This is a genomic window from Pontibacter brevis, assembly GCF_054779655.1.
The window spans coordinates 115343-230685 of sequence record NZ_BAAGXV010000090.1 but is presented as its reverse complement, the minus strand read 5'-3'; the positions used below and the strand labels follow the sequence as shown (position 1 = coordinate 230685).

Below are 115343 nucleotides of genomic sequence, written 5' to 3'. Positions count from 1 at the left end.
CACCTGTACTTTATTAGCAAAAAAGTCTCTTGTTTTATGCCTTGATACTTGTGTCCTTTTACTTAAGGGAGCATACACCCCGACCTCTTCCTGGTTGCGAACCTAAACAGCAGGTACTACCTTTGGTTTATATTTCCTATCAAAAGAAACTATGACAAAAACTATCATCTTCGACCTCGGCGCTGTGCTGATTGACTGGAACCCACATTACCTGTACCGGAAGATTTTTAATGAGGAAGCAGAGATGCTTCACTTCCTGGAGAATATCTGCACTCCGGATTGGAATGAGGAACAGGACGCTGGACGTTCTTTAGAGGAGGCCACACAATTGCTGGTAGAAAGGCATCCGGAGCATGAGGAGAATATCCGCGCTTTTTATGGCCGCTGGGACGAAATGCTGGGCGGTGCTATAGAAGGAACCGTAGAAATTTTCCGGGAGCTGAAGGAAAGCGGAAAATATAACCTTTACGCCCTCACCAACTGGTCTGCAGAAACCTTCCCGATTGCCCAGGAGCGCTATGACTTTTTAGGATGGTTTGATGGTATTGTGGTTTCAGGCACGGAGAAAGACCGGAAGCCCTTTGACAGCTTTTACCATACGCTGCTGAACCGCTTTGATGTGCATCCTTCAGAGGCTGTCTTTATCGACGATAACCTTCGGAACATAAAAGCAGCGGAGAGACTGGGGATCGACTCTATTCATTTTACCTCTCCTGAGGCTTTGAGAGAAGAGTTACAGAAGAGAAATATACTGTAGTTGTAATGACTCATAGTGTTTGCAAACCTTGCCTGTGCCTATGGTCTTTGCTTTGTAGCCAAGGCCAGTCGCTCGCAGGAGCTGCGCACGCTGCGAGGTCTTTTTACCATAAAATAAAAACGGCTGCTCTTAATGTAGAGCAGCCGTTTTTATTTATTTGACAGGAAGATGAGACTACAGTCCTTTCTCCCGCTCCAGTAAGCTTTCGTGCTCCGGTTCGTGGCTCTCTCCGAAGAAACGCTTCTGGTTAAACAGAATCAGCAGTACGCCGATAAATATGGCGGAATCAGCCACATTGAAGATGGGCCACAGCGACATAGGGTTGCCACCTAATATGGGTACCCAATGCGGGACAATACCTTCCCATATATCAATGTAAAACATGTCGATTACCTGCCCGTGAAACCATGGTGTTTTAGAACCATAGGGAGCATTATCAAACCAGACACCATAGAACGTACTGTCGATGAGGTTACCGATGGCACCGCCCAGGATAAGCGCAATGCACCAGATGAGGCCTTTTGGTGCCCGGTGCTTTACCAGGTAGTAGAGATAGTAACCAATACCGAACATGGCTACCAGGCGGAAGAGCGTTAAGATAAGTTTGCCGTATTCAGAGCCCAACTCTACTCCAAAGGCCATTCCAGGGTTGAGAGTATAGTGCAGCTTCAGCCAATCGCCTATCAGGTGAATCTCGCCGGGCAAACCCATCTCCATGTTGTAATGTACAATCAGCTTTACAGCCTGATCGACCAGGATAACGGCGAGTGCGGCAAGATAATATTTCAGGTATTTCATATGCATGTGTTAAGCAGACAGGCTTTGAATCTTGGTTGAAGAACCGCTGCAAATGTACTCCTTAAATTAAAAGCACCGGAAAGAAAGTTTCCCTCCGGTGCTCTTCTTTAATTTAGAAAACAGTATTTTCTACTGTTTGTATGTTGATGTTCACTTTATAGTCGTCAATATCCAAAAGTGTACCATCTTCTATCCTGTCTACAATATCCAGCTTCAGGGCCTGCGTTTCAGCACAGATATAGTCGCTGTAGTTGGCTACGGCGGCGTTTACCTCCGGCTCTGCACGCTGCATCGTGATCTGAATTTTATCCTGCACCTCCAGGTTACTGTCCTTGCGCAGGTTCTGGATACGGTTTACCAAATCACGGGCTATTCCTTCCTGCTTCAGTTCCTCTGTCAGGGTAATATCCAGGGCTACGGTTAGCTTGCCTTCGTTGACCACCAGCCAGCCCGGAATATCCTCTGAAGTGATTTCCACATCGTCCGGCGTCAGCACAGCGGTTTCGTCATCGTTCAGCCTAACCTCAAAGCCACCTTCACGCTCTAAAGTAGCGATATCAGCCTGGTCCATTTGCTGTACGGCAGCGGCTACCAATTTCATCTTCGGCCCGAATACCTGACCCAGCTTCTTGAAGTTAGGCTTTATCTTCTTCACCAGGATACCCGATGTATCATCGATATACTCGATGGCTTTCACGTTCACCTCGCTCATGATCAGATCTTCAACGGCTTGGATCTGCTGTTTCGTACGCTCGTTCAGCACCGGAATCAGGATGCGCTGCAGCGGCTGGCGCACTTTTATCATTTCCTTCTTGCGCAGCGAGTGCACCAGAGATGAAACAGTCTGGGCCAGTTGCATACGCTCCTCCAGGTCCTTGTCAATCGCTCCTTCAGCTACCACAGGGAAATCAGCCAAGTGCACCGACTCTACCTTGTTCTTGCCGCTCACGCTGTTCAGGTCGCGGAACAACTGCTCGGCGTAAAATGGCGCGATTGGGGAGATTAGCTTGGCGACAGTTTCCAGACAGGTATATAACGTCTGGTAAGCCGCCATCTTGTCTTCGTTGTACTCGCCTTTCCAGAAACGCTTGCGGTTCAGGCGCACGTACCAGTTACTCAGGTCATCTATCACAAAATCTTGGATGGCACGGGCCGCTTTGGTTGGGTCGTAATCGGCCAGGTAGCCGTCTACTTCCTGCACCAGCGTGTTCAACTTGGAGATAATCCAGCGGTCGCTTTCGGTTCTTCTCTCCAGCGGCACATCGCCCTCGGCATAAGTAAAGTTGTCGAGGTTAGCATACAGTGCGAAGAAGGAGTAGGTGTTTTGCAAGGTACCGAAGAAACGACGCTGTGTTTCCACCACACCTTCCGGATTGAACTTCAGGTTATCCCAAGGTGGCGCATTCGCAATCATGTACCAGCGCACAGCATCCGGGCCATAAGTGCCAATCATCTCAAACGGGTCGATGGCATTGCCAAGGCGCTTGCTCATCTTGTTGCCGTTCTTGTCCAGCACCAATCCGTTCGCGATTACGTTTTTATAGGCCACGCTATCCTCCAGCATCACGGCCAGCGCGTGCAGCGTAAAGAACCAGCCGCGTGTCTGGTCCACACCTTCCGCGATATAGTCTGCCGGGAAGCTCTGCTCAAACGTTTCCTTGTTCTCGATTGGGTAGTGCCACTGTGCATAAGGCATCGCGCCAGAGTCAAACCATACGTCGATAAGGTCTGTCTCTCTGTACATTGGCTTACCAGACTTACTCACCAAAACGATGTTATCCACGTAAGGGCGGTGCAGGTCGTTCATCTCTACAGAGGCATCCATAAAACCTTTTTCCACCGCTCTGTCTATCTCCTCGCTTAGCTGCGCGATAGAACCGATGCAGATTTCTTCCTCACCATCTTCTGTTCTCCAGATAGGCAGTGGCGTTCCCCAGTAACGTGAGCGTGACAGGTTCCAGTCCACAAGGTTCTCCAGCCAGTTGCCGAAGCGACCTGTACCGGTAGACTCAGGTTTCCAGTTGATGGTCTTGTTCAGCTCAATCAGCCTGTCTTTAACGGCTGTGGTTTTGATGAACCAGCTATCCAGCGGATAGTACAATACGGGCTTGTCTGTACGCCAGCAGTGCGGGTAGGTGTGCTCGTACTTCTCTACCTTAAAGGCCTTGTTCTCTTCTTTAAGTTTGATAGCAATCTTAACATCCGTCGGCTTGTAGTCTGCGCCGGTTTCGTCTTCACCGGTATAGTTCTTCACGTACATGCCGGCAAAGTCGGTTACTTCTTTCACGAAGCGGCCCTGCTTATCTACCAGCGGCGTTGGCTTCCCGTTTTCATCGGTTACCAGCAGCGCCGGGATATCATTCTGCATCGCCACTTTAAAGTCATCCGCACCAAAGGTTGGCGAGATATGCACGATACCAGTACCGTCCTCTGTCGTTACGAAGTCACCGACCACTACCCGGAAGGCAGGTTTGTCAGGCTGCACGTACGGCATCAGCTGGTGGTATTCCACACCTGCCAAATCGCTGCCTTTGTACTCTTCTATTACTTTGAAAGGTATCAGCTTGTCGCCCGGCTTGTAATCCTCCAGCGCCAGGTCAGCGGCTTTCGGGTTGAAGTAGCGGCCGATAAGGTCTTTCCCCAACACCACAGAGATTGGCTCGAAGGTATACGGGTTGAAGGACTTCACCTTTACATACTTGATGCCTTTACCTACGGCTAGTGCTGTGTTGGCAGGAAGTGTCCAAGGTGTCGTCGTCCAGGCAAGGAAGTATACTTTCTCGTCCTCGTTCTCAAACAGGAACATGTTACGGGTGATTTGCTTCACCTCGAACTGCGCCACAATCGTCGTGTCCTTCACCATTTGGTAGCAACCCGGCTGGTTCAGCTCATGTGAACTCAGACCAGTACCCGCTCCCGGAGAATAGGGTTGGATGGTATAACCTTTATAAAGATAGCCTTTGTCGTAGAGGCGCTTCAGCAGGGCCCAGCAAGACTCGATGTACTCGTTCTCGAAGGTGATGTACGGGTTGTTCAGGTCTACCCAATAGCCCATCTTCTCAGTCAGGTCGTCCCACTGGTTTTTAAAACGCATCACTGTTTCACGGCAGCGCTGGTTGTATTCCTCTACCGAAATCGTTTTACCGATATCTTCTTTGGTGATGCCCAGCTCTTTCTCTACCTGCAACTCAATTGGCAGGCCGTGCGTGTCCCAGCCTCCTTTGCGGTTTACCTGGAACCCCTTCAGGGTCTTGTAGCGGCAAAAGATATCTTTTACGGCACGGGCCATCACGTGGTGAATGCCTGGCTTACCATTGGCAGAAGGAGGTCCTTCATAAAACACGAAGTTCTCGTTGCCTTCGCGGGTCGCCACTGACTTCTCAAAGATGTTGTTCTGCTTCCAGAACGCCAGTACGTCCTCGCCTACTTTGGCGTAGTTCAGTTGTTTATACTCGTTGTACTTTACCATTTTCTGGTTCTTCTTCAGGAATTACTTCTTCAATTCTCAACTTAAGCTGGTTCAGGTCAAGCTCTTCGTCCTCGTGCTCCAGGTAAAACTCATCGTAGTGCTCTATCCAGGCATCCGGGTCGCGCTCGTACCTGCCGCTGTCGAAGCTCATCAGCAAAGTTGGCAATATAATTAGGTTTGTAAATAATGCAATCAATAAACTCACCGACATCAGCAGCCCCAATGCCTTGGTGCCTCCAAATTCTGAGAAGGCAAATATAACAAAGCCAAAGAACAGTATGATGGAGGTATAGATCATACTGGTGCCTGCCTCTGTCAGACTGGTAGTGATGGCGCGGCTCACGTTGTAGCCATTGGCGAACAACTCACTCCTGTACTTAGCCAGAAAGTGAATGGAGTCGTCGATAGCGATGCCCAGGGCGATGCTGAAAATGAGGGCTGTGCTGGGCTTCAGCGGAATGTTGAAAAACCCCATCAGGCCACCCGCAATCAGCAGCGGAATCATATTCGGAATCAGCGAGATAACCACCACCCGCACCGACTTAAACAACAAAGCAATGGTTATAGTTACCAACACAAATGCTAAAATCAGGCTCGAGCGCAGGTTGTTGATCAGGTACTCGTTTCCTTTGATGAAAAGCAGGGTCGTACCGGTCAGGCTGACGGTGGTCTGGCTGCCGGAGTCATCGCGGGTAAAGGTGAGGGTATTGCCCTCCTCCGTTACCGTGACGCCCTCTCCTCCATAGATATTTCGTAGTTCCGGCTTAATCTTGTTGATGAGCAGGGTGTCCAGTTCGCGAGAGCCTGCATCCGCTACTTTCAACGAGATACGCGCCTGCTGTCCGGTGCTGTCCACGAAAGAACGCAACAGGCGCTGGTTATCGCCGCTCTTTTGCTTGGATAGATAGCTGAAAACAAAATTGCGCTCTGTGTTATCCGGCAGGCGGTAAGAGTTGGGGTCACCTCCGTAGAAAGCTTGCGTAGCTGTTTTCACCAATCCCACCACTGAAATAGGCGCTGACAGGATAGGCTGGGTCCGCAGGAAGTTCTCCAGCTCGTTCAGCTTGTTCAGGTTTGGCAGGCGCATCACCCCCTGCTTCACACCGGTGTCTACAATTACCTCCAGCGGCATCACACCATTGAAATGGCGCTCAAAAAAGGCAAGGTCAGCATTCACGCTGCTTTCCGCCGGCAGATCGTCCACCATATATGATACCGTCTTCACCTTATAGATGCCCCAGCACGAGAGTAGCAGGAAAACAGTCGTGAAAAAGTAAACGAGGTGGCGCTTGCGGTGCACAATGTAGTCGAAGAACTCGAGCAGTTTGTTCAGCGGCTTTGCATCGAGGTGGCGCAGTTGCCGCGGGCTTGGCGGCGGCAGGTACGAGAACACCGCCGGAATCAGCACGATGCTGATGATGAACGTGACGAAGATGTTGATGCCCGCCACTACCCCGAACTCATACAGGATGGCCACGTGCGTAAACATAAACACGATAAAGCCAATGGCGGTGGTAGTGTTCGTCACCAGGTTCACCACCCCAATTTTGCTAATGACGCGGGAAAGCGCCAGTATCTTGTTGCCATGCTGGCGGTAATCGTAGTGGTAGCGCGTAAGCAGATAAGTAGAATTGGGAATCCCTATCACCACCAGGATAGCCGGTATCAACCCTGTCAGCAAGGATATCTTGTAGCCCAGGAGCGAGATAGTACCCATCACCCAAACTACCACGACACTGATGACGAGCAGCGGGAAGATAACGGCATACAAGGACCGGAAGAAGATGAACAGCGTGACACCCGTTACCAGCAAAGCCAGCATAAGGAACAACTTCATCTCGGCAGCTACTTTGGTGGTCATAACAGCCCGCACAAATGGTAGCCCGGCATAATGCAGCTTGATACCTGTTTTTTTAGTGAATGCCTGTGTGCGCGCTGTAATGTTGTCCATTACTTCTACGCGGCGGGCAGAGTTGAGGTAAGCGGGGTCTACGGTAACAGCCAGCAGCGTAGCTCCCGTTTTGTCGTTGATGATCTGGCCTTCGTAAAATTGCTGCTCCCTGACTACCTGCAGCAGGCTGTCCAGTTGCGGCTGTGAGGCTGGCAGCGGGCTGAAGATGCTTTTTGTGGTAAAGCTGCGGCTGGCGGTATCTTTTACCACCTGCACCAGGTTTGGCAGGGAGATAACGGCTTTTACCCCCTCTACCTGCTTCAGCTCTTCTGTCAAGGTATGTAGTTCCTGGAAATGGGGCAGCTTATAGATGTTGTTATCCTGCACGCCCACCACCAGTATATTGCCATCTTCGCCGAAGGTTTCCTTAAAGCGCTGGAAGTACACCATGTCAGGATCTTCCGGCGATACTACATTGGCAAAATCATATGACATTTCCACGTCTTTAGCGTGATAAGCCATAAACGCAGTAAGTCCGGCTAAGAGAAGGATGAGTCTCAGCCTGTTTTTGATGATAAAAATGGCAATCCTATTCCACATGGTCCGCTACAATTCGGCAAAGGTAGGCATTTTTGCTTATTTCTGTGGCTCACAATGATGTAACGTGAGGATTGGGCTGTTTTGGAGTTGCAAGAGCCGATGCAGGTCGTTAGTACATGTATTATGTAACACGATGTCTTGGTCAGTGGTTTAAATCAAACTGATGCTTTGATAGAAAAAAATAGCCCCAGTTGGGCTGAGGCTATGCTTTATAGCGATTTGAACATATACTAACTCTTCTTTTTTGAAGAGGATGACTTGGATGAATCGTTTTTTGGTACACAATTCGGCACCTCCTTTCCGTCTTTCTCTTTCATCCCCACCGGCTCATAGCCATCCCAGCAGGGGTTGTTCTCTTTCAAACTTTTGTTGTCTTTATCTGATTTTGAGTTGCTCATAGTTTTCATTGTTGGTTCTTTAATCAATACGTTTAGAAGTTCTGGCTGGCTGGTGCTATTGGGTAAACAGGTCGTATGCTTTAGGGAAATTGTATCCCTTTCTTCTATTAAATTGTGTATAACTTTCAGTTGTACACATTACACAACACTGTGTATCAGATTACTTCACATTTATCCACACTTTTTGTTGTATACTTTGTCCGTTACATTTCCACATCTTTACTCCTGCCGATGAAGCTTGAGACATCGACAAATCCACTCTTGCTGTGTCTTTCAACTGGTCAGTTTTCAACAGGTATACTGCTGTAGTAAATGCTTAGCTTAATCTTCTATTTATGGTCTTCCAGAAGGATAGCAAAGGGATTTATAGCAAGATTACTTACAGATGAGGAAGTCCAGTCTTATAATAGATGCTTTGTAGGTGCTTTTCTTTGATAGAAGGAGAACGATCACTTTTTCTCCTACGGAAATTAAAACCGAGTCATACAATGCGAATTATTATTTAACATAATTATTACACTGAAAGACACTTATGCTACTCCTGCAACGATCATAGCTGAATACAATACATAATGTGGAACAAGGCTAAGGCTATAGCGATGTATCTTATGTGGAAGAAATTGCTGGTGAAAACACCAGCAATGGCGGGTACACTAGCATGCTATTGCTGTCATTTAGATGTTAATACATCTCTATTTTTCAGCTAAAAGCACAAGCTATAAAAGGTGTTATGTTCTATAAAAGGATATTTTTCAGTCTGCTTTGCCGATGCTTTTCCACAGGCTGAAAAAGGGAGAGGCAGTGTGGTTTTACCACACTGCCTCTCCCTGCAATTGTATACAATCTATAACAGAGTATATATACTTAAGCTAGCTTCTCTAAAATACTCTTAAAGTTAACAGCTTTATCGATGTAGTTTCTCAACTCACTGATTGGCATACGCACCTGCTCTCGGCTATCACGGTCACGAACGGTCACGGTGTCGTCTTCCAGCGTCTGGTGGTCGATGGCGATACAGAATGGTGTACCAATTAAATCCTGGCGGGTGTAGCGCTTACCGATGCTGTCGCGCTCTTCGTATATCATGTTGAAATCATACTTCAGCGCATCAAATACCTCGGATGCTTTTTCCGGCAAACCGTCTTTCTTAGTGAGCGGTAGGATAGCAGCCTTTACAGGGGCCAGTGCCGGGTGCAGTTTCAGGAAGGTACGCGATTTGGTGCTGTCGCCCTCGGTAATTTCCTCTTCCTGGTAAGCATTGCACAGCGTCATCAGGAACAGGCGGTCTGCGCCGGCAGATGTTTCGATAACGTAAGGCACATAATTGCCATATGGCTTGCCTTCCTCATTCAGGTCGTTGTCGAAGTACTGCATTTTCTTACGGCTCAATTCCTGGTGCTGCGTCAGGTCAAAGTCGGTGCGGGAGTGGATACCCTCTATCTCTTTGAAGCCAAACGGGAACTTGAACTCAATGTCTACTGCTGCGTTGGCATAGTGCGCCAGTTTGTCGTGGTCGTGGTAGCGCAGGTTCTCAGCAGGTATGCCGATGGCCTCGTGCCACTTTTTACGTGTCTCTTTCCATTGCTCGTACCATTCCATCTCTGTGCCAGGACGTACAAAGAACTGCATCTCCATCTGCTCGAACTCACGCATACGGAAGATGAACTGGCGCGCCACAATCTCGTTACGGAAGGCTTTACCGATCTGTGCGATACCGAAAGGCACCTTCATACGGCCGGTTTTCTGCACGTTCAGGAAGTTAACAAATATACCCTGCGCTGTTTCAGGACGCAGGTAAATGGTGCTGGATTCTTCCGCTACAGAACCTACCTGTGTCGAGAACATCAGGTTGAACTGGCGTACCTCTGTCCAGTTGGCTGTACCGGATACCGGGCACTTAATATCTTCACGTATAATCAGCTCACGCACCCCGTCCAGGTCTTCTGCCTCCAGCAGCCTTCCCATTTCAGCTGTCAGCGCTTTGCCTCTCTCCGGGTCGCCGGCGTTTTCGTATTCTGCTGCTTTCTCTTCTATCAGCACATCAGCACGGTAGCGCTTCTTCGAGTCTTTGTTGTCGATCATCGGATCGTTGAAGCTGTCGACGTGGCCGGAGGCTTTCCAGGTAAGCGGGTGCATGAAAATGGCGGCATCCAGACCCACTACGTTCTGGTTCAGCTGCGTCATGCATTTCCACCACAGGTTCTTGATGTTATTCTTCAGCTCCACGCCCATCTGGCCGTAGTCATACACGGCTTGCAGGCCATCGTAAATCTCGCTTGACGGGAATATGAATCCATACTCCTTCGCGTGTGAGATAATATCTTTTAACTGTGCGTTTTCTACAGGGTTTTTCTCTTGTGTTGCCATGGCGCAAAGATAGCCTTTTCGCTTTTGATTATGCCACAGATGGTTTACACTTTTTCATGATCATGCTTTATATGTGCCGATTCTGCTTCTGTACATGCTATTATTTTGGGCCTCAGTAGCTTTAGCACCTGTTTATTAGCTTGTGTTAACAATTTCTTAACATAGGCCTTCGTACCCTCTCTTCATTTTGAAGTAACTTTGCACCGTTTTTATTATTCTCACCTAGCTATTTAAAAATGGTTAAAACAAAAAAAGGGAAAAAGCATGTCGCTCCTATTAAGCCTTATAAGTTCAGAAGGCGCTATAGCCAGATCGACATCTACATCCGGAAGGAGAAGAATTTCCTTTACTTCATTGCTTTTTCGTTTATCCTGGCCGGTTTAGTTTACCCTTACGCCTCTATTGCCATGTGGGTGGGCTTTGCCTTCGCCGGCTACTCTGCCATCGCCAACGATAGTATCCAGACCATCGGAACATTTATCGTTTCAAACGAAGATAAAAAATGGTACTGGCAGTGGCTGTTCATGGGGACTATCTTTTTAGGCACCGTTTTCTACAGCTGGTATGTATTTGATGGTGATGTGACTTACCAACGCCTGTCTTCCAAAGGCTTTGACCAGACCATCGACAACTTTGTATACCTGCAGTTGGCTGCCCCTATCATCCTGCTATTGCTGACTCGCTTCCGGATACCGGTTTCTACCACTTTCATGCTTCTGAGCGTATTTACAGTGAGCTCCGGCGCTATCATCAGTATGGTAAGCAAAAGCTTGATGGGTTATGTAGCAGCCTTTGTCGCTGCTTTTATTATCTACATAGCGTTAACCAGTATCATCAAGAAGATGGTAAAGGGCGAGGCACACGCCTCCTGGACTGTTGCACAGTGGGTCATCAGTGGTTTCCTGTGGCATACATGGCTTGCGCAGGATTTGGCCAACGTAGCAGTTTACCTGCCCCGCCAGTTAGGCATTTGGGAGTTTGTGGCCTTTGCCGGTTTTATTTTCGCAGGCCTTGGCTTTATGTTCTTCAGGCGTGGTGAGCGAATCCAGAATATCATCAACGAAAAATCGGATGTGCGTGATGTGCGCAGCGCTACCATTATTGACTTAGTGTACGCTGTCATTCTTTACTACTTTAAGGAGATTAACAACATCCCGATGAGTACAACCTGGGTGTTTGTAGGCTTGTTAGCCGGTCGTGAGTTAGGGATGCGTCTCCGCAACCAGGAGAACTCTAAGCTAGGCAGAACCTTTGGCCTGATTGGTAAAGATATCCTTTCAGTTACCATAGGACTTATAATTTCAGTTATCCTGGCCATCGCTATTAACCCTGTTATTCAGCAGGAGCTTATGGATTTCTTCTTCAAGTAAGAACCAGACATATATAAAGTTTATGCAAAAGAAAAGGCCTGGTTAGAATCAGGCCTTTTCTTTTGCCCTGTTGCGGTGTTGCTTTTTTGTGGATTAGCTGCCCACTACAAGGTGGTTATAACAGGAAGATCAAGGCTTATGCGCTAAGGAGGGCAGGTATTATAATAATTTCTCCACAGGCAGGTTTTACCTGTTTTCCACTTGTTCTACCTGTTAATTTTAACTTACTGCTATTTCTTTGCCCAATAAAAAAGCCCCGGCAGGAGATGCCGGGGCTTTTCTGTATTATATTCTTTGCCTTATTTCTCTGGCCAGATTACTTCCAGATTGTCATTGATGAACACTCCAAAATTGATGGCGATCAGTTGGTCTTCGTCGAAGTACAGGTCAATCATCTCCTTTTCGAAAGAAATACGTGTCTCGCCTGTTTCAGCTTCTTCCTCTTCAGGACCAGTAATATCGTTATCAGCAAAAAGGCGTAGCACCTGCTCTTTACTCATCTCGAAAACGCGCTCACCCCAAATCTGCACCTCTCGGTTTGCCGTTTCAATACAGCTCAGGCGGTAGTCGTCTTCTTTGTCGAAGTATAGTGAATAGCCTTCTTCCCAGTAGTTCCAGGCCTGATGCTCAAACTCATCCTCTTCATCAGACTCTTCTACTTCTTCCGGTTCGCCAATCAGCTCTTCTACTTCTTCCATTGTCAGGCCAAACTTGATCTTGCCAAGCCCCTTGCCTAACCTGATGTCTTTGTTGATCATGTTCAATTTAAGGTTTATATGTGCAAAGATACACGAATTACTTTTTCAAAGGTTCACCTTTTGTTTAAGAATTTTCCTGTGGTGGCGTTTCATACATCGCTCTAAAGCGCTGGCTCATTTGCTGATACTCTTTATTCTGCTTCGCCTGCTCCCATTTCTCTTTGAAAATAGCTGCTGACGCTGCCTTCACCGGATCCGGCTCCAGAGGTAGTTGTTCCCTGCCATGTGCTCCGCTCTGCCCTTTCTTATCGTCCGGAACAGACCCTTCATACTTTTTGCCGGATTTGTGGTTGGCATAGCGCCTGCTCCGGGTATACCCCATCTGCAGAAATTTTCGAGCCATGTCGGCTCCTACAAAATCATCTTGCTGCAGATATGCTTTGAACATCGTGTATATCTTTTCAGAGGACTCACGTGCTATTTCTGGTGTTTTAAAACGCCAGTGCGGCAGTATCTCGGATTTGTAGGGCTCTACGAGCAGTACCCCCTGCTCCCCTTTCCCGATTCGGTACAACTCCGGTCGCTGCCTGAAGTTGATACTGTCAAAATCAAGGTCGTAATCAAATGTCTTCCTCTTCTGTGGCATTACCGGCATATGCAGTTGGTTTCACAGGCACGCTCTGGTATACCGGGTTCTGTTCCGGGTAGATAACAATAAAGCTGTTGTCTTTGTAGTTCCTGGACAGGATGCGTGGCACGTAATCCATGGCGCTGTTATAAGACACTGTGCGCTTTCTGGCAGAAATAACCACTACCATATCGTCTTTCCGCAGCTCTGTTTTCATCGTAGATATTTCATTCAGGCTACTGTATGGCATATAGTCTGCTTCCACGGCTGGCTTGGTATCGGCGATAACGCTTTTAAGCTTGTTTAGCGTCCGCTTACGGCCACGGAACAGGATGGGAGCACCCAGCTGTGTTGAAAGCAGTTTCACGCTCCTGATCCAGCGCATAAAGCCTCGTTCCAGTTCTGCGTTGGTGGGCACTATCACGACAATTCGTCCTGTTGTGTTCAGCGGCTGTATGATTTTGCATACCAAAATCATCTCATCTGTATTCGTCAGCAGGCTGTCCAACACGGTTCCAAAGATCCGGTCCCGGGTGGTGATTTTAGCATTCCAACCTAATACCACTTCTGTGATCATTAATTCTTTGATGGCCCGCAATATACCACTTGCTACGTTCACATCTATTTTGGAGACCAGCTGCACGTCGTTGTCTGTGGCGGAGGCATGTGTGATTGCCTCCTGCAACATCTTGTTCTTTTTGAATATCTCTTCCTCCGCATGTTCGTTATCTATTACCACTGCCAAGGGGTAAATTGGCTGGCTGTGATCGGGGTTCTTTAGCATTACAGCCAGGTCTATCAGCCTCTCAATTGTTTTGGGGTTTCCGATTGGTACCAGTATCCTGTCTGGCTTCACGCTGATGTCTGGTTTTCTTCTACTTTCCAATATTGCCAAGTTTCTTCCCACTTTTTCAGTTGAGAAGGAGCTAACAATACTGGATACCAGTATAAGTACCACGGCTCCGTTCAACGCGCTTTCTCCTAACAAGCCTATGTCAAAACCTGCCAGCACCACAGCCAACGTTGCTGCCGCATGTGCACTACTCAATCCGAAGATAAGGTTACGCTGCAGTACGCTGAACTTGAAGATTTTTTGAGTGATGAAGGCTGCCGCATATTTTGTCAGTGGTGCCAGTACTACAATGGTCCCTGCTATCAGCATTGCGTTGGTGTCCGTAAACAGTACTGTCAGGTCTACCAGCATACCTGTGCTAATCAGGAAGAAAGGGATAAAAATATTATTACCCACAAACTCTATTCTGTTCATTAGTGCCGAGGTATGTGGTATCAGTGGGTTCAGGGCCAGACCAGCAAGGAAGGCTCCGATGATGGCTTCCATACCAGCCACCTCTGATAAGAACGCAGCAGCAAACACTACTGTCAACACAAATATATACTGGGCTCCCTTCTCACTTTCCAGCTGCTTGAACATCCACTTCGATATTTTTGGAAACAGCCACAGCACCACCGCCACGAAAATAGCCATCTCTAGTATCATGAATACCCAGAACCATACTCCTGTGTCTCCCTGGGTTGAGTTGATGATTACGGCCAATACAAATAGTACTGCTGTGTCTGTTATGAGCGTTCCTCCTATTGTTAAGGTCACCGCTTCATTCTTGCTCAGCCCGAGCCTGCTCACAATGGGATATGCAAGCAGCGTATGTGGTGCAAACATGCTTGCCAGCAGGATAGCTGGCTTGATGTTGTAGCCGTGTAAATAGAAGAAGGTTGCCGTTCCTACTAAGATGGGTATCAGGAAAGTCAGAGAACCAAATACAAGGCTTCGCACCTTATATCTTTTAAAATCTATCATGTCTATCTCCAGACCTGCCTGGAACATGATGTAAAGCAGCCCCACTGTTCCGAACAAAACGATACTTGCGTCCCGCGCTAAAATATTCAGCCCGTTCGGTCCCAGCACTACCCCTGCTACAATCAGCCCCACTATACCCGGTATCCGAAACTTATTCAGTACAATCGGTACCACCAGTATGATCAGAAGCACCAGCGTGAATATTAGTACTGGTTCTTCGAAGGGTAGTGTCAACTCAATATTTAACAGCATGCTTTTCTTCTTTTGTTTGTCTGTTGTCGGCTCTAAATATATCGATTTTTCTCCTGTATAGTTTTGATGTAACTCTACCTACCTCCTTACACAGGCCTACCTTTTCACCTTTCCACATCTTTTAACACCTAATAACTCTTTTAAAATGTTTTTTCTTAAAAATCTTTCTTTCATTATCAGGTGTGTTTATAAGTGGACAACTTTACTCATTTCTGTTTACTGGCTATAACTTGTTTACAGCCCTTCACTTTTTCACCAGATGTTCCACGTGTCTGTGGATTTTATATTTTTATGTTTCAGGCCTTTAAGCCTCTTATCCACTTTTTCCTCTTTTTTGTGTATTTCTTTTTACACAATAAACAAATACGTGGAAAGCGCCCGATTACACAGTAACTTGTGCACCCTAATCCACTTTTTGCCCTTTACACACGTGTGTTTTTACCCCTTCACATAGGGGTGTGTAAATTGTCCATTGGTTTACCCACGCTTATCCACACCTAATACCATCCCTTCTGTGGATTACTCTTTTTTGTTTCTCTTACCGTTTTTTCCTGCTTTGGAGTTGGCTTGTATCGACACTTCAGAGCTGGGTGTATGAGTGTGAACTTTTTATACCGGTGTAGTTTCTTCAGGCTGTTACACCTTCACTCCTGCTTTTACATCCTGTGTAGTTGCTTTATCTGCTACACTGCTCTGATCAGGCAGGTCTTGTCACATTTCCCTGTATCTGTTCTTTTGTGCAGTCCTCTTTTGCAGGAAATGGATCCGGTTGATAGGGTGAGGAGCATGAAAATTTTTGCGGCTGTTATGATGTACCAGAGAAAGAGTAGGTACTGTACAAAGGCTATTTTTGTCAGCTGGCGCTTAACAATAAATTGGGGTTGAAGAAGGCAGAAGAATACAGGAAGTAATAAATGGTGATGTTAAGACTCCGGCAGATTTCGCAGAGCTATGGAAGCAAGACTAGCTATAGTAGAAGGGCAGAACCAGGAACCAACCTAACCTTAGCATTAACAGGAGGCAGGGGAGATTCAACTGTCGTTCAAGTGCTGACGCCGGAGTGATATTTTAGCTAAAGGAGTGATGCCAGACCCCATGCTGAAAGGGATGATGAAGTGATGCCTGGTTAAATCTGTAAATGGAGAGGTGCTACCGAAACAACAGCAAGAAGGGTGGGTGCTGGATGTTCTTAAGAAGCATTCAGTTTCATTTATGATAGACCTGCTCACCTTCGTTTGGCTTTTAAAAAATCCAGGCTTGCAGGATACAGGATTCAGCAGTTGTTTGATTTTGAATGTTAGTTCTTGAGGTTGCGAATTCAGGTAGGGAGGCGACTCTCTGTGCATGAACCAGGTGATACTTCTCGAGCGGCACTTTAATTTTCTTATGGATTGGCTTACTCCGGTTACTCAACCGGAACTTGTGAAACAAGTTGCATCATGCTGAAAGCTCAAAGAGCTCATGTGTTATCATCTTTAGATAAGCTTGGAGAGATAAGGTACACCTGGTCATCTTCCGGAGTACTGAACTGTTTTGTAGTATTTGTTTCGTACCCGCTTTTCTGAAAGCGCACCTGTTGATTTTGCAGTTGGTGTAGCTTAGAATTTGCGTAGCTGATTTGTTTTGAAGCACCCGTTCTCAAGCCTGAAGCAGCGTTAGTTTTGCCTCTTTAGGTACATACAAACTACGTGTTGGCTGCAGTCGTTATAGCCGCTGTTCTGGTGCTGTTCCTGTGGATATCTAATCTGGTCTTGTGAAACCAGTTTAGCTTAGGCAAATGAATGACTGAATTTGTTCGTGTTTTCGCTCGCTGTTTTCAACAGCTTTTCTTGTACCTGTATTAACAAAAAAGGAGGCACTATGGCCTCCCTCTTTTGTTGATCCTTTTGCTAGAACACTAGAAAACCTGGGTTTTTACTTTCATCTCTTTCCCAGTTAGCCCTGATGTCTAAGACCTCAGGCAGTACATAAACTTTTTCGGGTGGTCTTTCAAAATTTGGATCTCCCTTTTCCCACACCCCATTATTATTCTCATCTACTAATACCCGCAAGCGGTAGGTACCGGGTTCAATATTCCGGAACCGGAAGTTCTTGTTATTTCTTACTTCCTCTACCACCTTATACTCATTGTTGAGCAGCTGTATGATAAAAGAAGTATGGTCAGTAGTGGCTGTTCCACTTAATGTTCCTGTACCACGGGCTTCTGCGACTGTGATGTTTAAGGGCTGAAACTTTAATGGCTCACCTGTTATCGGAACAATAGCAGTACTATCCATTACCACGGACAACTGCTTTATGCGGTTGTTAATTTCCGGTAAAGTAAAACTAAGCTCTGTGTTTGTCCTGTCTAGGCTTATCTGATCAGGCGTTAGCTGGTGCAGCACAGTTGTATCTGATATCAAGCTGATAGGAGTGTCACCGGTAATGCGTACAGGTGTTTCCACTTCCACAGTCACCTGCTGGCCAACTCCGATATTATTTTTTGGTTTGCCGTTGATAACTTTGAGCTGCGCTCCTTTTATACGCTGTGCCCTTCTACCTTCAAAGGCTATCTGAACAGTGTCTGTGGTGATATTGCCTGCAGAATCAACAGCAGTAAACAGAGTTTGTCCACCCTCAAAGGCTGGAGTTTTAAACACCTCTACTGCTTTTCCATCGGCTCCGATCCTTTGCACCAGGCTGTCTGTAGTACCCGCTACTGGTCTTGCCGAGAACCTTTGGATTCCCTCGTTGTAGTTCCCTATAAATCGATCCGTATATTTTTCCCGCTGGAGTAAGATAGGCTTCTTTGTGTCGAGGCGAACGGTCTGCAGGTTTACGGAATCTGTGCCTGGTACTATCCGGATGGGAGTAGGCAAATAACCAATTCTTTCTTCTTCTGTATCGTAGTAGCTGTTGTTGTTTTTGTCAATCAGTGCATAAACCCTGTAGTTGCCTTCCTTAACATTCTCGATTTCAAAGTTTCCGGCATCATCTGTTGTTGTCAAATAATACGGCCTGTTCTTTCGGATACTCAGGGTATCTTCTGCCTGGTACAAGGCGACTACTGCACCCTTCTCCGGTGTCTGTCTCATCAGGTGGATAACTTTGCCGCTTATGCTGCTCGAGTCTATGAATGAACCGGTGCTGAAGGCCAATTTCAGGTTCTGAGCCTTGTTTTGTTCTGTTATATCCACAATGCCTTCCCTGAAGTTAAAGGTGAAGGTGGTACTATCCTGCAACTGTTTTTCGAACTCCAGGGTCAGTATATTCCGGTTGCTTTTTACTTGGTACTTGTTGTTGATGTTGGGGGTAATCAACAGTTCTTTGTTTAGGTTTTTCTGCTGCACCTCTTCATCGAAAACCAACTCAATCGTTTTGGTGCGCACATTCAGTTGTTGGTCTTTTGGGTTACTCTGAACCAATGTCGGTGGTGTCAGGTCCTTTGGGCCTCCGTCGGGTGTGCTCATCGTAGCGCAGGAAGCCAGGCCCGCTACAATGCCAGTTACTGCAATTGCTGTCTTTAGATTCATCAGTATGTTTTGTCTCAAATCAAAATAGGCAAACTCTCGCTTGCCTATTTTGATATCACACGCTTACTTCCGCGATTTATTTTCTTTTCGCTACAAAAATTAAGCTTGAATAATCGTTCCCGTTCTTTTCTGCGTAGCTGTTCGACTTAAAGCCGTTCAGCATGCTGCTTATCATTTTGGTTTTGCCGTCTTTGTGTTTCTCGCTGAGCATGCTCACATAGTAGGCGTCAAACTTCATCGGCAACACTTCTTCCAGCACCATCTTATGCTTTTTCAGGAAGCGCTTCATAGTAGGTTGTGTGAAGTGGTACAGGTGGCGTGGTACATCATAAGCTGCCCAATCCGCCTTGTATTCTTTTGCATCATGTGAGTCAGCATTTGGCACGGCTATAATTAGCGTACCGTTTTCCTGCAGCATTTCCAGCAGCTGGCTTATGGTTTCATTCAAAGCATGGATGTGCTCCAGCACGTGCCATAATGTAATAACCTCAAACTTCTCTCCTTCTATATCCTTCAGGCTCTTTGCAACCAGTTCACCAGTCTCTGTGGATGCAGCTTCTCTTGCTTTATCATTCGGCTCCACTCCTCTCACTTCCCATCCATCTTTTTTGCAGGCGCTAAGAAATACGCCTGTTCCGCAACCATAATCCAGGATGGTGCCTTTAGCAGGGGAATGCCTGTTGATAAGCTCTACTTTCTGCTTGGTAGTAATAGAGCGTACTACATGATACGCTCTGTTGATAATTCCATTTTTTGTATTGCTGTGCGAGATGTATTCCTCTGATTCATAGTACTGACTTATGCTCTGCAAATCTGGTCTTGGGTTTGTGAATTTGAAGGAACAGTTCTCACATTCCACAATTACGAAACTCTCTTTTGATACAGCGTTATCGGTTACTACTAAAAAATTCTTAAACTCTTCTTTGCCGCATATCGGGCATTGTTCCAATCTTTCGTAGCTCATTTATTTACCCAGGTATACCATTAGTACTGAAATGTCAGCCGGCGTAACGCCGCTGATTCTGGAGGCCTGCCCGATTGTTTCCGGGTTTACCTTCAGCAGTTTTTCTTTTGCCTCAGCAGATAAGGCAGGTATGTTACGGTAATCTATTCTCTCTTTGATGATGTAGTTTTCGAGCTCGCTCATTTTGGCGGCCATGCTATATTCTTTCTCGATATAGCTTTCGTACTTCACCTGTATGCCTGCCTGCTCTACGCTGTCTTCTCTGAACTTGCTCAGATATTCTGCTACCGATGGTACGGCTGCAGCGATGTGCTCAATCTCGATGTTCGGGCGCTTGATAAGCTGACCTGCTCTTTGCTTTTCTGTGATGGGAGCTGAGCCTAAACCTTCCAGCACCATGTTGATTTCTCCTGGCTCGATCGGCTTATTATTTAAATAGGCGATGATTTCACCTGTTTCTTCGATCTTCTTTTCCACAGCCTTTTTGCGGGATTCATCTGCTAAACCCAACTCATATCCGAGCTTTGTCAAACGAATATCTGCGTTATCCTGGCGCAGCAGAATGCGGTGCTCGGCACGGGAAGTAAACATACGATAAGGCTCGTTTGTGCCTTTGTTTACCAGGTCATCAATCAGCACGCCGATATAAGCCTCAGAACGCTTCAGCACAAACGGTGCTTTCTCATTGATTTTGTTATGGGCATTTATACCCGCCATCAGTCCCTGGCAAGCGGCTTCTTCGTAACCTGTTGTTCCGTTTATCTGGCCAGCAAAGTAGAGGTTCTCCACCAGCTTCGTTTCCAGCGTCAGGTTTAGCTGTGTAGGCGGGAAGAAGTCATACTCGATGGCATAGCCAGGACGGAACATTTTCGCGTTTTCAAATCCTTCGATTTTACGCAAGGCTTTCAGCTGCACATCTTCCGGCAAAGAACTGGAGAATCCGTTAACATATACTTCCACTGTATTCCATCCTTCCGGTTCCACGAAAATCTGGTGGCGGTCGCGATCTGCAAAGCGGTTGATTTTATCTTCAATGGACGGGCAGTAGCGTGGTCCTAATCCCTGAATACGTCCCTGGAACATCGGCGATTTTTCGAAGCCGGTCTTCAGAATCTCGTGTACCTCCGGGTTTGTATAAGTAATGTAGCAGCTGCGCTGTTGTGCTAGTGGCTCTGTTTCGGTATAAGAAAACTTCGAGGGCTTCTCGTCTCCGAACTGTTCTTCCATCCGGCTATAGTCTAGCGAGCGTCCGTCTACACGTGGAGGTGTACCCGTCTTCATGCGGCCTGCTTCAAAGCCAAGCTCTACGAGTTGCTCAGTAATGCCTTTCGCTGATTTCTCAGCAGCACGCCCCCCTCCTAGTTGCTTCTCTCCGATGTGGATAATACCATTCAAAAACGTACCATTCGTTAATACAACAGCCTTTCCGCGTATAGTTATCCCCAGGCTTGTGCGTACGCCGGCTGCTTTCCCGTTCTCTACTTCTATGCCTGTTATCATCTCCTGCCAGAAGTCAATGTTCTCTGTTTGCTCCAGAGACAGACGCCATGCTTCTGCAAACCGCATGCGGTCGCTTTGCGCACGCGGGCTCCACATGGCCGGACCTTTTGATTTGTTCAGCATGCGGAACTGGATCATGGTCTGGTCGGTAATGATACCGCTCATTCCACCCAGTGCATCCACCTCGCGAACAATCTGACCTTTGGCCACACCACCCATGGCGGGGTTACAAGACATTTGTGCAATAGTGTTCATGTTCATAGTTGCTAACAGCACCTTTGAACCCATCTTGGCTGCAGCTGCAGCGGCCTCACAGCCTGCGTGCCCAGCTCCAACAACTATGATATCGTATTCTGGAAACATGTATTCTGATTTTTAGGGATGTTTCACGTGAAACATCTGCAGGAGGTTGGTAATTCCTTTTTGCGATTAAAATTTACGCAAAGATAAGGAAGAATCTTCTTGTTTGCGCATAAGTGCCTCTTCCTCTTCTGTCTTATCTCCGAAGCCAATCAGGTGGAGAACGCCATGAATGATGACACGGTGGAGTTCATCTTCAAAAGAGGTGCCCATGTCAGCGGAGTTATCGCGCACTCGGTCTACGCTTATAAAAATATCACCTTCAATGATGCCCTCTTCGTCGGCATTATTGAAGGTGATGATGTCTGTGAGGGTATCGTGGTCGAGGTACTCCACGTTCATCTGGTGGAGGTACTCATCTGAGCAGAAAACGTAGGTAAGGTTACTTAGCTCTTGTTCGTGGTGCTCTATAACTGTTGCGATCCATTCTGAAACCTGCTCCGGGTTGTTTAGCTCAAATTCAATGTCCTCGCTAAAAAACTCAATTGGATGTTCCATTCTCTGATGGTATGATATTAAATATCAGCTGTACCTTTTTGCCGTTGTCAGCAAAGTTAACTTCATCGCAGAGGTTGCGCATTAAGAAGATGCCGCGGCCTCCAGGGCTTTCCAGGTTCTCGGGTGCAGTGGGGTCTGGCAGGTTCTCGTAGTCGAAACCTGGGCCTTCATCCTCTACTTCAAAAAACAGTTTGTTCTCTTCTACCTGTAAGGTGAGGTACACATTTTTGTCTTTGTCGAACTTGTTCCCGTGGCGTATAGCGTTATTAACAGATTCCGTAACAGCAACCATGATGTTGCCATAAATGTCATCTTCAAACTCAAATTCATCTCTTGAGTTATCAATAAAGCTTTCAATTACTCTGATGTTTTCGATTAGGGAAGGAATCTGAATTTTAACCTGATTCATATTAATCGTTAAGTGTAAAATAGGTGCGTTTTATTTACTAATGGTTTGAAAATACTCGTTAACCTTCTGCTTATAATAAGGTGAAAGTGCAGGTGGTATTGTTTTGAGCAATTCGGTTTGTTTTTCTTTTGCTTTAAAGTACTTCTCAAATGACGGCGGCACCTTCCGGGCAATCTCTTCTGCCGTTTTTGCCTCGCGTTTGTTGTCCAATTCCCGCTCCTTTGCAGACTTCTCTGCCTCTAGCAGCCGGGTCAGGATTTCGCGCTGCCGCATGATGGTTTGTTCAGTCAAACGTTTATTAACGAGATCAGTCTCTGTTTGTTCCATCATCTTACTTATATTTCCCAAATCGCCGTTTTGGCCCTTTTCACCAGGTTTTTGACCCTGCTTTTCCAATTCTTTCAGCGCATTCCGGAGAGCCTCCTGCTCAGCAGCCAATTTAGCTAATTCTTCAGAAAGTGCCTTACCGGATTTGCCTCCTTTTTTCAGATCCTCAATTTTTTTGTTCAATTGTTGCTGCATTTCGCCAAAATCACCCGGCTTAGGCTTGTTACCCTTTTGCTTGCCTGCCATATTGCCCATCTGCTGCATGGCCTGCTGCATTTGCTTCATGGCATCGTTCAGCATCAGCGCCAGGTTGTTCATGCTGGTCATGGCTAGCTGCTGTTGTACGTTAGCCTTGCCTACATTGCGGTCGCGGAGTTCGCTCATGCTGTTGTCCATGCTCTCGTTCATGGCCGTTACCTCACGTGTTACAAACGACTCAATCTGGAATACTTTCTTAGCTAAGGCGTAAAGGCTGTCCTCTATTACCTGGGCATTGTCGCGGAGGCTGAGCTGCTGCTGCGAAAGGGTAATAAAGCGCGGGTCCGATTGGTTCACACCACGGAACTGCTTCATCAGGTCCTCCTGGTCGAATGACAGTTTGATAAGGTTCTCCAGGATGTCGCGGAGGTTGTCCAGGTTCTGCTCCATTCCTTCCATGCTCATGCTGTTGCTCATCTGCTCCATCTGCTTGGCCATCTGCTCCATCTTCTCCCCTGCCTTCTTCTGCGACTCAGATGCTTTTTTGTTCTGCTGCTTCTGTAACTGCTCCTGGCCCTGCTGCATGTCCTGCTCAATGCTTTCCTGATCCTGCTTCTGCTGCTCCTCGTTCATCTGGTTCGGGTGCTCCATTTTGTCGTTGAGTTCTTTCAGGTCTTTCATCTGCTCTTTCACATCCTCAAACTCCTCCTGGAGCGCCTTCTGGTCTTCCTGCAGCTTCTGGTTGTCTTCCTGCTTCTGCTCGGTTTTATCGGCCAGCTGCTGCTGCTCTTTCGCCATTTCCTGCAGTTTGTCTTTCACGTTATCAAGCTTCTGCTCAAACTGCAACTGCTTGAACAGTTCCAGCGCCCGCTCCAGCTCGCGCTCCAGGTTACGCTCCTTGTTATCCATCTTGCTAAGGAGTTTCTGCAGTTCAGTGTCGTTTGGCTTTTGCTGCTGTAGGAGCTTCTCCAGTTCTTCGTACAGCTTCTTTGTTTCCGGGTCCAGCAGGTCATTCATAAGCTTCTGCAGTTCCTGCGCTTTCTCTGCCAATTGCTTGTCCGGCTCGTTCAGCATGCTCTGCTTTTTGTTAAGCTGCTCGAACAACTCTTTCATGGAGGCAATGTCCTGCTCCAGCTGCTTCTTTTTCTCCATCAGATCCTCCAGCTGCTTTTTGTCCTGCCAGTTGAGGTTGCGTTTGGTCTTCATCTTCTCTTCAGACTTGGCAAGCTCTTTCTGCAGCTGCGTGGCCTTGTTCAGTGTCTGGCTGAGCTGGCTGGCTACCGACTGTGAGTTGTTGTCGAGTTCCTTCTGGAGCTCGCGCTTATCCGGCACTTTCAGTTCGAAGGTGCGGGTGCGGGCACTCTTTGGGCCATGGATGCCATCATTGTCCCATACCTGTACAAAGTACTCCAGCCTGTCGCCGGGCTGCATGTCAAGGGCAGCAGTGTTCCACTGGTAATAATAGGTTTGGCTGAGCTGCTGTGTGCTGAGTGGCAGTGCCTGGCTCTTATACTTTGCCTGTGGGTTTTTGTCGTTGTTAACGCGGTAGAACAAGGCAAGGCGCGTCAGACCGTAATCATCCGACACATCGCCGCCCAAAATAGTATAGGTATACAGCGCCGTATCCTGGTACTGCTCTATGCTGATTTGCGGGTTACGGTCCGGAATGGTTGTAATCTGGTAATTGATCTGCTCTTTGTTACTGCTGTGCTTGTTCCGGAGTTTGATGCTGTAGTTCTGGCTTTCGTTAAACTGCTTGCTGGTGCTGAAGCTGCTGCCATCTTTCTCAGCATTCAGGTTTTGTGCCGCGTCTTCGAAGGCAAGGTTGATGCTTTCAGTTTCGGTGGCCGAGAAGTTCCAGGTAATGATGCTGCCTTCCGGCACGTTGGCATTTCCGGTATTCTGCACTTCCTCCGGCTTCCGCTTCAGGTAGTCCGGGTATTGAACCAGCATTTTGAAGTCCCGCAGGTTGGGCCTGGAGAGCAGTTGTAAGGTATAGTCATTTGACAAGAAGCCGGAGCCTTCCAACTGAAACTCCACCGGCTTCTGCAGCTGCTTAAAAGTGTAGGTATAGGTGCCGTTAGCTTTAGCGTTCAGCTTCTGGCGGCGGCCATTGTAGTTAATGAAAACCTCGCTTGGTACAGCTTTTCCCTGAACATCCACCTTCAGTTCAAAATCCTCTCCCCTGAAGGTCTGCAGCTGTTCGTTCTGCACCACAAAGCGGAAAGGCGCCAGAGGCTCGTAATGTCTTTTATAATTGATGATGCGCTCCGTGCCCTGCACAAAAATAGTGGGGTACACCATGGCGATGAGTAAAGCAACAAGTGCAGGCAAAGCAACATACTTCAGCAGTGGCCTGTTCTCACGGTAAGTAACGGCATCTTTGAAGCGGAAAGAACCTAACTGGCCGGTACGCTGTGCTATACTGGCGGCTATCAGTTCGTTGGTGCGGTCCAGGTTCTGGAGCTGGATAGCGTTCAACAGCTTGTCTTTTATCTCCGGGTAATGCGCCCCTACCTGCTGTGCGGCCTGCTCGTCGGAGAGCACCCTTTTCAGTTTGGCCAGAGCCGACATGGGCAGTGCGATCCATCGTACAAACACATAGATAACCAGGGCTACAAAAGAGAACAGCAGGAAGCCCCTTACTGCCTGCGGGAAATAGAACATGTACTCCAGCAGGCTATATACTATGTAAATAGACAGCAGGAGCCCAACAGCGAAAATGCTACCCCGCAATAGCATGTTGAGGTAGAACTTCTGCTTGAACTCCTGCAGCTGATGCAGCAACTGGTCGAGTGCATCTCTTTCTTTCATGTCGTTACTCCTTATGTTTTTATCACATGGCGGCTATAGTTGTAAGTTAACCAAATACTGCTAAAGTATTGCTGTTAAGTACGGAATGTGCTGAAATATGCCACTAAAGTATTAACTCTGATTGCCTCTGCTTTAGTATAAACGCTTAGTGCAGTTCCAACAAAACCGGACAATGATCTGAATGCTTCGCCTCTGTGAGAATAGCGGCACGTTTCAGCCTATCACGCAGATTTTCAGTAGCCATGTTATAGTCAATACGCCAACCAAGATTTTTGTTGCGTGCGCCGGCACGATAACTCCACCAGGTGTAATTATGTGGCTCCGGGTTAAAGTGGCGGAATGAGTCGATAAAGCCGCTGTCGATAAACTGGCCTATCCAGCTGCGCTCCTCCGGCAGAAAACCAGAACTGTTTGCATTCGACTTCGGGTTATGAATATCAATGGCCTGGTGGCAGATGTTATAGTCGCCGCTGATGATCAAACCAGGCAACTGGTGTTTCAGTTCGTTTATGTACTTCCTGAAATCATCGAGCCACTTAAACTTGAAGTCCTGCCGCTCGTCTCCGCTGGAGCCGGAGGGCATATACACGCTCATCACCGACACATCGTCGTAGTCAGCGCGCAGTACGCGTCCCTCCACATCATAGCATTCTATGCCGCAGCCTACCTCCACGTGCTTCGGTTTTTCTTTAGATAGTATAGCCACACCGCTGTAACCTTTCTTTACAGCCGGGTGCAGGTATACGTGGTAGCCCATCTGCTCAAAGAACTCCTTATCGAATTTTGACTCATCTGCCTTGATTTCCTGCAGGCACAGCACATCCGGGTTGGCAGCCTTCAGCCAGTCGCCGAAGCCTTTGGTAAGCGCGGCACGAATGCCGTTCACATTGTAGGTAATGATTTTCATACTTTTTGCGAATCACGTAGCACTTATCTCGTACCACGAGGGTCCTTCCCTGTATCTTTTGTTAAGAACAGCAGTGACGATATTAGTACAAATTGCAGCAGTTTATATTTCATGCCGGGTTCTATGGAAAACAATATCCTGATACGAGACACGTGCTACGTTTTTAGAATTCTTCTTCAGATTGGTTAAAATACTCTATTACGTGCCACTTGAGCATATTTTCCTGCTCTCTCAGGTTGGCAAACGGAATTGTTTTGACAGCTTTATAATGCGGCCAGCCTTCTTCGTCGGTGCCGGTGTATTCATAGTAGCCGGACAGGCTGAAGACCTTGCAGGTGGCAATGTGCATCAGGTCCTGCTTTTCTTCTTTCGTAAACTCCCGGATGCCGATTCCCAGTTCCTGTATGCCTATCAGGAACAGGATAGCGTTCATATCCGGTTTTTTGCCGAACTGCTTCATCAATGAAGCCCGAAGCTGTGTCCAGTTATGTTCTAAATTATCGGAATCAAATCTCATTTGAATAGTTGCTTGTTAGTTGCTGATTGTTGGTCTTTCAGATTGTCTACTGTTTATTGAACAATCAACAGCAAACAATCAGCAATCATTTTACTCAGCGCTTCCCCGCTCTTTTAGCTCTTCCCAGTACTCCACAGCTCTTCTGAAGTGTGGAATCACGATGGAGCCGCCTACGAGGTTAGCAATGGAGAACACCTCCATTATCTGCTCGTCGGTTACGCCCTCTTCGTAGCATTTGCCTACGTGGTACTTAATGCAGTCGTCGCAGCGCAATACCATGGAAGCCACCAGGCCCAGCATTTCCTTTGTTTTTACGTCCAAGGCACCTTCCATATAAGTATTCGTGTCAAGGTTGAAAAAACGCTTGATTACTTTATTGTCGTAAGACATAATGCGCTCGTTCATGCGCGTGCGGTAGTCATTGAATTCTTCTACTAAGCTCATTATTATGTATGCTAGTGCTTGTTAAGCTTTTAAAAAGGATATATTTATTTACACAAAGTTAACTATAATACCTTAAACCCTAGTTCCCTGCCAATGTTCGACGACCTGCTTTCGTTGTTGTTCCCGAAGAGTTGTTACGCCTGCGACGGAGCCATGGCGCGCGGGGAGCAATACATCTGTACCAGGTGCAGCGTGAAGTTGCCTTATACAGACTCGCATGTACATGGGGCAACTGAGCAGAACCCGCTGCAGCGCAGGTTCTGGGGTAAGGTACCGGTGCGCTTTGCTTTTGCCTATCTGCACTTTATGCCGAAGGGAAGAGTGCAAAGGCTTTTGCATAAGTTAAAGTACAAGGGCGCACAGGAATTAGGCGAACACCTGGGGCAGCGCTATGGCTCCCTCCTCTCCGACTATCAATATCAGGAGCAGTTTGATGTGGTGGTTCCGGTGCCGCTGCATAAATACAAATTGCGCCGCCGTGGCTACAACCAGTCTGAGAGTTTCTCAAAGGGTTTGGCACAGGTCCTGGAACTTCCTCATCATGGCAAGGCCTTGCGCAGGACCGTCGACACCTCTACCCAAACCCGCAAGAACAGGCTGGACCGCTGGCAAAATGTGGAACAGGTATTTCAGGTGCAGCAGCCAACGCTGGTGCAGGGGAAGCGTGTGTTGCTGGTAGATGATGTTATGACGACAGGCGCCACGCTGGAAGCTTGTGCCGTAGCGCTGCTGGCTGCAGGTGCTACAGAGGTAAGTGTGGTGACTATTGCTGCGGCTTAAGCTCTCAGGAAGTTCAGCTGTGCCTTCATTGCTTTTTACCTTCTTTTATCATAGGTATCAAAGCAAACACATGGAACATCTCCTCATACCCTTCAGGAAGAGTTTTTTTCCTGGTTTCATTCTTTCTGGTTTTTCAATCAGGGGGTAACTCAGGTGCAGCTTGTACTGGGTCTAAGAACTTGTCTGCTCGCGGTGTATGTCCGACAGGCTGGGCTCTGCGTACTCTATCTCCTCCTGCTGTTCCAGTTCATCCAGCTTCTCTTTTACTACAGCATAGTTTACATTAGCGAGCACCTCCAGTACAAAGAAATCCTCGTTCACCTCCACTGATAAACACCCTAAAGTGGCAAATTGCTTGCGCAGGTGCAGTAAGGGTGTTTCTTCATTTTGCCGTATCACCTGGACAGTAGAATTACCTGATGGTGTAACTGTTTCCTGGTATAGCAGGCCCTCCTCCATTTTATTATAGTTTGCCCGCACAATGTCTTCTGTGGCGATAAGCGGTACGTAGTACGGAATGCTGTCTATTTTATACAGTCCCTGGTCAGCAGCCACCTCCAGTGCCCACAGCGACTCCACCATTTCTCTTCCGAAGAGATCGCTGTGAAACCTGAAGATGATTTTATGCGCTTTCTCCTGATTACTCATATAGTATGTTTATGTCAGTTCCTGTAAAAGCAAAAAGCCCGGAACTGCTTCCGGGCTTTTTGCTATATTAATATTTTACTTTCTTACCTGTTTGAGCCAGCGTTGATCATGGCGCAACGGAAGCCAATCGTAGCTGTGGAAGAGTCCTGAGCCATGAAGCGGCGTGTACCAGGAGACAGCCAGTAAGCTACGTCTTTCCAGGAGCCACCTTTGTAAACACGAACCTCATTGTTTACGAGCGAGTGGAAACCTTCACTTGAGTCATAGTTCTCCGCCTCATCCAGGTATCCGTCTCTGCGGAACGGGTTCAGATCCTCAACATCCTGGTAAGACAGCGGACGGTAAAGGTCCTGTACCCACTCGTTTACGTTTCCAGCCATGTTATACAGGCCGAAGTCATTTGGAGGGTAGCTGTAGATGTAGTCCGTGATCATGGCACCGTCGTTCAAAGAACCGGCAATACCGGCATAGTCACCGCGGCCACGCTTGAAGTTCGCCATGAACTTACCCATTTCCTTGCCATATGGGTTACGCACCTGGTGCCCGTCCCAAGGGTACAGACGACGGTTGTTTTGGTTTTCGTCTTCTGAATACTGGGTTCCAATCATGGCCTGTGCTGCATATTCCCACTCAGCCTCTGTTGGGAGACGGTAATTCGGCAATACAAGGCCAGACTCGATAGAGGGTGTTGAGCCTTCTGCTGGCTCATCGTTGCCACGACGGCCAAACAGGCCTCTGCGGCCACCACCGCCCATTTCCTGCTTTGCAAAGTTTTCGTTTACCTTAGCTGTACGCCAGATGCAGAAATCGTTTGCCTGTAACCAGCTTACACCCACCACCGGGAAAAAGCGGAAACCTGGATAACGCAGGTAATATGTTACGTAAGGGTCGTTGAAAGACAACTGACGAGACCAAACGGTTGTGTCTGGCAGGGCAGCCTGGTACACCTCCGGCAAAGAGTCTCTTTTCAGGTAGTGCAGGTACTCCAGCCAGTGGATGTTTGCCACTTCGGTTTCATCCATATAGAAAGAAGCCACCGTTACAGTACGCTCTACGTTGTCACGTGTCATGGCGATATCCTCCTCCATGGAGCCTAGTACCGTACGGCCACCTTCGATAAACACGAGGCCTGGCCCTTGTGGGAACTCAGCATACTCAGGAACGTCGAAAGCTTCTTCATCCTCGCCATACTCGATACCAGTCGCGCTACTATAGGCACCTGGATTCGTGCTGGTTGGTTGACCTCCTTTAGAGCAGGATCCGAGGAGAAAGCCTCCAACAACTGCTACTGATAAATACTTAATTAACTTCATAAGTTAGTACCCAATTAAGATAAGGTTCTTGTAACGTAGTTTAATGTGCAATTATAACTAAAATCAGAATGCTGGACAAACAATGTTTCTGTTTAATTTACGCCTTGAATGGCCCTGAAACAAATTACTTAAATCTACAGGTTCGAAAACGAGTGATATTTCATTTGCACCGCCGGCTTCTTTACTAAAACCCTGTATGCCAACATCGTGGCTGTAGCCGATTCTGAAATTCTTCAGCTGCAGGCCTGCAATGATGGACACCGTTTGGTCTTGGTTAGTTCCGCCTGCCACTGGAATTCCCCTGTATATGAGTCCTAACGTCAGAGGTGTGTAAATAGTATATATACCTATGTCCAAGCGTGTTAAATTTTGCTGATGTACTACGGTGGCCGTTGGCGAGAAGCTTAGTTCGAACAGCTGGCCCTGTTCCACGTATGATTTGGCATAAAATTTATATCCCGTTATGGCAGTAAATTGGACAGGTAATTCCAGTTCCTGATTAAATCCATAGCCAGGCCTGTTGAGGTGCGCCACCGTAAGGCCGGCCCAAAACTGGTCGGAATATACCAGGCCACCCACTGTAAAGTCCGTATAATAGCTTGGCTCAAATCTGCTGGCCTCTGCCGAGGTAACAGCTACCTGCCCCTCATCCGTCAGCTGGTCACCGAACACCAGGTTGTCAAAATTTACCCGCAGCGAAGCTACACTGGCCTGCAGGCCCGCCGATATGGCCCATTTCGCTGTGATGTTGGTATGGTAGGCATAGCCGCCTGTCAGCTGCCATTTCTGTAGCCCCCCTACCCCGGCCCGATCCTGTTGCACCAGCAGGCTCACGGCGCTTTTGGTTTCTGAAATCCGGTAATCGGCAGATAGCTGGTTGGTAATGAAGGAACCGTTCAGGGCAGGCCACTGGTTGCGGTGCGCAAGCCCAATGCTCCAGTCGCTGTTAATACCCGCAAAGGCAGGATTCAGGTAAAGGCGGTTGGCATACTGCTGCGTTAACTGCACATCCTGCGCGCAGGCAACAAGGGCCCACAGGCAGCATACATACAACAGGAATATTTTTTTTAAACTCATGCCTATACAGAACAATCTGACCGTTACGCTATTTATAAAGGGAAAGCTAATTTCAGAAGCTCTCTATAATTAGCACGGTTTTAGCTATCAAATTAGCTATCAAAGTAAATGGATTAGCTTCTATATTTGAACAACGACTGAAAAAACACTACACATATGAAAAAAGTAGCCATAGGCTTTTTTATCTTTTTGGCCCTGCTTCTTGTCACAGCGGCTATAGTGCCTGTTTTGTTTAAAGATAAAATCAAGCAGGCCCTTGACAAAGAGATAGCCAAAAATATTGATGCACGGGTGCTTTACGAGACAGACGACGTAAGCCTGTCGCTTTTCCGCGATTTCCCTAACCTGTCGCTGGGCGTAGACAACCTGTCTGTCATTGGCAAGGACTCCTTCGCCACCGACACACTGGCTCGTATCCCCTCCTTCCGGATGGGCCTGAATCTGATGAGTGTTATTTCAGGAGATGAGCTGAAGGTGAACTCCGTTACCTTAGACGAACCCGTTATACGGCTTATTGTGCTGAAGAGCGGAAAAGCGAACTGGGATATTATGCTGGAAGACAGCACTGCCGAAGAAACACCTTCTGATACAGCAGCCAGCGACTTCAGAATGGCCATCAAAGGCTGGAAAGTAAACAACGGCACGCTCTATTACGATGATCTGAGTATTCCGTTTGGCATGGCGGCCTATAACGTGAACCACACCGGTAGCGGAGACTTTGAGCAGGACGTGTTTGATATGGAATCGCATACCACGGCCGACCGCTTTGTGATGACCTATGACGGGGCGAACTATATCCAGAACGCCAGGCTGAATGCCGACGTCACGATGGCGATGGACCTGAACCAGTCGCTTTACACGTTCAAGGACAACAATATCCGCATCAATGAGTTTCCGTTTAAGTTTGACGGTACCATCCTGATGCCGGAAGAGAACATCGACATGGATCTGACTTTCACGGCCACGGAAACAGATTTCCGCAACGTGCTGTCAGTGGTGCCAGGTATGTACAGCGAGCAGTTTGAGGACATCAGCACATCAGGTAAGTTAAGTTTCGATGGTTACCTGAAGGGCCGTATGAACGATACCCTTATGCCGGGCTATGGCGTGGACCTGAAGGTGATAGACGGTATGTTTAAGTACCCGGACCTGCCGGAGGCTGCCCGCAACATCAACGTAGACATGAGCGTGGACAGCCGCGATGGTGAACTTGCCAACACAAATGTAGAAGTGCGCCAGTTCCACCTCGATTTAGGTAAAAACCCGGTGGATGCCAGAATGGTGATAGCAGGCCTGGACAGTGTGATGCAGATAGATGGTAACGTTAAGGCGAATGTTGACCTGGCGGAAATGACTAAAGTGTTTCCCGTGGAAGGTATGACGCTGCGCGGTCTGCTGAAGGTAGATGCCGATGCCAAAGGTACCTACTCTGAAACCAGCATGCCGGTGATAGATGCTGATATGAACCTGACCAACGGTTACGTGAAGTCCTCAGAGTTTCCGGCACCGATCCAGAACCTGAACATGGTAACCAACATCCGGAATACCACCGGCAATACCGACGATACGCGCATAAACATCGAGCGCTTTAACATGAACCTGGATGGCGAGCCATTGGAGGGCAATATGCTTGTGCAAGGCATTGATCAACCTGCTTTTGATGGCCGCATCAAAGGTATACTGGACCTTACGAAGCTCACAAAAATCTTCCCGCTGGAGGACATGACGCTTTCCGGCCGCATACAGGCTGATGTAGCTGCCAAAGGCAAAATGAGTGACATAGAGGCCGAGAAGTACAACAACATCACGGCTAACGGCACCATGGCTATCAACAACCTCAGTTTTGTGAGTACTGATTTGCCGCAGGGCATTAAGATTAATCAGGCGAATGCCACGTTCAACAACGAGCGCATTAACCTGCAGAACATGAGTGGTAGCCTGGGCAAGAGCGATATACAGGCCAACGGTAGCATATCGAACTATATCGGCTATGCATTGGCAGACAACCAGTCGCTGCGCGGTACATTTAACATTACCTCCAACCAGTTTGATGTGAACGAGTGGATGGTAGACGAGAACACAGGCCAGCCAGTAGACGAGGCAGCCTCAGAGGGAGTGGTAGAAGTGCCGGCCAACCTGGATGTAGCCTTGAATATTGATGCAAAGCAGGTGCTGTACAATAACCTGAAACTGAACAATGTTACCGGGCAGGTACAGGTAAAGGATAAGATAGCCAGGCTGAACAAAGTAACTTTCAATACGCTGGGTGCTACGTTTGCCACCAACGGTAGCTACAACACGCAGGACCTGCAGCAGCCACTGTTTGATATGAACCTGGACATCCAGAACCTGAGTTTCAAAGAAGCCTTCAACTCCTTTAATACTATACAGGCACTGGCTCCGATTGCAGGGGTGCTGGAAGGCAAGTTCTCCACAAACTTTGCTTTTGCAGGAGTACTTGGGCAGGACATGACACCGGTCATCAATACATTGGATGGCTCAGGAGTTATTCGTGTGCTAAGGGCCGCTGTGGGGAATGTGGCGATAGTAGATAAAATCAGTAATCTGACGAATTTACAGGACTTAAAGAGTTTTGTAATTGAGAACAAGATAATAGATGCCCAGATTGTGGATGGCAAACTTGTAGTAAAGCCATTTGAGCTGAATGTAGGGAATGTGGACATGAAAGTAGGTGGCTCTAACGATGCAAACGGAAACATTGATTATGTAACAACGCTTAATGTGCCGACCGGTAAAGTAGGACGTGAACTGAATACGCGCCTTGCCAGCATGCTGGGGAATGAGAGCCTGGCTGCTTCAGAGCGCATTACCCTGAACCTGAACATTGGTGGTACCGTGTCTGACCCGAAAGTTGCCCTGGCGGGTGGCTCTGTAAAAGAACAGGCCGCTAACGTGGTGCAAAATGCGGTGCAGAACAAACTCGAGGAAGCCAAACAACACGCAGATCAGCGCAAGCAGCAATTACAGGATAGTGTGCAGGCCGAGCTGAATCGCAGGAAGCAGGAAGTGGAGCGTAAGGCACAGCAGGAACTGGAGAAGAAACGGCAGGAAGCAGAGCAGCAAATCAAGAAACAAGCCACTGATAGGGTGGGCGGTTTGCTGAGGCAACTGACAAAACCGGCCACCACGCCAGCAGATACAACCAGGAGAGGTAATTAACAGGCTCCCCAAGGGGTGGCATACAACCACCTGTTAGTTTGAACCTAAGAAAGCCAGCAGAGCACATTGTTCTGCTGGCTTTTATTATTTCATTTATATATATTAGTGTAACTATTTTCTGCTGTACCGTATAACGGATGCGATTTAACACTAAAAGCGATTATTCTTAATCCAATTTCTATGGAGTGTATGTTTTCATAATTAATTCTCCTGATACGCCTTAAGCCATATCATAAAGAAAGGAGCTCTTCTTAAGTGGAAGGGCTCCTTTTTCTTTTATTCATAACAGGTTGTTCCAATAGGATTAAACTCCAGCAGATTCTGTTCAGGCATCCTTTAGAAAACCTGCCCCATCAGCTCACGCACATAGGTAACATAATCTGTGTTGGGGGGCGTGTGGCCATTCTTGCGAAGGTCAGTGGCAGTCTGGGCACGGTGGTAAGTGGCGTGGTTAAATGCGTGCGTCAGTATGTCCAGCACACGGGTGCTGTACTGGTTGCCGAGGCTATTGCTGTAATCAATCAGCCGATTAAATTCAGCCTCGTCGGCATTCTGCGCCAGTTCTGCTATTTTATAGGAAGAATACTCGTGCAGCTTCTTCAGTTCTTCGAGGTTATGCTCCTGCCATACTTTTACAGGGCTCTCGGTGCCGGTGATGCGGGCAATCCAGATGGCCTGCGCATTCAGGGCGTGGCTAAACAGGCGTGCCGCGTTTGCGGGCACCTCCGGAAGGCTGCTGAACACGTCCAGCATGGTTTTGTTTGCCCAGATGTTGTATTCTGATAGGTTTTTCAGTACGTCGTTTCCAGTCATTTTTATCTTTCTCTTTTATCTTCCCAAATTAAAGTTTCGTCTTTACGCTGCTCAAAAAAGTCGGGGCAGCGGCCGTCTCCTTTGCCCGTTATACCGCCATCCGGCTCACAGATGATGTTTCCGTACATATCGTAAACCTTGCCCGGTATGTCGCAGCAGCGGCCCGTAACATAATATACCTCCTGGTCCCTGTAAGTATAACGGTAGATTTTGGCAGGCGGGTTAGCCGTTTCGTCCTCCTGCATCTGCTGGATCATCTGGTTCAGCCACGGGGCTCCCTGTGCGTTGGCGGTAGCAGCCTCCGGTATCATTGGCGACACACCTGGCTTGCAGCCAGCCATTGTTGTAACTGCTGCCAGTAAGAGTACCCAACCTATAGTACCTGCTTTTGCCATGGTGCCTGTTCTTCTTCATAAGCGGAGCAAAGGTAACAAACCTGACTTTATATGAAAAGCCTGGTAAATTAACCTTGTACGTAGGCTACCCAATAGGGTACAAAGATTACAAGGCCGATAACTGCCGCTGTGATAGCAGCCATCAGCACAGCTCCTGCCGCCAGGTCCTTGGTTTTGCCAGCCAGAATATCATACTCCGGCGAAACAAGGTTGACAAGTGTCTCAATAGAGGTATTGAAGATTTCTGCCATCCATACCAGCCCGACACAGAAAATAAGCAGGCACCACTCCATGCGTGTTACTTCAAAGCGATAAGCCATTACAAACACAACAATGCTTGCCAGCACATGAAGGTGCATGTTGGGTTCGCTGCGGAAGACAGCGGTCATACCTTTGGTGGCGAACTTAAAGCTGTTGTAGCGGGCGCTAAAAAAGGAAGGTCGGCGCATATTATTTTGATGGATGGTGCTGAATATGTACGGTTGGATATTACTTGTGCTGGAAGTATAAAGTTACCGGCTGCTCTTTTAAAGCGAAGGGAGGTGGTGTTCACTAAAACAAAAGGCAGATTAGTTTCCTTCTCTGCCTTCTGCCTCTTATTTATTGCTTCTCCAGTTCCTCCACCGGCACAAACTTCATCGAGAGTGAATTTACGCAGTGGCGTATGTTCTTTGGCGTCAGGTACTCACCGGCAAACACGTGGCCCAGGTGTGCCTCACAGTTGGCGCACACAATTTCGGTGCGGCGGCCATCGGCATCAGGTACGTGTTTAACGGCGCCTGTTATCTCATCGTCAAAGCTTGGCCAGCCGCAGTGCGACTCGAACTTATACTCTGAGGTATAAAGCGGGTTATTGCAGCGCTTGCACAAGTATACACCTTCTGCTTTATTATGCTCATACTCTCCCGTTCCAGGGTATTCGGTGCCTTTGTGCACGATAATGCGGGCTTCCTCTGGAGTAAGCTCATTATATTCTGATGGGTCTTTCGCTACTTTCATAAGTTTCGGATTTATGCGGTCATACTTAATTGTATAAACATGTAACAGGCCAAAAGGGTTTGAGGTGACAACCTGGCAGCAGCAGCTTACCTATACTTCTTTGGGTAATTCCGCAGGTTTGAGTGTAGTGGATACATGCAGAAAAGCTTGCCATAACTACTGCCTGTATCAGCCCGGCAACAGGTGGATAAACGCCTTTTGTAACATAGGACACCGTTGGCATTTATTTTAGATTCATTCGCACCAAAAAACTGATCCATAGACATTTAGGTGCTCCTGGGAAGAACAAGAGAAGGGGGAACTTCGTTGTCAAATTTATAAGCCACCCACATAGAACTGATAAGCCTGATGACTGACTGAAAAACTGATCCTTCATATTTTTTTATATTTCTAAAACTAAATGTTATGAGCACTTACACTTCCTTTTTTAGAAATTTATTTGGTGCCAAGGATCAGCCCTCCGGTGCCAGAGAGTCAAAGCAGGTAATCATTACGTCTTCTTCGCAGCCAGAAGTTTTGCAAAAAAGAATGCAGGAAGAAAAGTTGTCGCATGGTGAGACAGTAACGGCAAACTTGTCGCCTGTGCGCCTGGAAAAAAACCACGGCAAGATGGTGATGTACTTCTGCCCCATGAAATCTATTGAGGTTCTTGAAACAGTTACTACCGGAGATGGAGAGAGCATTCCGGGTGAGGCTAAAGTGGAGGGTTTAACCATACCTGCCAACTTGAAAGAAGGCTTGTATAAGCTGAAGAACGTAACTTTAACCTCAAACGGAACGATGCAGGTTAAAGTAACAGATAATACCACCTGGGAAACTGTAAAGTCTGACTTGTACTGTTGGTAACACGCTAAAGAGCCTTATGGCTTGTATGCATTTAAGAGCATTACCAGCTACAGATGCCAGCCCCTATTTACAAGATGCCTGAACAGGAGCAGGCTCTTCATTCATGCCCACATAATAATTGATGTTTTGTTCTACAAATACTATCAAAAGGAAAAAGCAGCCCCAACCCGAGCTGCTTTTTCCTTTTGATAAACTATTCTATTGTGCCTTAATATGTTATGTACGTGGTAGTACAAGAAAACTACTTCTTCAAGCTGCCGATCATATCCTCTGGTCTCACCCACTCGTCGAATTGCTCGTTTGTGAGCAGGCCAAGGTCGATAGCGGCCTGGCGAAGCGTAGTGCCTTCTTTGTGGGCTTTCTTCGCAATTTTGGCGGCGTTGTCGTAACCAATATGGGGGTTCAGTGCCGTTACCAGCATCAGAGAATTCTCCAGGTTATGTTTGATACGCTCTCTGTTTGGCTCAATACCTACAGCGCAATGCTTGTCAAACGAGTCGCAGGCATCACCAATCAGTTGCGCGCTCATCAGCAGGTTATAAATCATTACCGGCTTAAACACATTCAGCTCAAAGTGGCCGTTCATGCCACCTACCGATATAGCCACATCGTTCCCGATTACCTGAGCGCAAACCATGGTCATGGCCTCGGCTTGTGTCGGGTTTACTTTACCCGGCATAATAGAAGAACCCGGCTCGTTTTCTGGGATGGTAATTTCGGCGATACCGGAACGTGGTCCTGAAGCCAGCAAACGAATGTCATTGGCGATCTTCATCAGGCTTACGGCCAGCTGCTTTAAAGCACCGGAGGTCTCTACAACAGCATCGTGGGCAGCAAGCGCCTCGAACTTGTTCGGAGCCGTGATGAACTCATGGCCAGCATATTCAGATATTTTTTGCGCCACCAGTTCAGCATAGCCTTCCGGCGTGTTGAGGCCTGTACCTACGGCAGAACCACCTAAAGCCAGTGTGCTTAGGTGATCCAGGGTATTGCGGAGTGCTTTCATGCCGTAATCCAGCTGCGCTACATACCCGGAAAGCTCCTGGCCCAGTGTCAGTGGGGTAGCATCCATCAGGTGTGTGCGGCCAATTTTCACCACATCCATAAACTCCTCTGACTTGGCATGCAGTGTGTCACGCAGCTTCTGTATCATCGGGAGCGTGTGCTCTACTACTTTTTTATAGCCCGCAATGTGCATCGCCGTCGGGAAAGTGTCGTTCGATGACTGCGACTTGTTTACATCGTCGTTCGGGTGGATTTTTTTCTTCTCGTCCATCAGGTCGCCGCCCAGCAACACGTGCGCGCGGTTCGCTACCACTTCGTTCACGTTCATGTTCGACTGTGTGCCAGAGCCTGTCTGCCACACGACCAGCGGAAACTCATCGTCCAGCTTGCCAGCCAGTATCTCATCGCATACTTCGCTGATGATGTCGGCCTTGTCCTGTGCCAGCACACCCAGTTGCGCATTAGCCTGAGCAGCGGCTTTCTTCAGAATAGCAAAAGCCTGAACCACTTCTTTCGGCATCGTCTGCCCCCCGATGGTGAAGTTTTCTTTTGAGCGCTGTGTCTGGGCGCCCCAGTATTTCTCTGCAGGTACCTCTATAGGCCCCATGGTGTCTTTCTCTACACGAACTTGCATATAGTTTTATCTATTTGATTGAAGGAACATGTGTGTTTAGCAAAACTATGAAATTATTCCATAATATGCGGGCAAGCCATAGGCTGCTTTATTCCTTACGCATGGGAGCAGGAATGGCTTGAAGAAAGCAGAAAAAGGCAGTGAAGCGTGAGCAGGTGTTGCAGGGTATCGCCTACCGGATTACTCTGGTGTCTGATTGAGCTGCGAGCAAAGCAATCATCTCCAGCTGTACAGGCTTCAGGTAGGTGGTGTTGAGGTTAGTCTGGTCGGAGAAAGAAACAAGATACTCGCCCTCTGTACCCAGATAGCGGATACTCTCAATTTCCTGCATGTCGTAAGCACGCTGCTCCAGCAGCAGGTTTGTCACATGAACTTCCTCCTCGTCTATCGTTACATGCCAGCGCAGCGCATAAAAAGTGACAATGCCTGAAACGGCCAGCAGCACAAGCAGCAGTATTCTGTACACACGGATAGAATGCTGCCCCTCTACCTGCTGTGTATAAGACTTATACAGCTCGTAGTCATTGCCTAACAAGGCACTTTGTGCCAGCCGAAGTGGCAGCACTGCCAGCGTGAGGCCAAGCAGCAGGCCTGGGGCAAAAAGCGCCCTGAAGTTTGGCGTCAGTACGTACATGTGTTCCTCTGAGGCATGTATAATACTGGAAAGGAGCGCCAGAACACCGGCACTGAACACCGTTAGCAAGGTGGCAAAAAAGAAATAGGCAATTGTGAGTTTCAACTCCTGCTTCTGGATGTACTTTAGCTCGTCGGCTGACATGGCAGTGACATGCTGTGGCGGCGACAGCCTCCGTAAAGCATAGCGGACAATGGGCAGTAGCACAGCCACCGCAAAAAAGGCAATAAGTAAACTCTTGATAATCTCCAGCATGGGAAAAGCTTTATTCCCACAAAGTTAATACGGTATCCCCAATTTTCGATAAATAAAGCCAAGTAACCAGGCTGGGCCGATTAACAGGAACTGCAGGTCTTTAAAGAAGGAAGGCTTTTTGCCTTCTACCTTGTGCCCATAGAACTGTCCAATCCAGGCAAGTACAAACACCGCAAGGCATATGAGCCAGAGCGGAGTTTCGAAGGCGCTATCGACAGCATGTACCATCCCTAGTACAACAATACACACCAACGCCATCCCCAGAAACATAGATAAAGACAAACGCAGATAAAACAGCAGTCCCTGTAACACGACCACAGTGCCAAAATGCACGTAAGGTTGCACCTGGGGCGGGAACAACTCCTGCAGGGCACCGCTGGGAATACTGGCCAGCAAGCCAACAACACTGAAAAATATTAACGGAACGCAAATCCAGTGGATAAGCTTGTTTGTGTGGTCCTGATGGCTCTGGCCATACTCGTCGAACCATTGCTGCATTGTTCTCATATATGTGCTGTTGATAGTGAGTGGTTTAACTCATTTTTTAGTGGGCTTATTAAGAATGAATATACTTATTCTGCCTTGATTTTGCAACTAAACTGCATCGCTTGAATATGATTTTTCTATGTGCCCTCGTTCTTAAGGAATTGGTGCCTTTTTTTGTACATTTGGTAATGGAGGATAAAGCTGCCGGAGGAGTTGTTGAGGGCATAAGCTCCTGTAGCTTTTGCCCTCCATACTTTGTATTAAGCTATAACAGATGAAATTAGCCAAACTGGCTCGGTTTTTAAGAGAACATTATATTGCTGTCTTTTCTTTTCTGCTCATATTCCTGCTCACCCTTTTTGTGTTTGATGAAACAAAGAAAAAAGCAGCGGAGAGAAGTGACAAGATATTCGAGATACGTGCTGAACAGGCTACCGCAGCTGTTCAGAAGCGGATGAATGACTACATACAAGTGTTAACTGGGGCAAAAGCCCTTATCATAGCTTCCGATACAATAGAACGCAATGCCTGGCGCACGTACTTTAACTCGCTGAATATTGAGAAGAGTTATCCAGGTATCCAGGGGCTTGCGTATACACACTTTGTCAGGGCCTCAGAACTGGCTGCCTTTGAGCGGCAGATTCGCGCAGAAGGTTTTCCTGAATTCCGTGTTCACCCGGAGGGAAAGCGGGCATCATACACTCCTATCACGTACATTGAACCCTTCTCCGGTCGAAACCTGCGGGCTTTTGGTTATGATATGTACAGTGAGCCTACCCGTCAGTCAGCCATGAATATTGCCCGCGACACAAAGCAGCCTGCCCTGTCAGGCAAGGTGCGCCTGGTGCAGGAAAATGGAAGAGACGAGCAGGCAGGTTTCCTGATTTACCTGCCCATATATAAGAACAATGCTGATCCTGTGTCTATAAGAGACCGCCAGGACCTGATCAAGGGTTTTGTATACAGCCCTTTCCGGGCAAAGGATCTCATGACCTCTATACTAGGGAGTGAGTTCAAAGACGTACATGTGGAGGTATATGATGGCCCCAGTATAAAAGGAGAGTCGCTGCTTTACAGTACGGGTTCAGGCATGAATTATGCTACCCGTAATAGCAGGCCCTTCAACGAATTAAGAACCATCACCATTGGCAATCATAACTGGCGGCTTTATATTACAGCAGAGTCAAAATTCGGCCGGTCTGCCGATACGGAGCTGCCGTACTACATTCTGACAGGAGGTATGATTATCAGCTTGCTGATGGCTTTTATCATTTGGTCCCTCACCAACACCCGGCGCTCTAACCGCCTGAAACAAACTATTACAGACAATGCCACGGCAGCGCTCTTCATCATTGATGCAAAGGGCTATTGTACCTTTATGAACCCGGCTGCTGAAGAGATGACAGGCTTTACCCTGGAGGAAATGCAGGAAAAGACTTTGCATGAAATGGTGCATTACAAGCACCCGGATGGTTCTGCCTTTGCTTTGGAAGATTGCAGTGTCCGCACAGCCCTGAGCATAGTAAAACCCATGCGGGCTTACGAAGATGTATTCATCCGCAGAGATGGGAGTTTCTTTAACGTGTCTTGTGCGGTGCAACCTATTACTGAGAGCGGCTCCGGCACTTATGCCATTATCGAGGTGCGTGATATTACCGATGAGAAGCGGGCACAGCAGGCGATTATAGAGAGTGAGGCGCGCTTCAGAACCATGGCAGATAATGCTCCTGTAATGATATGGGTAGGTAATCCGCAGGGAGAATGTATGTATGTGAACAAGCAGTGGACGAACTTTACCGGCTTATCTTTTGAGGAAAGCATTAGTACGGGGTGGCGCGAGGTGCTGGAGCCGGAGCACATGGCAAAGTACACTGACGTGTTCCAGAAATCTGTTGCAGCATCAGGTTCCTTTAAGTTGGAAATGCGCATGCGCCGCCACGATGGAAAGGTGCGTTGGGTAATCAATACAGCCATGCCCCGCTTTGGAGTAAACGGGGAGTTTCTGGGGCATATAGGTTCTGTGTTTGATATCACAGAGATAAAGGAGGCAGAGCGTAAAGTGAAGCAGAATGCGGAACTGCTGCAGAAGCTATTTCTAGAGGTGCCAGCGGTGGTAGGGTTGGTGCGGGCCGCAGATTATAAATATATGCTGGCCAACCCGCAATACCGCCGCTTGTACGGAAACCGGCCGTTGGTGGGCAAAACCATTTACGATGCCCACACCCAGGAAGAAGGACGCGGATTTTTTAAGCGACTGGAGCGGGTGGTGGAAACGGGTGAGCCTTTTGTAGGAAACGAAATGATTGCCACTTTCAACCGCTATAACACCGGGCGGCCGGAACGGGGTTATTTTAACCTGGTGTACCAGCCACTAATAGATGGCAACGGACAGGTGGAGGCCGTGCTGGTGTTTGCCGTAGAGGTAACGGAACTGGTGCGGGCACGCAAAGAACTCATTGCCACCAACGATGAGCTAAGCGAGAAGAATAATGAGCTGCAGCGCATAAACAACGACCTCGACAACTTCGTGTACACCGCCTCCCACGATCTGAAGTCGCCTATCGCCAACATGGAGGGCCTTACTACGTTGCTGCGCGATATTCTGCAAGGTGCCCTGAACGGAGAGGACATGCAGGTACTGGACTTGCTGCAGCAAACCGTGAACAAGCTGAAAGGCACCATTTCTGACCTGACAGAAATCACGAAAGTGCAGAAGGAACTGCAGTCGGAGGTAGAGCCGCTCTCCTTCGAAAGCATGCTGCAGGATATTACCTCCGACATAGATAAGATGATAAAAGAGTCTGGTGCTATCATCAGCACAGATCTGGAGGTGAAAAGTATTTTGTATGCCCGCAAGAACCTTCGCAGCATTATCTACAACCTGGTATCTAACGCCATCAAGTATAAGTCACCGGAAAGAGTGCCTGAGGTGCGCATTGCTACTTATCAGCAGGGCGAGTACATTGTGCTGGAAGTAGAAGATAATGGGCTGGGTATCAAAAAAGAGCAACAGCATAAGCTGTTCACTATGTTTAAGCGCCTGCACAGCCATGTGGAGGGTACCGGCATCGGGCTCTACATTGTAAAGCGCATCATCGAGAACAACGGTGGCCTTATTGAGGTAGAAAGCGAATTAGACAAAGGCACTACCTTCAAGGTGTATTTTAAGCAGGCGTCTGTTCCTGAGGTGGTGTAAGGTTAAAAGCTGGTCTTGTATTAAACAGGAATGGCATTTTAATCTGAACTTTGGGGGAAAACAGCAATCCTTCTGCTCCTTTTTTTGTTCTTATTAGCTGGGAAAACTCGACCGGCAGGAATCAAGCAAACACGAACAACAATATTTAATGGCTAAAATAAAAACGTCTTATTTCTGCCAGAACTGTGGCGCCCAGTCTGCGAAGTGGATTGGAAAGTGCCCGGCCTGCGGCGAATGGAATACTTATGTAGAAGAAGTGGTGCAGCGCGAGGAGGTAACACCCACCACCGCCTGGAAAGTGGGCAGCAGCACGGCGCAGGTCTCCAACAAGCCAAAACCGATTGCCGATATCAGTTATCAGGAGCAGCAGCGCGTTGTTACGCAAGACCAGGAACTGAACCGCGTACTGGGAGGTGGCATTGTGCCGGGCTCTATGGTTTTAATCGGGGGAGAGCCAGGCATCGGTAAAAGTACGCTGATGCTGCAGATTGCCCTGAGCCTGCGTGGCCTGAAGGTGCTGTACGTAAGCGGGGAGGAAAGTGAGCAGCAGATAAAGATGCGTGCCGAACGCCTCCATGCCCAAACCTCCGACTGTTTTATATTAACTGAAACAGGCACGCAAAATATCTTTAAGCAGATAGAACTGGTGCGGCCGCAGGTGCTTATCATCGATTCTATCCAGACGCTCCACTCCTCTTTTATAGAGGCAGGCGCCGGCAGTGTGAGCCAGGTGCGTGAGTGTACTGCTGAGTTGCTGAAGTTTGCCAAAGAGAGCGGCACGCCTGTTTTCCTGATTGGCCACATCACCAAAGAAGGCAACCTGGCAGGCCCGAAGATACTGGAGCACATGGTAGACACGGTGCTGCAGTTCGAAGGCGACCGCCATATGACGTACCGCATCCTGCGCACCACCAAAAACCGCTTCGGCTCTACCTCCGAGCTGGGCATCTACGAAATGCTGGGCTCCGGCCTGCGGGAGGTAAGCAACCCCTCCGAAATCCTGATTTCGCAGCGTGAAGACGCCTTCAGCGGCATTGCCATTGGCGCCACGCTGGAGGGCAACCGCCCCCTGCTGATAGAAGTGCAAAGCCTTGTGACCCCCGCTACCTATGGTACACCGCAACGTACCAGCACCGGTTTCGATGCCAAGCGCCTGAACATGCTGCTGGCGGTACTGGAAAAGCGCGGCGGCTACCGGTTAGGTGCACAGGATGTGTTTTTGAATATTGCGGGTGGTTTAAAGGTAGAAGACCCTGCCCTCGACCTTGCCGTTTGCGCCTCCATTCTCTCCTCTTTTGAGGACATGGCCATTCCGAGCACAGCGGCCTTTGCTGCCGAAGTAGGGCTGGGTGGTGAGGTGCGTGCCGTAAACCGTGTCGAGAACCGCATCAGTGAAGCTGAAAAGCTCGGGTTCAGAGATATCTATATCTCCAAGTATAATAAGAAAGGGCTGGACTTCAGTAAATTCTCTATCAACATACATGCCTTTGGCAGGTTAGAGGAAGTGTTCAGCAACCTGTTTGGGTAAGGTAACTTCTAACTGTGTTCGCCCTGAAGGCAACTAAGACTGCAAAACCAATTATAAAGTACGGCAGCACCTACATTAGGTCCTGCAATGCCTGACTTTCAGCCCGATATCCTCCTGGTATCGGGCTTTTTTTATGCTCCGGCATCAGGTAGGAGCTGATTCAATATTATGGGGTGCAATAACCGTTGTTTGTTTTGCTGCGTACTTAAATTCTACATACCGGTGTAATCCGGAGATGATTTAATGATTAATAGAACTCTACTTTAACAACAAACTTATATGGCATTAATAAACAAAAGCGACATAGAGAAGTTGATAAATGTGCAAAGCAACAATGGAGATGCTTTGTGCCTTTCTTTCTACTTACCCACTCATCGCGCCGGCAAAGAAACATTGAACGGACAGGATAGCCTGGCCTTCAAAAACCAGATACGCAAAGCAAAAGAACTTTTAGAGAGGCATGGCCTTTCAGATGCAGAGATAGCAGAATACATAAAGCCTGCAGATGCCTTGTTGCACGAGAATGGCTTCTGGCGTCATCAGGGCGAAGGCCTGGCAGTGTTCATCACGAAAGGCTTTTCAACGCACTATACCTTGCCTATGGTTATGCCGAATGAGGTATTTGTGCTGGACCGGTTTTACTTTACGCCAATTCTGCCTATCCTGAGCCAGAACGGCCGTTTCTTTATCCTTTGGCTGTACCGCGAAAAAGTCAGCTTCTATGAGGCGACGATTGAGAGCATCAGGCAAATTGACATTAGCTCATTTGTGCCTGAGTCGATGAACGAGTCTCTGAAGTTTGACGTGAAAGGAAACGACCAGGACTTCAATTTCAGCAGAACGGGCTCTAACGGTAACATCATGACGACTTCACACGGCTTTACACAGGCTGACCAGCAGCATGACCGTGTGCGCGAATTCATGCTGGATATAGATAACAACCTGCAGGAGATTCTGCACGACGCCACTGAGCCGCTGATTTTAGCGGGTGTAGACCACTACTGCAGCATTTACCGCAGCATCAGCAAGTACAAGAACATTGTGGAGCAGAACATCAACGTAAATGAAGGTATAGATAGCATGAACGAGATCCATGAAAAAGCTGTGGCTATCATGAAACCGCTCATGCAGCAGGGGCATTCAGAATCACTGACACGTTACCAGAATGTGGCAGGTACAGGTGCTACCTCTGAAGACATTGCCACCGTGGCAGCCGAGGCAGTGCATGGCCGTGTAGATACCTTGTTTATAGCACCAAGTGATCCTGTCTGGGGAACGTACGATGCAGTGAAAGCAACTGCCGAGGTGCACGATGAGTACCAGCGCGGTGATGACGACCTGATTAACCTGGCGGCTATCAAGACCATAGCACAGGGCGGTAAGGTATACGTTAGCAACTACAACGGTTTACAGGAAGTAACAGACGGACGTGCAAACGTAAAAGCCCTGTTCCGCTACTAAGCGCCTTGATTTTGGCTTTCGTGCCAGAAACCATAACTTAGAGGGCAGCCATACAGGCTGCCCTTTTTCTTTAGCAAAGGACCAGATGGTCTTTTTGCTGCCATAGCCTCTTTTGTATGAAGCTGCACCTGACCGATGGGTTCAATTTTTTATCAAAGCTAACGCTGCCACGGGCTGTAAATGCCCTGCAGGTGGTGAGCAGCTACATCTTTTCCAAAATAACAGGCAAGGCAAGGCACTGGGGCTACCCGCTGAGTATTTCACTGGAGCCGACTACCTCCTGCAACCTGCGTTGCCCTGAATGCCCAAGCGGTCTGCGATCCTTCTCCCGGCCTACCGGTATGCTGCAGGACGAACTTTTTAAGCAGACCATAGACCAGCTGCACCGGCACCTGCTGTACCTTATTTTCTATTTCCAGGGAGAGCCTTACCTGCACAAAAACTTTTTAGGCCTGGTGAAATACGCATCAGACAGAGGTATTTATACCGCTACGTCTACCAATGCACATTTCCTGGACGATGATACCGCCCGAAGAACAGTGGAGTCGGGGTTGGACCGCCTCATTGTGTCTATAGACGGCACCACGCAGGAAACGTATGCTGCTTACCGGGTTGGCGGCAAGCTGGAGAAGGTGCTGGAGGGGACACGCAATGTGGTGAAGTGGAAAAAAGCGATGAAATCGAAAACACCACACATCATGTTTCAGTTTTTAGTAGTGCGGCCGAACGAGCATCAGCTTGAAGACGTAAAACAACTGGCGCAGGAGTTGGAGGTAAATGAGGTAGTGTTTAAAACAGCGCAGATTTATAATTACCAGCAAGGCTCCCCGCTCATTCCGACCATTGATTATTACTCAAGGTACAAAAACAACGGCGATGGCAGCTACACTATCAAAAACAAGTTGCTGAACCACTGCTGGAAGATGTGGCACTCCTGTGTCATCACCTGGGACGGCTTAACAGTGCCTTGTTGCTTTGATAAGGATGCAGAGTACCGAATGGGAGACTTAAAAGAAAATGACTTTAAAACAGTGTGGCGCGGGCCGGCATACAACCAGTTCAGGCAGCAGCTGTTAGGCTCCAGGGCCAATATAGAAATGTGCCGCAACTGTACAGAGGGCACAAAAGTGTGGGCATGATCAATCACCTTAAACAAGAACCAACTAGATGCAATATATGAATGATTTGAACGAAGCAGTGGAGCTACTGTGGGGGAAACTGGAGGGTTGGGGCGAAGATATTGTGCTGATGCTCCCGAACCTGTTCGTAGCGTTGGTGCTGCTGATTATCACTTTCTGGGTAGCTGGTTTTGTAAGAGACCAGCTCGGGAGGTTTATCAACCGTTTTTCACATAGTGCAGCCCTTAACAACCTTATCTTAACGCTCTTTTACATCGGCATGCTGTTGGTAGGCTTCTTTTTTGTGCTTACCGTGCTGAATCTTGACAGGGTTGTAATTTCCTTGCTGGCCGGTGTCGGTATTATTGGTTTGGCTTTAGGTTTTGCCTTTCAGGATATTGCAGCCAACTTTATTTCCGGTGTCATCATTGCCGTGCAAAAGCCGTTTGGTGTTGGCGATTTAATTGAGACAAACGACTATTTCGGTACCATTGAGCGGGTTACCCTCCGTACCATTGATATAAGACAGGTGACAGGTGAACTGGTGCGTGTGCCCAACAAGATGGTGTTTGAAAACCCGCTCACCAACTTTTCGATTTACGGAACCCGCCGTATTGACCTGGATGTGGGTATTTCCTACGCTGAAGACCTGGAGCGTGTGCAGCAGATTGTGATTGAGGCGCTGGAGGACGTAAAGAACCGCGTAAAAACAAGAAACATTGAAGTAATGTACCATGAGTTCGGGGATAGCTCTATTAACTTCAAAGCCCGCTTTTGGGTAACGTACAGCCGGCAGGTCGACTATGTAGGAGCCAAGAGCGATGCTATCATCCGCATTAAGAAAGCCTTCGACGCGAACGACATCCTGATTCCGTTCCCAATCCGTACGCTGGACTTTGGTATAAAAGGTGGCGAAAAGCTTACAGAGCAACTGGATTCTATAACGGCGTCTATCAAAAACGGTAAGCGCCTGGGGGACAATGGCCAGTAAGCCGTTCCGTACAGTGCAAAAACAAAAAGGCCGGTAGTGAAACCGGCCTTTTTGTTTTTATATGCTTGGCATTTATCTGTTGCCTTTATCCAGGTCCATGCCCAGGTCTTCCACTTTTTTCATGAAGGTTTCTATGGATTCATCGCCATAGGCACCGTAGGAATTGGTAATGCTACCTTTTGGTCCGCTTGTTGTTTCCAGAACATAAAGAATAGCCATATCGCCTGGGTTTGTTTCTCCCTCAAAGCGGTAAAAGTCTACAATACGTACCTGCTCTGGGGTAAAAGTCTCTTTGTCATCCATCGTGGCGAGGAGACCATCTTCGGTAACCTTAAAGTCAGTTTTGTATCCCTCCTTACGAATCTTATTCAGTACACCTACAAGGGTGGTTAATTCTTCTTTATCTTCCATAGTTTTCGTTTTTTAATGTTCGAACTAGCGTACAATTCTATACGAAAAAACAAAGTTTAGATACGAGCAGATGAATTTTTAATAGGATAGCTACTCCTGTACTCCTGGTTAAGGGGTAAAAAGCGCCCCTAGATGGGTATCAATCAAGGCCTAAAGCTATTTATGCTTTTGCCTGCCGCTTCTCCAGGTCCTGCTGAATCTTCTTGAAATCAATGGTAGAGCAGGAACCACAGCCTTTGGCGCAACCGCTTTTGGCTGCAAAGCTGCGATACACCAGGCGGCCCATGTAGAATGCGGCCGCTATAAAAACCACGAGTATGATCAGTTCCTGTACCATGCTTTAACAACTGGATAAGGGTGTAAAAAGTTTATTCCGCTGCTGGCTTCCAATGCTCTTTTATGGTTTCCAGCATTTCAGAATGGATGTTACGGTTGCTGGCCACAATCTCCCGCCCGAAGACATAGTCTCCATCAGCTGTAAATTTGCTCAGTTTACCGCCTGCCTCCTGCACAATAATGGTTCCGCCTGCTACATCCCACGGGTTCAGGTTATATTCAAAAAAACCCTCACAGCGGCCGGCCGCTACATAAGCCAGGTCGAGGGCGGCAGAGCCCAGCCTGCGTATGCCATGTGATTTAGCCATGAAAGCCCCTAATATCTGCAGGTACTGCTGCGTAAGGCCGAAATCATAGTAAGGGAACCCTGTGGCAATAAGAGAGTCCTTCAGAGCCGGAGCATCAGAAACTTTAATAGGGTTATCGTTGCAGAAGGCACCGCCGCCCTTGTAGGCTGAGAAGCACTCGTCGCGGCTCGGGTCGTACACCACCCCTGCTACCACTTCGTCTCCGTCCAGCAGACCCACGCTTACGCAGAATATCGGGAGGCTGTGGGTAAAGTTGGTGGTGCCATCCAGAGGGTCAATAATCCAGTTATAGCGCTCCCCTTTCGTGGTGTCGGTGCCTTCTTCGGTAATAAAGCCAGCCTCTGGCAATAGTTCCCGAAGCCCTTCCACCAGTTGCTCTTCCGCCTGCTTGTCTACATAGGACACTAAATCGTTAAAGCCCTTCATCTCCACCCGGGAGCGGTCGAAGGTACTGGCTTCCTGTCTGATAAAACCACCTACGCGGCGGGCAATAATATTTAAGTTCTGTGATACCTGGTTTAAGTTCATATTGCTTTTTCTGCTCTTGGGGTTAAGGTCTCTGTTCTAATCTTTTTAGAAAACCATACGGTATACGTAGCTCTCAGGCCGAGGGCCAGGGTTAACGGCACAAAGGCGGTGTGGAGCATCTGTGGCCACCAGGGCCAGAACACCAGTAGCACAGCTGCCACGATGGCCGTTGCCAGCATATACTTGCTTACCCAATCCTGCAGTGCGTTGCGGCCGAGGAAAAAAGCTACCACCACATGCGTAGGTATGGCCCAAAGCAGGTTAAAGTTATAAGCTGTTGCCTGGTGGTCTGTTGCAAACCAGAGCAGGAGGAGTATAATGCCCACCAGACCAGTAATAAAGAAGAACACCATATCGAATACCCTGCTTCGGCGGCGTTTCATCAAATCCATTATAGTGAGGACCAGCACCACAGCAAAAAATACCCACAGCACAAGCGTTGGCGTGAATATACCACGGGAGAAAAGTTCGGGGTCGCGTTCAAACACCACCTTCATCTCCCCTACCAGTGGCTGTGTCTGCCCATTATCCGTGAGCGTGGCATTGGCAAAGCCCTTGGACAGGTAGTCTGGCAGAAACATATACTCATAAGGCGCTGCCTCGCGGTCTATACGGGCTCCCAGGGCCAGATCAATGCCAAAATCCCCCCAGGGCTGTGGCGGCAGGTACAGGTCTATCAGGTTCCGGAAGCTCATGTCTTCATCAAAATGGCTGATGTTGTACCGGACCTGACTTGGGAAAGTAGCCTCTACGCCATCGCGGATGCGGGTGGCGCAGTTATCGAAGAAGAAGTCGTACAGGTAAAAACGGTTAGCCGGCAGGTAGTTGTTCGTCAGGAAGCTCCAGTACTGTTGTTTCTGCTCTTCAGTAAAATTCATCTCCTGCTCATACACTGAGCGGTTGTCCATGGAGTAGCTGTACACAAAGTCACGGAAGTAGGCGATAGAAAGCTTGTACCGGAGCTTACCCCGGGCAAACTTAAGGTAGAAGTTCGGCTCGTTAAAATCGAATGTGCCGTAATTAAAAACAATGTCGAACCCGTTCACAGGGTCATTCACGCGCACGGCGCTGTGTCCGAAAATGGCGTAGAGCTCCGGACCGCTGGAGCAGGTAATCAGGCTGATCTTAGCCTGTGGCGAAAGCTGCATGTTCTCAAACTGTGCCCAACCCTGAAAGGAGAACAAACAGAGCGCAAGGACCAGCCCCAATTGCTTGATATATTTTTTCATTATTCTTTATCGGATTTGCTGCCTTTTGTGGCGCCTGATACCACTATCACGAACTCGCCCTTTATGGCTTTAGTAGTGAAAACCTGAATGAGCTCGTCCAAAGTTCCGTTGATGGTCTCCTCAAACATCTTTGTGATTTCACGTGAAACAGATGCCAGGCGGTCACCTCCAAAGTACTCCTGAAACTGTGTCAGCGTCTTGAGCAGGCGGTGCGGCGATTCATAGAAAATCATAGTGCGCTCCTCTTCTGCCAGACTCTGCAGGCGTGTCTGGCGGCCCTTCTTCACGGGCAGAAAACCCTCAAAGGTAAAGCGGTCGGTGCTGAAGCCGGATTTTACAATAGCAGGCACAAAGGCAGTCGCCCCTGGCAGGCACTCTATTTTGATGTCATGTTTCAGGCACTCGCGCACCAGGTAAAAGCCCGGGTCAGAAATGCCCGGCGTGCCTGCATCCGAAATCAATGCCATCACCTCCCCCGCCTTCAGGCGGTCTACCAAATGGGCTGTGGCTTTATGCTCGTTGTGCAGGTGGTGGCTGTGCATGCGCTTGTCAATGCCCAGGTGCTGCAGCAGTTTGCCGCTGGTGCGGGTGTCCTCTGCCAGAATCACATCCACCTCCTTCAGTACCCGTATGGCACGCAGTGTTATATCCTCTAGGTTGCCGATGGGTGTGGGCACCAGGTATAGGTTTGTCTTTTCTTGTTCCTGCATGGGGTAAAGATAACTTAGATAAGTTAGAAAGTTAAAAAGTTAGAGGGTTGTCAGGAGTTAAAAGTTAGAAGGTTAAAAAGTTAAAAGTATAAAATCTATAGTGCCGGCAAATGGAAGAGATCGGCAGTGTTAACAAAGCTACTGCCACTCCTACAGTAAATGCGCTTATCAACCCTACACCTTTCTAACTCCTGACAACCCTCTAACTCCCGAACTTATCATAAATTTCCTCAATCCGCTTTGCCAGTTTGTGGTCGCGGATGGTGACGGTGTTGCCGGCATCGTGGGTGTAAAGTTCAATGTCTACTTTGTTGTACACGTTGCTCCACCACGGGTGATGATCCATTTCCTGGGCCACAGCGGCCACTTCATTCATAAATGCCATGGCCTGTTCAAAGTCTTTGAACGTGAGGCTGCTCTTTAACTTGTTGTCTTCTTCCTGCCACATCGTTTTTTTGTTTTAGTTGCACTTGCCGCTGGCCTGCCTGTTTTAGAAACAAGCAGGTGGTGCAGGCGTATAGTTTAAGACTGTAACGAAATTAACCCTATAAACCTATGGAAAACAAACCAGAATCTTTACCGGCACAGAAACAACAGAAGCAGCCGGGCGATGAACATAAAATGACACCGGAGCCGGAGATTATTCGCGACTCCTACAAAGGAAGCGATAAACTCAAGGGAAAGGTAGCGCTGATTACAGGAGGAGACAGTGGGATAGGCCGATCGGTGGCTGTGCATTTTGCCCGTGAGGGTGCCGATGTAGCCATTGTATACCTGAACGAAGACAAGGATGCGCAGGACACAAAGAAGATGATAGAAGACGAAGGCCGCAAGTGCATCATCTTGGCCGGCGATGTGGGTGATGAGGAGTTTTGTCAGAAGGCAGTGCAGCGTACTGTAGATGAACTGGGCAAACTGGACATACTGGTGAACAATGCCGCCGAGCAGCACGAACAGATGGACCTGAAAGACATCTCAAAGGAGCAGCTGCAGCGCACCTTCCAGACCAACATCTTTGGGATGTTCTACATCACGAAGGCAGCTCTGAAGCACCTTCCAAAAGGCAGCGCTATCATCAATACCACCTCCGTTACTTCCTATCGTGGTAGCCACCACCTCATGGACTATTCCTCTACCAAAGGGGCCATCACTGCCTTTACCCGTTCTTTATCCGCTAACCTGGCAGAGCAGAACATACGCGTGAATGCCGTAGCTCCCGGCCCCATCTGGACACCGCTGATACCGGCTTCCTTCAGCGAGGAGAAAGTAAAGGAGTTCGGGCAGAATGTGCCGTTAAAACGGCCCGGCCAGCCATCAGAAGTGGGGCCGGCTTATGTTTTCCTGGCTTCAGATGATGGTTCCTATATCACAGGCCAGGTGATTCATATTAATGGTGGGGAGCAGGTAGGTGCATAGCCAGCCCTAAACCCAAAAGGGCTAAATAGAGTAAAACCATACATAGGCATCTTTGAAAGCTGCCCATCCATTTAAAGTTTACGATTATGGCTGAAGATAAAGAAGACAAAAATAAACTGAAGAACCAGGAGCCTAACAAAAGAGGCTTTCAGGTAATAGAAGACGACACAAGTATGCAGGAGATGCAGGCCGGGCACATTATACCGGGTGCAGATCCGCCAAAGAACGAGCACCAGCGCGGTGGCTTCGGTAACCGCGACGGCAAGGAAGGCTATGGCAGCGATACGGCAGGCAACGGCCCGAGCGCTACCGGCGTAAACGATTATTCCGACGACGGTATTCCGCCAGCGGATAACATGCGGACCGAAGAAGAAGGCCGTGGTGCTTAAGCCAGATAGAAAGTAAAAATACAGGCGCTACAGAAAGCTTAAGCTAATCTTAAAGAAGCGCCTCATGTTTCATTTAAATTAGAAGGAGGAAATTATGCCATCATATAAGCACACAAAAGCAAGCGCAGAAAACGAAGGAAAACCAACAGGAAGAGGCCAGGACAAAGCTGCCGGCGGAAAGCCGGTTGACCCAGGAAACCAAACGCGCGCAGAGCACGAGGAACTAGCAAAAAAGTATACAGACGGCTCGGGTGAAATTGCGGCTGATGCAAGTGAGAACGGGGTTAAAGTAAAAACAAACAACGTGAACCGTAATACGCACAAGCCTGATATTGACAACAACAAGTATAATTAATAACCTTACCTGAATTCAGAATAGAAATAGCACCTGCTGCAACGGGTGCTATTTCTGTTTGTAACTTTGCCCCACAAAACTCCCATTCAATAAATAAACATGGCCCGCTACGCCCTGACCGACATACACGGCTGTGCCCGTACTTTCAGAGCACTCGTACAGGAGCAGCTAAACCTTCAGAAATCAGACGAACTGTATGTGCTGGGCGACTTAGTTAACAAAGGGCCGGACAGCAAAGGTGTCATCGATTTTATACTGGAGCTGCAGGAGCAGCAATACCAGGTGTACTGCATGCGTGGCAACCATGACCAGATGCTGCTGAAAGCCGCTAAAAAAGGCCCCAAAGCTTTAAGTTTAACAGATACAGAGAAGAAACTTGTCCTGCAGAGCTTCCAGATTGAGTCGTTTGAAGACCTGCCAAAAAAATACAGGAAGTTTTTAAAAAAGCTCCCCTACTACCTCGAACTGCCGGACTACTACCTCGTGCACGCCGGATTTAACTTTGCACAGGAAGATATTTTCGCGGATAAAGACGCCATGCTGAACATCCGTGGCTATGAAGTAGACTGGCAAAGAATTGAGAACAAAGGTCTGCTGCACGGCCACACCCCCACCGCCCTGCACAGCATCAAAAAATCAGTTGCGCACAAAGACCAGCAGCTGAACCTGGATGCCGGTTGCGTCTACTACCGTAATGCCGCCTATGGTAACCTTATCGCATTAGACCTGGATACTCAGGAACTGTACATACAGCCCAACCAGGACCGCCCCTATCCTGTTGCAAGGAAAAGCTAAAGCCCCTCATAATCCAACTTCCCCGCTGATGTTCTTGTAACATAACATGTAATATTTGTAAATATTCGATAAGTTAAATTATCTTCAAACTTTGCCATTGTAAATAATTGTATTCTAGTTTCCTATACTCTAAATTAGAAACGTTTTATATAGGGCTTATGGAATGGGTTGTAACTAAGCTATATAAGGCACAAGAGTACAATATGCCTTTTCCCTGCAGTTTTGTTTTAGTTGTTTAATGGCTATAGAGAGCGCTTTTCTGTTGCTGTGTCAGCGAAAAGAGGGGAAAGGTCTCTTCTTATACAAAAATTAATATATAATAATAAAAATAGTGCCCACTTAATAGTAATATGAGAAATAAATTATCTTATTTTGTGGACGAACTATTTCGGCTTTACTATTAAATCAATGAAAAATTATAATTTTATTAAATAGGCTATGGCACAACTCTACAATCACCCTTTCAAACGACATCTCCGCTCACTGCTGCTGCAGTGCGTGCTGCTGCTCGGAATAGTCTCCGTTGGTATGGCGCAGACTCCGGTAACTTATCATGGTCCTTGGCGAACAGCGTCAGGAAATGTAACAAGTAGCGGATTGAGCGCAGATGGTGCGGATCTCTCCCCGAGCACAAGTGGCGGGTCTGCGCAATTCAGGACTACAACTGCTTATGTGAACATCAAAATGCAGGATGATGCACTGGTAGGACGGACTGGATACAAAGTAAGCTATAGTCTTAGGGCAACTACAACCAGGACTGTTTATACTGCCGATGTTAAAGTTAGTTACCGCACATCAACTGGCACAACATTCTCAACAGCCACTACTCATGCAGTTACAACACAACTCTCACGCCAGAGTGTGTACTTGCCGCATAATGCTACAAATGTAAGGTTTGAGTTAGCTGCGGTATCGGAGGCGTATGTGTTCCTGGATGCAGTAGAAATAGCGCAAACGCCAGAGCTAGCTAGTTTTAGTCCGGACCGAGGTGTGCCTACAACAGAAGTAATTATAAAAGGTGTTCATTTAACCGAGGCAACAGCTGTTTCCTTTGGAGAGGTAGCTGCTGGTTTTACTGTTATAGATAGCACGACAATCAATACGCAGGTGCCATTTGGTGCATCAAGTGCTGCTATAAAAGTAACAACACCTTATGGGGAAGCAACAAGTGCAACAGATTTTATAGTGCCAGCTCCCGAGTTTGCTGCGACGAATGAGTTTGAGCCAACCAGCGCAGGTGCAGGCGAAGTGGTAGTACTTAACGGGCAGTACTTTACTGGTGTGAATGAAGTGCTGTTCAACGGCGTAGCCGCTGACCCTGCAACAATAATATTTGTAAATGACAATCAAATCAAGGTGACTGTGCCAAATGGCGCAAGTTCAGGACTGATTACAGTTAAAAGCCCGGCTGGGCAGGATGTAAGTACAACAACATTTAATGTATTGGGCCCTCAGATTATCGCAACCGATGTGAATGGTAAAATGCAGGAGTTTGATCCGGAAAGCGGCCCTGTTGGTACTACTGTAACCATTTACGGTAAATATTTCACTGCTGTGAACGAGGTGCTCTTTAATGGTGTCACTGCCACTAACTTCACAGTGAACGATACAGTGATATCAGTAGCTGTTCCTCTTGGTGCGAGCACAGGTTTGATTACTGTTAAAAGCCCTGCCGGCGAAGATGTAAGCACAACGGCATTTGATGTGCCGGCGCCAACCATAGCAAGCTTTGAGCCAACGTCAGCAGGCCCAGGCATGCAGGTAATTATTTCAGGTACAAACCTGTCAGGTGTGAGCCGTGTGGTGTTTCTGGGAGATCCGGCAACACCTGAAGATGACAGAGAAGGAACAATTGTGACACCTGTGACAAGCGATACCCAATTAGCGGTATTGGTCCCTGCCGATGCCAGTACAGGTTTTATTCAGGTTATAGCCCCGGGTGAAGGTAAAACAGCGACAAGTACGCAGGAGTTTACCTTTGTTCCTGCTCCTGTTATTGCAAGTGTAGCGACTACTGAGGGTGGTTTAACATACAGTATAGTAGGCAAAGAAGTCACTATCACTGGTCAAAACTTTGAGACTGCGACAGCGGTTAAGCTCGGCACTACAACAATAACGCCATATGATGAGATAGAGAACCCTACTGGATTTGTAGTGACTGGTACAGCGATCACATTCAATGTGCCGGAAAATGCTACAACAGGCAGCGTAACTGTAACTACTTTGGGTGGCGAAGCTGTGTGGGAAGGCCCTTTTGAAGTGATACATGCGCCGGTGTATAGTAGCATGGTGCCAACCAAAGGCCCAATCGGGCAGGAAATCACCATCACAGGAAATTATTTTAAGTATGTGAGCGAAGTGGTCTTCCTGGGTGCTGAGGGAGCGGAAGATGATGTAATAGCAACTGTGTTCTCTGCACCCAACGATACAGAGCTAGTAGTAACCGTGCCGGATGGTGCTGTTACCGGACCACTTCAGATAACGAATCCAGCCGATTCTGTAAATACTACTACCTATGAAGTGATTGTCATTCCGGTTATTCAGGCTTTCAATCCAAAGCTAGGTGTACCAGGAGATCTTGTAACAATTGAAGGCTACAACTTTACCGGAACCACTTCTATTACGTTTGGTGAAAGCAGTCCAGTTGCGGCGTACAATGCAGATACAAATCCAAACGGCTTTACGCTGGTGTCGGATTCAAAATTAACTGTACATGTGCCAGCCGATGCAACCACAGGTTTGATTACTGTTACAAATGCTGAAGGAACTGGTAGCAGTGAGGAAAACTTTACCATTATTCAACTGCCAACAATCACAGGCATAAGCCCTGTAAAAGGCACAGCTGGAGAGACAGTAGTGATTACGGGTACTAACTTTATTGGTGAAGGTATCACTGTTACCTTCCTTGGAGCAGATCTAGAAGGTGATGAAGTGGTAGCTACAGCTATCACTGTTAACTCTGCAACACAAATTACAGCTACCGTTCCAGCGGGTGCCGTAACCGGTAAACTGATGGTAACGAATGCAGCCGGTGACAGTAACCCAAGTGAAGTCTATACTGTGGTGACCTCCCCTGAAATTGCCAGCTTTACTCCGGACAGAGGAAAAGCAGGCGATGCTGTAACAATCACAGGTTGGTTGCTAGGAGATGTAACTGCAGTTGGATTCAACGGAACACTAATCGCTGTAATACCAAGCCAGGATGGAAAAACGATTTCTACAAACGTACCAACTGGTGCCACGACGGGTCCCTTAAGCTTAGTGGTAGATGGAGCAGTTGTGTTTACAACATCCGAAAACTTTACGGTTATACCTGCTCCTACTATTGTTTCCTTTGACCCTACGCAAGGGGTAGCCGGAACATCTGTTACAATCACGGGTACCAATTTCTTAGAAGTATCAGGAGTGTACTTCAATGATGTGCCAGCAGACATGAGTACTGTACAAATTAATGAGGCATTTGATAAGCTTACTGTAACAGTACCTTACGCCGCTACAACAGGCAAAATCAAAATAACTGCAGCCGCAGGAGAAGCGGTAAGCGAAAGTGACTTTACAGTGCCGGTGCCTGCAAACATTACGTTCACTAATGACACAGCTACTCCTACTACAAGCTATGCTAATCAGCTGGTAACAGTTCGGGGGCAGTATTTTACCAACGCGACGGAAGTAACTTTCAATAGCAGAACAGCTACCATAGTTAATACAGTTACGGACGAGGTGGAGAACGGGGAGCCAACAGGTTACCAGCTTATCACTGTAAAAGCGCCGTTTGACGGAGGCATAGGTAAAGTGGCGGTGACAACCCCGGCAGGTACAGGAACAAGCACGGATGACTATACTGTACTTGAGCCAATAATAAGCAGCATAAGTGCAGCAGAAGGCTATGTGGACAAAACTGTCATAACAATTACAGGCACACTGTTTACTAAATATTGGGATGAAACATTGAACAATGGAGCAGGAGGAGAAGCCACAAAAGCGCCTGTTGTGAATTTCAATGGAACTCAAGTAACAGCTACAAATTACACTGATACAGAGATAACTGTAGCAGTACCAAATGGAGCTACAACTGGTAACCTCACAGTGATATCTGGTAGCGGCGAGAGTGCGCCGAAGCAGTTTAGTGTGCTTGCGCCAGTTCTTACAAGCGTAGCTCCTACAGCAGTCTATGCAGGCGAGCAGGTAGTAATCACGGGTACTAACTTCATCAATGTTACCAGCATGTCTTACGGTGGCATTGATATACCAGAATTTACTGTAAGCCTGACAAATGAAGACACGGGTGAGGGTACCATTACATTTACAGCCCCAGTAGTTCTTCACAACAGCTCAAATGTATTAAGTGTAACATCACAGAGTGGAACAGGAACATCAACTGCTCTAACGGTATATAAACCAATAATAACCGGTGTAACTGAGACTGGTAAGACTAGTGATACAAGAGTTTATGCAGGTGTGAGTAAGGTCACCATCACAGGTTCCAGATTTGACGAATATTTTAATGGAACAGAAAGAAGTACGTCTACACCTACAGTAACATTCGCCGGAGCAAATAGTACGCGAGTAGCAGGAACAATCATAACATCTACTATGAGCACCACAGAAGACGGTGTGGATATTTTAGAGGTAGCGGTTCCTGCAAATGCTGTATCAGGTGCTGTAAGAGTGCAGAGTGGTAGTGGTACAGGCCAGTCAAATAGTAGCCTGACCATCATCGGAGCGCCAACAATCACTGGCTTCAGTACTTATGCAGGCTTAGAAGGAGCAACTTTCACTATCAATGGCACGAACTTCGATGATGCATCAAAAGTAGAGTTCCTGGGCATTGGTGATGAGGCAGATGAAGTAATAGCTACTACTTATACTGTAACTTCTCCTACAGCAATCTCTGTAACGGTGCCAACCGGCGCTACAATAGGTAAGATTGCGGTAACTACACCTTACAATGTTAGTACAACTGTAACAAGTACGCAGATCTTCAGAGTTGTAAAAACGCCGGTTATTCATGACTTTACTTTGAAGGAAGGACCATCAGGGTATGAAGTAAATATCACAGGTGAAAGCCTGATTGATGTAGATGGTCAAATCAAGGTGTTCTTTAAAGGCCATGGCGGCGAAATTATACCGGCGGCTCCTGTAGACCAGGTTGAGTTATCAGCTCTTGTAAGCAGCGAGGATTTAATCGAAGCGCGTCAAATCAAAGTTGTAGTACCAAACGACGCTATTACGGGTATTATCAGAGTTTCCAATGCAGCCGGGGAAACAACGACAGCAGCATCTACACAAACAGACGTAGACGTATTTACAGTTACAAGCCCGGTGATTGTGAGATTTGAACATGCCGATGGTAGTATCATAAGCGCATCAAGCCCGGCCCGAATCAAAGAAACTGTGCTGGTAAGAGGCTACCAGCTGAAAGATTTAGGAACTGCGAAGATTGGCTCTGTAAATGCAAACTTCTTTGAAAGAGTAAATGATCCGACAACAGTGGAGATGCTTGTGCCAGGAGGAGCAAGAACCAATACGGTATCGATAACGGCAGCAGAAGGAAACGAAACAAGCTCGGAGTTGCTGAACATTGCAGTTCCTACAATTACAGTTACTCCTACAAGCTTGACTTTCAAAGTTGAAGCAGGAACAATATCAGCGGCGCAATCTTATACAGTAAGCGCTACAAATCTGGCGGTTGGAGAAAACCTGAACATAGCAGTGTTGAGAACAGAGGGATTAAACGATTTCTACATCTCTCTTGATGCGAATGCAGCTGATAGCGCTTGGGTTAAGGCCTTGGATCCAATTGTACCGGATGCTTCTGGAACTGTACCAGTGACAGAAATCTGGGTAAGAAGCCAGCCTGCCGAAGACGCCAGTTCTGACCAAAAAGGAATGGTGGCGAACAGCTCCTTTGATGCTGTGAGAGGCGAAGTTCAACTAAACTCAACAGTAACCCCTCTCCCTGTAGAACTGATGTCTTTCAAGGCAACAGTACAGGGCAGCAAGGCGCAGCTGACATGGGTAACGGCTTCGGAGAAAGATAACTCCCACTTCGAGGTAGAGACGTCGCTGAACGGAGTGCATAGCTTTGAGAAAGTAGGACGTGTAGCTAGCAAGACAACAAACAGCAGCATCCGTACTTCCTATGAGTTCACGCACAACCTGGGCAACGCGAACGGCATACGCTACTATCGTCTGAAGCAGGTAGACCTGGACGGCACCTCATCTTACAGCAAAGTGGTAGCCGTAACAGTAAAAGCACAGGAACTGGTACTGGAACTGTTGGTGGCACCAAACCCAATCAACTACAACTCTAAAGTATTTATCACGGCAGCGGTAGCGGGTAAGGCAACCTTCACCCTGCATAACATGACGGGCAAGAAGGTATATGCGAAAGTAGCAGAACTGCTTGAAGGTGAAAACGAAGTGCAGCTGCCGGTTTACGACCAATTGCCGAACGGCCTGTACATCCTAACGGTAGAGCTGAACGGTCAGCAACGTCAGGTAAAAGTAGTAAAGCAGTAAGCGCATAAACCTACTGACATTGCAAAAGCTCGGTACCATAGGTACCGGGCTTTTGCTTTTACAGCACTTCGTGTTCCAATTTCAGCACCCCCTAAATCTGATAGCCGTGGGCACGTCGTATATAAACTTCTGAAACATTGGTTTATTCCGTAGCATACTTTAATTTTGAAAGCTATAAACCAACCGAAGCAATGCAAAAAGACACAGCCATATTCGACCTTATAGCCAGAGAGAAAGCCCGCCAGACGCATGGTATTGAACTGATAGCCTCTGAGAACTTTGTATCAGAGCAGGTGATGCAAGCCATGGGCAGCGTCATGACCAACAAGTATGCAGAAGGCTTACCCGGCAAACGCTACTATGGCGGTTGCGAAATAGTGGACCAGTCCGAGCAGTTGGCCATCGACCGTGCCAAAGAACTGTTTGGTGTGGAGTGGGTAAACGTGCAGCCGCACTCTGGCGCGCAGGCAAATGCAGCGGTTATGCTGGCTGTGCTGCAGCCGGGCGATAAAATTCTTGGCTTTGACCTGTCGCATGGCGGTCACTTAACGCATGGCTCGCCGGTAAACTTCTCTGGTAAGCTGTACAGCCCATCCTTTTATGGCGTGGAGCAGGAAACAGGCCTCATTGATTTTGATAAAGTAGTAGAGACAGCCCGCAGGGAGCGTCCGAAGCTGATAATCTGTGGCGCCTCTGCCTACAGCCGCGACTGGGACTATAAAAAACTACGTGCCGCTGCCGATGAGGTAGGTGCCCTGCTGCTGGCAGATATCTCCCACCCTTCCGGCCTGATTGCGCGCGGCTTGCTGAACAACCCGTTTGAGCATTGCCACATCGTAACTACTACCACGCACAAAACACTGCGCGGCCCAAGAGGCGGTATGATTATGCTGGGCAAAGACTTCGAGAACCCGTTCGGCCTGAAAACACCAAAAGGCGAAACCCGCATGATGTCGTCGTTGCTGGATGGCGCTGTTTTCCCGGGTACCCAGGGCGGTCCGCTGGAGCACGTGATTGCGGCGAAAGCGGTAGCGTATTATGAGGCACTTTCTGACGATTATCTGGGTTATGTAAAGCAGGTGCAGGAAAACGCACAGGCAATGGCCAAAGCTTTTGTTGAAAGAGGCTACGACATCATATCAGGAGGTACAGACAACCACATGATGCTGATCGACCTGCGTTCGAAAGGGCTGACAGGTAAGCTGGCAGAGAACACGCTGGTAAAAGCCGATATCACCATCAACAAAAACATGGTGCCTTTTGATGATAAATCACCGTTCGTGACCTCAGGTATGCGCGTAGGTACAGCCGCTGTAACTACCCGTGGACTGAAAGAAAACGGTATGGTGCGTATTGTGGAGCTGATTGATAACGTGCTGACCAACCACGACAATGACAGCAAGATTGATGCAGCGCGCAAAGACATTAACAGCTGGATGCAGGAGTATCCGCTTTTTGCTTACTAACACTAAAGAACAGGGGCCACAATTGTGATGATGGATCAACCACAGATAGGGGAAGAGCAGCTAGGAGAAGAGCAGCATGAGATGTCCTTCGTGGACCATCTTGAGGAACTGAGGTGGCACCTTATTCGGGCTTTAGCCTCTATACTAGTATTCGGAACAATTGCTTTCCTGGCAAAGAGCTTCGTGTTTCATGATATCATTCTGGCTCCCTCCCGCACAGATTTCCTGAGCTACCGGGTGATGTGCGATATTGGGAATAGAATAGGTTCGGACGCGCTTTGCATAACAGAGATGGGCTTTACCATCCAAAGCCGGCAGATGAGCGGGCAGTTTACGATGCACCTGCTTGTTTCAGTCATACTGGGCCTGGCCTGTGCCTTTCCGTATGCCTTTTGGGAGATCTGGCGTTTTGTGAAACCCGGTCTTTACCCGCAGGAGCAAAAGAACTCACAGGGAGCAGTATTCTTTGTGTCCATCTTGTTTATCATGGGACTGCTGTTTGGCTACTATGTAGTGTCGCCTATCTCCATTAACTTTTTGGCTGGCTACCAGGTAGACCCTACAATCATAAACGAGTTTGACCTGTCTTCCTACATCTCGACCCTCACCACGCTTTGCCTGGCCTGTGCGTTTATGTTCGAGATGCCCGTGATCGTGTTCTTCCTGACAAAGGCAGGGCTCATAACGGCTGAGACAATGAAACTGTACCGCCGCCACGCATTTGTGGTGATATTAATTGTGGGAGCCATCATCACACCGCCGGATGTTATCAGCCAGTTGCTGATTTCAATGCCATTGATGCTGTTGTATGAGATAAGCATCCACATTTCACAATCCATCCGTAAAAGAGACCTGAAGAAACTGAACGAAAATAATACAATATAATGGCACTGAACATTGCAATTGGAGGAGACCACGCCGGCTATACCTACAAAAGTATGGTAAAAGCTGTACTGGAAGCGCTTGGCCACCAGATACAGGATTTTGGCCCACAGTCTGACGCTTCTGTAGACTACCCGGACCACGTGCACCCGCTGGCAAAAGCTGTGGCAAACGAGGAGGCGGATTTTGGCATTTTAATCTGTGGGAGCGGCAATGGTGTGGCCATTACGGCAAACAAGCACCACGACATACGTGCGGCGCTTTGCTGGAAGCCTGAACTGGCCAAACTCGCGCGGGAGCATAACAATGCCAACGTGCTTTGTATACCGGCCCGTTTTGTCTCAGAGGATGTGGCAAGGGAAATGGTGAAGGTGTTCCTGTCTACTGGTTTTGAAGGAGGCCGCCACCAGACGCGCATAGACAAAATAGAGGCCTGCTAAAAGGAGGCTACTGCTTTAAAAGAAAAGGGCGCTGCATCATTATAGGTGCAGCGCCCTTTTTCTTTTATCTGAAAGTTTTCGGTTGTATTCAGGTGCTCCTGCGCCATCTCTTTATAGGGTGGAAGAGCGTTTAAGCCGCAACCCTATTCTGACAGTTCATAGATACCTTCGGTGCTGGTAGCGCTATACTTTCCAAAGATACCCGGCAGCTTATAAGCCAGTTCGGGCATCAGGTTTACTTTATCTACAATGTAAGCAGGCATTTCCCTGCTGAAGTTCTGGTGTATCTCAAATACCGCCTGGTATTCATTCAGCCTGCCGAAGTGGCGCTGGGCCAGGTCCCAGTTAAGGTAAGGGGTTATCGGCTTGTTCTGCGTATAATAACGCACATCCTTACCTAAAACAAGCACAGTAGCCTGTTGCATCGGCAGGTCCTGTTCTTCCGGCAGCAGCAGCGGCGACTCATCCAGCAGCAGGAACCTGTTGATGTGCAGCATGTGCCGGTAACGCAGCACCAGCATAGCTCCTATCACCAGCAGTATGACCAGGTTTAGCAGCCACATTTTGCGGTTAGAGGTAAAGAAAAACTCACTGAAGTACGCAATGGGTGGCAGCAGCAGGATAAAAGTTGCCACCGAAATCTCATCTCTGGTAAAAATGACCACCAGGCTGGTAAACAGCCATACCCACATCAGCTGCTGAAACTTATCCTGGAACACGAGGCGTTGTGGCAGAGAGGCAGTGCTTAAAAGCGAGAGTAAAAGCACGATAGCGGGTATGGCCATTAGCTTCGCTACATCGGCTGGCGGCCGCAGGAAAGTTACCTGCAGTTGCCAGGGGCGCAGCAGGTGCAGCTCGATGAATTCCTGCGTTGTATTAGTATAAAGGTAGTAGGTTATCAGAACGGCATACGGAAAAACAAAGCCGCAAAGCATCAGCAACATACTCCGAAAGGTACTGGAGGCAAAAAAAATAACCGCGAAGATGCCTATCAGCAGGAACATGGCCAGGGGCAGGTAACTCATGGCGGCCAGGCCCAGCATAAACCCACCTACAAACAAGCGGTTATTGTCAAAGCCCTCCCGCGAAAGCGTGACGATATAGGGCAGCGACAGGATAATGAAGGTATTGCCGATGAGCAGCTGCGTGAGCATGTTAAACTCAAACGAAATGCTTCCTAAGATCAGGTACAGCAGCGCAGGCAGGTAGTTTTTGGTGGCGTATACGTTATGGCGGTTAAGGGTAATATTCAGCAGCAGCGCCTGCAGCAGCAGCAAACCCATTGCCGTGAGCCGGTAAGCCAGGAAAGACCGGCCCGCCAGCATGTCCACCGTCCAGAACACAAAGGCGGAAACCGGCGCCGTGTTGTCGTAAATGTCGCGGTACATGTTAAAGCCGTCTGCCATGCGCTCCCCTACCAGCATGTGCAGCAGTTCGGGTGCTGTGGCCGATATGTTCCATAAAATGAGCGGAAGCTGAACAGCAAGAAAAAGCAAAACCAGCAGGATCAGTCGGGAAGGCAGTATGCTTCGGAAGTAACTAATCAAGTAAAGACACAGTTAGAAGGAACTACGATAAGGGACCAGAGACACCGGAAAAGCTTTGAAAAACACATGCAGAGCGTGTACTTCCCTAAGCTTAACCGGCTATTGTTTTTTGTCCCAAAACAATGCAAAAGACCCTAGCCTGAAATGAGTAAGGCGCTTTTGGGGTAAAAATGCGAAATTAATATGATATTTGCAGCTTCATATGGAAAGTAAAAGACAACAGAAATTTTCTCGCCTGATTCAGAAAGAATTAGCAGACATCTTCCAGCGGGAGGTGCCGCACCTTTTTGGAGGCGCATTTATATCCGTGAGCGTAGTCCGGGTTTCGCCGGACCTTGGCCTGGCAAAGGTATTTATCAGCGTCATGATGGCCAAGAACCCGGAGGCGCTCCTTTTAGAAGTACGTGCCAATACCAAGACAATCCGCCATCTGCTGGCCCAGCGCATCGGGAAGCAGGTAAGGATTGTACCGGAGCTGGCGTTTTACCTAGATGACAGCGCAGAATATGCAGCCCGCATCGAAAAGCTGTTCGATAACATCGACATACCGCCTGCAAGCGAAGACGACGAGGAAACATATCCTGGCTTATAGCTTCTCATCACCTTTATGCAATACGACCCGATAAAGCGGGTGCTTGGCGACGCGTTTAACAAAACGCCTTTCCTGCGCCGCGTGTTTTACAAACTCCTGGACCTGCTGTTGCTGCGTACCTGGCATGTGCACAAAGAACTGCGCGAATGGGCAGAAGGCCGCCGCGACAAAGAGCAGTACATACTGGATGCAGGTTCCGGCTTTGGCCAGTATACCTATTACCTGTCTGGCATGAGCCGCAAGTGGAGCATATTGGCTGTGGACGTAAAGGAAGAGCAGATTTCGGACAGCAATTGCTTTATTCGTGCCATCGGGCGCCACAACGTGCTGTTCCGGATTGCGGACCTGGTGAAGTACCGGGAACCTAAAAGTTATGACCTTATTCTGTCTGTAGACGTGATGGAGCATATCCTGGAGGATGTGGAGGTATTCCGTAATTTCCAGGCCTCGCTGCGCCCGGGTGGCATGCTGGTCATTTCCACCCCCTCCGACCAGGGGGGGTCTGATGTGCATGGTGACGATGAAGCTTCTTTTATAGAAGAGCATGTGCGCGACGGGTATAACATCAAAGAAATAGAGGATAAGTTGAAACTGGCGGGGTTCAGCAAGGTGAAAGCGCGCTACTCGTATGGTAAGCCGGGGCAGATATCCTGGCGCCTGTCTATGAAGTACCCGCTGCTGATGCTGAATACATCTAAAATTTTCTTCCTGCTTTTGCCGTTCTATTACCTCATCACCTTCCCGATATGCCTCGTGCTGAACTGGATGGACGTGAACGGTAACCACAAATCAGGCACCGGCCTGATTGTGAAAGCCTGGAAATAATTAATTGTTGAATTGTTAAATGGCTTAATTGTTGTCTCGGCACGTGTAACAATGAACGTTTAACTATTAAACAAACAGCACTAAACAATCAGCAATAAAAGATGAATGTTCCTTTTCTGATAGCGAAGCGATATTTTTTCTCCAGAAAGAAGAGAAACATCATCAGCATTATCTCCAACATCGCCATGATTGGCGTTGCAGTGGGGTCAGCTGCCCTTATCATTGTGCTTTCCGTATTCAACGGTTTAGAGGATCTTATCCGTGAAATCTACTCCAGCTTTGATCCTGACCTGAAAATTACCGCTGTAGAGGGCAAGTCTTTCGAGACCGATACCGAGTTCATGAACCGCATCCGGCAGATGCCGGGCGTAGCGGTGGTGTCGGAGGTGATAGAAGACAATGCCCTGCTGCGTTACAACGACCGCCAGATGGTGGTGAAGGTGAAAGGCGTGAGCGAGAACTTCTTTGAGCAGAACGAGATCGACTCGGCAGTGGTGGAAGGCCGCAGCGAGTTAATTCACAATAATGCCTACCATGCCCTGATTGGGCGTGGGGTACAGTACCAGCTCTCTATCAGGACAAACAACCAGTTTGTGCCGCTGCAGTTTATGTACCCCCGCAACACCAAGTTTAATCCGCTTAACCCTGAGGGGGCTTTCAACATGCTGGATATAGTGCCAGGGGGTATTTTTGCCATTGAGCGGCAGTATGACGATGCTTATGTGTTTGTGCCGCTGAACTTTGCCGCTGAGCTGCTGGAGTATGGCCGCCGCCGCACAGCGCTGGAGATAAAAGTAGAGGACGGTACGCGTGTGGACCGGGTAAAAGCCGCCTTGCAACAGGAACTTGGTGAGGACTTTAAGGTACAGAACAGCGATGAGCAGCACACCAGCCTGTTACGTGCCGTAAAGGTAGAGAAGCTGTTTGTGTTCATTACCTTCGCCTTTATACTTGGCATTGCCTCCCTCAACATCTTCTTCTCCCTCTCTATGCTCGTTATCGATAAGAAGAAGGATATTGCCATTCTTGCTTCTATGGGTGCTACAGCTAATACCATTCGTAATATTTTCCTGATGGAGGGTGCTTTGGTTGCCTTTATTGGAGCGGCGTACGGCTTGTCTATCGGTATGCTGATATGCAACCTGCAGCAGACCTTCGGCCTGGTAAGTATGGGCATGTCCACCTCCGTAGTAGAGGCTTATCCGGTGAAAATGCAGGTGCAGGATTTTGTTCTGACAGGTTTAGCTATCGTCATCATTACCCTGCTGGTGTCTGTGCGGCCCGCCCGCAGAGCTGCGCTAATGTCTGTCACAGACAACCTGTAAGGGAGAAGCAAGTACTCCTCCTGCTCCTCTATAAGTTAAAATCCGAGGACGACAAGGCACTACCTGTTTCTTTCAAACTATTCTTGCTGCCGTTATAGGTTGAAAAGCTTGTTTTTGATAGGAAATGAACAGTAGAAAGGCTAAATTCGAAGCCCTAAAACTGTTTTTGGCATGAAAGTCTACACCACTCAGCCTTTTCAGGTTATTTATTCGCTCTTTGAGCATGAGTACCTGGGCTATCTGTTTGAATCTTTCGTGGTGCAGGTAAACTCCAAAGGACAGCTTACCCTACAGCACCAGAACATTTCCGCCAAAAATGCGGATGAGTTTGCTTCCCGTCTCGATGCGGATGATTTTAAGCTTATCACGCTCATGGACCAGATTCAGCAGGATGCCGTGCTGAAGCGTTTTTCTTCTAAAAGAATGACGCCTGTAGATTTCTTCCTGAAAACCTATGATCCGGAGAAGGGAGACAAGGCCCTGCAGGAAACCATCAGCCACTACATCCAGGGGCGCATGGGTAAGATTCTGGAGCTTCTCCGTACCAAGATGACCTTTATCATGGGCAAGGATGGAGAGCCTACCTGGAAGCGCATCCAGATTGCCCCGGAGCGCGCTACAGTGCTGTTCCACTTCATGCGTAACGCCGACAACACCCACTACTTCCCTACTATAAAGTATGCCGGGCAGAAGCTGGATTTCCAGTACCGGAATGCAGAGCTGATATGCTATGAACCTGCCTGGCTGATGCTGGACAATGTGGTCTACAGCTTTGAGAAGGATGTGGACGGTAAAAAGCTACAGCCATTCCTGAATAAAAAATTTATTGTGGTGCCCCGCTCGGTAGAGGAGAACTACTACAAAAAGTTTGTGGCTCCCCTGGTAGAGTCCTTCGACGTGCATGCCAAGGGCTTCGATATTCGGTCAGAGAAGTATGAGCCAAGCCCTTATCTTACGTTTTCGGAAATAGCCGCCACTGAGACACCTGCTGTAAAGGTAAACGGCAATGAAAGCAGGGCAGAGCGTGGGGCCACGCCTAATACAAAGATTCTCTTCAACCTTGCCTTTGAGTACGGTGGCTACATGGTGCAGACGCAGGAGGCTAAGCGCATCAGCGTAAGCATGGAGAAAACACCGGAATCTTATATCTTCCACAAGCTCATCCGTGACCTAAACCACGAGAAAGCCTTTGTGAAGGAGTTGAACAAGCGGGCACTGGAGGTGAAGAACGGGCAGGCGATACTCGATAAAAGCGATGCTTTCGCATGGCTGAGCAATAACCTGGTGGAACTGGAAGAGCTTGGCTTTAAGGTGCTGCAGTCAGAGAAAAGCGGTAAGAATTACTTTATAGGTGAGATAACGCTGGATGTAGGCATCACTGAGAAAAACGACTGGTTTGATATCTACGGAACCGTACGCTTTGGGGAGTTTGAAATACCATTTATCCGGCTCAAGAACCACATTCTTACCAAAAACAACGAATTCCTGCTGCCTAACGGCCAGGTTGCCATTATACCGGAAGAGTGGTTTACGCAATATATAGAGCTCTTTGCCTTTTCAGAGGGAGAAGACCACCTGACGCTGAAAAAGCACCATATGGCGCTGGTGAACGACCTGCAGCAGGGCAATCTCGCTACCGTCACCATGACGCGCAAGCTGGAGAAACTGCGCGAGTTCGAAACTATAGAAGACCAGCCATTACCGGCAGGCTTTGTGGGAGAGCTGCGGCCTTACCAGAAAGCAGGTTACAACTGGCTGCACTTTGTGCAGAACTACAAATTTGGGGGCTGCCTGGCCGATGACATGGGCTTGGGTAAAACGGTGCAGACGCTGGCGATGCTGCAGCACCGTAAAGAAAACGGTGCTGCAGCATCGCTGCTGGCCATGCCAACCTCGCTGGTGTATAACTGGCTGAACGAGGCGCAGAAGTTTACCCCAAACCTGCGCATCCTCACCTACACCGGCACCTACCGCGATAAAAACGTGGAGCAGTTTCAGGATTACGACGTCATTCTGACCTCCTACGGTATTGTGCGCCTCGATGCAGAGTTACTGAAGACCTATTACTTCGACTATATTATCCTGGATGAGTCGCAGGCAATTAAAAACCCGGACTCCAGCACTTCCAAGGCTGTGCGCTCTTTGAAGTCCCGGCACCGGCTTATCCTGACGGGTACGCCAGTAGAAAACAGTACCATGGATCTGTGGGCGCAGATGTCGTTCATCAATCCTGGCCTGCTGGGCAACCAGCACTTCTTCCGAAAGGAGTTTCTCAAGCCAATTGAAAAAGAGAAGGATGAGCATAAAACACGCCGCCTGCACACGCTCATCAAGCCGTTTATCCTGCGCAGGCACAAGTCGCAGGTAGCGAAAGAGCTGCCGGAAAAGATAGAGCATACCACCTTCTGCAAAATGACAGAGGAGCAGGAGCATGCTTATGAAGAGACGAAATCCTACTACCGCAACAAAATACTGACAAACCTGGAGGAACATGGGCCGGGCAACACCCAGTTTATGCTCTTGCAGGGCTTAACAAAGCTGCGGCAGATTGCCAACCATCCGCTGATGACGGACCCTGGCTACGAAGGGGAGTCCGGAAAGCTGAAGGAGGTACTACGCATGACTAAAAGCGTTGTGGGTGAGGGGCATAAGGTGCTTGTCTTCAGCCAGTTTGTGAAGCACCTCGAGATTATCCGGAAAGTGCTGGACGAGCGGCATGTAACGTATGCTTACCTGGACGGAAACACAAAGAACCGGCAGGAGCAGGTAGAGCGCTTCCAGACAGACCAAAGCATACAGGTATTTCTTATTTCCCTGAAAGCGGGTGGTGTAGGGCTTAACCTGACGGCGGCGGACTATGTGTTTATCCTGGACCCCTGGTGGAACCCGGCCGTAGAAGCGCAGGCAGTTGACCGCGCTCACCGCATCGGGCAGCAGAATACAGTGTTCACATATAAATTCATTTCCAAAGACACGGTAGAGGAAAAGATACTGGCGCTTCAGAACCGCAAGATTCAGCTGGTTACCGACCTCATCAGCACCGATGAAGCCATCATCAAGAACCTGACAAAAGACGATATCGAAAACCTGTTGAGTTGAGGTGATTGCTGGTTGTTGATAGTTGATTGCTGAAAATTTATGGAAAAGCCGCTGCAGGAATCACTGCAGCGGCTTTTCTTTTGCCGGAGGTAAAACTTTCGCTCCGGAAGAGGGTTAAAGCAGTAGTATCCAACTCCCCTCCTAGGACAAGGAGGGGCAGGGGTGGTTTGACCCGGAACCGGAGTATGCACAAATGAGCCTAAAGACTCGCACCTACAAAGCGCCACCAGTTTGATACCGGCGTCAGGAACAACAACCAACAACTAACAATCAATAAACATGCAGCTACACCTGAGAACACCCGTACAACAAGACTATCTCTCTGTATTCGGGGCGTTTGATGAGCAGTTGTTCCGGAAGCTGTCGCCACCTTACCCGCGCCTGAAGCTGCTGCGGTTTGATGGCAGTGCGCCCGGCGATGTGGTGGAAGTAGAGCTGCAGACAGGCATCAAATCTTTCCGCTGGACCAGCCTTATCACCGAAAGAGAAGTAACCGAAACAGACGCTTATTTTATAGACCAGGGTCAGGAACTGCCTCCTCCCCTGCGCTACTGGCATCACAAGCACCTGATTGTCAAAAACGGCAGCGGCGCTGTTATTCATGATATTATCACTTATAACACTGGGAGAAAGCTGCTGGACCTGCTGCTCTACCCGCTCATGATGGCGCAGTTTAGTATGCGAAAGCCAGTGTACCAGAAAGTGTTCAGGAGAACGCATTAGCAGCAACTAAATGCTAGCCTCCTTCAGCAGGCAGGAAGTGGTTCCGGCCTCTTCTCTTCCCTCCCCTCGTTCCTGGAGGGAAACTTTTTTCCGCTCTGCTAGTTAAGAGCACAAAAGAATTAAACTGCGTACATTGTAGGTATGAAGAAAGCAGCCATAGTTGGGGCAGGCATCGGGGGTATCGCCGCATCAATACGGCTGGCCCTGAAAGGCTATCAGGTAACGGTATACGAAGCCAATGACAGCTTTGGTGGCAAGATGCATGAATTCTGGCTGGGAGGCTATCGCTTTGATGCCGGTCCTTCGCTGTTCACACTGCCCCGCCTTGTGGATGAGCTGTTTGAATTGGCCGGACGAAAACCTGCTGACTATTTTACCTACACCCGCCTTAGCCCTATTACCCACTACTTCTGGCCCGACGGCAGCCGCTTAAAAGCCTATGCAGACCCGGAGCGCTTTGCCAGGGAGGCAGCGCAGCAGTTGGGTGTGCCAGAGCAGGATGTACGAGCAGTGCTGGCACGGAGCAGGCGCCTGTACAAGGGAACCGCAGACACATTCCTGAACAAGTCGCTGCACAAGGCAGGCACATACCTGAGCCTGGACGTGCTGAAAGCCCTGGGCTGCCTCACGGATTTGGGGCTGACCACAACTATGCATGAGGCAAACGCCAACAAGTTTAAAGACCCACGCTTTGTACAACTGCTGGACCGCTTTGCGACCTACAACGGTTCAGATCCTTACCAGGCGCCGGGCACGCTCAACATCATTCCGCACCTCGAACACAACATCGGTGCCTTTTACCCGAAGGGTGGCATGTATGCCATTGCGGCCAGCCTGGTGAAGCTGGCAGAGGAGCTGGGCGTTGAGTTTCGGTATAAGGAGCCCGTGGAACTGATAGGCACACTTGCCGGAAAGGTGATGAGCGTGAAAACAGCATGGGGCAATTACAATGCTGACATAGTGGTGAGCAACATGGACGTGGTGCCCACTTACCGCAGGCTTCTCCCCGACCATCCGGCGCCGGAGAAAACGCTGAAGCAGCCTCGCTCCAGTTCCGCGCTTATCTACTACTGGGGCATTAAGAAGCAGTTCCCGGATCTCCACCTGCACAACATTTTCTTTAGTAGTGATTATCGGGAAGAGTTCGAGCATATCTTTCAGCGTAAAACCATTGGCCCAGACCCTACTGTGTATGTAAACATCACCTCTAAATTGGAGGCAGCAGATGCACCAGAGGGGTGTGAAAACTGGTTTGTGATGGTGAATGTGCCGCACCACCAGGGGCAGGACTGGCAAAAGCTGGTAGCCACTACACGCGAAACAGTGCTGAAGAAGCTCAGTAGTATGCTGCAAACAGACATCGAGCCGCTCATAGAGCAGGAGCAGGTGCTGGACCCGCTCTTAATCGAAAGCCGTACCTCGTCTTTTGCCGGCGCTTTGTATGGCAGCAGTTCCAATAACATGATGGCAGCTTTCCTGCGTCACCCTAATTTCAGCTCTCAGATTGAGGGGCTGTATTTCTGTGGTGGCAGCGTGCACCCGGGTGGCGGTGTGCCACTCTGCCTGCTTTCTGCAAAAATCGTAGGAGAATTGGTGCCTGCCGTAGAACCCGCAGAGGAAGTATAAAACTATTATGCCTGAAACCACACATACAGCTCCTGCCATAAAAGATGCCGTAGAAAAGTATGCCAGATATGCCCTGCCTGCTGCAGTAGCCGTGCTGGTCATCTTCCACAGTGTGGGGCTGTGGGGGCTACTTTTCAGTGGCAACTCCACGTACTTTCAGCAGCTCACGCCAATGAACCTGCTACTGACGAACGTGCTGCTCTTCAGCTTTCACCGGCGCTGGAACAATGGCTTCATCCTTTTTGCAGTGGTGGTGTTCGGCGTAGGGTTTATGTCAGAGGTTATTGGCGTGCATACAGGGCTGCTATTCGGGAGCTACAGCTACGGTGCCGCGCTGGGCCTGAAACTGTGGGAGGTGCCCCTGCTCATTGGCCTGAACTGGCTGATGCTGGTGTACACAACCGGCCATATTAGCAATTATTTTAAGGTGCATTGGCTGGCAAAGGCATTCACGGGCACACTGCTCATGGTGCTGCTGGATTACTTTATAGAGCCTGTCGCCATGCAGTATGATTTCTGGAGCTGGCAGGGCGGCTCTATTCCCTCTTCTAATTTTGTCGGTTGGTTTGCTGTGGCTTTTTTGCTGCAGCTGTACTTCCAGAAAGCCCCATTCTACAAAGCCAACAAGCTGGCGCCTTACGTATACCTGGTACAGCTGGTCTTTTTCATCATTCTCTTCAGCATGTTATAGCAGTAACGAAAGCTACTGTCATTTGCGTTTTAGTAAGTCATTCAGTAAAATTATATTTACATCACTCTTACCAGTTGGAGAAGACGTAAGCTTTTCTTCAAGTTCACGTAAAAGCGGTTTCGCTGCTTAGAAACCGTCAGCAACAGCGTTGATATGGCTTTATTAGAAAATGTTCTAGAGGGAATTCTGCACCTGTTCAAAACCGAAGGGATAGAAGCCAATACAGAGGAAGACATCCTCAGGAAGGTGGGCATTCCCGGCTCAACCTATCAGGAACTGTTCTCCAGCAAAGCTGATATGGTGAAGAAAGTGACACTTTTTGATGTTGAGGCACAGAAAAGAGCACAAGAGCAGTTGCTGGCCAAAGCACGTAACCCTGTGGAGGAAGTCATGATCCTGCTGCAGAATGGGATAAGTACACTAAAAACAACAAACCCGCTCATGATAAGCGACCTGCAGCAGTATTATCCTGAAGCATGGGCGATAACATATGACTACCTCACCAACTATTCGCACCACCTGAACAGCCAGATTCTGAACAAGGGCATCCTGCAAGGGTATTTTCGGAAAGACATTAACCTGCAGCTGGTGACGAAAATTATAATGGAGCAGTTTTTTATGATGATAAACCCTGCCTTGTTTCCGCCGAGCCGCTATGATCTTGCGGAGGTCTTCAGGAGCATCTACCTATACTATGTGCGCGGCATCTGTACAGAAATGGGAGGTAAAATGGCGGAGGAGTATTTTGCAAAAAACAACCTGTAAGTATTAACAGGAGCAAAAAGTGCTAAGGCCCGGGGTATACATCACCCCGGGCCTTAGCACTTTTTAGGTACAGAAGCCTTTTTAGCTGATTGAAACACGCACCTTCTGCGTATACATGCGCAGTGCAGTTTTAAAATCAGTGCCGTTGTCCTCCATCTCATTCAGAATCCAGACAGCGGCCAAGACGTGCGTCAGTTGCTCCCCCTCGTCTTCTCCTTCTACCTCAATAGCAGGTTGCTGCTCATCCACGATGGCTGCCTCAGCGGCCATCAGTTCATCTAAATTATTATTTTCTACAAGCTTCTTTATAGCAGGTATCTTCATATCAATCGTTAAACGTTTAATTTGTGTATCAGGTCACGAACAGCTTCTTCCTTGCTGGCAGCTACTGTATCCACCAGTTGTCCGTTTTTGAAAGCGGCGAAGAATGGCAGGTTGGTAACACCGGCAAACTTACGGGCTTCCGGGCTGTTCTCAGCGTTTACATCCACGAAGGCAACATTTGTAAATTGCTCATCATCAGACATGCGCTTGAACTTAGGAGAGAACAAGCGGCAGTTGCCACACCAGTCGGCGTAGTATTTCACCACCACTTTTTCGTTTGAGTTAAGTACTTCGGTAAAGTCGTTGTCTGTTGCTGTTATAACGGCCATATGCTTATCGTTTTATTACTTTTTTAAAAATCAATTTATAGTACTCTATAAGATACTAGGTACAAAATTAAATGTTTCGGGCTAAACATGCAGCTTTTGCTATGCTAAATGCCAACAAACCTGTGGCTGTATTGTTTTACAGCCACTTTTAACTGTGCCTCCTGAAACTATAACCACAGGTGGCAAGGTTATAGGAATGAATACTTTAGGGCCATTGAACAACTTTTTAGCCTGAATTGTATAAAAGAAACTACACTGCAATTTTATATCTTTGCAGAGATAAAACCTGAGAAGAACAATGTTAGATAAGTTAGAAGCCATCAATCACCGGTTTGAGGAGGTGGGCCAGTTACTAACCCAGCCTGATGTGGCCAGCGACATGAAGAAATTCAAGGCGCTGAATAAAGAGTATAAAGACCTTGATAAGATAGTAGTTGAATATAAGAAGTACCTGAACATCCTGAGCAACATCGACAATGCCAAGCAGGTAATTGCCACTGAAAAGGATGAGGACTTCAGGGAAATGGCCAAAGAAGAGCTGGACGAGCTGATTCCGAAGCGCGACGAGATGGAAGAGCTCCTGAAGGAACTGCTTATACCAAAAGACCCGAACGACAGCAAAGACATCATCATGGAAATCCGTGCGGGTGCGGGTGGCGACGAGGCCTCCATCTTTGCCGGTGACCTGTACCGCATGTACAGCCGTTTTGCTGAAAAGCAGGGCTGGCGCACAGAACTCATCGATGCCACTGAGGGTACTTCCGGGGGATATAAGGAAATCATTGTGGGCATGTCTGGCGAAGATGTGTACGGCAAGCTTAAGTTCGAGTCTGGCGTACACCGCGTACAGCGCGTGCCAGCCACTGAAACACAGGGACGTATTCACACATCGGTAGCCTCTGTGGTGGTGCTGCCAGAGGTAGAGGAACTTGATATTGAACTGGACATGAATGATATCCGCAAAGATCTGTTCATGTCGTCAGGGCCTGGCGGACAGTCAGTAAACACGACTTACTCGGCCGTGCGCCTGACCCACATCCCAACAGGTATTGTAGCGCAGTGTCAGGATCAGAAATCGCAGCTGAAGAATTTTGACAAAGCATTGGCCGTGTTACGTTCCCGTATCTACGAAATAGAGCTGGCCAAGAAGAACGAGGCCGAAGGTGCGCAGCGCAAGAGCATGGTAGGCGGTGGCGACCGCTCTGACAAAATCCGTACCTACAACTACCCACAGGGCCGCGTAACCGATCACCGCATTGGTTATACCGTATACAACCTTCCAAACGTAATGGATGGCGGTATCGAAGACTTTGTGGAGCAGCTTCGTATTGCAGAGAATGCTGAAAGGCTGAAAGAAGGTGCCGCAGCAGAATAATAACGGCGGCAGAATTTAGTTATAGAAAGGGTGCAGTAAGGCGGGTGTAGCCGCAACTGCACCCTTTTTTGTTGCTTATTCTTATATTGTTGATGAATTGCTGCTCACAGGAGGCGGGAATTCCCCTCTTCATCAAAAAAGGGGGTACAAGCCTGCCATTGCCGCGCCCCGGCAGTAACTTCAACGCTTTTAACATCGAATTATATTGAAATATAACCTCGTCATATTGCCTCTGCTCCTGCTGCTCGGCCTTTTCTCCTGTGAACCAAGAGATGAGGTTATCACCACAGATCCTTCCGCGGTGCTGGAGTTCTCAGCAGACACGGTGCTGTTCGATACGGTTTTCGTGAGCCGGGGCAGCATTACCAAGCGGTTAAGGGTGTACAACCGCAACGAGAAGGCTGTGCGCATCAGCGAGATTACGTTGGCGGGTGCGGCTTCCTCCCCTTATCAGCTTACTATCAACGGTGTGCAAAGCCCGCTGGTGAACAATGTGGAGCTGCGGGGTGGTGACAGCCTGTATGTGCTGGTGAAGGTGAACATAAACCCGACAGATGAGAACCTCCCCTTTTTAGTGGCAGACTCTGTGCTCTTCCGTACGAATGGACAGCAGCAGAACGTGAAGCTGGTAGCTTATGGGCAAAATGCTTACTTCCATCGCAAGGAAACTATTGGAGACAGCGTGTGGGAAAACGATAAGCCTCATGTCCTGCTGGACTCGGTGCTGGTGCAGGAAGGCGCCACCCTGACCATCAAAAAAGGAACGCGCGTTTTCGGGAGCAACAAGGCTGTGCTGCTGGTAAACGGGCGCCTGCTGGTACAGGGTACTCCGCAAGAGCGTGTGGTGTTTGGAGGTTACAGGCAGGAAGAGGCTTATCAAACAGCACCCGGCCAGTGGGAGGGTATCCGGATTTTAACCAGAAGCAGCAATAACCTTATACAGTACGCCGACATCCGGAACACCCGGTATGGCCTGCGCATCGGGAATCCGGGAAAAGCAGGAACACAAGTGGAAGGGTGCGTGATAGCGCATGCGTACATAGATGGTGTTGTTGCTTTTACCTCGGATGTAAAGGTGGTGAATACCCTCATTTACAACTGCGGACAGTACGGCTTTGGGGGCCTGGGAGGGGGCAATTATGAAGTAATCTACTCCACCATTGTCAGCTATAACAACAAGGCAGTGCGCGAGGCCCCGCTGTTTGTTATCACAGATTTTATTCCGGGCACAGAAATAGAAGATCAGCCCACATCGCTGCGCCTTGTAAATTCTATTGTGTATTCTGACAGCTATAACTTAAAAGATGAGGTGCTGATTTCACCTTCAGGCGCCGCAACAGAAATAAGTCACAACCTGCTTCTGACAGATGTGTATAAGGAAGTGTTCGCTCAAAACGGGAATAAGCTGAACGAAGCACCTAAATTTAAGGCGCCAGCCAAAGCCGATTTTACCCTAGATACATTGTCTCCGGCCAGTGGTGCTGCTAAATACCTGCCAGCTGTTCAGTCAGACCTAAAAGGCACTGCCCGCAGCACAACTCTGCCAGACGCAGGTGCCCTTGAGCGAACGATAGACTAGTTCAATCATTCAGTTATCCAAAATTTATTATGAAGTGGTTTCAGAAAGAAGTAAGGCTGCCGGCCGTAAAGAGAGGATTTCACCTCATCACCGATTTACTGGAGGCGCAGCTGCCTGAACTGGAAGACTTAAACGTGGGGCTGGCGCATGTTTTTATCAAGCACACTTCCGCCAGCTTAACCATCAACGAAAACGCAGACCCTACCGTACGGCAGGACTTTGAGAGTCATTTCAACCACATGGTACCGGAAAACCAGTCTTACTACCGCCACACTCTAGAAGGTTCTGATGACATGCCGGCCCACCTGAAAGCCGCACTGCTTGGCAATTCTGTTACAGTACCCATTACCAGAGGGCGGTTGAACCTCGGCACCTGGCAGGGAATTTACCTTTGCGAGCACCGTGACCATGCCTCCAAGCGCACTGTGGTTGTAACGCTACAGGGAAATTAGCGCCTCGGGCTGCACTGCCCGGTTCTCCCTTACCGCAGCACGCTGATACGCTTCACCTCTGTGCCGTTGGTGCTCTTGATGCGGAGAATGTACAGGCCCTGTGGCAGGTTGCGCACGTCGAGGCGCAGCACCCGGTCACGGGCTTCCTCTTTTATGACTACCTGACCCAGCTTGTTTACCAACTCTACCTGGCGCACCATAATGCGGGCAGGCTGCTCTATCATCAGGAAGTCTGTGGTAGGGTTGGGGTATACTACCAGGTCACTTACCGTAACGTGCACATAGTTTTCCTTTATTGCTGTACTGCTCAGGTTTCCGTTTGATATGGTCAGTTTAACGCTGTACCTGCCTGGCCGTGGGTACATAACGGTTGGGTTTCGTTGTGTAGAGACAGCCGGAACGCCTCCCTCAAATTCCCAATACCATGTTGAGGGGCGAACTCCCGCAGAGGCATCTGAATAACTGATGCTTTTTCCTGCAATGATCAACGTGTCATTTGGCGAGGTCGCTTCAAAATCAGACCGCAGTGTGCCGGAGCAGGCAAGGGAGTTCAGGATACTGCCGCGCGAGGTGGCAAGTATGGCTTGCATAAAGTCTGCCTGGCCTTTTGTGAAGAGGTTCATGCAGGCATCATCGCTGTAATCCATGTAGTTCTGGTACATGTCTCCGAAAGGGCTGTCGTCGCAGGAAATTTTTATTCCGCTGTGGCATCCGCCATTTTCTTCCCGCTGGTTGGGTGTATCGTCTATGCCATCAGAGTCGGTGCAGGAGGAGCCGCTACCCCATATATGCCCCAAGCCAAGCCAATGGCCCACCTCATGGGTGGCGGTGCGGCCCATATTGTAATTCCATTTAAAGTTGTTGACAGGTGGGGCACCTACAGAGGCATAATGCAGGACAACACCATCATTCACGGCGCGTGAGCCGGGTGGGGTAGCGTAGCCTAATATACTGCTCTGGGTATCGCCTCCAATATTGCAGATCCAGATGTTCAGGTACTGGTCTCTGTCCCAGATATCGATGCCACCTTTCGCTGTATATTTTACATTGTCGCTGGCATAGCTGAAATAGCTGTTGGTGGTGCGGGTGCGGGTAATGCCGGTGGTGGGGTCTCCGTTAGGGTCGGTGGTAGCCAGGCAGAACTGAATCCTGGTATCGGCGGCATAGGGGCGAAAATACTCCGGAGTGGTAGCGGTATCTGCATTCAGTCGCCTGAAATCGTTGTTCAGCACCTCCAGCTGCGACAACAAAGCAGCCTCTGAGAGATTTTCCTCCTCTGCATTATAGACTACATGAAATACAACCGGAATCGTAATCACCACGTCGGCACGCAGCTGCTGCCCCCGCTCCTGCTGCGCCATTACCTGCTGCACCTGCTGTTGCACTACTTTTTGCCGCTCCTGAAACTCCGGGTCCTCTGCCTGTAATAATGCTGTATAAGCATCCGTAGCGCACTTGCGGACACTAGTAACAGCAGAGCCAGAATTTTGGGCTAAAGCATGCCAGGCAAGACCTAAGCATATCAGTGCCACTAAAGTAAACGTGCGCATGCGGCAATAACAGGGGTAAAGGAAATCAAATCACGTAGCCGTGCTGCGTAATCTGTGCAAGATAGCAAAATTGTAACGCTTTTACGTCGGCTATGCGCTGATTTTTAAGGAGATGCGCTTACAGGTTGGCGTCTACCATGTAGTGCAGCGAGTCTGAGAGTATAAGTTTCTGGACACCCTGCACCCTATAGCCTGAGATGTTGCCACTGGCAGGGTCTGCGTTGAGCTGCACATTGCGGCGCGAGTAGAACAGCACATTCTGGTCCTGGATCAGGGCATTCAGTTGCTTTAGCTTTCGGTCAGGGGTTAGCTCCAGGCGCAGGTAGTGCACCAGTGGCTCGGCGTCCTCTACCCTGTTGTACTCTACAACAACGCTTCCATCATCCAGCACCTGCTCCTGTTTGGTATAGTACTCCTCCAGCGCAGGGCGGTTAAGGTCAGCCTGTCCGAAAACGGCTAGCTCGTCTTCCCAGTCTACTTTAGCGGTCTCAATGGTTTCGGTTGGGTTCCCTTCTGTGGTAACAGACTTGAGCACCATGGGCCGCTCAGCCTGCAGGCGCTCTATCTGTTGCTCCAGGTAGGTTGTTAAGTTGTAAGAAGCCTCCGCCTCGGCAGATGTGGGCGGAGCAGGCCTCTCACAAGCAGTTGTGGCCAGTAGCAGGACCAAGAAGAAGATTGCTATATGCCTGGCCACCTGTATTATTTAGATATAAGTGATATGCCGTTCATTTCTGCTGGCGCGGTAATGTTCATCAACTCCAGAATGGTTGGGGCGATGTCGCCAAGCTTGCCTTCCTGCAGCGTCACGCTCAGGGTGTCGCTTACCAGCACGCAAGGCACCAGATTGGTGGTGTGGGCTGTGTTCGGCGAGCCGTCCTCGTTAATCATGCAGTCGGCGTTGCCATGGTCCGCAATCACAATGGTGATATAGCCGTTTGCCAGAGCAGTCGTAATCACCTTCTCGGCACACTGGTCTACTACCTCACAGGCTTTAACAGCAGCTTCAAACACGCCCGTATGGCCTACCATGTCCGGGTTGGCAAAGTTCAGGCAGATAAAGTCAGCGCTCTTCTTCTCCAACTCAGGCACAATGGCATCCCGGATGTCGAAAGCACTCATTTCCGGCATCAGGTCGTAAGTGGCTACCTTGGGTGACGGGCACATGATGCGGCTTTCCCCTTCAAAAGCAGTTTCGCGGCCTCCGGAAAAGAAGAAGGTTACGTGCGGGTACTTCTCTGTTTCCGCAATGCGTATCTGCTTTTTACCGGCTTTCGCCAGCACCTCGCCTAGCGTATTGTTCAGGTTGTCTTTCTCAAAAATGGCCGCTACGTCCAGAAAGCTCTCATCGTAGTTGGTCATCATGATATAGCGCAGGTTCAGTTTGAACATGTTCTGCTCAGGAAAGTCACGCTGTGTAAGCGCCTGCGTAATTTCGCGGCCCCTGTCGGTGCGGAAGTTAAAGCAGATCACCACATCACCTTCTTTGATGGTGGCAATCGGCTGCTGCATATCGTTCACTTTCACGATTGGCTGAATAAACTCATCCGACACACCGGCATTGTAAGAGTCCAGCATGGATTTGATGAGGTTCTGCGATGGCGTGCCTGTGCCATGCACCATCAGGTCGTAGGCCAGTTTTACACGCTCCCAGCGGTTGTCGCGGTCCATGGCGTAGTAGCGGCCCACAATAGAGGCAATCGTGCCGGTTGTTTGCTCCAGGTGCTGCTCCAGTTCATTAATGTACTTCACACCGCCTTTCGGGTCTGTGTCGCGGCCATCTGTAAAAGCATGGATGTAAACATCACGAAGTTCCTGGTCGGCGGCTACAGAGCAGAGGGCTTTCAGGTGGTTGATGTGCGAGTGCACACCGCCATCAGAAAGTAAACCGATCAGGTGCACCGGCTTCTTGTTTTCTTTGGCATAAGCAAGGGTATCGGCAAGCACAGGCATAGTGGCCAGTTTGCGCTCCGCAATCGCCTTGTTAATGCGCACCAGGTCCTGATACACTACGCGGCCAGCGCCAATGTTCATGTGCCCTACCTCGGAGTTACCCATTTGTCCTTCAGGCAGGCCAACAGCCTCGCCCGAGGCCTGCAGCCTGGTGGTCGGATATTTCGCAAGGATAGAATCAACGAAAGGCGTATTGGCCTTCTGAATAGCTGAAACCTCCGGATTGGTGGCAATACCCCACCCGTCCAATATCATTAAAAGTACCTTTTTATCCATGGCGCAAATATAACTATAATCTTTCAATGGCTGCCTAACAGCTACCTATTAATGGCTGCTTATGCCAGTGCAAAGCCTGTTCAACGGAAATTACTTCTTGTAGCGGCTACTGCTTTTACGGCGGTAAGGTTTTCGTTGTATCATATAGGAACAGTTAAGCGGCAGCGAATGTAATTTTCGTATATTTAGAATATACTATTAAATTTAAACACGCAATCAGCAATAGCTTAGTTGGCATAGTTTTAGCTGATGTGAGGGCAGGAACACAAACGGTCATATGAAAAACTTAAAACACATTGCAGTAGCATTTTCTTTGTTAATGGTAGCCGTATTTTTTTCGGCAGGGCAGGCAGTGGCGCAAAATGATGCCATGAACAGCGTAAAGTCGGCGATGAAGGTGGGTTCGGCCAAGGATTTGTCTAAAAACTTCAGCAGTATGGTGGAGATTACGCTCGACGGTGGTGAAGCCACCAGTTACAGCAATACCCAGGCCGAGTTTGTGATGAAGAACTTCTTTGCCAAGAATGCCCCTGTAGACTTTAGCGTGAACCACAACGGCACCTCCGACAAGGGCCAGCTGTATGCTATTGGCACATATGCCTCTAAAGGTGATTCTTACACAGTCCTAATCCGAATGAAGGCTGCAAACGGCAAATACCTGATCCACTCGATGAATTTTATAAAGGATTAAGCAAATAATAATGAGATTTTTAAGAAGGCCCGGCATTTATACCGAGCCTTTTTTTATTTTTGCACCGTGAAAACCGTGAGACCGACATACCTGACCGAAGAAAACATACGCGAGTTTATCGCCAGGGCGCTGGCCGAGGACATCGGCGACGGTGACCACTCTTCGCTTGCGGCTATACCCGCCGATGCGCAGAACCAGGCGCGCCTCCTGATAAAAGGAGACGGGATACTGGCAGGCGTTGAACTGGCAACCATCATTTTTAACGCCGTAGATCCTGGGCTGCAGGTAGAGGTACTGCTGCAGGACGGCGCAAAAGTGAAGTATGGGGATATTGGCCTGACGGTAAAAGGAAAAGCGCAGTCTATCTTAACGGCAGAGCGGCTGGTGCTGAACTGCATGCAGCGCATGAGTGGTATCGCCACCTATACAAACTCCCTGCTGCAGCTGATTGAAGGCACTGGTGCCAGGTTGCTGGACACCCGCAAAACTACCCCTAATTTCCGGATGATGGAGAAATGGGCCGTTGTAATTGGCGGTGGCCATAACCACCGCTTCGGCTTATACGACATGGTGATGCTGAAAGACAACCACGTGGACTATGCCGGCGGCATCCGCGAAGCCATTACCGCTACCCACCGCTACCTGCAGGAAAAAGGAAAAGACCTGAAAATTGAGGTGGAAACGCGCAACCTGCAGGAAGTAAAAGAGGCCTTGGAGACAGGCGGCATCCACCGCATTATGCTGGACAACATGAAGCCTGAAACCATGCGGGAGGCCGTGAACATGATTGGCGGCAGGTACGAGGTAGAAGCCTCAGGAGGTATTACAGAAACAACCATACGCGCCGTGGCGGAAACCGGAGTAGATTACATCTCGGTAGGTGCGCTCACACACTCCATGAAGAGTTTAGATATCAGCCTGAAGGCTTATAAATAAAATCAGGTTACCTTTGCCGTAAGAGCGAAGGGTTTTTATTGATTATAGAATTTCGCTCTGCGGAGTGATGCCAGAAAAGAGAGTTGGCAGAGAATAGAATTTCGACTTTAAATTGAATATGCAGCGACCAAATCAAAGAGGTTTTCGGACCGCACAGGGACCTTCTCCACAAGGAATCCGCACAAAGAAATATCAGCTCGATAAAGAAAAGTATACCCGCATGGCCCTGGCAAAAGTATGGCGCCATGATTGGTGGTATGCTTTGATTCCATTGGTGTTGCTGTTATTGCCAGCCGTTTTCAACTTCTCCTGGTGGTGGGTGGCAGCTGCCATTATTGTTACCCTGCTGTTTGTGCTGCTTCGGTCGGCACAGGTTATGGGGGTAACGCAGATGGAGCAGGGCAACCCCTTGTTCGAGAAGCTGACGTACGAGATTGATAACCGCCAGATATTGATGAAGCGCAATGAGCGCGAGGGCATGGCCCTGAACTGGGAAATGATCCAGAAAGCAGAGGTGCAGCCGGAAGCTTACCTGCTGTGGCTGCAGCCCCCTGCCGATGCCCAGTTGCCAGGCGGATGGAAAGGCTGGGTTGCCCGCAACTTCCAGACCCCTATCTTCATACACCTGCCTTTCCGCATTTTTAACAGCACAAACGATATGAAGCTGATGGAAAGCCTGTTGCGCCGTAAGAACCTGCTGGCCAGCAGTACCACAACCAGTACCACAACCTAATTGCGAGGTATCAACGTAAATATTTAATAGATAATGCCTTGCTGGTATAACATAAAGCAAGGCACGTGTAGAGAAAGTATAAAAACGTACAAAAATGAATAAGAACGTAGTAGCAGTATTTGCCGCCGTATGCGGTTTGTTCATGGCTTCTTCCTGCGATACTCCATCTGACCTGAGACCAGAAGATAAAGTATCTGTGGATTACGTAGAGCCAGGTACACGCAATACGTATAACATTGGCAAAGTGAACGAGGTGCATGGGCAGTCTCATGAAGAAGAGTATATGCCAGGCCACCAGAGAGGTGGCAACAGCATTCAGCCTGGTGACAGTGTTTCTGAAGAAGTAGAAACAAACACCGCTGAGGGGCCAATGGAGCACTAAGCCTTACCGATTTTTTACTTGCCTGCCGTTGCTGTACATCGCAGTAACGGCAGGCTTTTTTTTGCCCTTACGGTAGCAGCCGGGGCAGCAACCTGTGCACGGGTTGCTGCTGCCTGCGCACAGGTTCCGATAAAACGCCTATATTTGCAACATAATTGCTTTTGGGCCTCTGTGGCGCAACAGGAAGACGAGTGGCTCTGTATCTGGTTTGGCTATCCGTACTATCAAATACGGTACAACAACCGTAACCGCAGGAGGCGCTGGCGTTTATGGACCGGCTGCTGGCCTAACCTTCACCCTAAACCGCACGATGGGATTCTGGGTCTGGCTGTGGCAAAGGCCGCTATGTATTATGCCCGACTAGAAAAGTTTTGATGTGAGAGGCATTCTGGTATCAACTTCAGGAGTACCGATAAAGTAACTTAAACCTGGTAGCGGAGGGAAAAGAGGTGCATGCAGTAAACTTCAGAGTCACGCGCGGCGTAGGGAATGGGTTTACTGTCAAAACCATTTGTTTGTGATGAGGGGAAGGAATACACGTGCAGAGCGGGTTAAGGGTGTTGCGGGAGAGTGGCTTTTGATAATACTTTAAGGTGATACAGTTGCGCCTGGCAGAGGTGTTTGGCGGTTATCACCTGAACCCGTTTGACCTGGGAAAAAGCGACCGGGTTATTTTTATGCTTAAGAAATAACAGCTCTACATGATTGTAGCTATACTTGTTCTGTTTTTTACAGTAGTGTTATCGGCCTTTTTAGTAAAGGTGTTTCCGCCCCACAATTCTAGGTGGTTAAAAATAGCCCTTGCTTTCAGTGGTGCATATCTTTTTACTATTACCATCATACACCTGCTGCCAGACGTGCTCCGGAACGGCAGCACCAACGCTCATGGCGTAGGCTATTGGGTACTGGCAGGTTTCTTTCTGCAATTGGTGCTGGAGCTTTTCTCACATGGAGTAGAGCACGGGCATATGCACCACCATGGTCGTATTGGCTCAATGCCTTTCCTGCTGCTGGGGTCACTTTTTGTGCATTCTTTTCTGGAGGGAAGCATCCTGGTAGAGCAAAAGCAGTACAGTGCGGGCCACGCACACAGTAGCGATAATTTTTATGTGGTGCTGCTGGGGGTGGCGCTGCACCATGTGCCGGCTGCTTTTGCGCTAATGTCGGTGCTGTTGTCGAGGCTGGAGAACTTCAGGAAAGCTTTTCCGTGGCTGCTGATTTTTGCTGTTGGCTCTCCTTTAGGTATCTTCTTCAGTAATGTGGTTTTACCTCAGGAAGCGCCGGATGGGCTTATCTATACTGCCCTGACAGGTTTGGTTGCGGGTAACTTCCTGCACATTTCCACTACCATCCTGTTCGAGACAAGCCCCGACCACCACTTTAACCGTAGCAAACTTATCGCAACTTTATGTGGTTTATCACTGGCACTTATATCTGATTTTATTTAACCTGTGTGCATCAAATATCAGGTGTATCAGCTGGCGCTGCAAAACAACCCGGCAGGACGACCTTTTTCATAGATATACTAGGCAGAACCTAAGGTTGCATCAGTCATTTCCCGAGGCCGAAGGTTTTCAGACTCAGTCCTGTCTGTATCAGGAGGCACCAACATCAGGGCAACGTTACTTGAGGCGGCTCAGCGTTTCGGGAGACATGCGCAGGTAGGAGGCGATGTATTTTTTAGGGATGTGCTGGAACAGCTGCGGGCTTCGCCGCATGACACGCTGCAGGCGCTGCTCCGGCTCCGGCAGCAGCAAGTTTACTTCCCGCTCTATCTTGTCCACCAGCGCCTTCTCCAGTTCCTCATACCAGAACCGCTTAATGCTAGGATGCTCCGCCATCAGCTGCATAAAGTCAGCTTTACTGATGCCTAACAACTCACTCCTCTTCAACGCTTGTATGTAGTAGGCCGATGGCTTGCCATCTACAAACGAAGGGAAAGAGACCACCAGGTTACCCGGATAGGAAAAGCCAACACAAATCTCCTCATCAGGCAGCGGAAAGTAAATGCGCAGGCCCCCACTGGTGACAAAGTACAACCCCTGCTCTACCTGCCCCTGCTGTATCAGGAAACTGTACCGGCTCAGCTGCACCCGCTTCTTCCAGAGCGGCACAAAAGCAGCGATGTCTTCCGGCGTAAGGTAGGGGACTTGCTGGAGGAGGGACTGGAGCATAGGCGGCTATTTCTTTAGAAAATCAGTTCAGATGCTTATGGTTGATTTTGGCTGCTTCCTGTTCAACCGCCGCCCTTGCTGCGTGTTTTCACCAGCAAGCGTTATGCTGCCGAAGCAAGTTTAGTTGTTGGTGAAAACACCAACAACGGCGGAAGGATTATGATACAATATCTTTTACAGATTCAGAAAACTCTTCAAGAACAGCGTCATTCATATATTCCAGCCTTTTCTCTTTAGCTAGCTCCTCTATGGCGTCATAGGAGATAAAAGAGCAGGTTGATGCCAGTACATGCTTGAATACTGGCCTTGATAATTCATTCATCACCTTTACCTTTCGTTCAATGGGAGCAACAATGTGTGCCTTTATGTTTAGGTTGGGCTGCAATGCCATTAGATCGGCCATTCTTAATATTCCTGAATAAATAGAAGATGTGTGTTCTACCTCGAACGCGCGTACAATAGAACGGCCTCTTATCCAGAGCACATCAATATTTTCAATGGTATTCAGGGTGTCGTTATCATAGTTAAGAGGCAGATCCTGTAGAACAGAGCTTGACTTTGAATGCCATACCTCTAAAACTCTGCTCCTGTCGTTCTTTGGAAGCCAAATTTTGTAGCCCATGCGGTCGCCAATCTCAGCAAGCAGTGCCTGAATCTTTATTGAGTCGCGTGTTAGAGGCGTTTTAACTATGAGCTCTGTAGCCTCATCTTCAACTTTGCAATCTGCAATGGTACTGTCCTTACCGGAGTCAACACTAAAAGGGATGAAGTAATCAGTCTTGTTGCGGCTAAATTCCTGAGCTAGTGTGTCACAAGCTTGCTTATCTAAAATGGGTTTTGATGCTTGTATATACTTAATGCTCCAATACTTTCCTCCAGTTTCTGATAAGATAGAAAGGTCGAATGGCTGACAATACTCTACTTCTTTTATGGTTAGGGAATGAACATATCTCTCTCCGTCAGGCCAGGGTTTAAAATCTGTTTGCTTATCAAGTTTGAACCGGGCGCCACATAACGTCCTTTTGCCTGATTTGGCTGCTAAATAAACTAAGTCGCCAGGCTGTGGTCCTCTGTTCGAGAATCCAGCAACTTTTTGATTTATGCAAATATTGTAGTTCTTTAAAGATGATGAACAGTGTAGTATCCTTGTACTCATTAGGGACGGAGATATCTATTTAGCTAATATAGGATAAATTTTATATGTTGTTAAATACTCCCCAAATTTATCTCTCCTACCGCTTCACCTTAAACTCCTTGAATCCTGCCAACCCCTCCATCTCTTTCACCTCTACTTTCTCTACCTGAGCTCTGCGAGGGCCTTCGTGCGCCCATTGCTCCAGTTGCTTTAGAGCGGAGGGGCTGCCTTCAGCTTCTATGTATACGGTGCCATCCTCCTCGTTTTGTACAAAGCCAGTGAGGCCGAGCTCCTGCGCTTTTTCTTTGGTGCTGGCCCGGAAGAATACGCCGTGTACTTTGCCGTGCACCCGTATCGCAATGTGTTTGGTATTGCTCATGCTGATTATATCTGTTTGCTGGTTATCTGGTTACTCCTAATTGTTTCGTTGTTCCTGGTGGCTTTGCTGTACCTGGTGTAGTTGCGTAAGGCTTATCCAGTCGTGCTTAAAGGCATGTTCGGCGGCACTGGCTGTATCCCGCATCAGCAGCATCTCCACGCCCTGTGCCTTTACCTGCTCACAAATATTCTGTACCTCCTCCTCGCGGTCATTACCTGTCACATCCCTGATTTAAATGCAAAGCACCTGATCTGGGAAGTCTTTTACCACCTGCCTGTAAATTTCAGGATCGTCCTTGCCGCTATCGCCGATTAGGATGAAGCTTAGGTGCGGATAGGTGCGAAGAATGGCACAGATCTGATCGAGCTTCTGCTGGTGCCCGTCAACCTTCTCATGGTCATCAGCCTTGTCGTGAAGCAACAGCGGTCCTTTGGGAATATTATTCGCTTCCAGGAAGTTGACCAGAAAGCTGAACAGGTTCCATTGACTGGAGGATACATAAAACAAAGGATTGTTGCTCCCTTTCAGTACCTGCAGCAAAGCCGCAATTCCCGGGAAAGGGCTACGCTCCTGGGCATCCTGCAACAGGCTGCGCTTTAACTGGCCGAGGAAGCTTGTTGCATTGGCAACAAGCACCGTGTCGTCTATATCAGAGATCACGCTAAATCGCGCATCCGGCTCCGGTACAAATATGCGCCCCTCCGTTTCCATCTCATCCTCATCGGTTTTGCGCTCCAGCAGCCGGAGTTTTACACCATAGCCTGCCTCCTTGTAGTCTATGGGCGTGTCTGTTTTAAACACTACCTCAAAATAGCCTTTGTCGTTGGTTTCCACCTCCTGGTGCATCCCCGCAAACGTAGCGGAAAGCCTGATGTTTGGAATGGCACTCAAGGCAAGACGCCGTATCATACTCAGCGTCTGTTCGCCTGAATGCGATTCTTCCTTATCGTTTTGCTTTTTGTCTTTCTCCATCACCCGCCCTTTCAGGCGCACAAAGGTGTCGGAGCCATAGCCGTAATAAGGTAAAATCATAATGGAGCGCAGCAAGTGCAGGTTTTCTTTTACCTTCTCACTTCCCGCGTCCAGTTCCTGTTCCAGCTGTATTATTGCTTCATACAATTTTTGCTTTATATCCAAACCGTTCTAGAAATTGATTCTATATATTAGAACGTGCCAGCAAGGCAGTTGTTTACAGGTAAGAGGCCCCGGGCATAGCCACTGCACGTCTAATCCTCCCGCTGCTCATCTTTTTCGCAGGCTTGCCTTACGTCTTCCAACTGGTCTTCATTTATCCATCCCTTCTTAACAGCATGCTAAGCGGCGGAGAGGGTTTCCTCCACCAGTTCCATTTCCACTCCCTGCGCCTTTACCTGTTCGGCTATGCGTTTCACTTCCTTGTCGCGCTCTTCCGGAGACACATCCCGGATATAGATGCCCAGGATAGGCCCCGGATACTCCTGCACCACCTTTTGATAGATTTCAGGGTCATGCTGACCGCTGTCGCCGATGCAAATGAATTTGAGGTTAGGGTAAGTGTCGAGGATGTGCCGTATCTTCTCTTGCTTATACTCATGGGTGCTGGTTTCAAGGTAGCCTTTGTCCAGGCGAAAGCCCTTGTCGCGGAGCAACAAGGGGCCCTCCGGAATGCTGTGGGAACGAAAGAAGCGAACCAGCAGGTCGTACAGGTTCCACTCGCTGCCCGACACAAAGAAGAGCGGGTTGTGTTTTTTCTGATCGCTGCCTGCACACAAGGCCCGCAGAAAGCCAGCAATACCCGGAAAAGGGCTGCGCTCGTTTGCATTCTTCAGCAGCATTAGCTTGAGCCGCCCGAGAAAATGTGTGACCTTGGACATCAGCACCGTATCGTCTATATCGGAGATGATGCCGAAGTCGGCATCTCTGCCTAGTACAAAAACATAAGCCTCGACCTCTAATTTGTCTTTGCCTGTTTTCTGTTCCAGCAGCTGCAGCTTTACCTTATGGCCGGTGCTGCTGTAGTCTATCGGAGATTCCGTCCTGAACTCTACTTCAAAGAATCCTTCCTGGTCTGTTTCTACCTCTATCTCCTGTCCGGCAAAGCTTGCTTTCAGCTTCACTCCCGGTATCTCGTCAGACTCGTATCGCTTGTACGTGTTCCGGAGGTGTGTCAGGGTGCTGTCCTCGTCGCTGGACTGCTTTACCTTCTCGTCTTCCAGCACCCTGCCTTTTACGTACACATACTTATCGTTGCCAAAGCCATAGTAAGGCATAATATTGATGGGGTCCAGCAGGTGCAGCGCTTCCTTTGTTTTATGTTTCGCCATAAATAGCTTGTGCTCCACCTGCTGAATGGCAGTTAAGAGTCCTTCTTTTGCTGCCTGTGTTAAGTCTGCCATAAAGTTTGATTTAATGTATTAAAACGGCCGGAAACGGAAGGGGTTAAACAAAAACGCTAGCAGGCTTGTAAGAACGTTTCCTGGTACTACAGTTGTTATGTATGGAGCGTGTATAGCTGAACCTGGAAATTGTGGCTATATTGGTTGTCCTGGTGTTTCAGCCAGTTTTTTTATAGGAGAAAGAATCACAATGTCATTACTATTCACTGATTTTAAGAGCTGGGAAAAGCACTGCACCGAAACCGGAGAACCGCTGTACCAGCCAGTGCTGGAATACGAGATAGAGCAGAAAGGCCGCTCAGAAGAATATATCTGGGAGAATATTGCCAGAGCGTTTGATGTGATGAAGGATGCGGTGCAAACCGGCCTTACAGAAAATATGCAGTCCCGCTCCGGCATGGTGAATAACAGCGCCAAAAAGGTAGCAAAAGCACCGATTACAGTGCTGTCGCCGGAGTTTCAGATGCTGATTTCGCGTGCGCTGGGGGCCAAAGAGGTAAACTCCTGCATGGGGCGTGTGGTAGCGGCTCCCACGGCAGGTGCATCCGGTATCTTGCCGGGCACCCTCACCACCCTGCAGGAGCTGCACGGCCTGGAAGACAGGAAAATACACGAAGGCTTACTTGTTGGAGCAGGTATAGCGCTGATTATTGAGCAGAATGCCTCGCTGGCGGGTGCTGTGGGTGGTTGCCAGGCAGAAACAGGGAGTGCGGCCGCCATGGCGGCAGGAGCGATTGTGTACTGCCTCGGAGGAAGCATAGACCAGGTGTTCACGGCAGTGGCCATTACCATACAATGCATGCTTGGCCTTGTCTGCGATCCGGTGGCCGGGCTGGTAGAGGTGCCGTGTATTGTGCGCAACGCCAGTGCCGCTGCCATTGCCTTTTCTTCATCTCAAATGGCGCTTGCCGGTGTTAACGCCGTTATTCCGGTAGACCAGTGTGTGGCAGCCCTTGGCGAAGTAGGCGAAAGCATGGAGCGCAAGTACAAGGAAACAGCAGAAGGCGGTTTGGCCAATACACCCAGGGCGCGTGAAATAGAAAAACTGGTGCTAGTGCAGGATGTGGATATCCTGCCGGATGAGAGCGAGGAGTAGTCTTAAGTTTTGATTAGCCAGGGTATGGAAAGGTAGGAAGCAAAAGCTTTCTACCTTTCTTGTTTTTAGGGGAGGCATCGTGAAATATTTTTTAGAGCCTGGGCAACCAATGGAAGCTGCGGGCTGTCGTTTTAAGTGTGTGGCACCTAAGATGTTGTGTGAGGGGAAAGCACTTTTGCACAGACGACATTTTCGGCTGATTGTAAATTGGCATAATATATGGCAAGCCTATATTTAAGAACCTAATACTCTTTAATTTTCCCCAAGCCTCAATTCTAAAACTATGAAAAAGTACTTTTTATCCGCATCGCTGGCTTGTATGCTGGCGCTCACAACTGCACTGTGCCGCAAATGGCCGTGTCCCCGGAATTTCAGCAGCATGCAGTGGAGCTGCCCATAGAGGGGCGCAGGGTTCTGAAGTCGAACGGAAACTTCCAGATTGGCGATTACACGGTGGCTAATGTGCGCCGCGGGTGGAAGAACATCGGTGGGTTCTCTATCTTCAGCTACAATAACATCGATGCCAGGCAGCGGTACGAGTTCAGCCTGCAGGATGGCAGGGGCAGCGAATGGTACGTGTTTGGTGCCAGTAAGCTGAAGGACAAGTCCCTTCGGTCCAATACTGGTGTGACCATAGATGTGGGTCCGAACATGGAATATTATGCCAGCCACTTTACCTCTCCGGAAAGTGGCCAGTGGCATCTGCTTACTGTAGACCCAGGCAATTACCTGGAGCGTAAGAAGTTTAAGGGAGAGCTCTCTAACCGCCGTACCACCTATACGATTGTGCCTGTGTATAAATTTGAGGACACCAAGTTGCCTATGACAGACGTAGTGGGCTATGAATTTAAGGATGGAGAGAAGGTGGTGGGTGCGGTGCAGGTTGTAAACAACGGGAAGGTATGGGTAAGCCCGCAGCTCACCCCCGACACACGGATGGTACTGGCCAGCGGCATGGCTTCTTTGCTGCTCTATGAAAAGCTGAATGAAACGGTAGAAAACTTTGAATTTAATTAAAAGCGATACTGTTTTCGGAAAAAGGTAGCAGTTTGATTTTTAACTAATTAAACCTTATCAGAAGTACAAAACGTAAGCATTTATACGTTTTATGTTTTGTAGCTTCTGCGTAAGCCTTTTTTCCTATTCAGCTATTCGTTCATACATGAAGAATTTTTTTTGGTGGTGCGCCGGTGCCGACGACACCATACTCGACAAATGTTCTAAATCAGAGCACATAAAATACGCTGGGATCGGCGCCACCGTGTTGTTCACGGGCCTGCTGGCCAGCATTTCGGGCGGTTACGCCCTCTACACCGTTTTTGACGATGCCCTGATGGCCATTGCTTTTGCCTTGCTGTGGGGTGCCGTTATCTTTAACCTCGACCGTTTTATCGTGTCCACACTGCGCAAAGAGGGCAAGTTCTGGAAAGAGCTGCTGCAGGTAATGCCGCGCGTGTTTCTGGCCCTGGTGCTGGCGGTGGTTATATCTAAGCCGCTTGAGCTGAAGATTTTTGACAAGGAAATCCAGGCAGTGCTCAAGGAGAAGCAGGCAGAACTGGCCATTGCCCACAAGCAACTGGTGAGCCAGCAGTTTGTAGAGGTAGATTCCATCAAGACGGAAATTGCCGCCATACGCCAGGAGGTAGAGGCCAAGTTACAGGAGCGCAACAGGCTGTATGATGCTCTTGCCGCAGAGGCCGATGGTACAGGCGGTACAGGTAAGGTAGGTAAAGGGCCTATTTTCGAGGAAAAGAAGCGACAGTACGATAAAGTAGACGAAGAACTGAAGCTGCTGCAGGTTAATGCGAACGAGCGCATTCTGCAGCGGGAGCAGCGTATCAACGAGCTCATGCAGAACTACGACGAGACTGTGGCAGAGGGGCAGGAAAGCTTTTCAAACTACGACGGCCTGATGGCCCGCATCAATGCCTTGGATGAGTTGCCGTGGCTGCCGGTGTTCTTCATCACGCTGTTGTTTATATGCCTGGAAACAGCTCCTATCTTTACAAAGCTGATGTCCAGCAAGGGGCCTTACGATGACATTCTGAAAGGCATTGAGCACGAGCGCACCATCCAGGAGATGCAGCGTGTGGCTGAGCGCCAGCAGCAGTACGACACCCGTAAAACAGTGGCCAACGCTAAATTTGCAGCACGCACCGACTATGAAGTAGATGCCAAACGGGAGGAAGAGCGCCTGAAGTCCGATGCGCACCTGGAAGTTGTCCGGGAGTCCGCTGCCGTATGGAAAGAGCGCAAGCTTAAAGAAATTCATCGAAGTCCCGACACCGCCGCCGAGCTCCTGAACGACGGAGAAGAGAATGGCTATTATAAGTGGTAAATTAAGAACAGCTTACCAGTAGGTATAAACCGCCTGTGCCTTTGTTGGTGCAGGCGGTTTTGTATTGATACTTCGCAGGGACAGGTCGTGACCTGTCCTGCCGCCACCCAAAACGGCCACAGGTAAACAATCCCGGCTTTTTATTGTAAATTTGCATAAACAGCTGTAAGCTATGGCAGAAACCTATGCATCGGACTTCGGAACAATCCTGCTCTTCCTGATTGGAGGAGCTATCTTCGTGATGATTGGCTTGCTGACGAGTAAACTGATTCGTCCGCAGCGCCCTAACCCGGAGAAACTCGCTACCTACGAGAGTGGGGAGGAACCGATTGGAAACGCCTGGATACAGTTTAACCCCAGATTCTATGTGGTGGCGCTTATCTTCATCATTTTTGATGTAGAGCTGGCTTTCCTGTTTCCATGGGCAACAGTATTTGGCCGCCGCGAATTGATTGACGCCACAGATGGCGTGTGGGGATGGTTTTCGCTACTGGAGATGTTCATCTTTATCGGCATTCTGGTGCTGGGCCTCGCCTACGCCTGGGCCAAAGGACATTTAGATTGGATTAGGCCGGAGCCGGTGGTACCTAAGAGCCGTTCTAAAATACCAGCAGAAATGTATCAGCGCGTAAACGAACGGCAGTACCAAAAACGCCCGGTTGTATCGGAAACTACGGAACCTAAGGTCCCTCACTGATAGTTTTATACTTTTAAAGCTTAAATAAGAAGGCGGAGCCGGAGAAAACAAGAACTCCTCTCTGGGCAAAGAAAGCATTAGGATTGTTTTGACCCGGTACCGCAAATCAGAATAGATATACCCCTTATATGGAAGCAAAGACTGGAGAAGGCGGAGTAGTTATTACAAAGTTAGATGACCTGCTGAACTGGGCGCGGCTGACCTCGCTATTCCCGATGGGTTTTGGACTGGCTTGCTGCGCCATTGAAATGATGGGAGCCTACGCATCCGGCTACGATATGGACCGTTTCGGCATCATTCCGCGGGCCTCCCCGCGCCAATCGGATGTGATGATTGTGGCCGGCACTGTTACTTTTAAAATGGCCGATCGCATTCGCCGCCTTTACGAGCAGATGCCAGAGCCCCGCTATGTTATTTCGATGGGCTCCTGCTCTAACTGTGGCGGCCCTTACTGGGAGCATGGTTATCATGTAGTGAAAGGCGTAGACCGTATTATTCCTGTGGATGTTTATGTACCTGGATGTCCGCCCCGCCCTGAGGCTTTGATAGGCGGCTTTCTGCAACTGCAGGAGGTTATCCGGAAAGAAACTATTCGTGCTCCACGCGCTGTGCAGCAGATTATGGCAAAGAGGGCACAGGAGCTAAACCAACCCGTAGCCGATGCTGACAAAGCACCTGCGCTATCATAATTCATATTTCAGCATTCCTAATTCAATCAACGTGTCTTTCGAGGAGTTAAGAGATTTTATAGTAGATACTTTCGGTGCAGAGGTTATCGTAGCTGAAAAAAAGGATAACCTGCAGCCCTACCTGGTGCTGGAGACAGAGCGTTTGGCGGAGGTGTGCCTTGTGCTGCACGACCACGAGCAGACGTATTTCGATTTCCTTTCCTGCGTTACCGGCATCGACAACGGCCAGGAAGCAGGCTCCATGGAGGTTGCTTATAACCTGTACTCCATCCCCTTTGACCACCACCTGGTGCTGAAGGTGCAGGTGCCGCGCAACAACACACCAGATCAGCCCATTCCGCAGGTGCCTACCGTCAGCCACATCTGGCGCACAGCCGACTGGCATGAGCGGGAGGTATTCGATATGGTGGGCATCCTCTTTAAAGACCATCCGGACATGCGCCGCATCTTATGTGCTGCCGACTGGGAAGGCCATCCTCTCCGTAGAGATTACGAGCTGCAGGAGTACTACCACGGCATCAAAGTGCCGTTCGACCAGCATAACGAGCTAAATGGATTCAAAGGAGAGCCGCAGCACATGGTTGGAGAGCCCACCCCTTTTTCAGATAAGCGCGAGAAGCCGGAATAGATTCAAAGATCTGGAAATGTGCTGATGTGGAAATTAATGTGTGGGGATAGTAAGCAAACTGTTCCTTAGCTTCAACCGCATCATATAATAAAGGACCCTTTGACAGTTAAGCATCAACCATAACAAAGAGTACACATTTATAATTGGAAACCTCCACTATATATAAGAATTACTTGCTGCAGTCGGAGCCGAACAAGTTCAGCTTAGACAACCTGAGGGATGGCGAGATGATTGTGAACATGGGGCCGCAGCACCCGAGTACGCACGGCGTACTGCGCCTTGAGGTGGTAACGGACGGGGAAATCGTGACGGACGTAGCACCGCATATTGGTTACCTGCACCGCTGCTTCGAGAAGCATGCCGAGCACATGGCCTATAACCAGACTATCCCCTACGTAGACCGCATGGACTACCTGGCGGCCATGAACTCAGAGCACGTGTGGTGTATGGGCGTGGAGAAGCTGCTGGGCATTACGGACCAGATTCCGAAGCGGGTAGAGTATATCCGGGTGCTGGTAACGGAGCTGAACCGTATCGCCTCGCACTTTGTAGCCATTGGTACCTACGGCATCGATATTGGCGCTTTTACGCCTTTCCTGTGGATGCTGCGCGACCGTGAACACATCCAGCGCCTGCTGGAGTGGGTCTCCGGTGCCCGCATGCTGTATAACTACATCTGGGTGGGCGGCCTGTACTATGATTTGCCTATTGGTTTTGAGAAGCGCTGCCAGGAGTTTATCGATTACCTGCAGCCCAAACTCGATGAGATAGACACGGTGCTGCTGGAGAATAAAATCTTTATTGATCGCACCGCCAATGTGGGTATCCTGCCGATGGATGTGGCGATTAATTACGGCTGCTCCGGCCCTATGCTGCGCGGTTCCGGACTGAAGTATGACCTGCGGCGCGTAGACGGTTACAGCGTATACCCGGAGCTTGAGTTTGAGGTGCCAGTAGGCACCGGCATAGTAGGTAGCGTAGGCGATTGCTGGGACCGCAATTATGTGCGGGCGCTGGAGTGCCGGGAGTCTGTGAAAATCATACAGCAGTGCCTCGACCGCCTGCAGGGCGACTACAAACGCACGCCTGACTTTGATCCACAGGCAGGTTGCCCGAAGAAGCTCCGCACTACCGGCACGCAGGAATTGTATTTCCGTGGGGAGACACCGCGTGGCGAACTGGGCTACTTCTTCCGGACTACAGACCGCAGCGATATGCCTTTCCGCTGCAAAGGCCGCTCCCCCTGCTTCTCTAACCTGTCGGTGCTGCACGAGATCTCTAAAGGCTGCATGGTGGCTGACATTATAGCTATTGTGGGATCAGTGGACATTGTACTGGGGGAATTAGACCGCTAAACTGGCCACACAGCAATTGTACTTCTTTTGTCCCATGTAGTAAGACATTTATCAGTCACGATAAAACCCACGGCAGTAGCACGCGTTAAATTTTATTAACAATTGCGTAACATTAAGTGCAAGCTTATTTTACTCCTACTGCATACTTATGAGATTGAATAAACTGCTGACAATACACCTCCTCTGGCTAAGTGTACTGTTTGGGCCTGCTGCAGCTGTGGCGCAGGTGCAGCCCGCCACTGATACTGCAAAGGTAAAATCGGTTGACCCGGATGTTTTTGTACCTCCTGCCGACACGGTGCTCCCCGGGCAGAAAAAGCCTTTTACAGAAGCACAGCGCCTGGAAGGGGATAATAAGCGCTTCTTTAAGAGAGCTGTTATTCCGGCTGCGGTACTTATCGGTGTGGGTATTTATACTACCGGAGGCCGGGGCATTATAAACAGTCAGGATGTCTTTGACTACAGGACCAGGGTGTTTCCTGAATTTGCCACCAACGCCGATGATTTTCTCATGCTGGCGCCGCTGGCGGGTCTGTACGGTTTTAACCTTATATCATCGCAGAACCGGCACGAACTAAGCCGGCAAACCCTGCTGCTGATATCAGCCGGAACGCTTACCTCCGCCATCGTGTGGCCCACCAAGAAACTGACCAGCATTGAACGCCCGAACGGGAAGCCACATGCTTTTCCGTCGGGGCATACGGCTTATGCTTTTACCATTGCCACCTTCATGGATAAGGAGTTCCGCCATAAGAGCCCCTGGGTGAGTGTGGTAAGCTATGGTATTGCAGGTGGTACGGGTGTGCTGCGCGTGCTCAACAATGCCCACTGGATGTCGGATGTATTGGCCGGGGCTGGCGTTGGTATATTGTCAGTTAACGCAGTATACTGGATACATGCCAAGCTAACCGAAGGCGGCGGACTGAATACTGCTGTGGTACCTGTTGTGTTGCCAAACGGAAGTCCGGGTGTAGGGTTTTATGTGCAGTTCTGAGAACTAATATACCAGGTCGGGGCGCTTTTTCTGTAGCAGGATAAAGCGCCTTTTCTTTTATATCTTTACCAAATGCTCTTACCACGCTTCCTCCTGCTGCTGAGTTTTTTGTCTTTTATGGGTGCGGCCTCTTTTGCACAGGTGCAGGAAGTGCAGGGAATTGTGCGGGATGCCCGAACCCGTGAGGCGCTTCCGTTTGTAAGTATAGCAGCCAATGGTGGAGAGACGGGCACCACTACAAACCTGGATGGAGAATACAGGGTACTGCACAACCGCCCGATCACACGCCTTCGCTTTAGCTATGTAGGCTATGCTCCGCAGGTTATCTATCCAGACTCTTCACAGACAGTTAATGTGTACCTGCAGCCATCGGCAGCAAAGTTACAGGAGGTAGTCGTACTTGGCTCTGGTGAGAACCCGGCACACCGCATTATCCGGCTGGCCCGCCAGAACCGGGACCGGCATCGCCCCGAGAACCTGCAGGCCTACTCCTACCGCACCTATAACAAGTTTGTGCTCACAGCAACTGATGCCCGGGAACTGGACCTGAGCGACACATTGCAGCTCTCGCCACAGGACTCTGCTTACCTCAGGATGCGGAAGTTGCTGGATCAGCAGCACCTTTTCCTCCTGGAGAGCATTACAGACTATGCTTTTCTACAGCCGAACTTAACGAATGAAACAATACTGGCCACACGGGTATCAGGCTTGCAGCAGCCAAGCTTTGGTGTGGTGGCAGCCGAATCGCGTGATTTTTCTGTGTACGATGACATGCCGGTGTTTTTTGGAAAGCGCTACCTCAGCCCCCTGAGCACAGGCAGCACCCGCAAGTATGATTTTGTGCTGCAGGAAACCAATGTTGTGGGTCAGGATACGGTGTTCATTATCTCCTTTAAACCACAGCGGGGAAAGAACTTCGACGGACTGGAAGGGCTGCTTTACATTAACAGCGATGGCTGGGCTGTACAGCATGTGCTGGCGCAATCAGCCAGCGACGACAAGCGGGGTATAAAGCTACAGCAGCAGTATGAGCAGGTAGGCCCACAGCAACAGTGGTTCCCGACAGAACTGGATGTAGAGCTAAGCGTGGCGCAGTTTAATTTTATAGGCCACCAGCCCTACGCACACCTCCGTACCTATATCACGAACATCAACCTGAACCCCAATCTGCGCAGGTCCGACTTCGGTGTGGTTGCCCTGCAGCAGAAAGCAGATGCCCACCTGCAACCCGATGATTTTTACCAGGGCTATCGCCCCGACTCACTGAGTGTGCTGGAGCAACGCACCTACGAGCGCCTGGATAGTGTGGGCAAAGCGAAAAACTTAGACCGTACCATTCGTGTAATGGAATACCTGCTGGCGCAGCAGGTTCCCCTTGGTCCTGTCAGTATGGACCTGACCCGCCTGCTGCGGATTACTGCTTTCGAAGGGCTACGTTTGGGGATGGGAGCCCATACCAACAGTTCTTTTTCTGAGCGCTTTATTATCGGGGGCTACTGGGCTTATGGTTTCAAAGACGAAAAAGCAAAATATGGGGGAGATGCTGTTGCTATACTGCATCAGCCATCGGAGCTACAGCTGAAAGCCGCATTTTTTGAGGATGTGCTGGAGCCGGGCGGCAGGCGCTTCCCTTTTCAGCGGCGCAGCCTCCTGGGCGATGTCCGCCCTGCCCTACTGACCCGACTTGACTACACCACCCATAAAAGTATGGCCATGTCCGGTAGGTTGTTCCGTTACCTGCAGGCGCAGGCGATGCTCCGGCAGGAACAGCGCCGCTCTACCCTCGGTTATGTCGCTGCGGATGATGCGCCCCGGCACGCTTATAACCTGACCGAGGCCGTAGTGAGTTTCCGGTATGCCTACGGCGAAAAATTCATAGAGCAGTTCAACCAGCTCATGCCAATGGCCAACGAATACCCGGTGCTGTGGCTTCAGTATACCCGTGGCATCAACGGCTTACTGGATGGCGGGTACGGCTATAACAAGTACGATGTGCGGGCAGACTTCTCTTTCCGCCATCGCACGTTTGGCGAAAGCAGTTTCACCTTAGCCGGAGGATTAGTAGACGGCAGTGCCCCTATTGTGAGCCTCTACAATGGCTATGGCAGCTACAACCGGGAGTATTATATGTATGCGGGCGAAGGCTTTGAGACAATGCGGCCTTTTGAGTTCTTCTCGAACCGCTATGCGGCGCTCTTCTTTTCGCAAAACTTCGGAAAGCGCCTCCTGCGTACTCGTTTCTTCCAGCCAGACATGATAGTTGTGACAAACATCGGGTTCGGCCACTTAGAACAGCCGCTACAGGGCGCGCTGCCACAAGCAGCCTACCAGACGATGCAAAAAGGTTTCTATGAATCAGGACTGCTGTTGAGCAACATTATCAGCTCTCCTTTCACGGGTATCGGTGTCGGGGCACTATACCGCTACGGCCCTTACACCTTAGATAATGTAAAAGATAACCTGAAGATAAAGATGACCTTAACACTGGCCTTCTAGGAAACAGTTTTTTGGCGGTAGTGACTCCAACGAAGTGGGCTTTCCTGAGCAAATCTTTTTATTTGCTGTGGAGAGTCTGCCTGATGAAGTGCTATTACGGCTATTCCTTTTAGGGCAGGATGCTGAAAAGCAAAGCCCGCATTACTTCTCTTGCGAAGCAATGCGGGCTTTGTTGCTGTTTGAGCTGATGATTTTACTCGTGGTAGTTGAGAATTCGGTGTCCGCCGTCGAGCAGGTAAGTGTCGCGCTTATAGAGCTCTACATCGCTTTGCATCATATCCTCCACCAGGGCCTGTAAGTCATACTGTGGTTCCCAGCCCAGCTTTTCCTTCGCTTTTGTACCGTCGCCTATCAGCAGGTCCACCTCTGTAGGGCGGAAGTAGTTCGGGTCCACACACACGACCTGCTTTCCAATCTCCAGCTGGTACTCCGGGTTTGAGCAGGCGGCCACATAGCCCTTCTCCTCCACTCCTTCTCCCTTAAACGTAATCTCTATGCCTACTTCGGCAAAGGCCATCTTCACAAAATCCCGCACCGTCGTGGTCACACCTGTGGCGATAACAAAGTCTTCCGGCGTGTCCTGCTGCAGGATGCGCCACATGGCCTCTACATAATCCTTGGCGTGGCCCCAGTCCCGGCGGGAGTCCAGGTTACCCAGGTAGAGGCACTGCTGCAGCCCCATGGCTATTCTTGCCGCCGCTCTTGTTATCTTTCTCGTCACAAAGGTCTCCCCCCTCAGCGGTGACTCGTGGTTGAAGAGAATACCGTTGCAGGCAAACATGCCATAGGCCTCACGGTAGTTCACTGTTATCCAGTACGCATAGAGCTTGGCCACGGCATAAGGAGAGCGCGGATAGAACGGTGTGGTCTCTGACTGCGGTACAGCCTGCACCAAGCCATATAGTTCAGAAGTAGAGGCCTGGTAGATTCTTGTCTTCTCCGTTAGCCCCAGGATGCGGATGGCTTCCAGTATCCTCAGGGTACCGATACCGTCGGCATTGGCAGTGTACTCCGGTGTGTCGAAGCTCACCTTCACGTGGCTCATGGCCGCCAAATTGTATATTTCATCCGGCTGCGTCTCCTGAATAATGCGAATCAGGTTGGTGGAGTCGGTCAGGTCGCCGTAGTGCAGCTTCAGGTTGATGTTTTTCTCGTGCGGGTCCTGGTAAAGGTGGTCTATCCTGTCGGTGTTGAACATGGAACTGCGGCGCTTGAGACCGTGCACCATGTAGCCTTTGCTGAGCAGGAGCTCTGCCAGGTAAGCTCCGTCCTGACCCGTAATGCCTGTGATGAGTGCTGTTTTCATACTTCTTTCGCTTGTGAATACTGAATTTCAAATGATGAATGGCTTTGCGACTTGCCTGCCCCTCTTTTGCTCAGCCTTTTATCGTGTAAGGCGAGAAATCTAATCTATTAACTTGATTATACCGTCACGTGCTTCTCAATGAAATCGGCATAAGCCAGGGCTATACCGTCTTCAAGCGCTGTTGTATGCCGCCAGCCCAGGCCATGCAGTTTTGAAACATCCATGAGCTTTCGGGGAGTGCCATCTGGTTTTGAAATGTCGAATGATAGTTCACCTTCAAAGCCTACTATTTTCTTCACCAGCAGGGCCAGCTCTTTGATAGAGATGTCCTCGCCTGTGCCGACATTCACTAATTCCCTGCCACTGTAGCTCTCCATTAGAAAGAGGCATGCCTCGGCCAGGTCATCGGAGAAAAGGAACTCCCTGCGCGGACTGCCCGTGCCCCAGATAGTTACTGTTTTCTCGCTGTTTTCCTTTGCCTCATGAAACCTGCGGATGAGGGCGGGCAGCACGTGGGAGTTCTGCGGGTGGTAATTGTCGTTGTAGCCGTAGAGGTTGGTGGGCATCACGCTGATGAAGTCACAGCCGTATTGGTCTCTATAGGCCTCGCAGAGCTTAATTCCGGCTATCTTGGCAATAGCATAAGGCTCGTTCGTCGGCTCCAGTTCGCCTGTCAGGAGGTACTCTTCCTTCAGGGGCTGAGGAGCTAGCTTAGGATAAATACAGGAGGAACCCAGGAACATCAGTTTCTTCACTCCTGTCTCGTAAGCGGAGTGAATAACATTGGCTTCCATCATCAGGTTGTCGTAAAGAAATTCTGCCCGATAGGTGTTGTTGGCTAAAATGCCTCCTACCTTCGCAGCCGCTAAGAACACGTACTCCGGCTTCACCTCAGCAAAAAAAGTCCGTACTGCCTCCTGGTCCCGCAAATCCAGTTCTGAAGAACTGAGCATAATAATGTTGCCGTAGCCTGCCTTTTCAAGCTTTCGCACTAAAGCTGAGCCTACCATCCCACGGTGCCCTGCCACATATATCTTTGAATCTTTCTTCATTTAACCCAAGCCTGTTGATAGGCAGCAAATTTGATTGTAAGCGTGCAATTTCCTTTAAAATTGACACAACACAAATTTATTGTTTGTAAAGTGTAATTTGATATTGTTTAAGTATTATAAAAAGTTATCTCTGTTTATTTTTCATGATCTTAAATCTTAAGATGCTTAGGAGAGCCTAACTCTTTGGGTTAGAGAGGTCGCATTCTTCATGAGTAGTTCAGTAGAGGCACATTGTAAAAGTTTTCCTTCATGATGTCGATTATAGAGTGTTTAGCTTAGGATTTACAGGAGCCTTAAGGCTTTGGGAGCCTGTGAACATGCTATCTCGCTTCCTAAAGAGGAACCCAGATATTCAAATCTTAGTATATTGAGGAGACGCTTGAAATACACCTTATATGAAACTTCTTACCGCCGCACAGATCAGAGAAGCTGACGCTTTTTCCATTCAAGAGGAAAACATCTCTTCTCTGGAGCTAATGGAGCGTGCTGCAAAGGCTTTTACAGGTTGGTTCGAAAATAAATTCCTACCGATGGAGGAAGTTTTTATTTTCTGCGGCCCTGGAAACAATGGCGGTGATGGATTGGCAGTAGCACGTCTTTTACATGAGCGGAAGTACAAGGTGCAGGTGTTTATTGTAGGCGATACAGCCAAAGCCTCTAAAGATTTTAAGGCTAATCTTGACTGCCTGCCGGATGAGGTGCAGCCTCAGCGGATAGAAGAAGAGAAAGACATACCTGAGTTGCCGCTTATAGCCTGTGTTGTGGATGCGCTTTTTGGTACAGGCCTTACCAGGCCCCTCACGGGTTTGTATGAGGAACTGGTAGAGCAACTGAACAACAGCGGTGCCTGCATCACATCCATCGACATGCCTTCCGGCCTCTACACCGACAGCCAGACACCGGAAGGTAGCACTATCATTAAAGCAGACAACACCATCAGTTTTCAGCTGCCGAAGCTGGCTTTTTTTCTGCCGCAGCACGAGGAATATGTGGGGAACTGGCATACGGTGCCTATTGGCCTCAGTGAACGGTTTATTTCAGGAGCTGAGACATCGATGTGCTATATCAGCAGGTCTGATGCACAGCGGCTGCTGAAGCCCCGCAGAAAGTTTTCGCATAAAGGCACCTACGGACACGCGCTGCTGCTCTGTGGTGGCTACGGCAAGATAGGAGCAGCCGTACTGGCAGCGAGAGCCTGCCTGAGAAGCGGTGTCGGTCTTTTAACTGTACAGGCTCCGTCTGTAGGGTATACAGTGCTGCAGACGGCTGTGCCGGAGGCGATGACACTCACAGACCCCAACCGCAGGCATCTTTCAGACTTACCTGAAAACATAGATAAATTTGATGTGATTGGCGTAGGACCCGGTATAGGCACAGAGGCTCCCACCAAAACAGCTATCGGGCAGCTGCTGGCCACTTCTTCTCATCCTTTAGTAATAGATGCAGATGCCATCAACATCATTGCCGGCAGCGACCGCCTTAAAAAGCAGCTTCCGAAGAACAGAGTCATCTTTACGCCGCACCCTAAAGAGTTTGAGCGCTTGGTTGGCAAGGTAAAGAATGACTATGACCGCCTGCAGCACCTCCGTGAGTTCTGCCAGGAATATCAGTGCTATGTTACCTTAAAGGGCAGCCATACTGCTATTGGCACCCCTTCCGGGCAGGTATATTTCAATACTACTGGCAATGCCGGCATGGCAACAGGTGGCACTGGCGATGTGCTGACGGGCATTATCACAGCGCTGGTAGGGCAGCAGTACAGCCTGGAGGAGGCCTGCATCCTGGGGGTGTATGTACACGGGCTTGCGGGGGATCTGGCGCTGCGGACGGTAGGAGACATCGGTATGACGGCTTCGGATCTTATAGACCACCTGCCAAAGGCTTTTCTGTGCCTGCAGCAGCCTATGTCATAGCCAGGTAAACCAGGCCTGCATGTAACAACATGGCACCGTCTGCCAGCACGGCATAGTATATCCGAGGTTTCCTTTCAGAGGAAAGCGATATGACCATAGCGGCCCCCACGGCACTGCCTATCAAAGCCCACAGCACCAGGCCACTTTCGGTATTTAGTAAGAGCAGTACATACAGCAGCAGCAGCCCAAGGGAGAACAAACGGGTGTTTTGCACGCCGATCCATCCCGGAAAGGTAAGGGTGTTGGTGGTACGGTCGTAGTTGTAATCGCGTATATCGAACAGGAGGGCGAGGGCGAGTATGAACAGGAAGCGGCGTAGGAAGAGCCACAGCGCTTCTGTTTCCCACATCTGAACACCTGCATCCATCAAAGGAACCAACACTGTTACAGCCGCCCATACGTAAGCAATCAGGAATACTTTCAGCAGCGGGACACTCCGTAGCGGTTTTACTACCTTTGCCTTGTGCCTGACAGGTACGGTATATCCAATGGAGATTAGAGCGAGGTGCAGCAGAAACCAGATGTTTATATCCAGGTCAAAGCTGATGTATACAGCCGCAGCAGCAACAATACTTGCCAGCCCCACTCCTGCCAGTAACATCTTATTGCGCTGGCTCCAAGAGGCACCTTGCCTGCCGCCTTTTGGCTGTGGATAGCGCAGCACACTCTGTACGCTGCTCAGGTTGTAGGTGAAGAGTGTGGCCAGAAAAACAAAGGCAGCCAGAGGCAAAGACATGGGCACGTTTGCCAGCAGGTATGTTTCTATTGTCAGGCTGTAGGCACAGAAAGAGATAAACACATGGCTGTACAGCAATCCCTCTGTTACACGCTCCAGGAGTGTGTAAAAATCTGCTCTTGCTATGCTTCTTTGCTGCTTCATCCTATATGCCATTACGCAACTGGTCAGCCTTTATTTATCCGGCTTTAAAACAAAAAGCCCGGCACAGATATATCCACGCCAGGCTTAACAGGTAAAGTAAAATTACTAAAGCGCTTTCTCCTTTTTCTGAGGCTCGCCAAATGTGGTGTTGTACAGGTCTATGCTGTCCTGGATGATTTTGTAAGCATGCTCACGACCCAGGAATTGCTCTACAATTACTTCTTTGTGCTCCAATTTCTTGTAGTCTTCAAAGAAGCGGCGCATTTCTAACAGGGTGTGTGGAGGCAGCTCAGAGATATCGTTGATGTGGCGCACTGACATGTCATTGTTCGCTACAGCGATGATCTTGTCGTCTTCCTCGTTGTTATCGATCATCTGCATTACTCCAATCACCTTGGCGTCGATGAGGCACATCGGCTGCACATCGATAGAGCAGATCACCAGAATATCTAGCGGGTCTTTGTCGTCGCAGTAAGTTTGTGGAATAAAGCCATAGTTTGCCGGGTAATGTATCGATGAGAAAAGAACACGGTCAAGCTTCAGCATACCGCTTTCTTTGTCTAACTCATACTTCGCCTTAGAGCCTTTCGGAATCTCGATGATAGCTGATACTACTGCTGGAGCCTCCTCACCGTAGCTTACGCTATGCCATGGGTTGCTGTTATCCATATTGTTCTCCATATAAATTATCTTTAAGTTATTAAGCGCCGTCTGTTTTCTTTATCCGTCAGGCAATTAGGTATTTATTTCATGTATTCTTGTAAAGGTCTGCCTACGCTTCCGTTTGGCTCCTGTATGTAGAGCCATTGTGCAATAGTAGGGGCAATATCTGCAATTTCTGTTGGAGCAGTGCTTTCTCCCGGTTTAACGTTCCATCCATACCAGATAAGCGGTACATGCGTGTCGTAGTTGGAGTAAGATCCGTGGGTGGTGCCTTTGCCGTTGCCGTATCCCTCAAACCATCCTGGCTGCAACAGCACGATAACATCTCCGGAGCGCTGTGCATTGTAACCATTTTCTACGCGTGCCATCATCCCCTGGTTCCAGCTGGTGCCCTGCAGAACAGTTGCAGGAACTGCACGCATCACGGCCTCAAAACGCATAATATAATTTGCGACGCGCTGCTGTACGTCTGCTATATCCAGCTTTTTGCTGTCAATAAGCTTCCTGTTCAGGTACACCTGCTGATTCGTGTAGCGTTCTACCCAGGCGCCATTGCCGTACATCTTGTCCAGGTAAGCTTCCGTAGAATCTCTTATAGTGCCGGAAGTTGCCACGCCCGACGGAATGTTCATTGTTTGCAGGAAAGCGGGTACCTGTGCTGCGCCGTGATCGGAGGTCAGGAAAAACAGCACTTCGCCTTTTCCTACTTCATCTTCAATTTCCTGTATCAATTCTGCCAGCTCACTGTCTAAGCGTAACAATGCGTCCTGCGCCTCTACAGAGTTGGGTCCAAACTTATGGCCAATATAATCAATTGTAGAAAAACTGATGGCAAGGAAATCTGTATATGTTCCTTTTCCAAGGTTTTCGCCCCTTAAGGCTGCCAGTGCAAAATCCTTTGTGATGGTATTGCCGGCAGGAATAGAACGCAGCAGTTCATAATCTTTCTCCCGGATGGCAGGGATGTTGTGCGGGAACACAGGTTCCTGCTCCCCGGGCAGTGCCTCTTCCCAAGGCATATTGTCAGCGGTACTTTCTGTATACTGCTCTATCGGAAGCAATGTATTCCATGGCTGGCTCAGGTGTTTGTCCGGGTACTTCTGGTTATTGAACTCCTGCGCCCACTGAGGCAAGTCGTTACGGTAAAATGTGCTGGTTATCCAGTTTCCGCTCGGCGAGTCGAACCAGTAGGCTGTGTTGCCCAGGTGTCCTGCCGGTAGAATAGCGCCACGGTCCTTCAAGGCTACACCAATCACTTTAGAGCCCATGTTAGTTGCCAGGCGCAGTTCGTCGGTAATAGTGGTGGTCAGCAGGTTGGCAGGAGACATTTTGCCCGCCGTAGAAGCGCTTCCTACCGTGTTCACGGTCTCGTCTTCTACGCAGTACACCATTTTGTTCTGCTGCCGATTGTACCAATTGTTCCCGATGATGCCGTTGATGGCTGGCACACTTCCTGTGTACACTGAGGCATGGCCAGGGCCGGTATAGGTAGGTACGTAGCTGTACTGGTTATTTTTGAAGTTAAACCCTTGCGTTACAAGCTTTTTGATGCCACTATTGCCGTACTTGTCCCAGTAGCGGTACAGGTAGTCATATCGCATCTGGTCTACTACAATGCCTACTACTAGTTTTGGCTTTGGCAGCACATTCACCGTGTTCTGTTCACGCGCAGCTGTACTGCTTCCTGTGTTAGGTGTCTGTGCAGTACCAGCACATGCACTTATCACGAGTAAACATACCGCTGCTGCTTTTGCTGTGATGTTGCCCCTGTAAAGTTGCTCTGTCATTTTCTGTTCCTTTCCTGTTAATATATAACAGGTAATCCATGATCTGGTCTTTTAGAGCTGCTGCTGTAGTTATTTAATTATTTGTTAACCTTGATTGCACAGCTGCCCTAAAAAACAAACAGCGCCCACCTGCTGATGCGCGCTGCTGTTTAAAGCTGATTTTCTTTATTCTGATGCCAGCGCTTCTGCACCTCCCACAATCTCCAGGATTTCCTTGGTGATGGCAGCCTGACGTGTCCTGTTATAGGTTAACTTCAGCTGTTTCAGAAGCTCTCCGGCGTTTTCTGTTGCTTTATCCATTGCCGTCATACGGGCACCATGCTCAGAAGCGTTAGATTCCAGCACAGCTTTATACACCTGTATTTTCAGCGACTTAGGAATCAGTTCCTCAATGATCTGCTCCTTTGACGGCTCAAAGGTATAGTCAACTAAAAGGGCGGCTTTGTCTGTTGCCTCTGCCGGTTTGTCCTCTATTGGCAGGAACTGCTCCTGGCGCACAATCTGCGTAGCTACGTTCTTGAACTCATTGTAAACAAGGTCCACCTGGTCAAACTCTCTGGCCACAAAACCATTCATGGCACGCTCTGCCGCAGGGCGAACATTATCAAACGAAAGGTTTCCGAAGACGCCACTATAGTCTTCTATTACAGGCACACCTCTTTTTTTGAAGGCATCCTGCCCTTTTTTACCTAAAGCAAGTATGGTTACGTTACCTGCAGCAGCCTGGCTGCTGTACTTGCTGTTGATAAGGGCTACAACACCTTTCACAATGTTTGTGTTGAAAGCACCAGCCAAACCACGGTCTGAGGTAACAGCAATGATGAGCACGTTGTTCACCACATCACGCTTTTCAGAATATATGTTATTCTCAGAACCTTCTGTTTGCGAAGACAGGTTTGTCAGGATGCCACTCAGGCGCTGCGCATAAGGGCGCATACGCATGATATTATCCTGAGCACGTCTAAGCTTTGCAGCCGACACCATTTTCATGGCTTTTGTAATCTGCTGTGTCGAAGATACCGATGTAATGCGGCTTCTAACTTCCTTTAAACTTGCCATATTGTTTTATAAGCATAAAGTTAGCGGTTACAAGCCTGAAGCTTTTAACCGCTAACCCTGACTTGACTATGTCTATTTTCTGTACTTAGCGGACAGCTCTCTTGCCACCTGCTTCAGAGTGCCTGTTATCTGGTCATCCAGTTTACCGGCTCTTAAGGCATTCAGCACATCAGCGTGCTGTGCACGCAGGGTACGCTGGTAGTCTTTCTCAAAAGCTCTTACCTCGTTAACCGGAACATCATCCAGCAATCCGTTGGTAGCACAGTAAATAATGGCTACCTGGTCTTCTACCGCTACAGGAGAAAGCTGGGACTGCTTCAGGATTTCAAGGTTACGACGACCACGCTCAATTGTCAGCTTGGTAGACGCATCCAGGTCAGAACCGAATTTGGCAAACGCTTCCAGTTCTCGGAACTGCGCCTGATCCAGCTTCAGGGTACCTGCTACCTTCTTCATCGACTTGATCTGAGCCGAACCACCCACGCGTGATACAGAGATACCTACGTTAATGGCCGGACGGATACCTGCGTTGAAAAGGTTTGTCTCCAGGAATATCTGACCATCCGTAATAGAGATTACGTTTGTTGGGATATAAGCAGAAACGTCACCTGCCTGTGTTTCGATAATTGGAAGAGCCGTTAAAGAACCACCACCTTTTACCAGGTGCCTGATTGACTCAGGAAGGTCGTTCATGTTACGGGCAATCTCATCAGAAGCGTTTATTTTAGCTGCACGCTCCAGCAAGCGGGAGTGCAGGTAGAACACGTCTCCTGGGTATGCCTCACGTCCTGGAGGTCTTCTTAAAAGCAGAGATACTTCGCGGTATGCTACGGCCTGCTTCGAAAGGTCATCATACACCACCAATGCCGGACGGCCTGTGTCGCGGAAGAACTCCCCGATTGCAGCACCTGTAAACGGCGCAAAGAACTGCATTGGAGCAGGGTCAGCAGCAGATGCTGATACTACTACGGTATAAGCCATAGCACCACCTTCTTCCAACGACTTCACAATTTGTGCTACAGTAGAGGCTTTCTGGCCAATGGCTACGTAGATACAGAACACAGGCTCGCCTCTGTCGAAGTACTCGCGCTGGTTCAGGATAGTATCGATGGCTACTGTTGATTTACCAGTCTGGCGGTCACCGATGATAAGCTCACGCTGCCCACGACCGATTGGAATCATAGAGTCAATTGCTTTGATGCCCGTCTGCATTGGCTCGTTTACCGGCTGTCGGAAGATAACGCCTGGTGCTTTACGCTCCAGTGGCATCTCGAACAGTTCGCCGGCAACTGGTCCTTTACCGTCAATTGGCAATCCGAGCGTGTTTACTACACGGCCTATGATGCCATCACCTACTTTGATAGAGGCAATACGGTTTGTCCTTTTTACAGTGGCACCTTCTTTTATTTCGCTGTAGTCGCCAAGTAATACGGCTCCTACGTTGTCTTCTTCCAGGTTCAGCACAAGTGCCTGAAGTCCGTTTTCAAATTCCAGGAGCTCTCCAGACTGTGCCTGTGAAAGTCCATAGATACGAGCGACACCGTCACCTACCTGCAGTACAGTTCCTACTTCCTGTAGCTCTGCTTCAGAGCGGAAGTTAGATAACTGTTCCCTTAATATGGCTGATACTTCATCAGGTCTTACTTCTGCCATGATTATAGTTGATTAATATAGGAGTTGTCTTTAAAATCATTTTTTAGCTTGCGAAGACTATTCTTCACAGAGCTGTCTATTTGCTTGTCGCCCACACGAAGCACAAAGCCTCCGATAAGCGACGGATCAACTGATTCTTTCAGTTGAATTATTTTACCAGTTTCAGCAGTTAGCTGCTTGATAAGCTGGTCTCTTTGAGCCGGAGCAAGCGCAACAGCGCTTTTTACGGTTACTACCTGTATGCCTTTCAGTTCGTTATATTGCCTCTCAAATTCGGAAGCAATAGCTGTTAGCAGCGACTCACGGTTTTTCTTTGCAACAATGTCAAAGAACATTTGTGTCATTTGCTGCACTTTGCCGCCAAAAATGCCCCGCAATACCGCCAGCTTTTTGTCTGGCTTTATAACTGGGTTCGTAAGCAGTAATTCAAAATCTCTGTTCTGAGAAACGACACTGGAGAACAGCAGCATGTCCTGGTGTACCTGCTCTAACACTCCTTTCTCGTTCGCCAGTTCAATCAGCGACTTCGCGTATCGGGAAGCAACTCTAATATCTGACATAGTCTTTTTTATATAGCTGGTGCCTCTTACGCAAGTGGTGCACCATCAAGTAATTTTAGGAAAGTGTTACTTCGCTTACGTAGCTCTGTGCCAGTGCTTGCTGTGCCTGAGGGTCACTAAGTTCTCTTCTGAGAATACGCTCAGCAACTTCAATAGAAAGGGCAGCAGCCTTGCTTTTCACATCCGCAATGGCAGCACGCTTCTCTGTTTCTATCGCTTCACGGGCAACGGTTATCATGCGGGCTCCTTCTTCATTTGCCTTCGCCTTTGCCATCTCAACCAGGTTGTTACCTGCCTCTGTTGCCTCTTTCAGGATTCTGTCACGCTCCATACGAGCTTCTGCCAACAGCTTCTCGTTTTCAGCCTTCAGTCCTTGCATCTCCAGTTTCGCTTGCTCAGCTGCACTCAGAGCGCTCTCGATGGATGCCTCGCGGTCATTCAGCGCTTTCATGATAGGCTTCCAGGCGAACTTGCTAAGCAGGAACAGCACGATCAGGAATGTGATCGTCTGCCAGAAAATCAAACCTATACCCGGGGTTACTAATTCCATTGTTTTATAATTTGAAAATGAGTTCCTTTTTATTTGGCCTGTTGCCGCCGGAGCAACACTTCAGCCTCAAGCTGTTTAACTACAATACTACATTTTTGGACTCAGCGTCCAGACCATGCGTCTGGACGTGAGACCAAGACTTAAGCTGATTAGCCTAAGAAAGAGATTAGCAAGCAAACTACCACACCGAAAAGTGCAACACCTTCGATAAGGGCAGCAGCGATAATCATCGCAGTCTGGATACGTCCGCTAGCCTCTGGCTGACGAGCGATAGACTCCATGGCAGAGCCACCGATTCTACCAATACCCAAACCAGCACCAAGGGCTACTAAACCTGCACCGATACCGGCACCCATGATAGCCAGACCATAATCAGTCGCTACTGCTGCTGCTTGAAGCAAAATTGCTAATAACATAATTGTAGTTATATATAGTTAAAAAAAATAAAAATTCAGATTTAATGAGCTGCCTCGTGTGCGTGTTCTTCTTCGTGATGATGGTGCTCTTCAACTGCGCCACCAATGTACATCGCAGAAAGCAGGGTGAAGATATAGGCCTGCAGCAGCGCCACAAACAACTCTAGGAAGTTCATGAAAGTTGCAAAGGCTACGCTCAGCGGACCAACCGCCAGGCTTTGGAAGATAAAAATTAAGCTAAACAGCGACAGGATGATAATGTGACCTGCCGTAATGTTCGCGAAAAGACGAACCATCAGCGAGAAAGGCTTTGTCAGGATACCGATCAGTTCCACCGGAATCATGATAGGGGCCAGCCAGAACGGTACGCCTGGTGTAGCAAAAATGTGCTTCCAGTAGTTCTTGTTTCCGCTGAATACAGTGATAAGTAAAGTTAAGGTCGCCAGAATCAGCGTTACTGCAATGTTACCTGTTAAGTTGGCACCGCCTGGCATCAGGCCTAGCAGGTTGTTAAACCAGATAAAGAAGAATACGGTCAGCAGGTATGGCATATAGCGCTCGTACTTCGGACCAATATTTCCTTTGGCAATATCATCGCGTACAAAGATGATGATGGGTTCGAAAAAGGACTGTATACCTCTTGGCGCCTTGCCTGCATTCTTTTTGTAACGTGAAGCAATCGTCAGGAAAATTCCGAATAGCAGCGCCACACTAATGAACAGGGAAGCAACGTTCTTT

100 protein-coding genes (1 of these 100 cut by a window edge) are annotated in these 115343 nt (G+C 48.8%); 44 read left to right on the top strand and 56 right to left on the bottom strand.

The window, feature by feature from the left end:
• Positions 1 to 151: 151 nt before the first annotated feature.
• A complete protein-coding gene (locus ACYVB1_RS21860; protein ID WP_460925947.1) occupies positions 152 to 757 on the top strand; it encodes an HAD family hydrolase in 606 nt (201 codons plus the stop codon).
• Between the two features lie 174 nt (positions 758 to 931).
• Here the strand turns inward: ACYVB1_RS21860 and ACYVB1_RS21855 are convergent, their stop codons facing one another.
• From ACYVB1_RS21855 to ACYVB1_RS21835, 5 genes are all read right to left on the bottom strand, one after another.
• Positions 932 to 1555 (bottom strand): lipoprotein signal peptidase, encoded by a 624-nt coding sequence (locus ACYVB1_RS21855; RefSeq protein WP_460925946.1) that lies wholly within the window; start codon positions 1553 to 1555, stop codon positions 932 to 934.
• A gap of 112 nt (positions 1556 to 1667) precedes the next feature.
• A complete protein-coding gene (gene ileS / locus ACYVB1_RS21850) occupies positions 1668 to 5024 on the bottom strand; it encodes an isoleucine--tRNA ligase (protein WP_460925945.1) in 3357 nt (1118 codons plus the stop codon).
• Complete coding sequence (locus ACYVB1_RS21845; protein WP_460926078.1) at positions 5002 to 7410, bottom strand: efflux RND transporter permease subunit; 2409 nt, start codon at positions 7408 to 7410, stop codon at positions 5002 to 5004. Before ACYVB1_RS21845 ends, ileS begins: the two co-directional genes overlap by 23 nt.
• 335 nt (positions 7411 to 7745) lie before the next feature.
• Positions 7746 to 7913, bottom strand: a complete 168-nt coding sequence (locus ACYVB1_RS21840; protein WP_460925944.1) for a hypothetical protein — start codon at positions 7911 to 7913, stop codon at positions 7746 to 7748.
• Positions 7914 to 8777: 864 nt separating this feature from the next.
• Positions 8778 to 10280: a glycine--tRNA ligase gene (locus ACYVB1_RS21835; RefSeq protein ID WP_460925943.1), complete on the bottom strand. Its 1503-nt coding sequence runs from the start codon at positions 10278 to 10280 to the stop codon at positions 8778 to 8780.
• Positions 10281 to 10516: 236 nt separating this feature from the next.
• Between ACYVB1_RS21835 and ACYVB1_RS21830 the strand changes: the two genes are divergently transcribed.
• Positions 10517 to 11650: a hypothetical protein gene (locus tag ACYVB1_RS21830; RefSeq protein ID WP_460925942.1), complete on the top strand. Its 1134-nt coding sequence runs from the start codon at positions 10517 to 10519 to the stop codon at positions 11648 to 11650.
• Between the two features lie 299 nt (positions 11651 to 11949).
• Here ACYVB1_RS21830 and ACYVB1_RS21825 read toward each other — a convergent pair whose 3' ends face one another.
• From ACYVB1_RS21825 to ACYVB1_RS21770, 12 genes are all read right to left on the bottom strand, one after another.
• The gene (locus ACYVB1_RS21825; RefSeq protein ID WP_460925941.1) at positions 11950 to 12408 is read right to left on the bottom strand and encodes a hypothetical protein; all 459 of its coding nucleotides are present in this window, start codon (positions 12406 to 12408) and stop codon (positions 11950 to 11952) included.
• 64 nt (positions 12409 to 12472) lie between these two features.
• Entirely contained in the window at positions 12473 to 12994 is a 522-nt protein-coding gene (locus ACYVB1_RS21820; RefSeq protein ID WP_460925940.1) for a DUF4385 domain-containing protein, read from the bottom strand.
• Positions 12969 to 15044 carry a cation:proton antiporter gene (locus ACYVB1_RS21815; RefSeq protein WP_460925939.1) on the bottom strand — a complete coding sequence of 692 codons (2076 nt, stop codon included), beginning with the start codon at positions 15042 to 15044 and terminating at the stop codon, positions 12969 to 12971. The genes ACYVB1_RS21820 and ACYVB1_RS21815 overlap by 26 nt, the downstream gene beginning before the upstream one ends.
• Before the next feature lie 1889 nt (positions 15045 to 16933).
• Positions 16934 to 18556 (bottom strand): Ig-like domain-containing domain, encoded by a 1623-nt coding sequence (locus ACYVB1_RS21810; RefSeq protein WP_460925938.1) that lies wholly within the window; start codon positions 18554 to 18556, stop codon positions 16934 to 16936.
• 76 nt (positions 18557 to 18632) lie between these two features.
• Positions 18633 to 19520 carry a class I SAM-dependent methyltransferase gene (locus ACYVB1_RS21805; RefSeq protein ID WP_460925937.1) on the bottom strand — a complete coding sequence of 296 codons (888 nt, stop codon included), beginning with the start codon at positions 19518 to 19520 and terminating at the stop codon, positions 18633 to 18635.
• On the bottom strand, positions 19521 to 21383 hold the full coding sequence (gene mnmG, locus ACYVB1_RS21800) for a tRNA uridine-5-carboxymethylaminomethyl(34) synthesis enzyme MnmG (protein ID WP_460925936.1): 1863 nt from the start codon (positions 21381 to 21383) through the stop codon (positions 19521 to 19523).
• Positions 21384 to 21449: 66 nt separating this feature from the next.
• Positions 21450 to 21878, bottom strand: coding sequence for an rRNA maturation RNase YbeY (gene ybeY / locus ACYVB1_RS21795; RefSeq protein WP_460925935.1), 429 nt, complete (start codon positions 21876 to 21878; stop codon positions 21450 to 21452).
• The gene (locus ACYVB1_RS21790) at positions 21862 to 22287 is read right to left on the bottom strand and encodes an ATP-binding protein (protein ID WP_460925934.1); all 426 of its coding nucleotides are present in this window, start codon (positions 22285 to 22287) and stop codon (positions 21862 to 21864) included. Before ACYVB1_RS21790 ends, ybeY begins: the two co-directional genes overlap by 17 nt.
• A gap of 30 nt (positions 22288 to 22317) precedes the next feature.
• Positions 22318 to 25626 (bottom strand): DUF4175 family protein, encoded by a 3309-nt coding sequence (locus ACYVB1_RS21785; RefSeq protein WP_460925933.1) that lies wholly within the window; start codon positions 25624 to 25626, stop codon positions 22318 to 22320.
• 145 nt (positions 25627 to 25771) lie between these two features.
• A complete protein-coding gene (locus ACYVB1_RS21780) occupies positions 25772 to 26533 on the bottom strand; it encodes an exodeoxyribonuclease III (RefSeq protein WP_460925932.1) in 762 nt (253 codons plus the stop codon).
• 163 nt (positions 26534 to 26696) lie between these two features.
• On the bottom strand, positions 26697 to 27050 hold the full coding sequence (locus tag ACYVB1_RS21775) for a hypothetical protein (protein ID WP_460925931.1): 354 nt from the start codon (positions 27048 to 27050) through the stop codon (positions 26697 to 26699).
• Between the two features lie 90 nt (positions 27051 to 27140).
• The gene (locus ACYVB1_RS21770) at positions 27141 to 27494 is read right to left on the bottom strand and encodes a carboxymuconolactone decarboxylase family protein (RefSeq protein WP_162054170.1); all 354 of its coding nucleotides are present in this window, start codon (positions 27492 to 27494) and stop codon (positions 27141 to 27143) included.
• Between the two features lie 93 nt (positions 27495 to 27587).
• Here ACYVB1_RS21770 and ACYVB1_RS21765 point away from each other — a divergent pair, with 93 nt between their 5' ends.
• The gene (locus ACYVB1_RS21765) at positions 27588 to 28274 is read left to right on the top strand and encodes a ComF family protein (RefSeq protein WP_460925930.1); all 687 of its coding nucleotides are present in this window, start codon (positions 27588 to 27590) and stop codon (positions 28272 to 28274) included.
• Positions 28275 to 28445: 171 nt separating this feature from the next.
• On the opposite strand, the gene ACYVB1_RS21760 is transcribed toward ACYVB1_RS21765, so the two are convergent.
• The 3 genes from ACYVB1_RS21760 to ACYVB1_RS21750 all read right to left on the bottom strand — a co-directional run bounded on the left by ACYVB1_RS21760 (position 28446) and on the right by ACYVB1_RS21750 (position 31312).
• The gene (locus ACYVB1_RS21760; protein ID WP_460925929.1) at positions 28446 to 28922 is read right to left on the bottom strand and encodes a DUF4265 domain-containing protein; all 477 of its coding nucleotides are present in this window, start codon (positions 28920 to 28922) and stop codon (positions 28446 to 28448) included.
• Between the two features lie 83 nt (positions 28923 to 29005).
• The gene (gldJ, locus tag ACYVB1_RS21755; RefSeq protein WP_460925928.1) at positions 29006 to 30235 is read right to left on the bottom strand and encodes a gliding motility lipoprotein GldJ; all 1230 of its coding nucleotides are present in this window, start codon (positions 30233 to 30235) and stop codon (positions 29006 to 29008) included.
• Positions 30236 to 30298: 63 nt separating this feature from the next.
• Positions 30299 to 31312: a PorP/SprF family type IX secretion system membrane protein gene (locus ACYVB1_RS21750; protein WP_460925927.1), complete on the bottom strand. Its 1014-nt coding sequence runs from the start codon at positions 31310 to 31312 to the stop codon at positions 30299 to 30301.
• 156 nt (positions 31313 to 31468) lie between these two features.
• Here ACYVB1_RS21750 and ACYVB1_RS21745 point away from each other — a divergent pair, with 156 nt between their 5' ends.
• On the top strand, positions 31469 to 34492 hold the full coding sequence (locus ACYVB1_RS21745) for an AsmA-like C-terminal region-containing protein (protein ID WP_460925926.1): 3024 nt from the start codon (positions 31469 to 31471) through the stop codon (positions 34490 to 34492).
• 336 nt (positions 34493 to 34828) lie between these two features.
• On the opposite strand, the gene ACYVB1_RS21740 is transcribed toward ACYVB1_RS21745, so the two are convergent.
• From ACYVB1_RS21740 to ACYVB1_RS21725, 4 genes are all read right to left on the bottom strand, one after another.
• Positions 34829 to 35305: a DinB family protein gene (locus tag ACYVB1_RS21740; RefSeq protein ID WP_460925925.1), complete on the bottom strand. Its 477-nt coding sequence runs from the start codon at positions 35303 to 35305 to the stop codon at positions 34829 to 34831.
• A gap of 2 nt (positions 35306 to 35307) precedes the next feature.
• Positions 35308 to 35700 carry a DUF6970 domain-containing protein gene (locus tag ACYVB1_RS21735; RefSeq protein ID WP_460925924.1) on the bottom strand — a complete coding sequence of 131 codons (393 nt, stop codon included), beginning with the start codon at positions 35698 to 35700 and terminating at the stop codon, positions 35308 to 35310.
• A 68-nt stretch (positions 35701 to 35768) separates the two neighbouring features.
• The gene (locus ACYVB1_RS21730) at positions 35769 to 36149 is read right to left on the bottom strand and encodes a diacylglycerol kinase family protein (protein WP_460925923.1); all 381 of its coding nucleotides are present in this window, start codon (positions 36147 to 36149) and stop codon (positions 35769 to 35771) included.
• 151 nt (positions 36150 to 36300) lie between these two features.
• Positions 36301 to 36699, bottom strand: a complete 399-nt coding sequence (locus ACYVB1_RS21725) for a methionine-R-sulfoxide reductase (RefSeq protein WP_460925922.1) — start codon at positions 36697 to 36699, stop codon at positions 36301 to 36303.
• Positions 36700 to 37104: 405 nt separating this feature from the next.
• On the opposite strand from ACYVB1_RS21725, the gene ACYVB1_RS21720 reads away from it, so the two are divergent.
• Complete coding sequence (locus ACYVB1_RS21720; protein ID WP_460925921.1) at positions 37105 to 37545, top strand: hypothetical protein; 441 nt, start codon at positions 37105 to 37107, stop codon at positions 37543 to 37545.
• 241 nt (positions 37546 to 37786) lie between these two features.
• On the opposite strand, the gene fumC is transcribed toward ACYVB1_RS21720, so the two are convergent.
• From fumC to ACYVB1_RS21705, 3 genes are all read right to left on the bottom strand, one after another.
• Positions 37787 to 39184 (bottom strand): class II fumarate hydratase, encoded by a 1398-nt coding sequence (gene fumC / locus ACYVB1_RS21715; protein ID WP_460925920.1) that lies wholly within the window; start codon positions 39182 to 39184, stop codon positions 37787 to 37789.
• Between the two features lie 172 nt (positions 39185 to 39356).
• Entirely contained in the window at positions 39357 to 40073 is a 717-nt protein-coding gene (locus ACYVB1_RS21710; RefSeq protein WP_460925919.1) for a hypothetical protein, read from the bottom strand.
• A 24-nt stretch (positions 40074 to 40097) separates the two neighbouring features.
• Positions 40098 to 40580, bottom strand: a complete 483-nt coding sequence (locus tag ACYVB1_RS21705; protein ID WP_460925918.1) for an Mpo1 family 2-hydroxy fatty acid dioxygenase — start codon at positions 40578 to 40580, stop codon at positions 40098 to 40100.
• 253 nt (positions 40581 to 40833) lie between these two features.
• Between ACYVB1_RS21705 and ACYVB1_RS21700 the strand changes: the two genes are divergently transcribed.
• From ACYVB1_RS21700 to ACYVB1_RS21680, 5 genes are all read left to right on the top strand, one after another.
• Positions 40834 to 43755 carry a CHASE domain-containing protein gene (locus ACYVB1_RS21700; RefSeq protein ID WP_460925917.1) on the top strand — a complete coding sequence of 974 codons (2922 nt, stop codon included), beginning with the start codon at positions 40834 to 40836 and terminating at the stop codon, positions 43753 to 43755.
• 148 nt (positions 43756 to 43903) lie between these two features.
• Positions 43904 to 45283 carry a DNA repair protein RadA gene (gene radA / locus ACYVB1_RS21695; RefSeq protein ID WP_460925916.1) on the top strand — a complete coding sequence of 460 codons (1380 nt, stop codon included), beginning with the start codon at positions 43904 to 43906 and terminating at the stop codon, positions 45281 to 45283.
• Between the two features lie 279 nt (positions 45284 to 45562).
• Positions 45563 to 46744, top strand: coding sequence for a baeRF7 domain-containing protein (locus tag ACYVB1_RS21690; RefSeq protein ID WP_460925915.1), 1182 nt, complete (start codon positions 45563 to 45565; stop codon positions 46742 to 46744).
• Between the two features lie 116 nt (positions 46745 to 46860).
• Positions 46861 to 47883, top strand: coding sequence for an SPASM domain-containing protein (locus tag ACYVB1_RS21685; RefSeq protein ID WP_460925914.1), 1023 nt, complete (start codon positions 46861 to 46863; stop codon positions 47881 to 47883).
• A 37-nt stretch (positions 47884 to 47920) separates the two neighbouring features.
• Positions 47921 to 48853 carry a mechanosensitive ion channel family protein gene (locus ACYVB1_RS21680; protein WP_460925913.1) on the top strand — a complete coding sequence of 311 codons (933 nt, stop codon included), beginning with the start codon at positions 47921 to 47923 and terminating at the stop codon, positions 48851 to 48853.
• A 72-nt stretch (positions 48854 to 48925) separates the two neighbouring features.
• Here the strand turns inward: ACYVB1_RS21680 and ACYVB1_RS21675 are convergent, their stop codons facing one another.
• From ACYVB1_RS21675 to ACYVB1_RS21650, 6 genes are all read right to left on the bottom strand, one after another.
• On the bottom strand, positions 48926 to 49264 hold the full coding sequence (locus tag ACYVB1_RS21675) for a hypothetical protein (RefSeq protein ID WP_460925912.1): 339 nt from the start codon (positions 49262 to 49264) through the stop codon (positions 48926 to 48928).
• Between the two features lie 160 nt (positions 49265 to 49424).
• Entirely contained in the window at positions 49425 to 49601 is a 177-nt protein-coding gene (locus tag ACYVB1_RS21670; protein WP_460925911.1) for a FeoB-associated Cys-rich membrane protein, read from the bottom strand.
• 31 nt (positions 49602 to 49632) lie between these two features.
• Complete coding sequence (locus ACYVB1_RS21665; protein ID WP_460925910.1) at positions 49633 to 50436, bottom strand: inositol monophosphatase family protein; 804 nt, start codon at positions 50434 to 50436, stop codon at positions 49633 to 49635.
• Positions 50433 to 51665, bottom strand: coding sequence for an Lnb N-terminal periplasmic domain-containing protein (locus tag ACYVB1_RS21660; RefSeq protein ID WP_460925909.1), 1233 nt, complete (start codon positions 51663 to 51665; stop codon positions 50433 to 50435). The genes ACYVB1_RS21665 and ACYVB1_RS21660 overlap by 4 nt, the downstream gene beginning before the upstream one ends.
• On the bottom strand, positions 51665 to 52375 hold the full coding sequence (gene rsmI / locus ACYVB1_RS21655; RefSeq protein WP_460925908.1) for a 16S rRNA (cytidine(1402)-2'-O)-methyltransferase: 711 nt from the start codon (positions 52373 to 52375) through the stop codon (positions 51665 to 51667). The genes ACYVB1_RS21660 and rsmI overlap by 1 nt, the downstream gene beginning before the upstream one ends.
• Before the next feature lie 202 nt (positions 52376 to 52577).
• Positions 52578 to 52823: a 4a-hydroxytetrahydrobiopterin dehydratase gene (locus tag ACYVB1_RS21650; protein ID WP_460925907.1), complete on the bottom strand. Its 246-nt coding sequence runs from the start codon at positions 52821 to 52823 to the stop codon at positions 52578 to 52580.
• Between the two features lie 107 nt (positions 52824 to 52930).
• Here ACYVB1_RS21650 and ACYVB1_RS21645 point away from each other — a divergent pair, with 107 nt between their 5' ends.
• The 8 genes from ACYVB1_RS21645 (at position 52931) to rpiB (ending at position 64640) form a co-directional block, all read left to right on the top strand.
• On the top strand, positions 52931 to 53791 hold the full coding sequence (locus ACYVB1_RS21645) for an SDR family oxidoreductase (protein ID WP_460925906.1): 861 nt from the start codon (positions 52931 to 52933) through the stop codon (positions 53789 to 53791).
• 86 nt (positions 53792 to 53877) lie between these two features.
• Positions 53878 to 54180 carry a hypothetical protein gene (locus ACYVB1_RS21640; RefSeq protein WP_460925905.1) on the top strand — a complete coding sequence of 101 codons (303 nt, stop codon included), beginning with the start codon at positions 53878 to 53880 and terminating at the stop codon, positions 54178 to 54180.
• A 94-nt stretch (positions 54181 to 54274) separates the two neighbouring features.
• Positions 54275 to 54535: a hypothetical protein gene (locus ACYVB1_RS21635; RefSeq protein ID WP_460925904.1), complete on the top strand. Its 261-nt coding sequence runs from the start codon at positions 54275 to 54277 to the stop codon at positions 54533 to 54535.
• Positions 54536 to 54634: 99 nt separating this feature from the next.
• Entirely contained in the window at positions 54635 to 55330 is a 696-nt protein-coding gene (locus ACYVB1_RS21630) for a metallophosphoesterase (protein ID WP_460925903.1), read from the top strand.
• A gap of 438 nt (positions 55331 to 55768) precedes the next feature.
• Complete coding sequence (locus ACYVB1_RS21625) at positions 55769 to 61852, top strand: IPT/TIG domain-containing protein (RefSeq protein ID WP_460925902.1); 6084 nt, start codon at positions 55769 to 55771, stop codon at positions 61850 to 61852.
• Between the two features lie 191 nt (positions 61853 to 62043).
• Complete coding sequence (gene glyA, locus ACYVB1_RS21620; RefSeq protein WP_460925901.1) at positions 62044 to 63318, top strand: serine hydroxymethyltransferase; 1275 nt, start codon at positions 62044 to 62046, stop codon at positions 63316 to 63318.
• Positions 63319 to 63348: 30 nt separating this feature from the next.
• Complete coding sequence (tatC, locus tag ACYVB1_RS21615) at positions 63349 to 64203, top strand: twin-arginine translocase subunit TatC (RefSeq protein WP_460926077.1); 855 nt, start codon at positions 63349 to 63351, stop codon at positions 64201 to 64203.
• Positions 64203 to 64640: a ribose 5-phosphate isomerase B gene (rpiB, locus tag ACYVB1_RS21610; protein ID WP_460925900.1), complete on the top strand. Its 438-nt coding sequence runs from the start codon at positions 64203 to 64205 to the stop codon at positions 64638 to 64640. Before tatC ends, rpiB begins: the two co-directional genes overlap by 1 nt.
• A 143-nt stretch (positions 64641 to 64783) precedes the next feature.
• On the opposite strand, the gene ACYVB1_RS21605 is transcribed toward rpiB, so the two are convergent.
• A complete protein-coding gene (locus ACYVB1_RS21605) occupies positions 64784 to 66187 on the bottom strand; it encodes a hypothetical protein (RefSeq protein WP_460925899.1) in 1404 nt (467 codons plus the stop codon).
• A gap of 202 nt (positions 66188 to 66389) precedes the next feature.
• Between ACYVB1_RS21605 and rbfA the strand changes: the two genes are divergently transcribed.
• From rbfA to ACYVB1_RS21565, 8 genes are all read left to right on the top strand, one after another.
• Positions 66390 to 66779, top strand: a complete 390-nt coding sequence (gene rbfA / locus ACYVB1_RS21600; protein ID WP_460925898.1) for a 30S ribosome-binding factor RbfA — start codon at positions 66390 to 66392, stop codon at positions 66777 to 66779.
• Between the two features lie 15 nt (positions 66780 to 66794).
• The gene (locus ACYVB1_RS21595) at positions 66795 to 67604 is read left to right on the top strand and encodes a class I SAM-dependent methyltransferase (protein WP_460925897.1); all 810 of its coding nucleotides are present in this window, start codon (positions 66795 to 66797) and stop codon (positions 67602 to 67604) included.
• A 101-nt stretch (positions 67605 to 67705) separates the two neighbouring features.
• Entirely contained in the window at positions 67706 to 68929 is a 1224-nt protein-coding gene (locus ACYVB1_RS21590; protein ID WP_460925896.1) for an ABC transporter permease, read from the top strand.
• Between the two features lie 171 nt (positions 68930 to 69100).
• Positions 69101 to 72028, top strand: coding sequence for a DEAD/DEAH box helicase (locus ACYVB1_RS21585; protein WP_460925895.1), 2928 nt, complete (start codon positions 69101 to 69103; stop codon positions 72026 to 72028).
• Between the two features lie 279 nt (positions 72029 to 72307).
• Positions 72308 to 72751 (top strand): SRPBCC family protein, encoded by a 444-nt coding sequence (locus ACYVB1_RS21580; protein WP_460925894.1) that lies wholly within the window; start codon positions 72308 to 72310, stop codon positions 72749 to 72751.
• A 141-nt stretch (positions 72752 to 72892) separates the two neighbouring features.
• Positions 72893 to 74377, top strand: coding sequence for a 1-hydroxycarotenoid 3,4-desaturase CrtD (gene crtD / locus ACYVB1_RS21575; RefSeq protein ID WP_460925893.1), 1485 nt, complete (start codon positions 72893 to 72895; stop codon positions 74375 to 74377).
• 7 nt (positions 74378 to 74384) lie between these two features.
• On the top strand, positions 74385 to 75068 hold the full coding sequence (locus tag ACYVB1_RS21570) for a carotenoid biosynthesis protein (protein WP_460925892.1): 684 nt from the start codon (positions 74385 to 74387) through the stop codon (positions 75066 to 75068).
• Between the two features lie 153 nt (positions 75069 to 75221).
• Complete coding sequence (locus tag ACYVB1_RS21565; RefSeq protein WP_460925891.1) at positions 75222 to 75833, top strand: TetR/AcrR family transcriptional regulator; 612 nt, start codon at positions 75222 to 75224, stop codon at positions 75831 to 75833.
• A gap of 81 nt (positions 75834 to 75914) precedes the next feature.
• Here the strand turns inward: ACYVB1_RS21565 and ACYVB1_RS21560 are convergent, their stop codons facing one another.
• A complete protein-coding gene (locus ACYVB1_RS21560; protein WP_460925890.1) occupies positions 75915 to 76157 on the bottom strand; it encodes a DUF6952 family protein in 243 nt (80 codons plus the stop codon).
• An 8-nt stretch (positions 76158 to 76165) separates the two neighbouring features.
• A complete protein-coding gene (locus ACYVB1_RS21555) occupies positions 76166 to 76486 on the bottom strand; it encodes a thioredoxin family protein (protein ID WP_460925889.1) in 321 nt (106 codons plus the stop codon).
• Between the two features lie 298 nt (positions 76487 to 76784).
• On the opposite strand from ACYVB1_RS21555, the gene prfA reads away from it, so the two are divergent.
• The 3 genes from prfA (at position 76785) to ACYVB1_RS21540 (ending at position 79892) form a co-directional block, all read left to right on the top strand.
• Positions 76785 to 77861 (top strand): peptide chain release factor 1, encoded by a 1077-nt coding sequence (gene prfA, locus ACYVB1_RS21550; RefSeq protein ID WP_460925888.1) that lies wholly within the window; start codon positions 76785 to 76787, stop codon positions 77859 to 77861.
• A 205-nt stretch (positions 77862 to 78066) separates the two neighbouring features.
• Positions 78067 to 79440, top strand: coding sequence for a hypothetical protein (locus ACYVB1_RS21545; protein ID WP_460925887.1), 1374 nt, complete (start codon positions 78067 to 78069; stop codon positions 79438 to 79440).
• Between the two features lie 29 nt (positions 79441 to 79469).
• Positions 79470 to 79892 carry a secondary thiamine-phosphate synthase enzyme YjbQ gene (locus tag ACYVB1_RS21540; RefSeq protein ID WP_460925886.1) on the top strand — a complete coding sequence of 141 codons (423 nt, stop codon included), beginning with the start codon at positions 79470 to 79472 and terminating at the stop codon, positions 79890 to 79892.
• A 29-nt stretch (positions 79893 to 79921) separates the two neighbouring features.
• Here ACYVB1_RS21540 and ACYVB1_RS21535 read toward each other — a convergent pair whose 3' ends face one another.
• The 3 genes from ACYVB1_RS21535 to gpmI form a co-directional block, all read right to left on the bottom strand.
• Positions 79922 to 81442, bottom strand: a complete 1521-nt coding sequence (locus tag ACYVB1_RS21535) for a M43 family zinc metalloprotease (RefSeq protein ID WP_460925885.1) — start codon at positions 81440 to 81442, stop codon at positions 79922 to 79924.
• A 118-nt stretch (positions 81443 to 81560) separates the two neighbouring features.
• Positions 81561 to 82109 (bottom strand): hypothetical protein, encoded by a 549-nt coding sequence (locus tag ACYVB1_RS21530; RefSeq protein ID WP_460925884.1) that lies wholly within the window; start codon positions 82107 to 82109, stop codon positions 81561 to 81563.
• Between the two features lie 32 nt (positions 82110 to 82141).
• Positions 82142 to 83668, bottom strand: a complete 1527-nt coding sequence (gene gpmI / locus ACYVB1_RS21525) for a 2,3-bisphosphoglycerate-independent phosphoglycerate mutase (protein ID WP_460925883.1) — start codon at positions 83666 to 83668, stop codon at positions 82142 to 82144.
• 277 nt (positions 83669 to 83945) lie between these two features.
• Here gpmI and ACYVB1_RS21520 point away from each other — a divergent pair, with 277 nt between their 5' ends.
• The 5 genes from ACYVB1_RS21520 (at position 83946) to ACYVB1_RS21500 (ending at position 87858) form a co-directional block, all read left to right on the top strand.
• A complete protein-coding gene (locus tag ACYVB1_RS21520; protein ID WP_460925882.1) occupies positions 83946 to 84359 on the top strand; it encodes a DUF4783 domain-containing protein in 414 nt (137 codons plus the stop codon).
• A 75-nt stretch (positions 84360 to 84434) separates the two neighbouring features.
• Positions 84435 to 85295 carry a carboxylating nicotinate-nucleotide diphosphorylase gene (gene nadC / locus ACYVB1_RS21515; protein WP_460925881.1) on the top strand — a complete coding sequence of 287 codons (861 nt, stop codon included), beginning with the start codon at positions 84435 to 84437 and terminating at the stop codon, positions 85293 to 85295.
• A gap of 118 nt (positions 85296 to 85413) precedes the next feature.
• Positions 85414 to 86028, top strand: a complete 615-nt coding sequence (locus ACYVB1_RS21510) for a hypothetical protein (RefSeq protein WP_460925880.1) — start codon at positions 85414 to 85416, stop codon at positions 86026 to 86028.
• Positions 86029 to 86122: 94 nt separating this feature from the next.
• Entirely contained in the window at positions 86123 to 86410 is a 288-nt protein-coding gene (locus tag ACYVB1_RS21505) for a hypothetical protein (protein WP_460925879.1), read from the top strand.
• 701 nt (positions 86411 to 87111) lie between these two features.
• The gene (locus tag ACYVB1_RS21500) at positions 87112 to 87858 is read left to right on the top strand and encodes a ZIP family metal transporter (protein ID WP_460925878.1); all 747 of its coding nucleotides are present in this window, start codon (positions 87112 to 87114) and stop codon (positions 87856 to 87858) included.
• A 174-nt stretch (positions 87859 to 88032) separates the two neighbouring features.
• Here ACYVB1_RS21500 and ACYVB1_RS21495 read toward each other — a convergent pair whose 3' ends face one another.
• From ACYVB1_RS21495 to ACYVB1_RS21470, 6 genes are all read right to left on the bottom strand, one after another.
• On the bottom strand, positions 88033 to 88584 hold the full coding sequence (locus tag ACYVB1_RS21495; protein ID WP_460925877.1) for a Crp/Fnr family transcriptional regulator: 552 nt from the start codon (positions 88582 to 88584) through the stop codon (positions 88033 to 88035).
• A 157-nt stretch (positions 88585 to 88741) separates the two neighbouring features.
• Positions 88742 to 89740, bottom strand: a complete 999-nt coding sequence (locus tag ACYVB1_RS21490) for a hypothetical protein (protein WP_460925876.1) — start codon at positions 89738 to 89740, stop codon at positions 88742 to 88744.
• A 76-nt stretch (positions 89741 to 89816) separates the two neighbouring features.
• Positions 89817 to 90098 (bottom strand): acylphosphatase, encoded by a 282-nt coding sequence (locus ACYVB1_RS21485; protein WP_460925875.1) that lies wholly within the window; start codon positions 90096 to 90098, stop codon positions 89817 to 89819.
• A 36-nt stretch (positions 90099 to 90134) separates the two neighbouring features.
• Positions 90135 to 90320 carry a hypothetical protein gene (locus ACYVB1_RS21480; protein ID WP_460925874.1) on the bottom strand — a complete coding sequence of 62 codons (186 nt, stop codon included), beginning with the start codon at positions 90318 to 90320 and terminating at the stop codon, positions 90135 to 90137.
• Positions 90321 to 90329: 9 nt separating this feature from the next.
• Positions 90330 to 91217, bottom strand: a complete 888-nt coding sequence (locus ACYVB1_RS21475; protein ID WP_460925873.1) for a phosphatase domain-containing protein — start codon at positions 91215 to 91217, stop codon at positions 90330 to 90332.
• Between the two features lie 194 nt (positions 91218 to 91411).
• The gene (locus ACYVB1_RS21470; RefSeq protein ID WP_460925872.1) at positions 91412 to 92473 is read right to left on the bottom strand and encodes an App1 family protein; all 1062 of its coding nucleotides are present in this window, start codon (positions 92471 to 92473) and stop codon (positions 91412 to 91414) included.
• A gap of 190 nt (positions 92474 to 92663) precedes the next feature.
• On the opposite strand from ACYVB1_RS21470, the gene sdaAA reads away from it, so the two are divergent.
• From sdaAA to ACYVB1_RS21425, 9 genes are all read left to right on the top strand, one after another.
• Positions 92664 to 93569, top strand: coding sequence for an L-serine ammonia-lyase, iron-sulfur-dependent, subunit alpha (gene sdaAA, locus ACYVB1_RS21465; RefSeq protein WP_460925871.1), 906 nt, complete (start codon positions 92664 to 92666; stop codon positions 93567 to 93569).
• Positions 93570 to 93920: 351 nt separating this feature from the next.
• Positions 93921 to 94586 carry a hypothetical protein gene (locus ACYVB1_RS21460; protein WP_460925870.1) on the top strand — a complete coding sequence of 222 codons (666 nt, stop codon included), beginning with the start codon at positions 93921 to 93923 and terminating at the stop codon, positions 94584 to 94586.
• Between the two features lie 145 nt (positions 94587 to 94731).
• Complete coding sequence (locus ACYVB1_RS21455) at positions 94732 to 95907, top strand: DUF4407 domain-containing protein (RefSeq protein ID WP_460925869.1); 1176 nt, start codon at positions 94732 to 94734, stop codon at positions 95905 to 95907.
• Positions 95908 to 96079: 172 nt separating this feature from the next.
• Positions 96080 to 96604, top strand: a complete 525-nt coding sequence (locus ACYVB1_RS21450; protein ID WP_460925868.1) for an NADH-quinone oxidoreductase subunit A — start codon at positions 96080 to 96082, stop codon at positions 96602 to 96604.
• A gap of 128 nt (positions 96605 to 96732) precedes the next feature.
• Positions 96733 to 97293 (top strand): NADH-quinone oxidoreductase subunit NuoB, encoded by a 561-nt coding sequence (nuoB, locus tag ACYVB1_RS21445; RefSeq protein ID WP_460925867.1) that lies wholly within the window; start codon positions 96733 to 96735, stop codon positions 97291 to 97293.
• Positions 97265 to 97921 (top strand): NADH-quinone oxidoreductase subunit C, encoded by a 657-nt coding sequence (locus tag ACYVB1_RS21440; protein WP_460925866.1) that lies wholly within the window; start codon positions 97265 to 97267, stop codon positions 97919 to 97921. Before nuoB ends, ACYVB1_RS21440 begins: the two co-directional genes overlap by 29 nt.
• 143 nt (positions 97922 to 98064) lie before the next feature.
• Positions 98065 to 99276 carry an NADH-quinone oxidoreductase subunit D gene (locus ACYVB1_RS21435; protein ID WP_460925865.1) on the top strand — a complete coding sequence of 404 codons (1212 nt, stop codon included), beginning with the start codon at positions 98065 to 98067 and terminating at the stop codon, positions 99274 to 99276.
• Positions 99277 to 99424: 148 nt separating this feature from the next.
• Complete coding sequence (locus ACYVB1_RS21430) at positions 99425 to 100270, top strand: phosphatase PAP2 family protein (RefSeq protein ID WP_460925864.1); 846 nt, start codon at positions 99425 to 99427, stop codon at positions 100268 to 100270.
• A gap of 72 nt (positions 100271 to 100342) precedes the next feature.
• The gene (locus tag ACYVB1_RS21425) at positions 100343 to 102766 is read left to right on the top strand and encodes a DUF5686 and carboxypeptidase-like regulatory domain-containing protein (protein ID WP_460925863.1); all 2424 of its coding nucleotides are present in this window, start codon (positions 100343 to 100345) and stop codon (positions 102764 to 102766) included.
• A gap of 193 nt (positions 102767 to 102959) precedes the next feature.
• On the opposite strand, the gene gmd is transcribed toward ACYVB1_RS21425, so the two are convergent.
• Positions 102960 to 104072: a GDP-mannose 4,6-dehydratase gene (gene gmd / locus ACYVB1_RS21420; RefSeq protein ID WP_460925862.1), complete on the bottom strand. Its 1113-nt coding sequence runs from the start codon at positions 104070 to 104072 to the stop codon at positions 102960 to 102962.
• A 116-nt stretch (positions 104073 to 104188) separates the two neighbouring features.
• A complete protein-coding gene (fcl, locus tag ACYVB1_RS21415; protein WP_460925861.1) occupies positions 104189 to 105124 on the bottom strand; it encodes a GDP-L-fucose synthase in 936 nt (311 codons plus the stop codon).
• A 395-nt stretch (positions 105125 to 105519) separates the two neighbouring features.
• Here fcl and ACYVB1_RS21410 point away from each other — a divergent pair, with 395 nt between their 5' ends.
• Positions 105520 to 107037, top strand: a complete 1518-nt coding sequence (locus ACYVB1_RS21410) for an NAD(P)H-hydrate dehydratase (RefSeq protein WP_460925860.1) — start codon at positions 105520 to 105522, stop codon at positions 107035 to 107037.
• Here ACYVB1_RS21410 and ACYVB1_RS21405 read toward each other — a convergent pair.
• The 9 genes from ACYVB1_RS21405 to atpB form a co-directional block, all read right to left on the bottom strand.
• Positions 107027 to 107917, bottom strand: coding sequence for a UbiA prenyltransferase family protein (locus ACYVB1_RS21405; RefSeq protein WP_460925859.1), 891 nt, complete (start codon positions 107915 to 107917; stop codon positions 107027 to 107029). The two genes, ACYVB1_RS21410 and ACYVB1_RS21405, sit on opposite strands and share 11 nt — an antisense overlap.
• A gap of 105 nt (positions 107918 to 108022) precedes the next feature.
• The gene (locus tag ACYVB1_RS21400; RefSeq protein WP_460925858.1) at positions 108023 to 108598 is read right to left on the bottom strand and encodes an inorganic diphosphatase; all 576 of its coding nucleotides are present in this window, start codon (positions 108596 to 108598) and stop codon (positions 108023 to 108025) included.
• A gap of 62 nt (positions 108599 to 108660) precedes the next feature.
• Positions 108661 to 110367 (bottom strand): alkaline phosphatase PafA, encoded by a 1707-nt coding sequence (pafA, locus tag ACYVB1_RS21395; RefSeq protein WP_460925857.1) that lies wholly within the window; start codon positions 110365 to 110367, stop codon positions 108661 to 108663.
• Between the two features lie 165 nt (positions 110368 to 110532).
• Positions 110533 to 111426 (bottom strand): ATP synthase F1 subunit gamma, encoded by an 894-nt coding sequence (gene atpG, locus ACYVB1_RS21390; protein ID WP_460925856.1) that lies wholly within the window; start codon positions 111424 to 111426, stop codon positions 110533 to 110535.
• A 72-nt stretch (positions 111427 to 111498) separates the two neighbouring features.
• On the bottom strand, positions 111499 to 113079 hold the full coding sequence (atpA, locus tag ACYVB1_RS21385; protein ID WP_460925855.1) for a F0F1 ATP synthase subunit alpha: 1581 nt from the start codon (positions 113077 to 113079) through the stop codon (positions 111499 to 111501).
• A 2-nt stretch (positions 113080 to 113081) separates the two neighbouring features.
• Complete coding sequence (atpH, locus tag ACYVB1_RS21380; protein ID WP_460925854.1) at positions 113082 to 113639, bottom strand: ATP synthase F1 subunit delta; 558 nt, start codon at positions 113637 to 113639, stop codon at positions 113082 to 113084.
• Positions 113640 to 113694: 55 nt separating this feature from the next.
• Complete coding sequence (locus ACYVB1_RS21375; protein WP_460925853.1) at positions 113695 to 114189, bottom strand: F0F1 ATP synthase subunit B; 495 nt, start codon at positions 114187 to 114189, stop codon at positions 113695 to 113697.
• Between the two features lie 149 nt (positions 114190 to 114338).
• The gene (atpE, locus tag ACYVB1_RS21370) at positions 114339 to 114605 is read right to left on the bottom strand and encodes an ATP synthase F0 subunit C (protein ID WP_115568153.1); all 267 of its coding nucleotides are present in this window, start codon (positions 114603 to 114605) and stop codon (positions 114339 to 114341) included.
• 41 nt (positions 114606 to 114646) lie between these two features.
• Positions 114647 to 115343: the 3' portion of a F0F1 ATP synthase subunit A gene (gene atpB / locus ACYVB1_RS21365; RefSeq protein ID WP_460925852.1), read on the bottom strand. Its footprint extends 338 nt past the window's final position; the window shows 697 of its 1035 coding nt (coding positions 339–1035); the start codon falls outside the window, past its right edge; it ends in the stop codon at positions 114647 to 114649.

What these genes read in the sequence shown, in the direction of transcription:
- ACYVB1_RS21670 (WP_460925911.1), bottom strand. Translation starts at nt 49,601, where the DNA reads ATGGTACAGGAACTGATCATACTCGTGGTTTTTATAGCGGCCGCATTC.
- ACYVB1_RS21855 (WP_460925946.1), bottom strand. Translation starts at nt 1,555, where the DNA reads ATGAAATACCTGAAATATTATCTTGCCGCACTCGCCGTTATCCTGGTC.
- ACYVB1_RS21460 (WP_460925870.1), top strand. Translation starts at nt 93,921, where the DNA reads ATGGCCGTGTCCCCGGAATTTCAGCAGCATGCAGTGGAGCTGCCCATA.
- ACYVB1_RS21750 (WP_460925927.1), bottom strand. Translation starts at nt 31,312, where the DNA reads ATGAGTTTAAAAAAAATATTCCTGTTGTATGTATGCTGCCTGTGGGCC.
- atpA (WP_460925855.1), bottom strand. Translation starts at nt 113,079, where the DNA reads ATGGCAGAAGTAAGACCTGATGAAGTATCAGCCATATTAAGGGAACAG.
- sdaAA (WP_460925871.1), top strand. Translation starts at nt 92,664, where the DNA reads ATGTCATTACTATTCACTGATTTTAAGAGCTGGGAAAAGCACTGCACC.
- ACYVB1_RS21430 (WP_460925864.1), top strand. Translation starts at nt 99,425, where the DNA reads ATGAGATTGAATAAACTGCTGACAATACACCTCCTCTGGCTAAGTGTA.
- ACYVB1_RS21635 (WP_460925904.1), top strand. Translation starts at nt 54,275, where the DNA reads ATGCCATCATATAAGCACACAAAAGCAAGCGCAGAAAACGAAGGAAAA.
- ACYVB1_RS21595 (WP_460925897.1), top strand. Translation starts at nt 66,795, where the DNA reads ATGCAATACGACCCGATAAAGCGGGTGCTTGGCGACGCGTTTAACAAA.
- pafA (WP_460925857.1), bottom strand. Translation starts at nt 110,367, where the DNA reads ATGACAGAGCAACTTTACAGGGGCAACATCACAGCAAAAGCAGCAGCG.
- ACYVB1_RS21440 (WP_460925866.1), top strand. Translation starts at nt 97,265, where the DNA reads ATGCTGACAAAGCACCTGCGCTATCATAATTCATATTTCAGCATTCCT.
- ACYVB1_RS21565 (WP_460925891.1), top strand. Translation starts at nt 75,222, where the DNA reads ATGGCTTTATTAGAAAATGTTCTAGAGGGAATTCTGCACCTGTTCAAA.
- ACYVB1_RS21725 (WP_460925922.1), bottom strand. Translation starts at nt 36,699, where the DNA reads ATGAAAGTAGCGAAAGACCCATCAGAATATAATGAGCTTACTCCAGAG.
- ACYVB1_RS21785 (WP_460925933.1), bottom strand. Translation starts at nt 25,626, where the DNA reads ATGAAAGAAAGAGATGCACTCGACCAGTTGCTGCATCAGCTGCAGGAG.
- ACYVB1_RS21490 (WP_460925876.1), bottom strand. Translation starts at nt 89,740, where the DNA reads ATGAGTACAAGGATACTACACTGTTCATCATCTTTAAAGAACTACAAT.
- ACYVB1_RS21665 (WP_460925910.1), bottom strand. Translation starts at nt 50,436, where the DNA reads ATGAACTTAAACCAGGTATCACAGAACTTAAATATTATTGCCCGCCGC.
- fumC (WP_460925920.1), bottom strand. Translation starts at nt 39,184, where the DNA reads ATGCAAGTTCGTGTAGAGAAAGACACCATGGGGCCTATAGAGGTACCT.
- ACYVB1_RS21820 (WP_460925940.1), bottom strand. Translation starts at nt 12,994, where the DNA reads ATGCCACAGAAGAGGAAGACATTTGATTACGACCTTGATTTTGACAGT.
- ACYVB1_RS21590 (WP_460925896.1), top strand. Translation starts at nt 67,706, where the DNA reads ATGAATGTTCCTTTTCTGATAGCGAAGCGATATTTTTTCTCCAGAAAG.
- ACYVB1_RS21470 (WP_460925872.1), bottom strand. Translation starts at nt 92,473, where the DNA reads ATGGCAGACTTAACACAGGCAGCAAAAGAAGGACTCTTAACTGCCATT.
- ACYVB1_RS21570 (WP_460925892.1), top strand. Translation starts at nt 74,385, where the DNA reads ATGCCTGAAACCACACATACAGCTCCTGCCATAAAAGATGCCGTAGAA.
- mnmG (WP_460925936.1), bottom strand. Translation starts at nt 21,383, where the DNA reads ATGTTTCCAGAATACGATATCATAGTTGTTGGAGCTGGGCACGCAGGC.
- ACYVB1_RS21500 (WP_460925878.1), top strand. Translation starts at nt 87,112, where the DNA reads ATGATTGTAGCTATACTTGTTCTGTTTTTTACAGTAGTGTTATCGGCC.
- ACYVB1_RS21585 (WP_460925895.1), top strand. Translation starts at nt 69,101, where the DNA reads ATGAAAGTCTACACCACTCAGCCTTTTCAGGTTATTTATTCGCTCTTT.
- ACYVB1_RS21775 (WP_460925931.1), bottom strand. Translation starts at nt 27,050, where the DNA reads ATGAGATTTGATTCCGATAATTTAGAACATAACTGGACACAGCTTCGG.
- ACYVB1_RS21640 (WP_460925905.1), top strand. Translation starts at nt 53,878, where the DNA reads ATGGCTGAAGATAAAGAAGACAAAAATAAACTGAAGAACCAGGAGCCT.
- ACYVB1_RS21485 (WP_460925875.1), bottom strand. Translation starts at nt 90,098, where the DNA reads ATGAGCAATACCAAACACATTGCGATACGGGTGCACGGCAAAGTACAC.
- fcl (WP_460925861.1), bottom strand. Translation starts at nt 105,124, where the DNA reads ATGAAGAAAGATTCAAAGATATATGTGGCAGGGCACCGTGGGATGGTA.
- ACYVB1_RS21830 (WP_460925942.1), top strand. Translation starts at nt 10,517, where the DNA reads ATGGTTAAAACAAAAAAAGGGAAAAAGCATGTCGCTCCTATTAAGCCT.
- glyA (WP_460925901.1), top strand. Translation starts at nt 62,044, where the DNA reads ATGCAAAAAGACACAGCCATATTCGACCTTATAGCCAGAGAGAAAGCC.
- ybeY (WP_460925935.1), bottom strand. Translation starts at nt 21,878, where the DNA reads ATGGAACATCCAATTGAGTTTTTTAGCGAGGACATTGAATTTGAGCTA.
- gpmI (WP_460925883.1), bottom strand. Translation starts at nt 83,668, where the DNA reads ATGGATAAAAAGGTACTTTTAATGATATTGGACGGGTGGGGTATTGCC.
- ACYVB1_RS21740 (WP_460925925.1), bottom strand. Translation starts at nt 35,305, where the DNA reads ATGACTGGAAACGACGTACTGAAAAACCTATCAGAATACAACATCTGG.
- ACYVB1_RS21815 (WP_460925939.1), bottom strand. Translation starts at nt 15,044, where the DNA reads ATGCTGTTAAATATTGAGTTGACACTACCCTTCGAAGAACCAGTACTA.
- ACYVB1_RS21660 (WP_460925909.1), bottom strand. Translation starts at nt 51,665, where the DNA reads ATGAAAAAATATATCAAGCAATTGGGGCTGGTCCTTGCGCTCTGTTTG.
- ACYVB1_RS21730 (WP_460925923.1), bottom strand. Translation starts at nt 36,149, where the DNA reads ATGCGCCGACCTTCCTTTTTTAGCGCCCGCTACAACAGCTTTAAGTTC.
- radA (WP_460925916.1), top strand. Translation starts at nt 43,904, where the DNA reads ATGGCTAAAATAAAAACGTCTTATTTCTGCCAGAACTGTGGCGCCCAG.
- ACYVB1_RS21630 (WP_460925903.1), top strand. Translation starts at nt 54,635, where the DNA reads ATGGCCCGCTACGCCCTGACCGACATACACGGCTGTGCCCGTACTTTC.
- ACYVB1_RS21650 (WP_460925907.1), bottom strand. Translation starts at nt 52,823, where the DNA reads ATGTGGCAGGAAGAAGACAACAAGTTAAAGAGCAGCCTCACGTTCAAA.
- ACYVB1_RS21580 (WP_460925894.1), top strand. Translation starts at nt 72,308, where the DNA reads ATGCAGCTACACCTGAGAACACCCGTACAACAAGACTATCTCTCTGTA.
- ACYVB1_RS21825 (WP_460925941.1), bottom strand. Translation starts at nt 12,408, where the DNA reads ATGATCAACAAAGACATCAGGTTAGGCAAGGGGCTTGGCAAGATCAAG.
- crtD (WP_460925893.1), top strand. Translation starts at nt 72,893, where the DNA reads ATGAAGAAAGCAGCCATAGTTGGGGCAGGCATCGGGGGTATCGCCGCA.
- ACYVB1_RS21745 (WP_460925926.1), top strand. Translation starts at nt 31,469, where the DNA reads ATGAAAAAAGTAGCCATAGGCTTTTTTATCTTTTTGGCCCTGCTTCTT.
- ACYVB1_RS21835 (WP_460925943.1), bottom strand. Translation starts at nt 10,280, where the DNA reads ATGGCAACACAAGAGAAAAACCCTGTAGAAAACGCACAGTTAAAAGAT.
- ACYVB1_RS21860 (WP_460925947.1), top strand. Translation starts at nt 152, where the DNA reads ATGACAAAAACTATCATCTTCGACCTCGGCGCTGTGCTGATTGACTGG.
- prfA (WP_460925888.1), top strand. Translation starts at nt 76,785, where the DNA reads ATGTTAGATAAGTTAGAAGCCATCAATCACCGGTTTGAGGAGGTGGGC.
- ACYVB1_RS21495 (WP_460925877.1), bottom strand. Translation starts at nt 88,584, where the DNA reads ATGCTCCAGTCCCTCCTCCAGCAAGTCCCCTACCTTACGCCGGAAGAC.
- atpE (WP_115568153.1), bottom strand. Translation starts at nt 114,605, where the DNA reads ATGTTATTAGCAATTTTGCTTCAAGCAGCAGCAGTAGCGACTGATTAT.
- ACYVB1_RS21780 (WP_460925932.1), bottom strand. Translation starts at nt 26,533, where the DNA reads ATGAAAATCATTACCTACAATGTGAACGGCATTCGTGCCGCGCTTACC.
- ACYVB1_RS21680 (WP_460925913.1), top strand. Translation starts at nt 47,921, where the DNA reads ATGAATGATTTGAACGAAGCAGTGGAGCTACTGTGGGGGAAACTGGAG.
- ACYVB1_RS21840 (WP_460925944.1), bottom strand. Translation starts at nt 7,913, where the DNA reads ATGAGCAACTCAAAATCAGATAAAGACAACAAAAGTTTGAAAGAGAAC.
- ACYVB1_RS21805 (WP_460925937.1), bottom strand. Translation starts at nt 19,520, where the DNA reads ATGAGCTACGAAAGATTGGAACAATGCCCGATATGCGGCAAAGAAGAG.
- ACYVB1_RS21765 (WP_460925930.1), top strand. Translation starts at nt 27,588, where the DNA reads ATGTTCGACGACCTGCTTTCGTTGTTGTTCCCGAAGAGTTGTTACGCC.
- ACYVB1_RS21705 (WP_460925918.1), bottom strand. Translation starts at nt 40,580, where the DNA reads ATGAGAACAATGCAGCAATGGTTCGACGAGTATGGCCAGAGCCATCAG.
- ACYVB1_RS21845 (WP_460926078.1), bottom strand. Translation starts at nt 7,410, where the DNA reads ATGTCATATGATTTTGCCAATGTAGTATCGCCGGAAGATCCTGACATG.
- ACYVB1_RS21720 (WP_460925921.1), top strand. Translation starts at nt 37,105, where the DNA reads ATGAGCACTTACACTTCCTTTTTTAGAAATTTATTTGGTGCCAAGGAT.
- ACYVB1_RS21540 (WP_460925886.1), top strand. Translation starts at nt 79,470, where the DNA reads ATGAAGTGGTTTCAGAAAGAAGTAAGGCTGCCGGCCGTAAAGAGAGGA.
- tatC (WP_460926077.1), top strand. Translation starts at nt 63,349, where the DNA reads ATGGATCAACCACAGATAGGGGAAGAGCAGCTAGGAGAAGAGCAGCAT.
- ACYVB1_RS21375 (WP_460925853.1), bottom strand. Translation starts at nt 114,189, where the DNA reads ATGGAATTAGTAACCCCGGGTATAGGTTTGATTTTCTGGCAGACGATC.
- ACYVB1_RS21410 (WP_460925860.1), top strand. Translation starts at nt 105,520, where the DNA reads ATGAAACTTCTTACCGCCGCACAGATCAGAGAAGCTGACGCTTTTTCC.
- ACYVB1_RS21770 (WP_162054170.1), bottom strand. Translation starts at nt 27,494, where the DNA reads ATGAGCTTAGTAGAAGAATTCAATGACTACCGCACGCGCATGAACGAG.
- rsmI (WP_460925908.1), bottom strand. Translation starts at nt 52,375, where the DNA reads ATGCAGGAACAAGAAAAGACAAACCTATACCTGGTGCCCACACCCATC.
- ACYVB1_RS21555 (WP_460925889.1), bottom strand. Translation starts at nt 76,486, where the DNA reads ATGGCCGTTATAACAGCAACAGACAACGACTTTACCGAAGTACTTAAC.
- ACYVB1_RS21450 (WP_460925868.1), top strand. Translation starts at nt 96,080, where the DNA reads ATGGCAGAAACCTATGCATCGGACTTCGGAACAATCCTGCTCTTCCTG.
- ACYVB1_RS21560 (WP_460925890.1), bottom strand. Translation starts at nt 76,157, where the DNA reads ATGAAGATACCTGCTATAAAGAAGCTTGTAGAAAATAATAATTTAGAT.
- ACYVB1_RS21675 (WP_460925912.1), bottom strand. Translation starts at nt 49,264, where the DNA reads ATGGAAGATAAAGAAGAATTAACCACCCTTGTAGGTGTACTGAATAAG.
- ACYVB1_RS21455 (WP_460925869.1), top strand. Translation starts at nt 94,732, where the DNA reads ATGAAGAATTTTTTTTGGTGGTGCGCCGGTGCCGACGACACCATACTC.
- ACYVB1_RS21760 (WP_460925929.1), bottom strand. Translation starts at nt 28,922, where the DNA reads ATGAGTAATCAGGAGAAAGCGCATAAAATCATCTTCAGGTTTCACAGC.
- rbfA (WP_460925898.1), top strand. Translation starts at nt 66,390, where the DNA reads ATGGAAAGTAAAAGACAACAGAAATTTTCTCGCCTGATTCAGAAAGAA.
- ACYVB1_RS21700 (WP_460925917.1), top strand. Translation starts at nt 40,834, where the DNA reads ATGAAATTAGCCAAACTGGCTCGGTTTTTAAGAGAACATTATATTGCT.
- ACYVB1_RS21535 (WP_460925885.1), bottom strand. Translation starts at nt 81,442, where the DNA reads ATGCGCACGTTTACTTTAGTGGCACTGATATGCTTAGGTCTTGCCTGG.
- atpG (WP_460925856.1), bottom strand. Translation starts at nt 111,426, where the DNA reads ATGGCAAGTTTAAAGGAAGTTAGAAGCCGCATTACATCGGTATCTTCG.
- ACYVB1_RS21505 (WP_460925879.1), top strand. Translation starts at nt 86,123, where the DNA reads ATGAATAAGAACGTAGTAGCAGTATTTGCCGCCGTATGCGGTTTGTTC.
- ACYVB1_RS21810 (WP_460925938.1), bottom strand. Translation starts at nt 18,556, where the DNA reads ATGAATCTAAAGACAGCAATTGCAGTAACTGGCATTGTAGCGGGCCTG.
- ACYVB1_RS21510 (WP_460925880.1), top strand. Translation starts at nt 85,414, where the DNA reads ATGCAGCGACCAAATCAAAGAGGTTTTCGGACCGCACAGGGACCTTCT.
- nuoB (WP_460925867.1), top strand. Translation starts at nt 96,733, where the DNA reads ATGGAAGCAAAGACTGGAGAAGGCGGAGTAGTTATTACAAAGTTAGAT.
- ACYVB1_RS21685 (WP_460925914.1), top strand. Translation starts at nt 46,861, where the DNA reads ATGAAGCTGCACCTGACCGATGGGTTCAATTTTTTATCAAAGCTAACG.
- rpiB (WP_460925900.1), top strand. Translation starts at nt 64,203, where the DNA reads ATGGCACTGAACATTGCAATTGGAGGAGACCACGCCGGCTATACCTAC.
- ACYVB1_RS21400 (WP_460925858.1), bottom strand. Translation starts at nt 108,598, where the DNA reads ATGGAGAACAATATGGATAACAGCAACCCATGGCATAGCGTAAGCTAC.
- ACYVB1_RS21645 (WP_460925906.1), top strand. Translation starts at nt 52,931, where the DNA reads ATGGAAAACAAACCAGAATCTTTACCGGCACAGAAACAACAGAAGCAG.
- ACYVB1_RS21735 (WP_460925924.1), bottom strand. Translation starts at nt 35,700, where the DNA reads ATGGCAAAAGCAGGTACTATAGGTTGGGTACTCTTACTGGCAGCAGTT.
- ACYVB1_RS21520 (WP_460925882.1), top strand. Translation starts at nt 83,946, where the DNA reads ATGAAAAACTTAAAACACATTGCAGTAGCATTTTCTTTGTTAATGGTA.
- ACYVB1_RS21425 (WP_460925863.1), top strand. Translation starts at nt 100,343, where the DNA reads ATGCTCTTACCACGCTTCCTCCTGCTGCTGAGTTTTTTGTCTTTTATG.
- ACYVB1_RS21790 (WP_460925934.1), bottom strand. Translation starts at nt 22,287, where the DNA reads ATGAATCAGGTTAAAATTCAGATTCCTTCCCTAATCGAAAACATCAGA.
- ACYVB1_RS21690 (WP_460925915.1), top strand. Translation starts at nt 45,563, where the DNA reads ATGGCATTAATAAACAAAAGCGACATAGAGAAGTTGATAAATGTGCAA.
- ACYVB1_RS21710 (WP_460925919.1), bottom strand. Translation starts at nt 40,073, where the DNA reads ATGCTGGAGATTATCAAGAGTTTACTTATTGCCTTTTTTGCGGTGGCT.
- ileS (WP_460925945.1), bottom strand. Translation starts at nt 5,024, where the DNA reads ATGGTAAAGTACAACGAGTATAAACAACTGAACTACGCCAAAGTAGGC.
- ACYVB1_RS21405 (WP_460925859.1), bottom strand. Translation starts at nt 107,917, where the DNA reads ATGAAGCAGCAAAGAAGCATAGCAAGAGCAGATTTTTACACACTCCTG.
- atpH (WP_460925854.1), bottom strand. Translation starts at nt 113,639, where the DNA reads ATGTCAGATATTAGAGTTGCTTCCCGATACGCGAAGTCGCTGATTGAA.
- gmd (WP_460925862.1), bottom strand. Translation starts at nt 104,072, where the DNA reads ATGAAAACAGCACTCATCACAGGCATTACGGGTCAGGACGGAGCTTAC.
- gldJ (WP_460925928.1), bottom strand. Translation starts at nt 30,235, where the DNA reads ATGAAGTTAATTAAGTATTTATCAGTAGCAGTTGTTGGAGGCTTTCTC.
- ACYVB1_RS21625 (WP_460925902.1), top strand. Translation starts at nt 55,769, where the DNA reads ATGGCACAACTCTACAATCACCCTTTCAAACGACATCTCCGCTCACTG.